This is a genomic window from Polaromonas sp. P3_B4, assembly GCF_056402835.1.
The window spans coordinates 1805840-1921182 of record NZ_JBFUGQ010000001.1 but is presented as its reverse complement, the minus strand read 5'-3'; the positions used below and the strand labels follow the sequence as shown (position 1 = coordinate 1921182).

General features: G+C 62.7%; 96 protein-coding genes, 1 pseudogene and 1 riboswitch (2 of these 98 running past the window's edge). Of the genes and pseudogenes, 49 read left to right on the top strand and 48 right to left on the bottom strand.

Translation table 11 applies throughout. The features are described 5' to 3' along the window. Positions 1-91: the final stretch of a hypothetical protein gene (locus tag AC1DVV_RS09155; RefSeq protein ID WP_457280444.1), read on the top strand. It extends 656 nt beyond the left edge of the window; only the last 91 of its 747 coding nucleotides appear in the window; its start codon lies off the left edge, out of view; the stop codon is at positions 89-91. A gap of 26 nt (positions 92-117) precedes the next feature. Here AC1DVV_RS09155 and AC1DVV_RS09150 read toward each other — a convergent pair whose 3' ends face one another. Further along, positions 118-954 (bottom strand): CAP domain-containing protein, encoded by an 837-nt coding sequence (locus tag AC1DVV_RS09150; protein ID WP_477702093.1) that lies wholly within the window; start codon positions 952-954, stop codon positions 118-120. Between the two features lie 186 nt (positions 955-1140). Further along, entirely contained in the window at positions 1141-1977 is an 837-nt protein-coding gene (locus tag AC1DVV_RS09145) for an AraC family transcriptional regulator (protein WP_477702094.1), read from the bottom strand. A 133-nt stretch (positions 1978-2110) separates the two neighbouring features. On the opposite strand from AC1DVV_RS09145, the gene AC1DVV_RS09140 reads away from it, so the two are divergent. From AC1DVV_RS09140 to phnD, 10 genes are all read left to right on the top strand, one after another. Next, the gene (locus AC1DVV_RS09140) at positions 2111-3346 is read left to right on the top strand and encodes an MFS transporter (RefSeq protein WP_457280447.1); all 1236 of its coding nucleotides are present in this window, start codon (positions 2111-2113) and stop codon (positions 3344-3346) included. Positions 3347-3458: 112 nt separating this feature from the next. Next, positions 3459-4256: a MipA/OmpV family protein gene (locus tag AC1DVV_RS09135; RefSeq protein WP_477665789.1), complete on the top strand. Its 798-nt coding sequence runs from the start codon at positions 3459-3461 to the stop codon at positions 4254-4256. Between the two features lie 235 nt (positions 4257-4491). Further along, a complete protein-coding gene (locus tag AC1DVV_RS09130; protein ID WP_477707183.1) occupies positions 4492-5178 on the top strand; it encodes a response regulator transcription factor in 687 nt (228 codons plus the stop codon). Between the two features lie 65 nt (positions 5179-5243). Next, positions 5244-6230, top strand: a complete 987-nt coding sequence (locus tag AC1DVV_RS09125; protein WP_477689388.1) for a sensor histidine kinase — start codon at positions 5244-5246, stop codon at positions 6228-6230. Then, the gene (locus AC1DVV_RS09120) at positions 6223-7266 is read left to right on the top strand and encodes an ABC transporter ATP-binding protein (protein ID WP_477689389.1); all 1044 of its coding nucleotides are present in this window, start codon (positions 6223-6225) and stop codon (positions 7264-7266) included. The genes AC1DVV_RS09125 and AC1DVV_RS09120 overlap by 8 nt, the downstream gene beginning before the upstream one ends. Before the next feature lie 61 nt (positions 7267-7327). Continuing rightward, positions 7328-8350 (top strand): ABC transporter substrate-binding protein, encoded by a 1023-nt coding sequence (locus AC1DVV_RS09115; protein ID WP_477702095.1) that lies wholly within the window; start codon positions 7328-7330, stop codon positions 8348-8350. An 87-nt stretch (positions 8351-8437) separates the two neighbouring features. Further along, positions 8438-10642 (top strand): ABC transporter permease, encoded by a 2205-nt coding sequence (locus tag AC1DVV_RS09110; RefSeq protein ID WP_477702096.1) that lies wholly within the window; start codon positions 8438-8440, stop codon positions 10640-10642. Positions 10643-10796: 154 nt separating this feature from the next. Then, positions 10797-11498, top strand: coding sequence for an HAD family hydrolase (locus AC1DVV_RS09105; RefSeq protein ID WP_457280454.1), 702 nt, complete (start codon positions 10797-10799; stop codon positions 11496-11498). 93 nt (positions 11499-11591) lie between these two features. Next, positions 11592-12638 (top strand): ABC transporter ATP-binding protein, encoded by a 1047-nt coding sequence (locus tag AC1DVV_RS09100; RefSeq protein ID WP_477702097.1) that lies wholly within the window; start codon positions 11592-11594, stop codon positions 12636-12638. After that, on the top strand, positions 12616-13656 hold the full coding sequence (gene phnD, locus AC1DVV_RS09095) for a phosphate/phosphite/phosphonate ABC transporter substrate-binding protein (RefSeq protein WP_477702098.1): 1041 nt from the start codon (positions 12616-12618) through the stop codon (positions 13654-13656). Before AC1DVV_RS09100 ends, phnD begins: the two co-directional genes overlap by 23 nt. A gap of 33 nt (positions 13657-13689) precedes the next feature. Here the strand turns inward: phnD and AC1DVV_RS09090 are convergent, their stop codons facing one another. From AC1DVV_RS09090 to AC1DVV_RS09055, 8 genes are all read right to left on the bottom strand, one after another. After that, positions 13690-14568: a sugar phosphate isomerase/epimerase family protein gene (locus tag AC1DVV_RS09090; RefSeq protein ID WP_457280457.1), complete on the bottom strand. Its 879-nt coding sequence runs from the start codon at positions 14566-14568 to the stop codon at positions 13690-13692. 31 nt (positions 14569-14599) lie between these two features. Beyond that, positions 14600-15490: an NAD(P)-dependent oxidoreductase gene (locus AC1DVV_RS09085; protein ID WP_477702099.1), complete on the bottom strand. Its 891-nt coding sequence runs from the start codon at positions 15488-15490 to the stop codon at positions 14600-14602. A gap of 4 nt (positions 15491-15494) precedes the next feature. Then, positions 15495-16196, bottom strand: coding sequence for an SDR family NAD(P)-dependent oxidoreductase (locus AC1DVV_RS09080; protein WP_477702100.1), 702 nt, complete (start codon positions 16194-16196; stop codon positions 15495-15497). An 11-nt stretch (positions 16197-16207) separates the two neighbouring features. After that, positions 16208-17173 carry a Bug family tripartite tricarboxylate transporter substrate binding protein gene (locus AC1DVV_RS09075; protein WP_477702101.1) on the bottom strand — a complete coding sequence of 322 codons (966 nt, stop codon included), beginning with the start codon at positions 17171-17173 and terminating at the stop codon, positions 16208-16210. 159 nt (positions 17174-17332) lie between these two features. Then, the gene (locus AC1DVV_RS09070; RefSeq protein WP_477665795.1) at positions 17333-18514 is read right to left on the bottom strand and encodes a dihydrodipicolinate synthase family protein; all 1182 of its coding nucleotides are present in this window, start codon (positions 18512-18514) and stop codon (positions 17333-17335) included. Positions 18515-18577: 63 nt separating this feature from the next. Continuing rightward, the gene (locus AC1DVV_RS09065; protein WP_477665796.1) at positions 18578-19741 is read right to left on the bottom strand and encodes a Gfo/Idh/MocA family protein; all 1164 of its coding nucleotides are present in this window, start codon (positions 19739-19741) and stop codon (positions 18578-18580) included. A gap of 94 nt (positions 19742-19835) precedes the next feature. After that, positions 19836-20816, bottom strand: a complete 981-nt coding sequence (locus tag AC1DVV_RS09060; RefSeq protein ID WP_457280463.1) for a Bug family tripartite tricarboxylate transporter substrate binding protein — start codon at positions 20814-20816, stop codon at positions 19836-19838. Between the two features lie 160 nt (positions 20817-20976). Beyond that, positions 20977-21627, bottom strand: coding sequence for a TetR/AcrR family transcriptional regulator (locus AC1DVV_RS09055; RefSeq protein WP_477702102.1), 651 nt, complete (start codon positions 21625-21627; stop codon positions 20977-20979). Between the two features lie 145 nt (positions 21628-21772). Between AC1DVV_RS09055 and AC1DVV_RS09050 the strand changes: the two genes are divergently transcribed. Further along, positions 21773-22081 (top strand): hypothetical protein, encoded by a 309-nt coding sequence (locus AC1DVV_RS09050; RefSeq protein WP_457280465.1) that lies wholly within the window; start codon positions 21773-21775, stop codon positions 22079-22081. A 242-nt stretch (positions 22082-22323) separates the two neighbouring features. Further along, positions 22324-24030: a thiamine pyrophosphate-binding protein gene (locus tag AC1DVV_RS09045; protein ID WP_477702103.1), complete on the top strand. Its 1707-nt coding sequence runs from the start codon at positions 22324-22326 to the stop codon at positions 24028-24030. Between the two features lie 32 nt (positions 24031-24062). Here AC1DVV_RS09045 and AC1DVV_RS09040 read toward each other — a convergent pair whose 3' ends face one another. From AC1DVV_RS09040 to yedA, 8 genes are all read right to left on the bottom strand, one after another. Beyond that, complete coding sequence (locus AC1DVV_RS09040) at positions 24063-26288, bottom strand: DNA/RNA non-specific endonuclease (protein WP_457280467.1); 2226 nt, start codon at positions 26286-26288, stop codon at positions 24063-24065. A gap of 238 nt (positions 26289-26526) precedes the next feature. Further along, positions 26527-28164: an ABC transporter substrate-binding protein gene (locus AC1DVV_RS09035; RefSeq protein WP_457280468.1), complete on the bottom strand. Its 1638-nt coding sequence runs from the start codon at positions 28162-28164 to the stop codon at positions 26527-26529. A 136-nt stretch (positions 28165-28300) separates the two neighbouring features. Further along, positions 28301-29311, bottom strand: coding sequence for a peptide ABC transporter ATP-binding protein (locus AC1DVV_RS09030; protein ID WP_457280469.1), 1011 nt, complete (start codon positions 29309-29311; stop codon positions 28301-28303). Continuing rightward, complete coding sequence (locus AC1DVV_RS09025) at positions 29308-30324, bottom strand: ABC transporter ATP-binding protein (protein ID WP_457280470.1); 1017 nt, start codon at positions 30322-30324, stop codon at positions 29308-29310. The genes AC1DVV_RS09030 and AC1DVV_RS09025 overlap by 4 nt, the downstream gene beginning before the upstream one ends. Before the next feature lie 132 nt (positions 30325-30456). Then, a complete protein-coding gene (locus tag AC1DVV_RS09020; protein WP_457280471.1) occupies positions 30457-31356 on the bottom strand; it encodes an ABC transporter permease subunit in 900 nt (299 codons plus the stop codon). After that, positions 31353-32363 carry an ABC transporter permease subunit gene (locus AC1DVV_RS09015; RefSeq protein WP_457280472.1) on the bottom strand — a complete coding sequence of 337 codons (1011 nt, stop codon included), beginning with the start codon at positions 32361-32363 and terminating at the stop codon, positions 31353-31355. Before AC1DVV_RS09015 ends, AC1DVV_RS09020 begins: the two co-directional genes overlap by 4 nt. A gap of 415 nt (positions 32364-32778) precedes the next feature. Beyond that, complete coding sequence (locus AC1DVV_RS09010; RefSeq protein WP_122956824.1) at positions 32779-33237, bottom strand: SWIB/MDM2 domain-containing protein; 459 nt, start codon at positions 33235-33237, stop codon at positions 32779-32781. Positions 33238-33347: 110 nt separating this feature from the next. Then, positions 33348-34271: a drug/metabolite exporter YedA gene (gene yedA, locus AC1DVV_RS09005; protein WP_457280473.1), complete on the bottom strand. Its 924-nt coding sequence runs from the start codon at positions 34269-34271 to the stop codon at positions 33348-33350. A gap of 92 nt (positions 34272-34363) precedes the next feature. Between yedA and AC1DVV_RS09000 the strand changes: the two genes are divergently transcribed. Together AC1DVV_RS09000 and rraA are read left to right on the top strand one after the other, a co-directional pair. Then, on the top strand, positions 34364-34855 hold the full coding sequence (locus tag AC1DVV_RS09000; protein WP_007873193.1) for an Lrp/AsnC family transcriptional regulator: 492 nt from the start codon (positions 34364-34366) through the stop codon (positions 34853-34855). Continuing rightward, entirely contained in the window at positions 34852-35364 is a 513-nt protein-coding gene (gene rraA, locus AC1DVV_RS08995) for a ribonuclease E activity regulator RraA (RefSeq protein WP_457280474.1), read from the top strand. The genes AC1DVV_RS09000 and rraA overlap by 4 nt, the downstream gene beginning before the upstream one ends. 204 nt (positions 35365-35568) lie before the next feature. Here rraA and fdhF read toward each other — a convergent pair whose 3' ends face one another. From fdhF to oxc, 6 genes are all read right to left on the bottom strand, one after another. Continuing rightward, positions 35569-38406, bottom strand: coding sequence for a formate dehydrogenase subunit alpha (gene fdhF / locus AC1DVV_RS08990; RefSeq protein ID WP_457280475.1), 2838 nt, complete (start codon positions 38404-38406; stop codon positions 35569-35571). 109 nt (positions 38407-38515) lie between these two features. Next, on the bottom strand, positions 38516-40210 hold the full coding sequence (locus tag AC1DVV_RS08985; RefSeq protein ID WP_477665803.1) for an NAD(P)H-dependent oxidoreductase subunit E: 1695 nt from the start codon (positions 40208-40210) through the stop codon (positions 38516-38518). 54 nt (positions 40211-40264) lie between these two features. Beyond that, positions 40265-41512, bottom strand: coding sequence for a formyl-CoA transferase (gene frc / locus AC1DVV_RS08980; protein WP_457280477.1), 1248 nt, complete (start codon positions 41510-41512; stop codon positions 40265-40267). A 124-nt stretch (positions 41513-41636) separates the two neighbouring features. Then, on the bottom strand, positions 41637-42083 hold the full coding sequence (locus AC1DVV_RS08975) for a PAS domain-containing protein (RefSeq protein WP_457280478.1): 447 nt from the start codon (positions 42081-42083) through the stop codon (positions 41637-41639). A gap of 110 nt (positions 42084-42193) precedes the next feature. After that, complete coding sequence (gene frc / locus AC1DVV_RS08970; protein WP_457280479.1) at positions 42194-43465, bottom strand: formyl-CoA transferase; 1272 nt, start codon at positions 43463-43465, stop codon at positions 42194-42196. A gap of 27 nt (positions 43466-43492) precedes the next feature. Then, complete coding sequence (gene oxc / locus AC1DVV_RS08965; RefSeq protein ID WP_457280480.1) at positions 43493-45211, bottom strand: oxalyl-CoA decarboxylase; 1719 nt, start codon at positions 45209-45211, stop codon at positions 43493-43495. A gap of 265 nt (positions 45212-45476) precedes the next feature. Between oxc and AC1DVV_RS08960 the strand changes: the two genes are divergently transcribed. Further along, complete coding sequence (locus tag AC1DVV_RS08960; protein WP_457280975.1) at positions 45477-46085, top strand: Crp/Fnr family transcriptional regulator; 609 nt, start codon at positions 45477-45479, stop codon at positions 46083-46085. A 70-nt stretch (positions 46086-46155) separates the two neighbouring features. Here AC1DVV_RS08960 and AC1DVV_RS08955 read toward each other — a convergent pair whose 3' ends face one another. The 3 genes from AC1DVV_RS08955 to AC1DVV_RS08945 all read right to left on the bottom strand — a co-directional run bounded on the left by AC1DVV_RS08955 (position 46156) and on the right by AC1DVV_RS08945 (position 49390). Then, entirely contained in the window at positions 46156-47685 is a 1530-nt protein-coding gene (locus tag AC1DVV_RS08955) for a tripartite tricarboxylate transporter permease (protein WP_457280481.1), read from the bottom strand. 48 nt (positions 47686-47733) lie between these two features. Next, on the bottom strand, positions 47734-48255 hold the full coding sequence (locus tag AC1DVV_RS08950) for a tripartite tricarboxylate transporter TctB family protein (protein WP_457280482.1): 522 nt from the start codon (positions 48253-48255) through the stop codon (positions 47734-47736). Positions 48256-48367: 112 nt separating this feature from the next. Beyond that, positions 48368-49390 carry a Bug family tripartite tricarboxylate transporter substrate binding protein gene (locus AC1DVV_RS08945; RefSeq protein ID WP_457280483.1) on the bottom strand — a complete coding sequence of 341 codons (1023 nt, stop codon included), beginning with the start codon at positions 49388-49390 and terminating at the stop codon, positions 48368-48370. A 313-nt stretch (positions 49391-49703) separates the two neighbouring features. On the opposite strand from AC1DVV_RS08945, the gene AC1DVV_RS08940 reads away from it, so the two are divergent. Then, positions 49704-50600, top strand: coding sequence for a hypothetical protein (locus AC1DVV_RS08940; RefSeq protein WP_457280484.1), 897 nt, complete (start codon positions 49704-49706; stop codon positions 50598-50600). Between the two features lie 135 nt (positions 50601-50735). Here the strand turns inward: AC1DVV_RS08940 and AC1DVV_RS08935 are convergent, their stop codons facing one another. The 6 genes from AC1DVV_RS08935 to gcl all read right to left on the bottom strand — a co-directional run bounded on the left by AC1DVV_RS08935 (position 50736) and on the right by gcl (position 56947). Beyond that, positions 50736-51746 (bottom strand): 2-dehydropantoate 2-reductase, encoded by a 1011-nt coding sequence (locus tag AC1DVV_RS08935; protein WP_457280485.1) that lies wholly within the window; start codon positions 51744-51746, stop codon positions 50736-50738. A 23-nt stretch (positions 51747-51769) separates the two neighbouring features. Further along, entirely contained in the window at positions 51770-52537 is a 768-nt protein-coding gene (locus AC1DVV_RS08930) for a fumarylacetoacetate hydrolase family protein (RefSeq protein ID WP_477665804.1), read from the bottom strand. A gap of 9 nt (positions 52538-52546) precedes the next feature. Next, positions 52547-52927 carry an HAD family hydrolase gene (locus tag AC1DVV_RS08925; RefSeq protein ID WP_477702180.1) on the bottom strand — a complete coding sequence of 127 codons (381 nt, stop codon included), beginning with the start codon at positions 52925-52927 and terminating at the stop codon, positions 52547-52549. Positions 52928-53373: 446 nt separating this feature from the next. Further along, the gene (gene glxR, locus AC1DVV_RS08920; protein WP_457280488.1) at positions 53374-54300 is read right to left on the bottom strand and encodes a 2-hydroxy-3-oxopropionate reductase; all 927 of its coding nucleotides are present in this window, start codon (positions 54298-54300) and stop codon (positions 53374-53376) included. A 30-nt stretch (positions 54301-54330) separates the two neighbouring features. Beyond that, on the bottom strand, positions 54331-55110 hold the full coding sequence (gene hyi, locus AC1DVV_RS08915; protein ID WP_457280489.1) for a hydroxypyruvate isomerase: 780 nt from the start codon (positions 55108-55110) through the stop codon (positions 54331-54333). 40 nt (positions 55111-55150) lie between these two features. Continuing rightward, positions 55151-56947 (bottom strand): glyoxylate carboligase, encoded by a 1797-nt coding sequence (gene gcl, locus AC1DVV_RS08910; protein WP_477665806.1) that lies wholly within the window; start codon positions 56945-56947, stop codon positions 55151-55153. Positions 56948-57091: 144 nt separating this feature from the next. Between gcl and AC1DVV_RS08905 the strand changes: the two genes are divergently transcribed. Beyond that, entirely contained in the window at positions 57092-58000 is a 909-nt protein-coding gene (locus AC1DVV_RS08905; protein WP_477665807.1) for a LysR family transcriptional regulator, read from the top strand. A gap of 111 nt (positions 58001-58111) precedes the next feature. Continuing rightward, the gene (locus tag AC1DVV_RS08900; protein WP_457280492.1) at positions 58112-59071 is read left to right on the top strand and encodes a LysR family transcriptional regulator; all 960 of its coding nucleotides are present in this window, start codon (positions 58112-58114) and stop codon (positions 59069-59071) included. An 11-nt stretch (positions 59072-59082) separates the two neighbouring features. Here the strand turns inward: AC1DVV_RS08900 and AC1DVV_RS08895 are convergent, their stop codons facing one another. The 3 genes from AC1DVV_RS08895 to AC1DVV_RS08885 form a co-directional block, all read right to left on the bottom strand. Further along, complete coding sequence (locus AC1DVV_RS08895) at positions 59083-59883, bottom strand: sulfite exporter TauE/SafE family protein (protein WP_457280493.1); 801 nt, start codon at positions 59881-59883, stop codon at positions 59083-59085. A gap of 337 nt (positions 59884-60220) precedes the next feature. Further along, positions 60221-60556 (bottom strand): cell division protein ZapA, encoded by a 336-nt coding sequence (locus AC1DVV_RS08890; RefSeq protein ID WP_457280494.1) that lies wholly within the window; start codon positions 60554-60556, stop codon positions 60221-60223. Further along, entirely contained in the window at positions 60553-60792 is a 240-nt protein-coding gene (locus AC1DVV_RS08885; RefSeq protein ID WP_457280495.1) for a DUF904 domain-containing protein, read from the bottom strand. The genes AC1DVV_RS08890 and AC1DVV_RS08885 overlap by 4 nt, the downstream gene beginning before the upstream one ends. A 46-nt stretch (positions 60793-60838) precedes the next feature. After that, a riboswitch (cobalamin riboswitch) is annotated at positions 60839-61124 on the top strand. 84 nt (positions 61125-61208) lie between these two features. On the opposite strand from AC1DVV_RS08885, the gene AC1DVV_RS08880 reads away from it, so the two are divergent. From AC1DVV_RS08880 to AC1DVV_RS08785, 20 genes and pseudogenes are all read left to right on the top strand, one after another. Continuing rightward, positions 61209-63119 (top strand): TonB-dependent receptor domain-containing protein, encoded by a 1911-nt coding sequence (locus tag AC1DVV_RS08880; RefSeq protein ID WP_477702179.1) that lies wholly within the window; start codon positions 61209-61211, stop codon positions 63117-63119. 18 nt (positions 63120-63137) lie between these two features. Then, the gene (locus tag AC1DVV_RS08875) at positions 63138-64478 is read left to right on the top strand and encodes a cobyrinate a,c-diamide synthase (RefSeq protein WP_477689409.1); all 1341 of its coding nucleotides are present in this window, start codon (positions 63138-63140) and stop codon (positions 64476-64478) included. After that, positions 64475-65323 (top strand): ABC transporter substrate-binding protein, encoded by an 849-nt coding sequence (locus AC1DVV_RS08870; protein WP_457280498.1) that lies wholly within the window; start codon positions 64475-64477, stop codon positions 65321-65323. The genes AC1DVV_RS08875 and AC1DVV_RS08870 overlap by 4 nt, the downstream gene beginning before the upstream one ends. Continuing rightward, positions 65320-65904: a bifunctional adenosylcobinamide kinase/adenosylcobinamide-phosphate guanylyltransferase gene (gene cobU / locus AC1DVV_RS08865; protein ID WP_477665810.1), complete on the top strand. Its 585-nt coding sequence runs from the start codon at positions 65320-65322 to the stop codon at positions 65902-65904. The genes AC1DVV_RS08870 and cobU overlap by 4 nt, the downstream gene beginning before the upstream one ends. Positions 65905-66044: 140 nt before the next feature. After that, positions 66045-66914, top strand: a complete 870-nt coding sequence (locus AC1DVV_RS08860; RefSeq protein ID WP_477665811.1) for an ABC transporter substrate-binding protein — start codon at positions 66045-66047, stop codon at positions 66912-66914. Beyond that, positions 66911-67990, top strand: coding sequence for a FecCD family ABC transporter permease (locus AC1DVV_RS08855; protein ID WP_477665812.1), 1080 nt, complete (start codon positions 66911-66913; stop codon positions 67988-67990). The genes AC1DVV_RS08860 and AC1DVV_RS08855 overlap by 4 nt, the downstream gene beginning before the upstream one ends. Positions 67991-68082: 92 nt before the next feature. Beyond that, positions 68083-68505 (top strand): annotated as a pseudogene (locus AC1DVV_RS08850) (ABC transporter ATP-binding protein); the annotation flags it as partial. A gap of 294 nt (positions 68506-68799) precedes the next feature. Further along, the gene (cobO, locus tag AC1DVV_RS08845; protein WP_457280977.1) at positions 68800-69369 is read left to right on the top strand and encodes a cob(I)yrinic acid a,c-diamide adenosyltransferase; all 570 of its coding nucleotides are present in this window, start codon (positions 68800-68802) and stop codon (positions 69367-69369) included. A 4-nt stretch (positions 69370-69373) separates the two neighbouring features. After that, complete coding sequence (locus AC1DVV_RS08840) at positions 69374-70219, top strand: ABC transporter substrate-binding protein (protein WP_477702178.1); 846 nt, start codon at positions 69374-69376, stop codon at positions 70217-70219. Positions 70220-70242: 23 nt separating this feature from the next. Then, the gene (gene cobW / locus AC1DVV_RS08835; RefSeq protein WP_477702177.1) at positions 70243-71304 is read left to right on the top strand and encodes a cobalamin biosynthesis protein CobW; all 1062 of its coding nucleotides are present in this window, start codon (positions 70243-70245) and stop codon (positions 71302-71304) included. A gap of 168 nt (positions 71305-71472) precedes the next feature. Next, positions 71473-75291: a cobaltochelatase subunit CobN gene (gene cobN / locus AC1DVV_RS08830; RefSeq protein ID WP_477702176.1), complete on the top strand. Its 3819-nt coding sequence runs from the start codon at positions 71473-71475 to the stop codon at positions 75289-75291. Next, positions 75288-76367, top strand: coding sequence for a magnesium chelatase ATPase subunit I (locus tag AC1DVV_RS08825; protein WP_477702175.1), 1080 nt, complete (start codon positions 75288-75290; stop codon positions 76365-76367). The genes cobN and AC1DVV_RS08825 overlap by 4 nt, the downstream gene beginning before the upstream one ends. Positions 76368-76498: 131 nt before the next feature. Further along, entirely contained in the window at positions 76499-77050 is a 552-nt protein-coding gene (locus AC1DVV_RS08820) for a vWA domain-containing protein (RefSeq protein WP_477665813.1), read from the top strand. A gap of 9 nt (positions 77051-77059) precedes the next feature. Next, positions 77060-77464: a DUF1636 family protein gene (locus AC1DVV_RS08815; RefSeq protein ID WP_477702174.1), complete on the top strand. Its 405-nt coding sequence runs from the start codon at positions 77060-77062 to the stop codon at positions 77462-77464. A gap of 68 nt (positions 77465-77532) precedes the next feature. Continuing rightward, entirely contained in the window at positions 77533-77724 is a 192-nt protein-coding gene (locus AC1DVV_RS08810) for a CbtB domain-containing protein (protein ID WP_457280507.1), read from the top strand. A gap of 25 nt (positions 77725-77749) precedes the next feature. Continuing rightward, entirely contained in the window at positions 77750-78589 is an 840-nt protein-coding gene (locus AC1DVV_RS08805) for a CbtA family protein (protein WP_477665814.1), read from the top strand. 92 nt (positions 78590-78681) lie between these two features. Beyond that, complete coding sequence (gene bluB / locus AC1DVV_RS08800) at positions 78682-79314, top strand: 5,6-dimethylbenzimidazole synthase (RefSeq protein WP_477666036.1); 633 nt, start codon at positions 78682-78684, stop codon at positions 79312-79314. A gap of 49 nt (positions 79315-79363) precedes the next feature. Then, positions 79364-80353, top strand: coding sequence for an adenosylcobinamide-phosphate synthase CbiB (gene cbiB, locus AC1DVV_RS08795; RefSeq protein ID WP_477666037.1), 990 nt, complete (start codon positions 79364-79366; stop codon positions 80351-80353). Beyond that, entirely contained in the window at positions 80350-81381 is a 1032-nt protein-coding gene (locus AC1DVV_RS08790) for an aminotransferase class I/II-fold pyridoxal phosphate-dependent enzyme (RefSeq protein WP_477702173.1), read from the top strand. Before cbiB ends, AC1DVV_RS08790 begins: the two co-directional genes overlap by 4 nt. Beyond that, positions 81378-82832 (top strand): cobyric acid synthase, encoded by a 1455-nt coding sequence (locus AC1DVV_RS08785; RefSeq protein WP_477702172.1) that lies wholly within the window; start codon positions 81378-81380, stop codon positions 82830-82832. Before AC1DVV_RS08790 ends, AC1DVV_RS08785 begins: the two co-directional genes overlap by 4 nt. Positions 82833-82847: 15 nt before the next feature. Here the strand turns inward: AC1DVV_RS08785 and AC1DVV_RS08780 are convergent, their stop codons facing one another. Continuing rightward, complete coding sequence (locus AC1DVV_RS08780; protein ID WP_477702171.1) at positions 82848-83336, bottom strand: hypothetical protein; 489 nt, start codon at positions 83334-83336, stop codon at positions 82848-82850. Positions 83337-83655: 319 nt separating this feature from the next. Between AC1DVV_RS08780 and AC1DVV_RS08775 the strand changes: the two genes are divergently transcribed. Both AC1DVV_RS08775 and AC1DVV_RS08770 read left to right on the top strand, forming a co-directional pair. Continuing rightward, on the top strand, positions 83656-86196 hold the full coding sequence (locus AC1DVV_RS08775) for a two-partner secretion domain-containing protein (RefSeq protein WP_477702170.1): 2541 nt from the start codon (positions 83656-83658) through the stop codon (positions 86194-86196). Between the two features lie 504 nt (positions 86197-86700). Continuing rightward, complete coding sequence (locus AC1DVV_RS08770; RefSeq protein ID WP_477702169.1) at positions 86701-93942, top strand: two-partner secretion domain-containing protein; 7242 nt, start codon at positions 86701-86703, stop codon at positions 93940-93942. A gap of 175 nt (positions 93943-94117) precedes the next feature. Here AC1DVV_RS08770 and AC1DVV_RS08765 read toward each other — a convergent pair whose 3' ends face one another. Next, the gene (locus AC1DVV_RS08765) at positions 94118-96109 is read right to left on the bottom strand and encodes a sensor histidine kinase (protein WP_457280514.1); all 1992 of its coding nucleotides are present in this window, start codon (positions 96107-96109) and stop codon (positions 94118-94120) included. 12 nt (positions 96110-96121) lie between these two features. After that, positions 96122-96817, bottom strand: coding sequence for a response regulator (locus tag AC1DVV_RS08760; protein ID WP_457280515.1), 696 nt, complete (start codon positions 96815-96817; stop codon positions 96122-96124). Between the two features lie 395 nt (positions 96818-97212). On the opposite strand from AC1DVV_RS08760, the gene AC1DVV_RS08755 reads away from it, so the two are divergent. From AC1DVV_RS08755 to AC1DVV_RS08740, 4 genes are all read left to right on the top strand, one after another. Then, complete coding sequence (locus AC1DVV_RS08755) at positions 97213-102363, top strand: two-partner secretion domain-containing protein (RefSeq protein ID WP_457280516.1); 5151 nt, start codon at positions 97213-97215, stop codon at positions 102361-102363. Positions 102364-102477: 114 nt separating this feature from the next. After that, positions 102478-102768 carry a hypothetical protein gene (locus AC1DVV_RS08750; RefSeq protein WP_477702168.1) on the top strand — a complete coding sequence of 97 codons (291 nt, stop codon included), beginning with the start codon at positions 102478-102480 and terminating at the stop codon, positions 102766-102768. Positions 102769-103299: 531 nt separating this feature from the next. Further along, complete coding sequence (locus AC1DVV_RS08745; RefSeq protein WP_457280518.1) at positions 103300-104985, top strand: ShlB/FhaC/HecB family hemolysin secretion/activation protein; 1686 nt, start codon at positions 103300-103302, stop codon at positions 104983-104985. A gap of 494 nt (positions 104986-105479) precedes the next feature. Beyond that, the gene (locus tag AC1DVV_RS08740) at positions 105480-105677 is read left to right on the top strand and encodes a hypothetical protein (RefSeq protein ID WP_457280519.1); all 198 of its coding nucleotides are present in this window, start codon (positions 105480-105482) and stop codon (positions 105675-105677) included. Positions 105678-105712: 35 nt separating this feature from the next. On the opposite strand, the gene AC1DVV_RS08735 is transcribed toward AC1DVV_RS08740, so the two are convergent. From AC1DVV_RS08735 to AC1DVV_RS08725, 3 genes are all read right to left on the bottom strand, one after another. Continuing rightward, complete coding sequence (locus AC1DVV_RS08735) at positions 105713-106021, bottom strand: pentapeptide MXKDX repeat protein (RefSeq protein ID WP_457280520.1); 309 nt, start codon at positions 106019-106021, stop codon at positions 105713-105715. A 92-nt stretch (positions 106022-106113) separates the two neighbouring features. Then, positions 106114-106905 (bottom strand): molybdopterin-dependent oxidoreductase, encoded by a 792-nt coding sequence (locus AC1DVV_RS08730; RefSeq protein ID WP_477702167.1) that lies wholly within the window; start codon positions 106903-106905, stop codon positions 106114-106116. Between the two features lie 42 nt (positions 106906-106947). Further along, positions 106948-107544 (bottom strand): cytochrome b/b6 domain-containing protein, encoded by a 597-nt coding sequence (locus tag AC1DVV_RS08725; protein ID WP_457280522.1) that lies wholly within the window; start codon positions 107542-107544, stop codon positions 106948-106950. Between the two features lie 226 nt (positions 107545-107770). On the opposite strand from AC1DVV_RS08725, the gene AC1DVV_RS08720 reads away from it, so the two are divergent. Then, positions 107771-108337 carry a TVP38/TMEM64 family protein gene (locus AC1DVV_RS08720; protein ID WP_457280523.1) on the top strand — a complete coding sequence of 189 codons (567 nt, stop codon included), beginning with the start codon at positions 107771-107773 and terminating at the stop codon, positions 108335-108337. Between the two features lie 2 nt (positions 108338-108339). Here AC1DVV_RS08720 and AC1DVV_RS08715 read toward each other — a convergent pair whose 3' ends face one another. The 6 genes from AC1DVV_RS08715 to AC1DVV_RS08690 form a co-directional block, all read right to left on the bottom strand. Continuing rightward, entirely contained in the window at positions 108340-108756 is a 417-nt protein-coding gene (locus AC1DVV_RS08715) for a hypothetical protein (protein WP_457280524.1), read from the bottom strand. Between the two features lie 3 nt (positions 108757-108759). Next, on the bottom strand, positions 108760-109287 hold the full coding sequence (locus AC1DVV_RS08710) for an O-acetyl-ADP-ribose deacetylase (RefSeq protein WP_477702165.1): 528 nt from the start codon (positions 109285-109287) through the stop codon (positions 108760-108762). A gap of 69 nt (positions 109288-109356) precedes the next feature. Continuing rightward, positions 109357-110088, bottom strand: coding sequence for an amino acid ABC transporter ATP-binding protein (locus tag AC1DVV_RS08705; protein ID WP_457280526.1), 732 nt, complete (start codon positions 110086-110088; stop codon positions 109357-109359). Next, positions 110066-110833 (bottom strand): amino acid ABC transporter permease, encoded by a 768-nt coding sequence (locus AC1DVV_RS08700; protein ID WP_457280527.1) that lies wholly within the window; start codon positions 110831-110833, stop codon positions 110066-110068. The genes AC1DVV_RS08705 and AC1DVV_RS08700 overlap by 23 nt, the downstream gene beginning before the upstream one ends. An 18-nt stretch (positions 110834-110851) precedes the next feature. Continuing rightward, positions 110852-111619, bottom strand: coding sequence for a basic amino acid ABC transporter substrate-binding protein (locus tag AC1DVV_RS08695; RefSeq protein ID WP_457280528.1), 768 nt, complete (start codon positions 111617-111619; stop codon positions 110852-110854). Positions 111620-111796: 177 nt separating this feature from the next. Continuing rightward, entirely contained in the window at positions 111797-112687 is an 891-nt protein-coding gene (locus AC1DVV_RS08690) for a dienelactone hydrolase family protein (RefSeq protein WP_457280529.1), read from the bottom strand. A gap of 313 nt (positions 112688-113000) precedes the next feature. On the opposite strand from AC1DVV_RS08690, the gene AC1DVV_RS08685 reads away from it, so the two are divergent. The 3 genes from AC1DVV_RS08685 to AC1DVV_RS08675 form a co-directional block, all read left to right on the top strand. Next, positions 113001-113807, top strand: coding sequence for a DUF2726 domain-containing protein (locus AC1DVV_RS08685; RefSeq protein ID WP_457280530.1), 807 nt, complete (start codon positions 113001-113003; stop codon positions 113805-113807). A 67-nt stretch (positions 113808-113874) separates the two neighbouring features. Next, entirely contained in the window at positions 113875-114162 is a 288-nt protein-coding gene (locus AC1DVV_RS08680) for an HNH endonuclease (protein WP_477702164.1), read from the top strand. A gap of 8 nt (positions 114163-114170) precedes the next feature. Then, positions 114171-115343, top strand: partial view of a 7TM diverse intracellular signaling domain-containing protein gene (locus AC1DVV_RS08675; RefSeq protein WP_477702163.1) — the 5' end (the start) only. The gene runs 1587 nt beyond the window's last position; only the first 1173 of its 2760 coding nucleotides appear in the window; it begins with the start codon at positions 114171-114173; its stop codon lies beyond the right edge, outside the window.

Genomic DNA, 115343 nt, shown 5'->3' with positions numbered 1-115343 from the left:
GCAGCGGTCCATGGAACGCTGGAACAGGCACACACGCGAGCTGAACAAGCCCTTGCTGCGCCGCCTCAACGCGGCGTTTGAAAAACACTGACAGCAGGGCGCCCCGGGCAAGGTGACTTACCGCTGCGCCCCGAACACCTGTACCCAGTAAATACCGGCGCTGCTTTGGGTGTTGACCGCAAAGGCCGTGCCCATCTCGGTATACGCCGGCGCCATGATGTTGGCGCAATGGCCGGGGCTGTTCAACCAGCCCTGCACGGCGGTGTCGGCCTGCATCTGCCCCGCGGCGATGTTTTCGCCAATGGCCTTCCAGCCGTAGCCCGCGCGTGTGGCGCGGCTGGCCACGTCGCTGCCATCGCGCCCGGTGTGGCTGAAGTAGCTGTACCTCGCCATGTCTGCGGCATGCACCCCGGCGATGTTGTACAGCAGGGGGCTGTATTGCAGCGGCCCTGCGGCCGCGAAGGACTGCGCACCGCAGCGGCGCGGGCTGGCGCGTGCTTCATTGACCAAAGCCAGCACCCGCGCTTGCACATCGCCGGCCTGGGCCGCCGCGGGAGGCGAGAAGGGGGCGGCCAGAATGACCCAGGTTTGTGCCCCGCGCTGGTAGAAACCGGCTTCAGCGAGCTCGGCATGCATGACTGCGCTGCATGATTTGCCCAGGGTCCTGCGCGCCAGCGCTGAGGGGCCGGTCGCGCCGCGCACGGCAATCTGTGCGGTCCGCACGGCGCGGTAGTCGACAGCTTTCAACGCCTCGTCCATCGTGCGGCCGCCGGCCATGAGCTGTGCCGCCCGCGACAGGGCGCTGTTTTCACGCAGCAGGGAAACCTTGGCGCCGCGCCCGTCACAACCGTCCTCCCGTACCCGGTTCAGCTCGCGCAGCAGGGTTGGGTGGTTTGAGGGGGCTGGCTGTGCGTGTACCTGGCTGGCCGCGGCCAGCCAGGCGGTCAGTGCCACGCATGCTGCGGCACGCCACCGTCGGCTTTGCTGGGTATTCTTTGTCGCGGGGAGTTGCATCAAGCCATGATAGCCAGCGAGGGGTATTTCACCAGTGGGGGCCGAGGGTCCGGCTTTGCCGGCCCCAGGCGCCGCCCCCTTGAGGGGGGAACGGACTACACGAAATGAGCCCGGACGGGGGTAGGTCTATTTACTCTGAAAATGGCTGGGTGGCTGGCCCATGGCGGCCTTGAACATCGCGGTGAAGGCGCTGTCGCTGGCATAACCGCTGGCGGCCGCGACGGCGCTGACCGATTGCCCGCGCGTGAGCAGGGGCAGGGCGTGGGCCAGGATGGCCTGCTGGCGCCATTGCTGGTAGCTCAGGCCCAGTTCGTCGCGAAAAAGCCTGGCTACCGTGCGTTCGCTGGCGCCGGTGCCGGCAGCCCATTCGGCCAGCGTGGCCCGCTCTGACGGTGCGCGCAGAACGGCTTCGCAGAGCGCGCGCAGCCGCTTGTCCCCGGTTTGCGGATGCGGCATGGGCACGCCGAGGGCCTGGGTGTCGGCACATACGAGCTCGTCGAGCACCAGGCTGGAAAGAAGCTGTTCCCGGGCAACCGGTAGCGGCTGCTCTGGGGTGGCCGCGTCGAGCGCGTGGATGGACTCACGCAGCAACGGCGACACCACCAATACGCGGCAACCGGTCCAGCCCTTCGGGGTGGCGCTTGCGTCGAGGTACAGCGTGCGGAATTCGGCGGCCTCCAGCACGGTCACGTGATGTTGCGCGCCAGGAGCGATCCACACCGCGCGGGAGGGCGGCACGATGTAGGTAATTTCGCCGCCCGCATGGCCCGACTGCTCAGCCGTGACCTGCAATACTCCCGTGGAGCAGTAAGCCAGTTGCGCCCAGGCATGGGAATGGGGCTTGAAATGGGTATCGGCTTCCAGCGTCCGCGCCCGCACGCGCACCGGCCGCTGGCGGCTGGGCGTGAAGTTGTCGGTGTCGCCCACCGGCACGAAATGGAGCGGGGCTTTACGTTGCGGCATGGTTGGAGATTCTGTTCACCTGAATCTGGATGTGATCGTGGGGCGAATGCCATCAAAGCGGTTTGTCTGAAATTCGCCGAAACATGGCTTTATGTCGCATTTCAGAAGGCTTGGCCAATACTACGATAGCGCCATGAATACTTCAAGTACGACCCTGAACGCGCCCGCTGCAGTCCCTTTTCGTGCCGACGCCAGCGTGATCGGCCTGGTGGGCCTCGCACACATGATCAGCCATTTCAGTCAGCTGCTGCTGGCGCCGCTGTTTCCCTGGCTCAAGGAAGAGTTCAGCGTCAGCTATGCGGAGCTGGGCTTCTTGATGACGATCTTTTTTGTGGTGTCATGCGCGGTGCAGGCGCTCTCGGGTTTTGTGGTCGACCGCTTCGGGCCGCGCCCCATTCTGTTTGCCGGGCTGAGCCTGCTCGGTGTGGCGGCTTTTGGGTATTCCGTCAGCACCAGCTACTGGATGCTGGCCGGCTTTGCCGTGATTGCCGGTGTCGGCAACGGTGTGTTTCATCCGGTGGACTACACGCTGCTGAACCGCAAAGTCAGCGCGCCGCGCCTGGGCCACGCCTACAGTGTGCACGGCATCACCGGCAGCCTGGGCTGGGCACTGGCTCCCGCGGTGGTGGTGACGCTGACGTTTGCTTATTCGTGGCGCGTGGCATTGGCTGCCGCCGGTGTGCTGGCTTTTGCCGTGCTGGCTGTGCTGGTGATGAACCGCGACAAGCTCACCCTCACGATGGCGGCGCCGGTCAAGGGCGCGCCCGCGGCCGACAGCAGTCTGGGTTTTCTGAAGATACCGGCCGTCTGGATGTGTTTTTCTTTCTTCTTCTGGTATGCCATCGTTCTCAGCGTGGTGCAGGCCTTTGCACCCGAAGCCGCGCGCCACCTGCATAACGTGCCGCTCGCACTGGTAGCTATCTGCCTGACGGTTTATATGGTGTGCAGCGCGGGCGGTATGGTTTTTGGCGGCTTCCTGGCATCGGATCCCGCACGCTGCGAGCGCATTGTGGGCATCGGGTTTGGTGCGGCGGCTGCCGTGGCGGTGCTGCTGGCCGCAGGCAGCTATCCCGCATGGGTCGTGCCTGTGCTGTTCGGCATCATGGGCTTCGCCACTGGCATCGCCGGGCCGTCGCGTGACCTGCTGGTCAAGCGCTCAACCCCCGAAAACGCCTCGGGCCGGGTTTACGGCGTGGTGTATGCAGGCCTGGACATCGGCCAGGCCGTGTCGCCGCTGATCTTCGGCGCGATGATGGACCATGGCTACTACCGCGGCGTGCTGCTGGGCCTGGCGCTGATGCAGGCGGTGTTGATCGCCAGCGCCTTCAATGTGCGCCGGGTGCGCCGCACAGTACTCGCCACGGCCTGAGCGTTCCGGGGCTTGAGTGTCGCGGCCCCGCGACGCGCCTGCAGGACGGGTGCGCAGTTTTTCCTGCCCGGTCCTATACTGGATCGCATCATTTCCGGAAAGAAGGCATGCGATGAAACGTCTTACCCGGGCTTCTTCTCCTGTACCTCAGGGTGTTCGGTTTTTGCCGTCCGCTGTGATCTTCACCGGCTTGGTGTTTACGGGCATCGCGCAGGCACAACCCACCCCGCTCAAATACCAGCTGACGGGCGACATCGGCGGCGCCGTGTATGGCACGCAAAGCGTGATCCGCAGCAAGAGCAACGACACCGCCTTGCTGCCCTATGCCTATGCGGACTATGGCCGCTTCTTTGCGCGTGTCGACACACTGGGCATCAAGACCGCAAGGATGGGCTACGGCTACCTGGAATTTTCTGGCCGTATCAGCCAGGACGGCTGGCGCGCCGATACGGCCGCGCTGTCGGGGCTGAAAGACCGCAAGCGGCCGATCCCGTTGGGCATAGGGACCTTTCAGGAAACGCCTTACGGCGGGTTTTTCGTGAACGCGTTTGTGGACGCCAACAAGTCGCACGGTGCATTGCTGGAAGCCACTTACGCGGCGGAGTTCAAGGTCGGCAGCTGGTCGTTCTTTCCGCAGGTGGGGCTGGAACACACCAGCGCCAAATACAACAACTACCTCTACGGTGTGACCCCGGCCGAGTCAGCCGCCAGCGGGTTTACAACCTACAACGCCGGCGCCTCGACAGCGCCCACGCTGGGCCTGGGGGTCGATGTGCCGCTGGGTGACCCCTGGGTGCTGACGATGCAGCTGCGCCGCAAGTGGCTGGGGTCTTCGGTTCAGGGCAGTCCCCTGGTCAGCCGCCGGACGCAGGACACCGGGTTTATCGCCGTGTCGTACCGCTTCCGCTAGCCTGCTGTCGTTGGGAAGGCCGGCGGCCGGCTGCATTCAGCCGCAGACCTGAAACGCTGGCGCTCCTTTACGTGTGGACTACGCGATAAGCCGGTCATGCAGTCCGCATATCCTGTTTGAGTGGGCGGGTGCACGTTTTTTTTTGCGCTTTACGCCCCAGCTTTCACCGAGCTTTCACCAGGTGTCGGCGTTTCCTCGGTGGTTTAACCGTCTGTCCTCCAGCATGATTCGTTTCATGAACATCCTGCTGGTTGAAGACGACCTGAATCTTGTGGACGCCCTGAGCCGCATGCTGGTTGCCCGCGGGTTCCATGTCGTTTGCTGCGCCGACGGGAAGGAGGCGCTCGTGATGGCACGGCATCGCCCGTTTGATGCGGCCCTGCTCGACCTGAGCCTGCCCGGCATGGATGGCCTGGATTTGCTGCAGCACCTGAGGGACGAAGGTTCCCGGCTTCCCGTACTGGTCATGACGGCGCGTACTGCGGTCGAAGACCGGGTGCTGGGATTGAACTCCGGCGCGGACGACTACCTGATCAAGCCTTTTGATGTGGAGGAGCTGGTGGCCCGCCTGAAGGCGCTCGTGCGCCGCAGCCTGGGCGTGGAAGATTTCCGCTGCGGCACCTTGCGCCTGGACCTGGACAACGGACAGGTATTTCGCGGCGCACTGCCGCTTGAAATGTCGGGGCGTGAACTGGCCCTTCTCAAGGCGCTGATGATGCATCCCGGCAAGGCTGTGGCCAAGGATGACTTGCTCCAGGCCGTCTTTGGTGACGAAGGCTCGGCCGGTGCGGATGCCATTGAGGTGCTGGTGCACCGGTTACGCAAACGCATCCTGGGGTCCGGAGCCAGTCTTGTCACCCTGCGGGGCGTTGGCTACTACCTGATGGATGATGCCCTGGCTGAAAGGCAGGATCAACCGTGAAAACAGTGAGCCTGCTGCGGGGAAAGCCATGGACGGCTTGGCGCCCATGGCGGGCCGGGCGATCAATGCGGTTGTTTGTCTGGGCCTGGTCGCTGGGGCTGCTGTTGGCCTGGTGCCTTCTGGACTGGGTGGGCGCGGCATACCCCCAGACACTCTTTGGGTTGCCTGCAGGACTTTGGTGGCTGTTCAAGGTATTGGCGTTTGCCACCGCCTTGTGGTGGGTTTTGCGCCAGGCCTTTAAACCCGTTGTGGAGTTGGGGCAAGAGCTCGACAGCCGCCGCACGGAAGACTTGCGGCCGGTCACGAACCAGCAGCCGGCTGAGCTGCGGCAATTGGCCAGGACGGTCAATTGGCTGATGCAGCAGCAGCAGGAATCGCTGGATCAGCAGAAGAAGTTTCTGGCCGATGCCTCTCACCAGTTGCGTACGCCCTTTGCGGTGCTGCGCACCCAGCTGCAGGGCGCCATGTCCGGGCAGCTGGACGTGCGGGAAACGCTGCCCAAGATGCTCAATACCGTGGACCGTTCCAGTGAGCTGGTTCGCCAGTTGCTGTCTGTCGCCAAGATGGAGCAATTGGTACGCCGGGCCAACTGGGTTGAAGTGGACCTGGCGACTACCGCACGTGACGTGGTCATGGAATTTGCGCCCTTGCTGGCCCGCAAGAAACTTGACTTCTCGATGCAGGCCATTCCGGTGCGCCTGATCACCGATCCCTGGTTGTTGGGAGAGTTGATCCGTAACCTGATGTCCAACGCTATCCAGCACACGCCCAAGGGCGGCGCTCTGGGCTTGGTGATTCGGGCTTTGCCCAGCGAAACCGAACTGCTGATCTGGGACAACGGTGGCGGCATGGATGAAGCTGTCCAGGCCCGCCTGTTCGAGCCTTTCCAGTCATCGTCGGGAACCTCTGGTGTCGGCCTGGGGTTGTCAATTTGCCGCCAGATTGCACTGTCGATGAACGCCGCAGTGGATCTGTTCAACCGTGTGCAAGACAACCATGTGGTGGGGGTGGATGCCGTCGTCCGGTGGCCCCAGGAAGTGCCCCATGAGTAGCGCCGTCCAGTTCCAGTCCATCAGCAAGAGCTTTCCCAATGGGGTCCGTGCCCTGTGCAATATCCACTTGCGCATACCGTCCAGGCAACTGACGACCTTGCTGGGGCCGTCCGGTTGTGGCAAGACCACCTTGCTGCGGATGGTGGCGGGACTGGCCCGGCCCACCTCGGGCCGGGTCCTGCTCGACGGGGTGGATGTGACCGACATGGGCGTCGAACAACGTCCCATCAGCATGGTGTTCCAGAGCTACGCCCTGTTTCCGCATCTCAACGTACTGGACAACGTGCGTTACGGCTTGCGCATGCTGGGACTGCGTCCGCGCGAGCGTGACGAGCGTGCGCGGCTCGCACTGGGCATGGTGGGGCTGCAGAGCAGTGCAGGGAGCAACACGGCTGTGTTGTCGGGGGGGCAGCAGCAGCGTGTGGCCCTGGCCCGGGCGCTTGCGTTGCAGCCGAAGGTATTGCTGCTGGATGAACCGCTGTCCAATCTGGATGCGGGTTTGCGGCGCCAGATTCGGGAAGACATACGCGCCCTTCAGCAAAACCTGGGGCTGACCGTGCTGTACGTGACGCATGACCACGGCGAAGCCATGGCGGTCAGCGACACCGTGGTGGTGATGCATGAAGGACAGGTCATGCAGGTGGGCACACCGCAGGAAGTCTATGAGACGCCACACAGCGAATTTGTTGCGGCCTTCATGGGAGATGCCGTGATGTTTGACGCCCAGGCCGATGTATCCGGTGCGATTCAGCTGGGGCCCTTGCGCATCGCGCCCGGACTGACGCGGCGGCAGGGAAAAGTCCGCCTCGTGGTGCGCCCACATGCCTGGCAGCTGGCACCCGCCAGTGGAGAAGGCTTGCCCGGAAAAGTTCTCTCACACGCCTACCTGGGGCGCAACACCGAGTACCACGTGCTGACGGCGCTGGGGACCTTGATGGTCCTGGTGCAAAGCGAGACACAGGCCCGCCAGGTGGGCTCCCCGGTGAGCGTGCATCTGGGGGCCCGGGGGGTGAGCGTGGTCATGCCATTTGACTGAACACCTCAACACATGGAACGTATTCAATCGGGCCTCGTCGCCCATCCTTCAGGAGACTAACGTGAAAAAAACAGCGCTCTTTGCGGCCCCCTTGCTGCTTGCTCTCGGCCTTCCAGCTTTGGCCCAGGAGGGGGAAGTCAATATCATCTGCTCCGCCCAGGCGGACTGGTGCAACCTGATGCAAACCACCTTTGGCAAGACCAGCGGCATCAAGGTCAACATGACGCTGAAGGGGTCGGGGGAGGCGCTGGCGCAGGTCACCGCCGAACGCGCCAACCCCAAGACCGACCTCTGGTTTGGTGGCACGGGTGACCCGCATCTGCTGGCCGCGGAACAGAACCTGACGCTCGAATACAAGTCTCCGTCATTGCCCCAATTGCATGCCTGGGCGCAAAAGCAGGCGGAGCAGTCGGGCTTCAAGGCCGTGGGCGTGTATTCCGGGCCACTGGGCTTTGGCTACAACACCGAACTGCTGGCCAAAAGAAAGCTGCCAATTCCCAAGGTCTGGGCAGACCTGCTCAAGCCGGAATACAAGGGGGAGATCCTGGTCGCGGACCCTCGTGCCAGCGGCACGGCATACACCATGATCGCCACGTTGGTGCAAATGATGGGCGAAGAAAAGGCGTTCGATTACCTGTCGGCATTGCATAAAAACGTGAGCACCTATCCACGCTCCGGCGTGGGGCCCATCAAAGCGGTTGCCCGCGGCGAGGCGTCTGTCTCCATCAGTTTTGTACATGATGTCACCGGTGAAAAAGCGCAAGGTTTCCCGGTTGATGCCATCACGCCCGTGGATGGCACTGGTGCCGAGGTGGGCTCCATGTCCATTATTAAAGGTGCACGCAATTTGGCGAACGCCAGGAAATTTTACGAATGGGCCCTCACGCCGGGCGCGCAGCAATTTGGTGCCGCAGTCAAGCAGTTCCAGTTGCCCTCCAACAAGGCAACCCCCCTGGATCCCCGTATTCCTGATTTCAAAAAAATCAAGCTGATTGATTACGACTACGCCAAATATGGGCAAACGGCGATTCGCCGCCAGCTGATCCTCAACTGGGAACGCAAGGTTTTCAACCAGCCCAAGTAAGTTCGGGCGGCGCCCTGCGCAGCAGGGTGGCGCTGACAACCTTCAACCCCAAGAGCTGCCGATCCAGCTCGACCCTTCGCTACTCCTATGCCAGTCCAAATCACTGAACGAACCCAGCGGGCGATATACGTCTGGGTGCTCATCGGCCTTGCCGCTTACCTGGCGCTGCCGTGGTACTACCTGCAAAGTGGCTCGCTGCTCTTTGCCATGCCCAGGCTCTTTACCGACCCCGTGACGGCCAATGGCCTGACGCACGCTGCTCTGCTTGGTCGAAGCTGGCTGTGGACGGGTGTGGCCGGCTTGCTGGTTGCGGGGGTCGGCGCCTGGTTGCCGGCCAGCAGGCTTCAAGGCGGCGTGCTGATTGCAGGGGCCGTGATCGGCCTGCTGGGGTTGGGCGTGAGCGGATTCGTGATCGGGGCCACGGGGTGGTCTTACGAGTGGCTCAATGCCGCGGTGGGTACGCTCCCGCAAGGCCAATCCGGCATTGGTTGGGGTGGCTTTGTGGTCCTGGTCTGTCTGGTCATGTTGCTGGGTTCGGGTATCGCCCGTCTGGGCTATTTCCGTGGTGACGTGTTTGTAGCCGCCACGGTCGTGGGGTGCGGTGCGCTGCTGTCGCTGTTTGTGGTGTTTCCGGTCGCCAAATCCTTGTCTGCTGCTTTCTATGCGGAAGACGGAGGTTTCGCCCTGGGGGCTGTGTGGGAGCGAGTCGGCACGGCGCGCGTGTGGGGTGTCGGCTGCCTGGGAGGCGGGACCAATTGCGGCGTGGCGTGGAATACCCTGTACCTGGCGTTGCTGACCGCGGCCGGCACCACCGTGCTGGGCACGATGATTGCGCTCATCGCGGAGCGTAGCGCCAGCAGGCGCCTGCAGAAACCGCTTAACGCCCTGGCCATGCTGCCAATCATCACGCCACCGTTTGTCGTGGGCCTGGGTTTGATCCTGCTGTTTGGCCGGGCCGGCATCGTCAACCAGTTGATGGAATGGTCTTTCGGCGTCACGCCCACCCGCTGGTTCTATGGGGTATTTGGCGTCTGGCTGGCGCAGCTGTTCGCCTTCACACCCATTGCCTTCATGATCATGCGCGGCGTGGTGCAGGGCATCAGCCCATCCCTGGAGGAAGCTGCGCAGACCCTGCGTGCCAGCCGGATGAAAACCTTCCTGACCGTCACACTACCGCTTCTGGCGCCTGGCCTGGCCAATGCGTTTCTGGTGGGGTTTATCGAAAGCATTTCCGATTTTGGCAACCCCATCATTCTGGGTAGCGGCTATGCAGTCCTTTCAACGGAAATCTTTTTTGCCATTGTGGGCGCTTCACTGGACCAGGGTATGGCCGCGGCCCTGGCCCTGGTGCTGACAACGTTTGCGTTGACGGTCTTCTTCGTGCAGCGGCGCATCCTGGGAAAAACCAGCTTCACAACCGTTTCCGGTAAAGGCGACGCTGGCGTGCCCATGGCACTGCCGACAGGGGTGCGCCGCCTGTGCACCTGGGTCGCAGGCCCCTGGCTGGTCTTCACGATGGTTGTCTATTTCTTCGCGTTCGCGGGTGGTTTTGTCAAAATCTGGGGGCGCGATTACACCTTGACCTTGATGCATTTCAAGACTGCGTTCGACATGCAGTGGGGTGCGCATGGTCTGGTCTGGGCCGGAACCGCCTGGGGTTCGTTGTTCAACACCATCACGCTTTCGGCCATTGCGGCGCCTGTTTGCGCGAGCATCGGCTTGCTGATTGCCTGGTTGCTGGCGCGGACCGAATTCAGGGGCAAGGCCCTGTTTGAGTTTTCCGCTTTGTTGACGTTTGCCATTCCCGGCACGGTGCTGGGTGTCAGCTACATCCTGGCTTTCAACGTGCCGCCGGTGGAGCTGACGGGTACCGGCCTGGTCATTGTCCTGTGCTTTGTGTTTCGCAATCTGCCTGTCGGGGTTCGGGCCGGAACGGCATCGTTCAAGCAGCTGGACCGGTCCCTCGACGAAGCCTCCGTCATGCTGCGGGCCAGCAGCCTGACCACCTTGCGCCGTGTGGTGTTGCCTTTGCTCAAGCCCGCCCTGGTGGCCGCGCTGGTCTACAGCTTCGTGCGCTCGATGACCACGGTCTCTGCCGTCATTTTTCTTGTGACAGCCGAATACGAGCTGGCCACCACTTACATCATTGGCAGGGTAGGGAATGGGGACTATGGCGTGGCGCTGGCGTACTGCACCGTGCTGATCGTCCTGATGTCCATGGCCACGGCATTGATTCAGTTCCTTGTTGGTGAACGCAAGCTGGGGCGGCGCACGGTAGGTGCCAACCGGTAGTTCACCGTCAATGACATCCCAGGCCAACTCCTTTTACGTACAACAAGGATATTTACCAATGACTCAGGCGGGCGCTGATTTCAAAAGCATGGCCAGGCGTTGTGGCGGATCCATCGGTTCATTGGTCAAAGCGTCTTTGAAACAGGAGTAACTGATGATCCAACAAGCCCGGCTCGGTGCATCTGGAACTGACGCACTGATCTTTGACATGGATGGAACCATGATCGACTCCATGCCGTGGCATGCCAGGTCGTGGAGTGAGTTCGCACGGCGTCACGGTGTCCAGATGGCGCTGGCTGACATCCTCAGGCGCACCACCGGGCGCACTGGCACTGAGTCCATGAATCAGTTGTTTCAGCGTGACATTGAAATTTCTGAGGCGCGGTTGCTGGTTGCGGAAAAGGAAGCCATCTACCGCGAGCTGTTCGCACCTGTGTTTGCCGAAGTGGCGGGCTTCAAGGCCTTTGCCGGGTTGGCCACGGCGCAAGGGCTGAAAGTGGGTGTGGGAACCGCCGGTGACCAGCACAACATCGCGTTTGCGATGGCCGGGCTTGCCATGGTGTCCCCGCCTCATGCTGTAGTGGGTGGCGACGAAGGCCTGGCAGGGAAACCCGAGCCCGCCATATTCCTGGAGGCTGCGCGCCGCATGGGGGTTGCGGCGGCCGGCTGCATCGTGTTTGAAGATGCGCCCTTTGGCATAGAAGCCGCGCGGCGCGCCGGCATGCGGGCTGTGGCAATCTGCACCAGCCATGGCGCCGAAGAGCTTTCTGGGCCGCACGTGATTGCCAGCGTGCGCGATTACAACGAACTCATCGATAGCAATTTTTTGGGAAAACTCCATGCGGCCGCTGCGTGACGGGCGCAGACCCGCAATGGAAAAACTTCCCGACGGTATCGCTTCTTCTTCGCCTCCTTTCCGTTCTTTCATACAAACAAAGAAAGTCTGCTCATGAGCCAACTCGGCATTGAATTCAAGAACGTGCAAAAACGTTATGGCAGCGACCCGTCGCCCCTGGTGGTCAAAGGAATCAGTTTTACCGTTCCCAAGGGCACGCTGACGACGATACTGGGGCCTTCAGGCTGCGGAAAGACCACGACGCTGCGCATGATCGCCGGGCTGGAGACGCCCAGTGCGGGCCAGATCCTGATCGACGGCCGTGACGTCACCCATCTCGGACCCGCCGAACGCAACGTCAGCATGGTGTTCCAGAGCTATGCCTTGTTCCCGCATATGAGCGTGCTGGAGAACGTGGGTTATGGCTTGAGCGTCAGCGGTGTCCATGCCAAAGAGCTGCTTGAGCGCGCGCAGGTCGCCATGTCGGCGGTCGGTTTGACCGGCTATGACGACCGGTTGCCCAGTGAGCTGTCCGGCGGGCAGCAGCAGCGTGTAGCCGTCGCCCGTGCCTTGGTGCTGGAGCCGTCAGTGTTGCTGTTTGACGAGCCGCTCTCGAATCTGGATGCGCGGCTGAGGCGGTCCATGCGTGAAGAAATCCGCGGGCTGCAGCAGCGCCTGGGACTGACCGTTGCTTATGTCACGCACGACCAAAGCGAGGCCCTCGCCGTCAGTGACCAGATCATTGTCATGGACCAGGGGGTGATTGCCCAGGCAGGATCCCCTTCGGAACTTTACGAGCGACCCAACAGCGAATTTGTTGCCGGATTCATGGGCGAGGCCATGCTGTTTCCAGGGGAGGCGTTTGCGGACGGCCGGATTCAGCTGGGGGCGTTGCGCGTGAAAGCCCTGCATCCCGTCGAGCCCGGCCTGGTGAAAGCGGCCATTCGTCCTGAAGCCTGGACGATTGCACCGCCCGGAGATGAAGGTTTGCCCGGTGTGGTTTCCAAGAAAGCCTATTTGGGCAGTGTCCGCGAGTTCACCGTCGACACCAGCTTGGGCTCCATCTTTGTCGTGTCTTCGGACGCGGCATCCGACTGGTTCCAGGGTGATGCCGTAACCCTTCACCTGCCCGAACGGGGTGTTTCTGTTGTTTCAGCCTGATGGAGAAAATGATATGAGCCTTCAACGTCGAATTGTCCTCCATGGTCTTGCCGGGCTGTGCGCCGGGCCACTGCTTCCTTCACCAGTGATGGCGCAGCCTGCTGCAGAGCCAATGCTGGTATTTGGTTTGATATCGCCCAGGGCGGCTGCGGAGACCCGCGCGAGCTGGGAGCCCTTCGTCAAACTCCTGGGCGCGGCCATCCGCCGTCCGATTGATCTGCGTGTCTATGAGTCGCAGGGCGCGCTGGTGACCGCCTTCATTGGTGGAGAAATAGATCTGGCCTGGATGGGCAATGTTCCTGCTCTGGATGTGGTGGCCTCGGGCGCGGGTGGTGTTTTTGCGCAGATGGTCACGGGGGATGGCAGCGTAGGCTACAAGTCCATCCTGGTGACCCATCGCAGTTCGCAAATCGAGGCGCTCAAGCCCTTGATCGAAAAGGCCGCCGGCCTGCGCTTTGGCGATGGCGATCCCAAGAGTACGTCGGGGCATCTGGTGCCGCTGTATTTTGCTTTCACCAAGAATGGCGTGAGCAGGCCCGCGGAAATTTTCAAGTCAGTGGAGACAGGGAGCCACCAGCAAAACCTGCTGAAGGTATCGAAAAAGCAAATTGATGTGGCGACGGCCAACAATGAAGAGCTTGCGTTCTTTCAGCGCGACTTTGCGGACCTTGCCAGGGAGGTAAAAGTCATCTGGGAATCACCCCTCATACCGCAATCCCCACTGCTCTGGAAGGCAACGCTGCCTGACCCGTTGAAGGCGTCCATCCGGAAGTTCGTCGTCGGGTTTGCAGAGAGCGATCCTGCCGAAAAGCGCATCCTCCTGGCTGTTAACGGCTTGTCCCGGTTCCGGTCTTCCAGTAACCGGCAGCTGATCCCCATTGCCGACCTGGAAATGTTCAAGACCCGCCAGGCCATCAACGATGACAAAACACTTTCTGCGACTGAACGGCAGACCCGGATTGCGCAGGCTATAGAGCGAGGTTCGCGTCTGGAGCTCCGCCTCAAGATGGTCATCTAGCAGCCCATCTGCCGGCAGGATGAAGAGGACTCTTTACACCGCGCTGCGATGCCGGGCAATGCAGGTATCCAGCACCTCGCCGGTGTCTCTCTGCCACCAGTTGCCGGTGGAAAAAATCTCCACCTCGCTGTAACCCGCGAACCCTTGCGTTTCCATCCAGCCGCGGATTTTCGGGATGTCAATCACACCGTCTCCCATCATGCCGCGGTCGTTCAGCAAATCGGCCGTGGGTGTCAGCCAGTCACAGGCGTGGAAGGCGAGCAGGCGTTCCTTGCCGGCCCGTTCGATTTGCCGCTGCAGTTTCGGGTCCCACCACACGTGGTACACGTCTACCGCCACACCGAGCGCGCCACTTCTTGAGGGGTCAAGGGCATCGCAGACGTCGAGCGCGTGCTCCATGGTGTTGATGCAGGCGCGGTCTGCCGCATACATGGGGTGCAGCGGCTCGATGGCCAGCGGCATGTTGCAGCTTGTGGCGTATTCGAGCAATTGGGCAATGCCGTCGGTGACCTGGCTGCGCGACAGCGCCAGGTCTTTGTGCGCCGCCTTGCCGGCCAGCGCGCCGGGCAAACCGCCCACCACCAACACAAGGCAAGCGGCCTTGAGTTCGCAGGCTTCATCGACGGCGCGGCGGTTGTCGTCGTGGGCAGCCTGCAGGCCGGCGGCGTCGGCTGCGGGGAACATGCCGCCGCGGCAGTAGCCTGAGAGTTCAAGCCCGTGAGTTTTGACGAGTTTCGAAACAGCGGGCAGGCCGGCGGCCGCGACCTGGTCGCGCCACGGCGAGATCGCCTTGATGCCGCGCTGCACGCAGGCTTCGATGATGCCGGTCAGCGGCTGCTCGACGCCGCGGCTTTTGCGCACGGTCGCGGTGTTGATGGAGAGCCAGCGGTGATCCTGGGAAAAATTGCGCATGAGATGGGTTAGGTGGTGGATGTCAGTGAAGTCAATTGGAAGGGCGCGCGGTTTTCTGCCGGCGCAGTTCGCGGATGATGGCCGCGTTGTCGAGCTCGCCGTCGCCGGCGGCAATGGCTGCACGCATCAGCGCTGCATGGGCTTCGGACAAGGGCAGTTTCTGGCCTTCGGCCGCGGCACTGTCAATCATCAGCTTGACGTCCTTGAGATGCTGGTGGATGCGCGACTGCGGCGCAAAGTTTTCCTCCGCCATCATCCGGCCCTTGGCCTCGGCCGCGCCTGATGTGGCCGGGCTGGCCAGCACCAGCGCCAGGAATTGCTCGGGAGGAATACCCATGTTTTCGGCAAAGACCATGCCTTCGGCCAGCGCCGCCCGGTTCAGGCCCAGCACCAGATTGGTGGCCAGCTTGGCTTTGGCGCCCATACCGGCGCCGCCGACGTGGATGCGTTTGTCTGAAATGGCGGCCAGAACGGATTCGCATGCTTGCAATGCCCCGGCCTCGCCGCCCAGCAGCAGGGTGGCTTCACCGGCGGCGATCTGCTGGCTGGAGCCCGAGAGCGGCGCTTCGATGAAGTTGATGCCGCGTGCTGCGAGCCGCGCGGCCAGGGCCGCGAGTTCGTGAGGTGTGCCGGTGGAGCAGTCGATGATGCTGCGAACGCCGAAGACGGACAGCAGGCCGCCCGGCCCTTCGACCACCTTGAGCACGTCGTCGGTATTGAAGACCGCCAACACCATGCAGGAAGCCGCATTGGCAACTTCGGCCAGGGAGCCGGCAGCGCGGCCGCCCTGGGCGGTGAGAGCGGCCCGGGCTTCTTCGCGCAGGTCGAAGCCGGTGACCTGGAAGCCAGCGGCCATCAGGCGCTGTGCCAACGCGGTACCGACCAGGCCCAGGCCGACAATGCCGATAGCGTTTGCGGCCATGCTTTCACGCCGCAAGCGACGCGCCTCCGCAGATCTGGATCTCCTGGCCGGTGATGGCCGCGGCGTCGGGTGAGAGCAGGAAGGTGACCAGCGCGGCAATCTCCCGCGGCTGGATCAACCGGCCCAGCGGCGGCAGCTTCGGCGGGACCGTCGTTCGCGCAGGGTCGGCAAGCATGGCTGTTTCGGTGGCGGCCGGCGACACCACATTGACAGTCACGCCCGAAGCCACGGTTTCGGCAGCCCAGCTGCGTGCCAGGGCCACCAGCGCGGCCTTGGTTGCGGCGTACTGGCTGCGGCCGGCCATGCCGCGCGCCACGCGGCTGCCGACCAGCACCACGCGGCCTGTGCCCGCTTGTGCCATGGCCGGTACCACCAGGTTGGCGATGCGCGTGACGGCATCCACGTGGAGCTGCCACATCAGCGCTGAATCTTCGTTGCGCAGCGCACCAAGCTGGCCGACGCGCAGCACGCCGGCGGCGTGGATGAGCGCCTGCACCCCGCCAGCCGCACGCACGGCGCGCTCCGTGGTTTCGGTATTGCACAGATTGACTTCGGTGGACGAAAACGCCGGATGCACGATGCGTGCAGGCGCCAGGTCCAGGCCGACGACGTCCCAGCCCTGGTCCAGCAGCGCTTGCGCAATGGCCATGCCGATACCTGAGCTGCTGCCCGTGACAAGTGCGCGTTTCACGTCTTCAGTGGCCATGGTTATGCATGTTATTCGACACGGATGTTGCCGTCCGTGATGATCTTCTGCGAGCGCGCCATGTCGCTGTTCTGGAATTTGGCAAAGTCCTCCGGCGTGCCGGGTGTCAGCACCAGGCCTTGCTGGAGGAGCTTTTCACGCATGTCGCTGGCGAGCGCCTTGTTGGTTTCGGCGTTGAGTTTCTGCGTGATGTCTGCCGGCAATTTTGCCGGGCCCCACAGGCCGTACCAGCTGTAAAACTCATAGCCGGGAATTGTCTCGGCCACGGTCGGCACATCGGGCAGATTGGGCACGCGCTTGTCGCCGGTCACGGCAACGACGCGCAGCATGCCGCTCTTGTGGTACTGCAGCGAGCCGAGGATGGGGTCGATAAAGCCGTCGATCTGGCCGCCGATCAGGTCCTGGAACGCCGGCGCCGTGCCCTTGTAGGGCACCACGGTGTATTCGATGCCGCCGGCGCGCTTGAGGAGTTCGGTTGACAGGTGGCCGGCCGAACCAATGGAGCCGACCGCAAACGTCATCTTGCCGGGATTGGCCTTGGCGTGGGCAATCAGCGACTTCACGTCGGTGATCGGCAGGTTCTTGTTGATGGCAATCGACAAGGGCGCCTTGGCAACCAGCGAGACGGGCGTAAAGTCTTTCACCACACCGTAAGGCACCGACTTCATCGTCATGGGTGCGGTGGTGAAAGTGGAGGCATTGAAGAGCAGGGTGTAGCCGTCTGCTGGCGCCTGCGCGACCACATGCGCGCCGATGGTGCCGTTGCCGCCCGCACGGTTTTCCACCACAAAGGGCTGGCCCATCTGTTCGCTGAGCTTTTGCGCCAGTTGCCGGCCCACCGCGTCCAGCGTGCCGCCGGGCGGGAAGGGGATGATGACCTTGACCGGGCGGCTGGGGTAAGCCTGCGCCGCGGCGCCGAAGGCTGCGGCTGCGAGGGCTGTGGCCAGGGTGGCCTTGAGGAAAGTGCGTGTCTTCATGGTTGTCTCCAGGTGAATTTATTTATGAACGATCTGACAGGAATATCGCGACGGTTTTTTCAAGCAGGCGCCGCGGAACCGGCTTTGCCGGGCCGCCAGCGCCGCCCCCTTGAGGGGGGAGACCGCTACACGCAGTGAGTCGGCAACGGGGGGGAACCATTACATGCCGTGCAGCGCCAGTAGCGTCTTCATGCGCTGGGTTGCCAAGTCCGGTTGTTCAAGCAGGTTGGAGGCATCGGCCAAGCGGAACAGCTCGGCGAAGTGCTGCAGCGAACGCGTGCTCTGTTGCCCGCCCACCATCGTGAAATGCTTCTGGTGGCCATTGAGCCAGGCCATGAAGACCACGCCGGTTTTGTAGAAACGTGTGGGTGCGGCAAAAATGTGGCGCGACAGCGGCACGGTGGGGCCGAGGATGGCGTGAAATTTCTCGACATTGCCTTGCGCGAGTTCGCCTAGTGCGGCGCTGGCGGCCGGTGCGATGGCGTCGAAGATGCCCAGCAGCGCATCACTCTGGCCGTGCATCGCTTCCTTGCCGAAACCATCGCCGGCAATCAGCTCGGCGTAGTTGAAGTCGTCGCCCGTATACATGCGTACGCCCGCTGGCAGCCTGCGGCGCATCGCGATTTCCTTGTCCTTGTCGAGCAGCGAGATCTTGATGCCGTCAACCTTGTCGGGGTGGGCGTTGATGATGCCGAGCGCCGTGTTCATGGCTTTCTCAACATCGCTGCTGCCCCAGTAACCCGCCAGCGCCGGGTCGAACATGTCGCCCAGCCAGTGCAGCACCACGGGTTGCCTGGCCTGGCTCAGGATACGGTCGTAGACGCGTTCATAGTCTGCGGGGCTTTTGGCGACGCGGGCGAGCGCGCGGCTGGCCATCACGATGAGCTTGCCGCCGAGTTTTTCAATCGCGGCCATCTGCTCTTCGTAGCCGGCGATGACTTCATCGACGCTCTTGACGTTTTCCAGCACCAGGTGGTCGGTGCCGCAACCGGAAGCGACCAGCGCGCCCGGCACTTCCTTGGCGGCGTCGAGTGAACGGCGGATCAGTTCCAGAGAAGTGGGCCAGTCCAGGCCCATGCCGCGCTGCGCCGTGTCCATGGCTTCGGCCACACCCAGGCCCAGCGACCACAGGTGACGGCGGTAGGCAATAGTCGTGTCCCAGTCGATCGCGCAATTGACCCAGGGGTCGATCGCGGCCAGCGGGTCGGCGACCACGTGGGCGGCCGAGTAGGCGATGCGGTTGAATTTGACGCCCGGTGCGGGCTTCACCGGTGTGCGGCCTTGCAGCGTGTAAGGCCGCAGGCCGCCCGCGGCGACAGGCAGGGAAAGGGTTAAAGCCATGAATCTACCTTTTCTGTATGAAAAATGTGCCTGTAGCCCTTATCTCATGGGCGCGAGCAGCTATCAAACTTGTAGCGCGGGCACGTCCACCCAGCGGCGTTCCTTCCAGCTTTCGAGCGCGGCTTCAACCAGCTGCACGCCTTTGGCGCCTTCGGGCAGCGTCCATTTGTAGGGTTCGTTTTCCACCACGTGGCGGATGAAGTGCTCCCACTGGATCTTGAAGCCGTTGTCGTAGGTCTGGGAGTCCGGCACTTCCTGCCACTGGTCGAAGAAGTTCATGGTCTGCTTCTCGTCGGGGTTCCAGACCGGACGTGGTGTGGTCACACGCGACTGGGCCCGGCAGGACGACAGGCCGGCGACGGCCGAGCCGTGTGTGCCGTCGACATGGAAGGTGACCAGGTCGTCGCGGCGCACGCGTGTGGCCCAGGACATGTTCATCTGCGCAATGACGGGTTCACCGTTGTGACCGACCAGTTCAGCCGTGGCGTAGGCCGCGTCGTCGGCGGTGGCCTTGTAGGGCTTGCCGGCTTCGTCCCAGCGTTCGGGAATGTGGGTGGCGCCTATGCAGGAGATGGACTTGACTTCGCCGAACAGGTTGTCCAGCACGTAGCGCCAGTGGCACATCATGTCCAGGATCATGCCGCCGCCGTCTTCGGTGCGGTAGTTCCAGCTCGGGCGCTGGATCGGCTGCAGGTCGCCTTCAAAGACCCAGTAACCGAACTCGAGCCGTACCGAGAGCATCTTGCCGAAGAAGCCGGCGCGGCGCAGCATGTCAAGCTTGCGCAGGCCGGGCAGGAAGAGTTTGTCTTGTACGGCGCCGTGTTTCAGGCCGGACTTTTCGGCCAGGCGGGCGATCTCGACGGCCTCGTTGAGGTTGGTGGCAATCGGCTTTTCGCAGTAGACATGTTTGCCGGCGCGGATGGCCTTGGCCAGCAGGGTGGGGCGCATCTGCGTGGTGCCGGCGTCGAAGAAGATGGTGTCGTCCTTGTTCTTCAGCGCCTCGTCGAGGTCGGTGCCCCAACGCGCGAGGCCATGGGCTTTGGCCAGGGCTTCAATCTTTTCGGCGTTGCGGCCGATCAGGATCGGGTCGGGCATCACCTTGTCACCGTTGGAGAGCGTGACGCCGCCCTGTTTGCGGATCGCGACGATGGAGCGGATCAGATGCTGGTTCATGCCCATGCGTCCGGTGACGCCGTGCATGATGAGTCCTAGTCGTTGAGTAGCCATGGGGTCCTTTGAGGAGGTGAAAAATGCGGCGGCCCTACCTGGTCCGGCCAGGGGTGTTGGAGGGACGGGACGCTGCGGGGAAACTGACCGGGTGTTACTGGGTGGGCTGCAGGCCAGCGGCCTTGACCAGCACGGCATTGCTCTTGATCTCGTCCTTGATATAGGTGTCGAACTGCTCGGGCGAGAGTGTCCAGGTGTCGGCGCCCAGGGCGGCGAAGCGTTCCTTGACTTCGGGCGTGTTCAGGGCCTTGATCACTTCGTCGTGCAGGCGGTTGACGATGTCGCGCGGTGTTTTCGCGGGGGCCATCATGCCGATCCAGAAGTTGAACTCTGAACCCGGAACGCCGGCTTCAGCCGTGGTGGGGACCTGGGGCAGGGCGCTGGCGCGTTTGGGCGAGCCGACCGCGAGGGCCACGAGCTGGCCGTTCTTGATCTGGCCTATCACCGGTGCGATCGGCGAGAAGTAGTAGTCGACGCGGCCGGCCATCACTTCTGTCACGGCTTCACCGGAGCCCTTGAAGGGAATGTTGGTGGCTTCGATTTTGGCGGCGAGCTTGAATTTCTCGGCGTTCAAGTGGGTGGCGCTGCCCTGGCCGGCCGAGGCGAAGTTCATGCTGCCGGGCTTGGCGCGAGCCGCGGCCAGCAGCTCCTGCAGGGTCTTGATGTTTTTGGCCGGCGACATGACCAGCACATTGGGCGTGCTGGAGATCGGCGTCACACCCGTGAAGTCGCCCAAGGTGTCGAACGGCAGCTTGGCGAATGTCGAGGGGCTGACCGTGTGCGAGGACGAGTGGATCATGATGGTATAGCCGTCCGGCGCGGCCGTGGCCACGGCCTGCTGGCCGATGGTGCCGCTGGCGCCGCCGCGGTTGTCGATCACCAGTGTCTGGCCCATGCTTTGGCTCATCTTGTCGGTGATGGCGCGGGCAATGATGTCGGTGGTGCTGCCCGCGGCAAAAGGCACGATGACCCGGATGGGCTTGTTGGGGTAGGCGCCCTGGGCGCTGGCCACCAGGGGTGACAGTGCCGCCAGGCAGGTGAGGCTGGCCACTGCGGCACGACGTGTGAATTTCATGTGCTTTGTCTCCTGAAAGGGGTCATTGAAGGACTGCGAAAGACCTGTGCATGCCGCCGGTGTTGTTGGGTTACCGGAATGCAGTTTACTCATAATTCACCAATAAGTGAATTACGAATTGTAAAAATGGCCTCGTCGCTGCGTCAATGACTGCCCGGAATCAGTTTCTAAGGACATACCCTAGGATGACCTCGCACATGTGCGAGAGTCGCTCGTGGCGGGCTTTGGGCGTCATGAGATCGCGCCCGAAAATGGCCGACAGCGTGTGGTTGTTCGACAGGTAGAAATACGACATGCCGGCAATGGAAACGTAGAGCTGCACCGGGTCGATGCCGCCGCGAAACAGCCCGTCTGCGCGCCCGCGCTCCAGGATTTCCGCCAGCGTCTGGACCAGGGGCGAGTTCATTTCCTGTACGCGGCTGGACATGGCCAGATGCCGCCCCTGGTGCAGGTTTTCACTGTTGAGAAGCGTCAAAAACTCCGGATGGGCAATGTAGTATTCCCAAGTGAATTCCGTGAGGCGGCGGATGGCTTGCGCCGGATTCATGTCGCGCAGATGCAGCTCTGTTTCTGCCTCGCGGATGTCGGCATAGGCGTTTTCCAGCACCGCCAGGAAGAGCTCGTCCTTGCTCTTGAAGTAGTAGTAGATCAGGCGTTTATTGACGTCGGCGCGCTCGGCAATCCGGTCTACCCGCGCACCGCCCAGGCCGTGTTGTGCGAACTCGTCGCGGGCCGCCAGCAGGATGGCCAGCTGGGAGCGGTCGGCATCGCGCGAGCGGGGTTCGGCGGGCTTGGTTTTAGGGGTCGGCATGGCAAGAATTTAACTGTTTGGTGAATTAAAGCAAGAACACTCGAGAGTCATCGTTATTGGATGACAGACAGCGGCCAAGGGTACCTCCATAATGAAGCAGGTACCGGCCGTCCGCGCCGGCGCCCCTGAGGCAAAGGAGATGGTCATGAACAATTCAGACACGCCGAAAGACGGCGACTTCGCAAACTGGGTAGACCAGAAAGCCGAGGCGCTCAAATTTGAACTGGGTGAAAAATTCCCGGTACCGCCGTCCGAACTGCATTCTCCCTCGGTGCACGTAGAGACCGGCCGGCAGAAGCTGGAAGAAGTACTGCTCGAACACGAGGAGCCGACGCAGGAGTTCCTCGACGAACTGGCCGCCCTCGAATCGGCCCCGCCGCTGAGCGACGAAGAGCTGGCGCGCCAGGCCCTCGCCGCCGGCGGTGGTGACGGCGACGCGGCTACGCCCGAATAATTGTTCCACCCCCGTCCAGGCTCACTGCGTGTAGCCTGTTCCCCCCTCAAGGGGGCGGCGCCTGCGGCCCGGCAAAGCCGAAAAATTGAGCCACCCCTATCGGGCTCACTTCGTGTAGCCCTTTTCCCCTTGCAGGGGACGGCGCCTGCGGCCCGGCAAAGCCGGTTCCGCGGCACCCGCTTGGTTGAAGAGTCGCCGCTAGGTCGCTGCGCCTGTGCACATTCCAGCGGCACAATAGGCTCATGACCACCCCTCAACTCGCCGGCCACCTTCTCGTCGATTGCCTTCTGGCCCAGGGCGTTACCCATGCATTTGGTGTTCCGGGTGAAAGCTATCTGGCCGTGCTCGACGGCCTGCATGCGCGCCAGGACAGGATCCAGTTCGTCACCTGCCGGCAAGAGGGCGGCGCGGCCTTCATGGCTGAGGCCCACGGCAAGCTGACGGGCCGGCCGGGCGTGTGCATGGTCACGCGCGGGCCGGGCGCCACCAATGCGTCCATCGGCGTGCACACGGCCTTCCAGGATTCAACCCCCATGGTGCTGCTGGTGGGGGACGTGGCCAGCGACTGCCGCGACCGTGAAGCCTTCCAGGAGGTGGACTACGCCAGTTTCTTCGGGCCCAGCACCAAGGGTTTTGCCAAGAGAGTGGAGCGCATCGATGAGGCCGACCGCGTCCCTGAATACGTGGCGCGTGCCTTCGCTACCGCCATGAACGGCCGGCCCGGTCCCGTGGTGCTGGTCTTGCCTGAAGACATGCTGACGCGCATGACGGCCGCGCAGCCGCTGCCGCGTGTTGAGGCCGTGCAGGCCTGGAGCGACCCGGGCTCGCTGCGTACGCTGCGCGAGATGCTGCTCAAGTCCGAGCGCCCGCTCGTCATCGCCGGCGGCGGCGGCTGGACGCCGCAGTCGGCGCAGGCGTTGCAGCGCTTTGCCGAAAACTGGAAGCTGCCGGTGGGCAATGCCTTTCGCTTCCAGGACACCTTTGACAACCACCATCCGCTCTACGCGGGCGACGTGGGTATCGGCCTGAACCCGAAGCTGGCCGCACGCGTGAAGGCAAGCGACCTGATCATCGCCATAGGCCCGCGTCTGGGTGAGATGACGACCGGTACTTACACGCTGCTGGAGGCGCCCCGGCCCAAGCAAAAGCTGGTGCATATCCATTCGAGCGCCGAGGAGCTCAACCGCGTCTACCAGGCCGATCTGGCCATCAACGCCACCATGAACGCGGCTGCGCGATCGCTGGAGGTACTCACGGCGCCGGTGTCTGTGGCCTGGGAAGCCTGGACCACATCCGCGAACGAGGACTATCTGGAAAACCTCAAGCCGACACCTTCCGCGAACCTGCCGGGTGATATCGACATGCCCGCCATCGTCGGCATGCTGCAAAAGCACCTGCCGGCGGATGCAGTGCTGACCAACGGCGCCGGCAACTTTGCCAGCTGGGTGCATCGTTTCTTTCAGCATCACGGTCTCGTCAAAGGCCACAAGACGCAGCTGGCCCCCACCGTGGGCGCGATGGGTTATGGCGTGCCGGCCGGTATTGCTGCGGCCATCACGACAGGACGGGTGGCTTTCACCATCGCGGGTGATGGCGACTTTTTGATGAACGGCCAGGAGCTGGCCACTGCCGTGCAGCACGGCGCCAAAAGCATCATCGTGCTGCTCAACAACGGCATGTACGGGACGATCCGCATGCACCAGGAGCGGGAGTATCCAACACACCAAAGTGGTTCAAGCCTGAACAACCCGGATTTTGCGGCGCTGGCGCGCGCCTACGGTTACGCCGGCGTGCGCATCACGCGCACCGCGGATTTTGAGGCGGAATTGCTTGCGGCGCTGGCTCGCAAGGAGGGCACGGTGATTGAGGTCACGCTGGATCCGGAAGTCATCACCACGCGTGGCACCTTGTCGGCGATTACGCAAAACGCTCTGGCCAAGGCGCCGTAACCATTGCAGCAATGCGGGCCGCTACCGGATAGCTACTGGCCTGCGTACTGGTCCGCGGCGACGATTTTGGGGTCGAACTTCAAGCCGGCCAGTTCCTCGATCTCCGCGATGGCGGCCTGGTTGCGTTCGAAGGCCGGCATGTCTATCGACTCATAGGTGTCGCCGAACTGCCTGATCGGTTTTTCCTGACTGAAGACGAAACCATAGGCCAACAGCTTCGCGCCGCGTTTTTGCGATTCGGGCACGACCACAACCTTCCAGAATTTTTTGGGGATTTTGACCTTGCCGGTTCCCCAGTTTTTGGACTCGAAGAATTCGGTGAGCACCGGCCCCGCGAACAGCACGGCGCGCCCGCCCGACTCCTGAACCTGGTCGGTGAGCAGGCGCTCAAACTGGCCCCAGATACCGACCACTCCGCCTTCATAGACGCGCTGGCCGCTGCGGTCATTGGGGTTCTCCTGGTTGAATGCCTCATGCTGCGGCGTGCAGTTGGGCCAGTGGTAGCTGTCGGCGTTCGCGAATTCGGTTTCGTCCGCGTCGGCGCCCCAGCAGTTGTCTTCGCGGCGGACAATGTGCCCGCGGTCAATCCGTTTGGCCGGGCCGTAGACGTCCTTGTTGAGCAACTGGTATTCCAGCGGCAGCCGCGGGTCTTCTCGCCAGTTTTCCCCTCCGAAATCCGCCCGCTTCCGCGGGTCGGTGCGTGATTTGGGGCGGTAGTCGTAGTTCGAGGCGGTCCACAGGCACATGCGTGTCGGCTTGTGCATCACGAGGGAAAAGTGGTGGTAGTCAAGCGGTAGCGGATCGGTCGGCGCCAGGTGGCTTGTCTTCACTGCGGGCACGTCGTCCACACCGGCATTGAATTCCTCATAATCGGCAACCGAATAGAGGGCACCATCCCATCGCGATTGGGCCACAGGGGCTGGAACCTCCTGGCCGAGGAATTTCGGGTTGTATCCCTTGCGGCCCGCGTAGTCCTCGTCGAAAACCAGGGACTTTTCCTGAAAGGCGGTGAAGAGGCCATCCGCCGAAGGCGCACCGGAACCATCAGGCAAACGAACTTGCGCGGCCGCCGCCGGTGCAGGCACCGACACGGGCGCAGCGGCGGCAGGCACGCCGGGCTGAAGCGCCTGCCCGCCATAGACGTGCAGGGTTACAGGCCCCGAGAAATTGAAGGTGTTGCCGCCGCCGGGCCGTGAGGCGAGAGGTAAGAGGGATGACGAGGGGGGGCCGGCCGGCACGCTCTCTGTGCCGGTGAGCGGGTCTGCCGTGGTCGCCAGCAATTGCCGGGCGATCATGCGCATGGATTCTGGAATCGACATGGATTTAAGCCTTTCAACGATGAAACTGACGCGCGCGCCCTCATTGGCGATCCACTGGATGTCGTCGTCGCTTTGCGACTCCGGGTCCCAGGGCGCGCCCCGTTTGTCCAGGATCCGGCCGTCCCGCATCGCCGGCACGCCGCAGTGGTGCAGCGCCACCAGTTCCCAGTCGGTGTTGTAGACCGGGGAGCCGGAGGAGCCCGGCCGCGTGTCCGTCTCATAGTGAAGAAAGCCGGTGGGCAGGATGTCCATTAACTTGTTGTCGCTGATGGCGAAGGCCCGCGGCCCGCCGGCGGGGTGCTGGATGATATTGACCGGAGCGCCCGTCAACACCTTGCCCGTTGCCTCGATCAGCCGCGTCCAGCCGCATGAGGCAATCTGGTCGCTCTCGCGGCTGCGGGGCTGCACCGCCACGATCGTGAAGTCGAGGTCCGGGTCGGTAACAAAGAAACGGTCTGGATCGAAGTCGTAGTATTTGCCGTTGTTGATGCCGTACTCATCGCGCACGTAGAAAAAATTCGCCGCGTGGCCGTCGACGTCGATCTTCGAAGGAAACACGTGATGATTCGTCAGTAGCAGGTCGAACCCGATCAGCAGGCCCGTGGCCACGCCGATGGGCGTATGGCCGGCGCTGCGCTGCTGGACGATGCGGGCCACGGGTTTCGCGGCGTCCGAGGCCTGGACGCTGGGCGCGTATTCCACGGGATTCCACGTACCAATGGCACGCTCGGGGAAAAGGGGAAAGCCGCCCGCGGCCCTGGTTAATTGACGGGCTGTCCATTCCGCTTGGCGCTTGGGTGTGTCGGCGGCGCCCGGGCCTTGGTTCCGGATTTTTTCAAGGCCGGTTTCGCGCTGCTTCATGCGCTCTTCCCAACGCCGGGCCGCATCCGTCAGGATGCCCTGTTGCCTCGTCTTGACCGCTCCGAGTGTCTGTCCCATTTCTTGTTCCTTCGCCGGCCTTCGGCCTGCAGAATTCGGGGAAATGGATATTCCTCCATTCCACGGGAAAATGCACCCTCCAGTCGGAGGAGGCTTCACAAGCAGGGTTAGTGCAGACCTGTAAAGACGTACAGCGGCTCGCGAAAAACAAGGCGCCACAATGAAAAAACCCTCCTTGAAGAAGGAGGGTTTTGAATGGAGGCGGCTTTATGACAAAGCCGCTTCAAGCCATGAAGGATTATTCCTTGATGTCGACAGCGTAGAAGTTGTGGCGGCCGAACGGGCTGTTCTTGTAGCCGATCACGCTTTTGCGGATGGGCTTGAGCTGCACCGCGTGGGCGATGGTGAACCAGGGAGCCTGTTCCTTGAAGATGACCTGGGCCTGCTGGTAGAGCTTGATGCGCTCGGCAGGATTGGTCACCGTCTTGGCTTTCAGGACCAGGTCTTCATAAGGCTGGTAGCAGAACTTGGCGATGTTGGAACCGCTGGCGGACTGGGCTGAAGCGCAGCCGAGCAGGGTGTACATGAAGTTGTCAGGATCGCCGTTGTCGCCGGTCCAGCCCAGCATGCCCATCTGGTGTTCGCCAGCCTGCAAACGCTTGCGGTACTCGCCCCATTCGAAGCTCTTGATCTCGGCGGTCACACCGACCTTGACCAGGTCAGCCTGCATCAACTCGGCAATGCGCTTGGCGTTCGGGTTGTACGGGCGCTGCACGGGCATGGCCCACAGGTCGGTGGTGAAACCGTTGGGGAAGCCGGCCTGGGCCAGCAATTTCTTGGCGGCTTCGGGGTTGTACTCGTCGTCCTTGATGGCGTTGTTGTATGCGGCCATGGTTGGCGGGATCGGGTTCTTGGCGGCAACACCGGTGCTCAGGTACACACCGTCAACAATGGCTTTCTTGTTGATGGCCATGTTGATGGCCTTGCGCACGCGCACGTCGTCAAACGGCTTCTTGGTCGTGTTGTAGGCGAGGTAGCCCACGTTCAGGCCGGCCTGCTCGACGATCGTCACGTTCGCGTCCTTGCGGATCGCGTCGAGGTCGGCGGGATTGGGGTAGGGCATGACGTGGCATTCGTTCTTCTGCAGCTTGGCCCAGCGGACCGAAGCGTCAGGCGTGATCGAGTACACGAGGTCGTCGATCTTGGCTTTGCCGCCCCAGTATTGCGGGAAGGCCTTGTAGCGGATGACCGCGTCTTTTTGGTACTGAACCAGGTAGAAGGGGCCGGTGCCGACCGGGTCCTGGTCGATTTTTTCCGGCGTGCCGGCTTTCAGCATGGCGTCGGCGTATTCCTTGGACTGCAAGGCCGCGTAAGGCATGGCCAGGTTGGCGAGGAACGGTGCTTCAGGCTTGTCCAGCGTGATCTTGACGGTGTAGTCGTTGACCTTTTCCACCGATTTCAGCAGCTTGGGCATGCCCATGTCGCTGAAGTAGGAGTGGTTGGGGCTGGTGACCTTGAAGAAAGCGTTGTCTTCTTTCCACTGGCGTTCGAACATGAACAGCACGTCGTCTGCGTTGAAGTCGCGCGTTGGTTTGAAGGCCTTATTGCTGGCATGCCACTTCACGCCCTTGCGCAGGTGGAAGGTGTATTCCTTGCCGTCGGCGGAAATGTCCCATTTTTCGGCCAGGCCGGGAACGACCTTGGTGCCGCCGTATTCGAATTCCACGAGGCGGTTGTAGACGGGTTCGTTGGCATCAAACGACGTACCCGTGGTGTTGACGCCAGGGTAGAAGTTTTCGGGGCTGCCTTCAGAGCAGAACACCAGCGTCTTCGCGGAGACGGGTGAAAGTGCCAGCAGCGCTGGCAGGGCAACAGCGCACAGCAATGCGCGCTGGACCGGACGCAGCCGGCTTGCACTTGGTTTGGTCTGAATCATTTGACGATCCCTTTGGAGGTTAATGCTGCTTCTTGCAGCGGGGCTTGCGGCCAGATTGCACAACATTTGTGACGTTGTGCGCCCTGGTCATTGAAAAACGTGGCCTGAAACCGGTGCTTGAGCGCATGGTTTCAGGTCACGCAGTGAGAAAGTTTTCAGCATAGTGGCACGCAACCTGCCGCTCTGCAACTTCACGCAGCTGCGGCCTTTCGGCGCGGCAACGGTCGGTGACGTGGGGGCAGCGGGTGGAAAACACGCAACCGGTGGGCGGGTTCAGCGGCGAGGGCAGCTCGCCCTTGAGCACGATGCGCTGTTTGACGCCGGTGCCGGCCAAGCCGGGTGTGGAGGCCAGCAGGGCCTGGGTGTAGGGGTGCAGGGGTCGGTTGAACAGGGCATTTTTCTCGCCTTGTTCAACGGCATGGCCCAAGTACATCACCAGCACGTCGTGGGCGATGTGGCGCACCACACCCAGATCGTGCGAGATGAACAGGTAAGCCAGGCCCATGGACTGCTGCAGGTCGGCCAGCAGGTTGAGCACCTGGGCCTGGATGGAGACGTCAAGAGCCGACACCGGCTCATCGGCCACTACCACGATGGGGTTGAGCATCAGCGCGCGCGCGATGGCGATGCGTTGGCGCTGGCCGCCTGAAAACATGTGGGGATAGCGGTCATAGTGCTCTGGGCGCAGGCCCACCATGGCCAGCATGGCGCGTGCCTTTTCGGCGCGCTCCGCAGCGTTCAGGGTGGTGTTGATTTCAAGCGGCGCTTCAAGGATGGCGCCGATTTTCTTGCGCGGGTTGAGTGAGCCGTAGGGGTTCTGGAACACCAGCTGCACGGCCTTGCGCAGGCCCACGCGCTTTTCGGGGGAGCCGACGGCGTCGATGCCGGTGATGCGCAGTTCGCCGCCCGTGGGCGTTTCGATCAGCGACACCATGCGGGCCAGCGTCGATTTGCCGCAGCCGGATTCGCCCACGACAGCCAGCGTCTTGCCGGCATGGACCGAGAAGGACACGCCGCCGACGGCTTGCAGGTGGTCGGACTTGCGCATGAAACCGCGGCGGATTTCGTAAACCTGTTTGAGGTTTTTGGCCTCGACGACGGGGCCGGTAGGCAGGGTGCCTGGGGTAGTGACGGTGGCGGTGCTCATTGCGCGGCCTCCATCACGGGGGTGTCGCGTTCGATGTTGGCCTCGCGGCTGGGATCACCCAGTGGGTAGTGGCAGCGAACCATGCCGTCCTTCCAGGCGCGCAGCAGCGGGCGCTCGTTGCGGGAATGTTCGGTGGCATAGGCGCAGCGCGGGGCAAACAGGCATCCGGCAGGGCGGTCATAGAGGCCGGGCACCATGCCGGGGATGGTTGCCAGGCGCGCGCTACCGTCGCTGCGCTCGGGCAGGGCCGACAGAAGTGCTTCGGTGTAGGGATGCTGCGGGGTGTTGAAGAGGGCGTGTGCGCTTTGCTCTTCCATGATCTGGCCGGCGTACATCACCGCGATGCGCTGTGCCATTTCGGACACCACGCCCATGTTGTGCGTGATCAGCACCAGGGCCATGCCACGCTCTTTTTGCAGGCTGCGCAGCAGGTCCAGGATTTGGGCCTGGATGGTGACGTCGAGCGCCGTGGTGGGCTCGTCGGCAATCAGCAGGCGCGGGTTGCAGGCAATCGCCATGGCAATCATCACGCGCTGGTTCATGCCGCCCGACAGTTGGTGCGGATAGGCCTTCAGGCGGCTTTCGGGTGAATTGATGCCGACCTGCTCAAGCAGTTCGATAGCCTTGCGTGTGGCCGCCTTTTTATCCATGCCCAGGTGCAGACGCAGGGTTTCGGTGATCTGGAAGCCGACGGTGAAGCAGGGGTTCAGGCTGGTCGTGGGTTCCTGGAAGATCATCGCGACGTCTTTGCCGATGAGCTTGTTGCGCTCGCCTTGCGACAGCTTGAGGAGGTCGTGGCCGGCAAACCGCAGTTTGTCGGCTTTCACGCGGCCGGGGTAGGCCACCAGGCCCATCAAGGCCATCATGGTGACGCTCTTGCCGGAGCCGGATTCGCCCACGATGCCGAGGACTTCGCCTTCTTCCAGCGACAGGCTGATGCCGTCGACGGCGTGCATCACGCCGTTTTGTGAGGGAAATTCAACAGAAAGATTTTCGATTTCAAGAAGGGCCATATTAGTAACTCCCCCTTCTCGGCTCACTTCGTGTAGCCGGATCCCCCCGCAGGGGGCAACAGCTGCGGCCCGGCAAAGCCGGTTCCGCGCTGTTACTTGCGAAGAGGTTCATGAGGGGTGGGTGAATCTTGTTCATCTTTTTAGCTTGGGATCGAATGCATCACGCAGTCCGTCGCCGAGCAAATTGAAGGCCAGCACAGTGATCAAAATTGCGAGGCCGGGGAAGGTGACTACCCACCAGGCGCGCAGGACGAATTCGCGGGCGTCGGCCAGCATGGTGCCCCATTCGGGTGAGGGCGGCTGGGCGCCCAGGCCCAGGAAGCCCAGGGCGGCTGCGTCCAGGATGGCGGTGGACACGCCGAGCGAGGCCTGGACGATCAGCGGCGCCGTGCAGTTGGGCAGGATTTCGCTGAACATGAGGCGGATGCGGCTGGCACCGCTCATGCGTGCGGCGGTTACGTAGTCGCGCGAGGTTTCGGCAATCACCGCGGCGCGTGTGATACGGACGTAATGCGGCAGCACGACGATGGCGACAGCCAGCATCGCGTTCATCAGGCCGGGACCGAGGATGGCCACGATCACGATGGCCAGCAGCAGGCTGGGCAGCGTGAGGATGATGTCCATCAGGCGCATCACCGCGATCTCGAAGATGCCGCGGAAAAAGCCTGCCAGCAGGCCCAGCACCGTGCCGACGACCACCGACAGCGCCACCACAGCCAGGCCGATGACCAGCGACAGGCGGGCGCCGTACATCAACCTGGTCAGGATATCCCGGCCGATCGCGTCTGTGCCCAGGGGGTAAGTCCATGACCCGCCGGTTTGCCAGGCTGGGGGTTTGAGGAACACCGCGTTGTTGGTGATATTGGGCGCATGCGGCGCCAGCAGCGGCGCGAACAGCGCGATCAGCAACACGCCAATGACAATGACCAGGCCGATCACGGCGCCGTTGTTTGCACTGAAGTAGTTCCAGAATTCGCGCAGCGGATGCGGTGGCGCGGGCGCAGTAGCGGGTTTCAAGGTGGCCGTGCTCATCGCTGATGCCTGATGCGTGGGTTAATGATGCCGTAGGTGATGTCCACCAGCAGGTTGACGGCCATGACGATGGCGCCCAGCAGCAGGATGCCGCCCTGCAGCACGGGGTAGTCGCGGCGACTGATGGCTTCGATCAGCCACTTGCCGACGCCCGGCCAGGAAAAAATGGTTTCGGTGAGGATGGCGCCGGTGAACAGCACGCCCACCTGCAGGCCGATCACGGTGACCACCGGGATCAGCGCGTTGCGCAGCGCATGCAGGGCCACCACGCGCAGGTTGGAGAGGCCTTTGGCGCGCGCGGTGCGGATGTAGTCCTCGCCCAGCACTTCCAGCATGGCCGAGCGCGTCATGCGCGCGATCACCGCCAGCGGGTTGGTGCCCAGCACGATCATGGGCAATATCAGGTGCGAGGCGGCCGACCAGAACGCGCCCTTGTCGTCCGACAGCAGCGAGTCGATCAGCAGAAAGCCGGTGGTGGGCTCGATGAAGTACTGCACGGAGAGCCGGCCCGACACGGGTGTCCAGCCGAGCTGCACCGAGAACAGCAGGATCAGCAGCAGCCCCCACCAGAAAATAGGCATGGAATACCCCGTGAGGGACACCCCCATGACGCCATGGTCGAGTATGGAGTTTCGCTTGACCGCCGCCAGAATGCCCGCGGGGATGCCGATCAGCAGTGCAAACAAGATGGCGCACACGGCGAGTTCGATGGTGGCCGGAAACAGCGTGAGGAATTCGCGCAGTACAGGCTCCTGCGTGATCAGGGACTTGCCCAGGTCACCCTTGAGGACCCGGCCGATGTAGATGCCGTACTGCACCATTACGGGTCGGTCCAGGCCATATTCCTTGAGCAATTGCGCGTGGCGCACCGGATCGATGCCGCGCTCGCCCGCCATGGTTTCGATCGGGTCGCCGGGCACCATGCGGATCAGGAAGAAGGCCAGCAGAGTCATCCCCAAAAAGGTGGGAATGATCAGGCTCAGTCGGGTAAAAATAAAGCGCAGCATTATCGCGGGATGCTAAGGCAGGACTTGGCGCGGGGTGTGGGAAAACCGTCGCGCTGGTGACAGGCAGGGCGCGCGAAATTTTCCGCCGCCTCGGTTTTTGAATGCAGTAGCTGCAGTGGCATCGACATGGAGTCTTGTTTTGTTAAGTCTGGTGCGGGCGGTGCCGCGGGGAATTTTTTATCTTAGCAACAATAGCGTCGGTTTTCGACTGTGCCGCTGGTGGCAGGCTACCGAGTAACCCTATGGCATTAGCAGACGTTTCAGGTAGTTTTGGGCGTTAATGGAAGCGGGCGGAAGAGCGCCGGAGTAACGCAGGAAGCGTGCCAGCGGCTGGGCGCTTTGGCATAGGCCCCGCTGCACGCGCGCATAAAAAAAGGCCGGTAGATACCGGCCTTTTGATATCGGCAAGAGCCGATTACTTGACGTGCTTGCCGATCAGGCCAGCCATCTCGAACATCGACACCTGCGCCTTGCCGAAGACGGCACGCAGTTTTTCGTCGGCGTTGATCATGCGCTTGTTGACCTTGTCCTGCAGGCCCTTGGATTTGATGTAAACCCACAGCTTGCTGACGATCTCGGTACGTGGCAGAGGCTTGTCGCCCACCACGGCTGCCAGTGCGGGGCTCAAGGTCAGTGCCTTCATGAACGCTGCATTGGGAGTGCGCTTTTTGGCAGGCGCTTTTTTCGCTGCTGGCTTTTTGGCCGCAACTTTCTTGGCGGGAGCTGCTTTCTTCGCGGCTACCTTCTTTGCAGGCGCTGCCTTTTTCGCAGGAGCCTTCTTCGCAGGAGCTGCTTTCTTCGCAGCTACTTTCTTTGCCGGAGCAGCCTTTTTTGCAGGCGCTTTTTTAGCCGGTGCTTTTTTTGCAGTTGCCATGATTGATTTTCCTTCTAGAAGTTGATAAATCACCACACGGATAACTACTCTTCCTTGTGGCAATGCGGATGCTACTGGAGAAAAACGCAGTTTCCTAGTGCAAACGCACTTTATTTGCGCCTGGATGTTGCAGATTTACCTCTGAAAATCAGGAAAACGCCTATGAGAATCACGCCGCAAGCCGCCCATTCGCCCCCGGTGACGTGCTCTCCGGCGAAAAATGCGCCCAGAAAAATCGCGATCAACGGGTTCACAAAGGCGTAGCTGGTGGCCACTGCAGGTGACGCATTGGCCAGCAAATACAGGTAGGCGCTGAAGGCGATGAGCGAGCCGAACACCACGAGATAGAGCCATGCGAGCAGGGCTTCGGGCTGCGCCGGCCAGTTGGCGGCGGCCTGGTGGTGCTCACCCAATGCAAGAGAAATCACCATCAACACCGCGCCGCCACACAACATTTCGCTGGCAAAACCCGCGGGGCCGTTCGCCAGCGGCAGCCGGGTGGTGGACAGCACCGAGCCAAGTGACCACAGCAAGGTCGCCCCCGCAATGCACGCCATGCCGACGGGAGCAGCGCTAAAGCTGGAGCCTTGCACCAGCATCAGCACACCTGCCAGCCCCACCACCATGCCCAGGAACTCCAGCCTGCTGGGCCGCTGGCCCAGCAGGAGGCCCCAGGCCGACACCATCATGGGAACCACCGCGATGAAGGTGGCGATCAGTCCGGAGCCGATGTGAACTTCAGCCGATGCTGTCAGCCCCATCCCGCCGCCCAGCATCAGGGTGCCGATGACGGCGGCGTTGGCCCACTCGCGCCTGCTGGGCAGCTTGTGCCCGCGTATCAGCACCCAAGCCATCATCAGAAGGCCGGCCGCCAGGAAACGCGTGCCCATCTGGAAGAAAGGCGGAAAGCTGATCAGGGCAAAGCGGATTGCCAGGTAAGTGGAGCCCCACACCAGGTAACAGGCGAGCAGGGCAGGGATCAAAAGCGCCGGCGCTTTGCCGGTGGCGGAGGATGAAATGAGTGCGGAGGTCATGCCCGCATGGTAGGTTGCCAAACGCCCTCAGACTATGCAAAACTAACGGCAAAACTGCAGCTGGCCTTTAAATTTAAAGCTTAAAAAGCGATATGACCGAAACCACCGAATGGGACCATTACGACAGCCGCATCCTCGGCGAACTGCAGCGCGATGCGCGGATCACCATGGCCGAGCTGGGCCGCCGTGTTCACCTGAGCCAGCCGGCAGTCACGGAGCGTGTGCGCAAGCTCGAACTGGGCGGCGTGATCAAAGGTTACCGGGCCGAGGTTGACCTGGCGCGGCTGGGTTACGGCATACGCGCTATCGCGCGGGTAGGGCGGGTCGAGTACGCCCGGGTGGTCAAGCTGATCGAGCAGACGCCCGAAGTGATCAATGCCTACAACGTCACCGGCGAGGACAGCTGGGTGCTGGAAATCGCGGTGATCGACGTGGCGCACCTGGACGCGGTGGTGACCAAGTTCTGCATCCTCACCGAGACCTCGACCTCCATCGTGCTGAATGCCCCCCGCGAGAATGCGGTGGTCTTGCCCGCCCGGCGCGAAGACATCAAACCCGTCATCAAGAAAGTCACCGGAAAATGAGCCAAGACAATCTCGCCTCCTTCGCCACCTGCGATCTCTGCGACCTCCACAAAGGCGACACCTCGGGCCGCTTCAGGGTGCTTCCGCCGGTTTTCAGGAGCTATGGCGGGCATCAGAAGTTCAGCGGGCCTGTGGTCACCGTTCAGTGCTTTGAAGACAACTCGCCAGTCAAGGCGGCGGTGGAGTCGCCCGGCGAGGCGCGCGTGCTGGTGGTGGACGGGGGCGCCTCGCTGCGCCGCGCGCTGCTGGGCGGCAATCTGGGCGCCGCCGCCGCCAAAAACGGCTGGGCAGGGGTGCTGATTGACGGTTGCGTGCGCGACGTGGCGGAGCTGGCGCAATGCCAGACCGGCATCCGCGCCCTGGCAAGCATGCCGCTGCCCACGGAAAGGCGCCAGGCGGGCCTGCGTGACATCGCTGTGCAGATACAGGGCGTCTGGGTGCGGCCGGGCGACTGGCTCTACTCCGACGAGGACGGGGTGGTGGTGATGCCGGCGCCTGCGCAAGCGTAGACGCAGGGCGCTTGCAATCCAGGCGCTCTGCCGCCGGGCGCAGAAGTTTGCAGCGGGGGCGCTGGATGGATTATTGGCAAAATCGGCCTGAAACCCAATAAACAAGGGCGTAAGCGGCTATAAATTTAATAGCACTCACGCGCTGTCTTTACGCAGCAGAGGCGGGCCGCTCATGCCCTGCTTCTCATTGCTGCCAAAAAATACTCAGAACCCCGCAAGAGCGATCGAGTTCTTCAGCGCTTGCCCACCGCCGTAGCTATCCTGCTCGGGTGGCACGCCGCCCAGCGACACGCGGATCGCGCAGTATTTGAACTCCGGGATCTTCGCAAACGGGTCCAGCGCGGCGTTGGTCAGCTTGTTGATGGCCGCCTCGTAGTAACAGAAAGGTACAAAAACCGCGCCGCGTGGCGAGCTTTCGTCGGCGCGGGCATACAGCTCCACCTTGCCGCGGCGTGACTCAATGGTCACCACGTCGCCGGGCTTGCCACCCATGGCGGCAAGGTCGAGCGGGTGTACCAGGGCGACAGGATCGGGCTCGATCGCGTCCAGCACCGTGGCGCGCCGGGTCATGCTGCCGGTGTGCCAATGCTCCAGCTGGCGCCCGGTGATCAGCACCATCGGGTATTCGGTGTCCGGGCGCTCATTGGCCGGGATGATGTCGGCCGGCACGAACTTCGCGCGGCCGCCTTCGCGGGGGAAGTCGTCCACGAATACCACCGATTGGCCGGGATCGCCTTCCTTCATGCAGGGGTAGGTGACCGAATGCTCGCGGTCAAGCCGGTCCCAGGTGATGCCGCCAATGCTCGGCATGGTGTGGCGCATCTCGTCGAAGACTTCGCTGACATGGTTGTAATGCCAGCCGCAGCCCATCCGGTTGGCGATCTGCGTAATGATCCAGAGGTCCTGGCGCGCATCGCCGGGCGGGTTGATCGCCTTGCGGCCCATCTGCACCAGGCGGTCGGTGTTGGTAAAGCTGCCGTCCTTTTCAGGAAAGGCGCTGGCCGGCAGGATCACGTCCGCCAGGTAGGCCGTTTCGGTCAGGAAGATGTCCTGCACCACGAGGTGCTCCAGCGCCGCCAGGGCTTCACGCGCGTGGTTGGCGTCGGGATCGGACATGGCCGGGTTCTCGCCCTGCACGTACATCCCCTTGATGCCGCCCTTTTTGATGGCGTGCATCACTTCGACCACCGTCAGGCCGACCTGGTCGTCCAGGGTGCCGGGGGCCAGCTTCCAGGCCTTCTCGAAACTGGCGCGGACCTCGGGCTTGGACACATGCTGGTAGTCTGGCAGCATCATGGGGATCAGGCCCGCGTCGGACGCGCCCTGCACGTTGTTCTGGCCGCGCAGAGGATGCAGGCCGGTACCGGGACGGCCGATCTGGCCGGTCATCAGCGAAAGGGCGATCAGGCAACGCGCGTTGTCGGTGCCGTGCACGTGCTGCGACACACCCATGCCCCACAGGATCATCGAGCCTTTGGAAGTGGCGAACAGCCGGGCCACATAACGCAGCGTGTCGGCATCGATGCCGCAGATAGGCGCCATCAATTCGGGCGTGTAGCCTTCGACGTTCTTGCGCAATTCTTCGTAGCCGATGGTGCGGCTGTCGATAAAGGCCTGGTCCACCAAGCCCTCGGTCACGATGACGTTCATCATCGCGTTGAGCATGGGCACGTCAGTATCGGGCTTGAACTGCAGGTGACGGTGCGCCACGCGCGTGAGGTCGGAGCGACGCGGATCCATCACGATCAGCTTGGTGCCGTTTTTCACGGCGTTCTTGATCCAGGTGGCGGCCACCGGGTGGTTCACCGTCGGGTTGGCGCCGATGATCACGACCACATCGGCCTTGGTGACATCCATGACGGGGTTAGAGACGGCGCCAGAACCAATGCCTTCCAGCAAGGCGACGACCGACGATGCATGGCACAGGCGCGTGCAGTGGTCCACATTGTTGCTGCCAAAGCCGGTGCGCACCAGCTTCTGGAACAGGTAGGCTTCTTCGTTGCTGCCCTTGGCAGAGCCAAAGCCGGCCAGCGATTTCTTGCCATGCTGGTCGCGGATGGCGGCCAGCTTGCCGCCGGCGAATTCCAGCGCTTCTTCCCAGCTGGCTTCGCGGAACACGTCCATCACGCGGTCCGGATCCATCGTGAAGTCGCCGGTTTTGGGCATGCCTTCGCGGCGGATCAAGGGTTTGGTCAGGCGATGGGGGTGGTGTGCATAGTCAAAGCCGTAGCGGCCCTTGACGCACAGGCGCTCATGGTTGGCGGGGCCGTCGCGCCCTTCAACAAACAGGATCTTGTCGTCCTTGACGTTGTAGGTCAGCTGGCAGCCGACACCGCAATACGGGCAGACCGACTCGACCTGCTTGTCCGGCACGGTGAGTGCAGCTTCACGGGCCGGCATCAACGCACCTGTCGGGCAGGCCTGGACACATTCGCCGCAGGCCACGCAGGTGGACACACCCATGGGGTCGTCCATGTCGAAAACAATCTTGGCCTGGTCGCCGCGGAAGGCCAGCCCGATCACGTCATTGACCTGTTCGTCACGGCAGGCGCGCAGGCAGCGCGTGCACTGGATGCAGGCGTCAAGGTTCACGGCGATGGCCGGGTGGGACACATCCTGACGCACCTGCGGGCGCGCCTCGAAGCGAGGCTTGCCGACCCCGATTTTGGCCGCCCACTGGTCCACCTCGTTGTTGCGGGTGTATTCCTTCTCGGGCATATCCGACAGCAACAGTTCCAGCACCATCTTTTGCGATGCCACGGCGCGCTCGCTATCGGTGACGACCTTCATGCCGGCGGCCGGTGCCCGGCAGCATGAGGGAGCGAGTACGCGCTCACCGTTGATCTCGACCATGCAGGAGCGGCAGTTGCCGACGGCTTCCAGGCCTTCCTTGAAGCACAGGTGGGGGATTTCCACGCCTTCGCGCTTGGCGACCTGGAGCAAGGATTCAGTGGCGCGGCCCTGGACTTCGCGGCCGTTGAGGCTGAAGCTTACGAGCGGCGAGTCGAGTTCGGCGAGTTCCTGGCGGGTAATTGCATTCATGGGAGATCCTTAAAGTGCACAGCTAGGCCGGCCGCAGCGCCGGGCCGCCCCAAGCAAGGCCAGCCCCCTCGGGGGGCAGCGTAGTACGCAAAGCGACAAGCGTGGGGGCTCATAGTTCATGGGAGAAGTACTTGACGACGCAGTCCATGGGATTGGGCGCTGCCTGACCGAGGCCGCAGATCGATGCGTCGCGCATGACCAGAGACAGGTCTGCCAGCAGAGCGAGATCCCACTTGGGTTGCTCCATGAGATGCGCCGCCTTTGCCGTGCCGACACGGCAGGGCGTGCACTGGCCGCAGGACTCGTGGTGGAAGAATCGCATCATGTTGCGTGCCGCATCGGTGGCTGTGTCCTTGTCGGACAGGATCATCACGGCGGCCGAGCCGATGAAACAGCCGTAAGGCTGCAGCGTGTCGAAGTCCAGCGGGATGGTGTTCATCGTGGCGGGCAGGATGCCGCCTGAAGCACCGCCGGGCAGGTAAGCATAAAACTTCTGGCCGTCCAGCATGCCGCCGCAGTATTCGTCGATCAGCTCCTGGATGGTGATGCCGGCCGGTGCCAGCTTGACGCCAGGCTCCTTGACCCGCCCGGACACGGAGAACGAGCGCAAGCCTTTGCGGCCATTGCGGCCGTGCGAAGCGAACCACTCACCGCCTTTTTCCAGGATGTCGCGCACCCAATACAGAGTCTCGAAGTTGTGCTCGAGCGTCGGCCGGCCGAACAAGCCCACTTGTGCGACGTAGGGGGGGCGCAGGCGGGGCATGCCGCGTTTGCCTTCGATGGATTCGATCATGGCCGACTCTTCGCCGCAGATGTAGGCGCCCGCGCCGCGGCGCAGTTCGATTTCGGGCATGCCGGTCATCAGGGGGTCCAGCCTCAGCCTGGCCACTTCGGCCTCCAGCATGTTGCGGCAACCGTGGTATTCGTCGCGCAGGTAAACGTAGATTTTTTCGATGCCGACAGCCCAGGCAGCGATCAGCATGCCTTCGAGGAAGCGGTGCGGGTCACGCTCCAGGTAAACGCGGTCCTTGAAGGTGCCGGGTTCGCCTTCGTCGATGTTGACCGCCATCAGGCGCGGGCCTTTTTCGGCACGTACGATGCGCCACTTTCGGCCGGAAGGAAAGCCGGCGCCGCCCAGACCGCGCAGGCCGGAGTCTTCCATGGTCTTGAGAACAGTCTCGATATCGCGCTCGCCCGAAATGCACTGCTTGAGCAGGCTGTAGCCGCCTTTCGCCTGGTAGGCGGGCAGGTCGGTAAAACCTTCGGGAACATGCTGGGTGGCCCTTGCCGCCACGGTTGCGGCGATGGTTTCGCAGCTGGCGTTCGGCACCGGGTTTTGTCCCACCACGGCCGCAGGGGCCTGCTCGCATCGACCAATGCAAGGCGCTGCGATGACGCGGATGTCCCGGCCGAGCAGGGCGGGCAGCCTGTCCAAAAGGTCTTTGGCGCCTGCCATTTCGCAGGCCAAGCCATCGCAGACCCGCACCGTGAGTGCGGCTGGAGCGGCTTCGCCCTCCTTAACCACGTCGAAGTGGTGATAGAAGGTTGCCACCTCATAGACCTCGGTCTGCGCCAGCCTCATCTCCTGAGCCAGTGCGGCCAGATGGGCGGCCGACAGGTGACCGAACTTATCCTGAATCTTGTGCAGGTGTTCGATCAGCAGGTCCGGCTGACGCGACTCGGTGCCCAACAGGCTCTGCACTTCGGCCAACGACTGCGGGTCGACGCGGCGCCCCTTGGGTGCTTGACGCTTTCGCTGCTTGGAGGCGTCGATGACGGCGATGGGAATGATGGGGTGGTTCATGAAGCGTGTGGGCTCGCTGTGTGGCTGGCGTTGGTGGCGTGAGAGTTGCCCGACCTAGATCACGCGTTCGGCGCGTAATTCGGCGATGTAATCGGCGCCGTAGCCCAATTGCGTCAATACTTCGTCGGTGTGCTCACCCAGCAGGGGTGAGCGGGTGACCTCGGTGGCGCTGTCGGACATCTTGATCGGGTTGCCCACGGTCAGGTATTTGCCGCGGGTGGGGTGGTCGACTTCAACAATCGTTCCGGTTTCGCGAAGCGCGGGCTCTTCCGCAATTTCCTTCATCGACAGAATGGGGCCGCAGGGGATGTCGTATTTGTTGAGGATTTCCATGGCCTCGAATTTGGTCTTGGTCATGGTCCATTTTTCGATGCGCGCAAAGATTGGCTTCAAGTGCAGCAAGCGGGCGGCCGGCGTCGCGAAGGCTTCGTCGTCGATCCAGCTTTCTTCGCCGATCACCTTGCACACGGCTGGCCATACGGCGCCCTGGGTGATGAAGTAGATGTAGGCATTGGGGTCGGTTTCCCAGCCCTTGCATTTCAGGATGGAGCCGGGCTGGCCACCGCCAGAAGCATTGCCGGCGCGGGGGACCGCTTCGCCGAACTTGCCGTCGGGGTACTGCGGATACTCGTGCATGGTGCCGGTGCGCTCCAGGCGCTGCTGGTCGCGCAGTTTGACCCGGCACAGGTTCAGCACGGCATCCTGCATGGGCGCCAGTACTTTCTGGCCGCGCCCCGTGGTGTTGCGCTGATAGAGGGCTGCGACGATGCCGAGCGCGAGGTGCAGGCCGGTTCCGCTGTCACCAATTTGTGCGCCCGTGACCATGGGCGGGCCGTCGTCAAAGCCGGAAGTGGAGGCCGAGCCGCCGGCACACTGGGCGACGTTCTCGTAAACCTTGCAGTCTTCGTAGGGGCCGGGGCCAAAACCCTTGACCGATGCGACGATCATCCGGGGATTGAGCTTCTGGATGTGTTCCCAGGTGATACCCATGCGGTCCAGCGCGCCTGGCGCGAAATTTTCGACCAGCACATCGCATTCCTTGATCAGGGTGTCCAGGACCTCCTTGCCCTTCGGCTTCTTGGTGTCCAGCGTGATTGAACGCTTGTTGTGGTTCAGCATGGTGAAGTACAGGCTGTCCACGCCGGGAATATCGCGCAACTGTCCGCGAGTCGCGTCGCCTTCGCCGGCGCGCTCGACCTTGATGACGTCTGCGCCGAACCATGCCAGCAACTGGGTGCACGTAGGCCCGGACTGGACGTGGGTGAAGTCAAGGATGCGAACGCCGTCTAACGCTTTGCTCATGAAAGTTCCTGCTGGAGGTTGAAATGGATGCTCGTGTGGCTTGCGCCATGCTGCAGGACACCTGGGTGCCCGGTTCAACCCCTATGTTAATCACTGCACCGGTGATGTGCCTTTGTCTTTTGGGTTACGGTGTTTTGCCTTGAGGGACAAGCTGCATCTCCAGTTCCGTCAGGCGTTTTTTCAGATTGCGTTCTTCGGCAAAGCGGGCGGTTTCATCGCGGATCACCGCGACGATCGCCGACACCTTGTTGTCCGGGGTATGTAACAGCGCGACGGTAAAGGCAATAGACAACCCGTGCCCGTCCTTGTGCACTGCGGGCACACGAAGGACGTCGTTGCCATACCGCGTTTGTCCGGTCGCCATTGTCTTGTGGTAGCCGTCCCAGTGGCGCTGCTGCTGGCGCTGCGGGATGATGATGTCCAGCGATTTACCCAGGGCTTCTTCTTCTGTGAAGCCAAACATCCGCTGGGCCGCAGGGTTCCACAAGACAATTGCACCACCGGCATCGGAAGCCACAATGGCATCGCCAACAGCCTCCACAAGCTGTTTCAGGTCGGTTGTTGTTTGCATATGTCCACTCCTGTTACCGAAAAATAAGCTGACTGAGGCCTTAAAAAAAACGGCGCTCAATCTGAACGCCGTCTTTCTGGGCCATCAAGACCGCTACTTCAAGATTGCGCTCACACCGCTTTTGCAGTGTGCATGGCCGCGATTTGGTCTTTGCTGTAACCGAGTTCGGCCAGAACCTCATCGGTGTGCTCGCCCAGCAGGGGCGATGCCGTTACTTCGGGCTTGGTGTCAGAGAACTTGATCGGACTGCCCACGGTGAAGTAGCTACCCCGCACTTTATGCGGGACTTCAACGATGGAGCCACTGGCGCGCAAGGATTTGTCATGCAACAACTCCTTCATCGACAACACGGGCGCGCAAGGAATATCAAATTTTCGGAAGACGTCCACGGCTTCGAACTTGGTCTTGTCGGCGATGAATGCTTCAATCGTGGCGAAGATATCCATGATGTGCGGCTGGCGTGCCTTGGCCGTGGTGTAGGCCGGGTCGGTTTTCCACTCTGGTTTGCCCAGTGCGTCGCAGATCGGCTCCCAGGCGTGCCCCTGTACCGTGAAATAGATATAGGCGTTGGGGTCGGTCTCCCAGCCCTTGCATTTCAAAATCCAGCCGGGTTGTCCGCCACCGCCGGCATTGGCGCCGCGCGGTACCACGCCGTCTTTGAAAGCTTCCATTTCATGCGGGTATTGCGGGTACTCTTCCAGGTAGCCAAGGTTGTCCAGACGCAACTGGTCGCGCATTTTGACGCGGCACAGGTTGAGCACACTGTCCTGCATGGACACGGCGACTTTTTGGCCCTTGCCAGTCTTCTGCCGGCCGATATAGGCCGTCAAAATACCGATGGCCAGGTGCATGCCGGTATTGCTGTCGCCCAAGGCGGCAGACGAAATGGTGGGGCCTGAGTTCTCGCCCTTCCAGTAGCCGGTGGTGGACGCTGCGCCGCCTGCGCACTGGGCCACGTTTTCGTAAACCTTCAAGTCTTCGTAGTGGTGGCCGTCAGAGAAACCCTTGACGGATGCCAGAATCATTTTTGGGTTGAGTGACTGGATGTGTTCCCAGGTGAATCCCATACGGTCCAGCGCACCGGGACCAAAATTCTCGACCATCACGTCGGATTCCTTGATGAGCCTCTCCAACACTTCCTTGCCTTCGGGCTTTTTGGTGTCCAGCGTCAGGCCGCGCTTGTTGCTGTTGAGCATGGTGAAATACAGCGCGTCAGCGCCTTCGATGTCACGCAACTGGCTTCGGGTAACGTCGCCAGAGCCAGGACGCTCGACCTTGATCACGTCAGCGCCGAACCAGGCCAGCATCTGGGTACAGGCGGGTCCTGCCTGAACGTGGGTGAAGTCGATGATCTTGATGCCGGCGAGTGGTTTGTTGCTCATTTTGATTTCTCCTTAGGATGCTTTGGATTACTTCTTTGCTGCAGCGCTTTGCGGATTCAGACTTGTGATCCGGCCGCTCTCGGTGCCTGCAGTTTCGTCAATGATCGCGTTGATCAGGGTCGGCTTGCCGGACTTGACGGCTTCGTCCAGCGCCTTGGCCAGCTCTGCCGGTGTGTTGGCTAGAACGCCCACGCCGCCGAAAGCCTGCATCATCATTTCGTAGCGTGCATTCTTGACGAAAACGGTGGGTGCCACATCGCCGCCTAGCGGATTGACGTCAGTGCCCTTGTAAATGCCGTTGTTGTTGAAGACGATGACACAAATTGGAAGGTTATAGCGGCAGATGGTTTCTACCTCCATGCCGCTAAAGCCGAAAGCGCTGTCGCCTTCGATGGCAATTACGGGTTTACCCGTAACCACCGCGGCCGCGACGGCAAAGCCCATGCCGATGCCCATGATGCCCCAGGTGCCGACGTCCAGACGCTTGCGGGGCTCATACATGTCGACAATGCTGCGCGCGAAATCCAGGGTGTTCGCGCCTTCGTTCACCACGATGGCGTCGGGACGCGCCTTGACCGCATTGCGGATGACGTTCAGTGCGCTGTGGAAGTTCATCGTGGGCGGATTGAGCGCCAGCGTCGCCGCCATTTTGGACAGGTTCTTGTCCTTGCGTTCGTTGATCCCTTGAGTCCATTCGGCCGGCGGTTTGGCCCAGCTTGAGCCCAGGCCTGCCAGCAGCGCGGAGACGCACGAACCGATGTCGCCGACCAGGGGTGCGGCGATCGGTACGTTGCTGTCCATTTCGGTCGGCGAGATGTCGATCTGGATGAACTGGCGGGTGTCGGCATTCTGGCCGCCCCAGGTCTTGCCTTTACCGTGCGAGAGCAACCAGTTCAAGCGCGCACCGACCAGCATCACCACATCGGCTTCTGCCAGCACGTGAGAGCGGGTGGCCGAAGCCGACTGTGGATGCGTATCCGGCAGCAGGCCTTTGGCCATGGACATCGGCAAATAAGGGATGCCGGTTTTCTCGATCAGGGTGCGGATATCGGCGTCGCACTGCGCATAGGCAGCGCCTTTGCCAAGCACGATCAGCGGGCGTTTGGCGCCCTTGAGCAGGTCCAGTGCGCGTTTGACCGCATCGGGGGCGGGAATCTGGCGCGGTGCGGGATCGACCACCTTGATGAGCGATTTCTTGCCGGCTGCGGCGTCCATCGACTGGCTGAACAGTTTGGCCGGCAGGTCGAGGTAAACGCCGCCGGGACGGCCAGACAGCGCCGAACGGATGGCGCGAGCGATGCCGACACCGATGTCTTCGGCATGGAGGACGCGAAATGCTGCTTTGCACAATGGCTTGGCAATTGCCAGCTGGTCCATTTCCTCGTAGTCGCCTTGCTGAAGATCGACAATCTCGCGCTCGCTGGAGCCGCTGATGAGGATCATCGGGAAGCAATTGGTCGTTGCATTGGCCAGGGCGGTGAGTCCGTTGAGGAAGCCTGGCGCGGATACCGTCAGGCAAATCCCTGGTTTTTGCGTCAGGAAGCCCGCAGCCGCAGCGGCGTTGCCGGCGTGCTGCTCGTGGCGGAAAGAAATCATGCGGATTCCTTCGGCCTGCGCCTTGCGGGTCAGGTCGGTAATGGGAATGCCGGGCAGGGCGAAGATCGTGTCAATGCCGTTGAGCTTGAGGGCATCGATGACGAGGTGAAAACCGTCGATCTGCTCTGTCGTGGAGGTCGCGTTGGTCATAATGAATGTCTCTTCGTGTGACTTCGATAAAGGTTGAGCAAAGCAGTTGGCTGTGTGTCCCGCCCTGGAAAACGTATTGACCTGAATCAGGGTCTTCCGCGGTGGGTCACGTTGCTTCACTTTTTGCACTCAGGCGGGTCATTTGCACCGTCGAGGTATCATAGGAATCGATTCAGATTTGGCCATTGACCACGGTCAATTTTCGGTGGATTCCCCACCCCGAAAAACCCGCCAATCTGCGTCTCGCTCAATCCTTATTGCCCCCATGTCGTCCATACCAAATCATCCCGAGAGAAACGTCATTCGCGTGCAGTTGGCGCAGAACATTGTTTTGAAGGGGATGACGGCGGAACAGAGTGCAGAATTGGAGTCGCACTTGGTCATTGTTGACGGCCAGAAAGGTGACTCCCTGCTGGAGCAGGGCGTGCACGAAATGGAGCAATATTTCATTCTTGAGGGCATCCTCAAGCGGGTGGTGACCAACGAGCAGGCCAAGGAGATGATTCTTCGCTTTGCCGACGAGCGGGACATGGAAACCAGCTACGCGGCCTGGCGCCTGGGCACCCCCACGCCATACAGCACGGTCTGCGTTACCAAGGTTCGGGTGGCAAAGCTGCCCTTGCCCGAATGGGTGGCTTTCCTGGAGCGGCATCATGAAATCAAGCAGTCGTTCGAGTATTACGTGATGCGCCTGATGAGTGAAATCATGGCCCATACCATCACGCTGCATTTGCTGGATGCACCGGGGCGCGTCAAGCGCTTTCAGCGCAAACATCCGGAGCTGTTTGACCGCATTCCGAAGAAGGAACTGGCGTCTTACCTGAATCTCTCAGCAGAAACCCTTAGCCGGCTTAAACAACGCGGCAAGATCTGACAGGTTCAGCGAAGCGGAAATAAAAAAGCCGGGTGATGTACCCGGCTTTTTTGTGGCTTTTCGCAGGAGGTCAGTCCACCGGCTGTTCTGCCGCGAATTCGCTCTTCTTGGGTGGGCGAATCTTTGCCATGACGCGAGAAATCAATGGCCAGAACAGCAACACCAGGGCCAGCGTGGTGATGCCGCCGACCAGTGGGTTAGACCACATGATGGACATTTCACCTTGCGACACAAGCATGGCCTGGCGGAATGAATCCTCAGCCTTGTCTCCGAGAACCAGTGCCAGAACCAGCGGCGCCAGCGGATAGTCGAGCTTCTTGAAGAGATAGCCGATGACACCGAACAGCATCATGAACCAGATATCCAGCATGGCGTTGTGCACGGTGTAGGCGCCAATCGCGCAGATCACCACAATCACAGGGGCAATGATGGAGAACGGAATGCGCAGGATGGATGCGAACAACGGGACGGTGGTCAGCACAACGATCAGGCCCACCAGGTTACCCAGGTACATACTGGCGATAAGCCCCCAGACGAAGTCCTTCTGTTCAACAAACAGCAGCGGTCCGGGCTGCAGGCCCCAGATCAGCAGGCCGCCGAGCAGCACGGCTGCGGTGGGTGAGCCTGGAATGCCCAGTGCCAGCATGGGGAGCAGGGCGCTGGTGCCGGCGGCATGCGCTGCGGTTTCGGGCGCAATCACGCCTTCGATTTCGCCGGTGCCGAATTTCGAGCCGTTCTTTGACATCTTCTTGGCAAGGCCGTAACTCATGAACGAGGCAGGTGTGGCGCCGCCAGGGGTGATGCCCATCCAGATGCCGATCAGCGAGCTGCGAAGGGACGTCATCCAGTATTTCGGCAACTTCTTCCATGTTTCCAGTACGACCTTGGGGTCGATCTTGGCGCTCTTGCCAGAGAAAGCCAGGCCTTCTTCCATGGACAGCAGGATTTCGCCGATACCGAACAGACCGATCACCGCGATCAGGAAATCGAAACCGCGCATAAGGTCCGGGATGCCGAAGGTCAGGCGCAACTGGCCGGTCACGGTGTCCATCCCAACAGACGCCAGCGCAAAGCCGATCGTCATGGACGCGAGGATCTTGAACGGAGACCCTTTTCCCATGCCCACAAAGCTGCAGAAAGTCAGCAGGTAGACCGCGAAAAACTCGGGAGGGCCGAACTTGAGCGCGAACTTGGCGACGAGTGGCGCCAGGAAGGTGATCATCACCACGGCAACGAAAGCGCCGATAAAAGAGGAGGTGAACGCAGCCGTCAGCGCGGCGCCGGCTTTGCCTTGCTGGGCCATCGGGTAGCCGTCAAAGGTGGTGGCCACCGACCAGGGCTCTCCCGGAATATTGAACAAAATGGAGGTGATCGCACCGCCAAAAAGCGCACCCCAATAGATGCAGGACAGCATGATGATGGCCGAAGTGGGCGACATCGTGAAAGTCAGTGGCAGCAAGATAGCCACACCGTTGGCGCCGCCCAGGCCGGGCAGCACGCCGATCAGCACACCCAGAATGATGCCCACGAACATCAGGACGATGTTCATCGGCGTCAGGATGACGCTGAATCCGTGAAAAAGCGAGTTAAGTTCTTCCATTTCGATATCCGGTAAAAGTTCAGTGGGCTCGTTGTGGGTAGAGGGGGCTCAGTAGCCGAGGAAGCTCAGCGGCTCGAACTGGCCCTTGAACAAGGGAACCTTGAACCAGACCTCGAACATGAAGAAAAAAAGTGCGTTCACAAGGAAGGCTGTGATCACGCTTTTGATCGGGGAAAATTTTCCCAGGATGATCATGAACAGTGCGATGTAAACGGCCGATGCAACGTAGAGGCCTAAAAACTGGACTGCCCCCACGTAAACGATGGCAGGAATCAGGACCGATAAAACGCGTTTGAGCTGTTCGCCGTCGACGAATACTTCGGTATTTTTTTCCTTGCCGAACAGGGTTTGATAAAGGGTGCCGGCGCCTGAAATGCACAGGATGATGCCGATATAAAACGGGAAGTAGCCTGAGCCGGGGCCGTCGCTGGTCCAGCCGGACCCGAGGGCCCAGCTGCCCTGGATGACTATGGCGCCCAGGATGACGATACAGGTGGCGACGATTGCTTCAACGACATAGGTCGCGACGCCCGAGCGGACTTCCGCGCCGGATTCTTGGTTTGGCTCCATGAGCAACTCCGTTGGATTGAGTGCCCTGCACCAGGGCGAACTTGATTGATTGTGGGGCTGGCGCGTGGCCAGCCCGCAGGGGAAAACCCGGCGAACGGGGCTTTCTTGATCGTTACTTCGCGATGAAGCCGGCTTCCTTCATCAGCTCGCGATGGCGCTGTTCAGCGCTGCCCAGCCATTTGCCGAACTCGTCGCCGGACATGGAGGTCTGGTTGAACGCGCCTTTTTCCATGTAGTCTTTCCACTCAGGCGTGTCGCGAATCTTCTTGAGCAGCGTGACGTAGAACTCGAGCTGGTCTTTGGACACACCGGGCGCCATGAAAATGCCGCGCAGCATGGTGTAGTCGGTGGGCACACCGGCTTCCTTGCAAGTCGGGATATCGGCCCACGACTGGGTATCGGTGACCTTGGTCTTGTAAGTCATCCGTTTGTCATCGAAGACGCAGAGGGCCCGGAGCTGGTTGGCGCGCCACTGGGCAACTGCCTCGATCGGATTGTTGACGGAAGAGTCAACGTGTTTTCCGACGAGCTGCACAGCGACTTCACCACCGCCCTTGAAGGGGACATAGATGAATTTGGTGCCGGTGGCCTGCTCAATGCCGACGGTGATAATCTGGTCTTCCTGCTTGGAGCCGGTGCCGCCCATCTTGATTTTGCTGGGGCCTGCGGTTTTCACAGCTGCCAGGTAGTCCTTGGCGGTCTTGGCGGGGTTTTCCGCATTCACCCAAAGAACGAACTGGTCCAGCGCCATCATGGACACGGGGGTCATGTCGCGCCAGTTGAAGGGAACACCGGTTGCCAGTGGCGTGGTGAAGAGGTTGGACAGCGTGATGATGATCTTGTGCGGATTGCCCGTGGCCCCTTTCACCTCGAGGAAACCCTCGGCGCCCGCGCCGCCGGACTTGTTGACGACGATCAGCGGCTCTTTCATCAGCTTGTGCTTGATGACGATACCTTGCATCAGGCGAGCCATCTGATCGGCCCCGCCACCGGTACCTGCTGGTACCACGAACTCCACCGGCTTGGTGGGCTCCCAGGCCGCGTGGGCCGGGAAAGCCGTCAGCGCCGCTGCTGCGATGGCGCATGTCCCTGCTGCAGCCACTTTATTCTTGATGCTCGCAAATCTGGTTTTCATCACGTTGTCTCCTGTATTGGGTAACTCTGTTGTTGGCTGGAATTTCTTTACTGATTCCCTAGCCGAGCATATTGCAGACGTATGGTCTTACCAAGTGGGCCAAAAACTCTTGACAGGGGTCAAGTTTGCGGGATTTTCGAGCCGCTCTAGGGTTTCTCCGGAGCCGCTTCGGCGCTGTATGGCGCGCCTAGATAGCGTATGTCCCTAGGAGGAAAGTGTGACAACGCCGTAACATGAATTTCAGCGGGCTAGCTGATGCTCCGCGTCGAGGTGCGTGACTGGAACCTCACACATGCTTTGAAAGGTAAAAACCATGAAAAACGCATTGTTCCTGGCAGTTCTGTTTTCCTGCGGTGTGACCGCCCAAGCGCAGTCGTGCGAAGGCGGGCTTTACCTTAATCCGCAAGTGATCCGGGGCGAGGGAGCCTCGCAAACCGAAAGTGCCCTGAAAGAACTCGTTGACTTTATCCGTCCCACGGGGCTGTCGGTCACGCCGGTGCTCAACATCCGGGAGACGCAGGATGTTTTGACAGCCGTCAAGAAGCCGGCTCCACCATGCTGGGTCTATGGCAACCCCGTGGTCGGTCTTGCCTCGGGCTATAAGCCGGTGGCTGTCAACATGGACCCGATCCAGTCGGCTGTACTGATTCTGGCTGACATCGGAACGGTCAAGGACGGCAAACCGGTCGAGTTGAAGACGCTCCCTCCCGCTGATCAAGCCAAAGTGCTCGCCAAGCTCAAGGCGACCAGTTGCTTTGGCATGAAAAGCGGTGTGACCACATCGCTCGTAAAAGCCGAGAATTTTTGCGGCACGGTGGTCGAAATATTGCCTCAACAAGGGCTGGGGCAAAGCTACTTGCCGACCAAAGCGGCATTTCATTGGCAAGCGGACCGGTGGGCCGGCCTGATTACCCGGCTACAGAGTGCACAGGCTGCCACCATGAAAAGCCACCACGGTACCGATGAACGCATCCATATGGCGCAACTGGTGATTGTGCCGACCGCCAACGCGAGTTGGGGCTACGGGCTGTACGTTCACCCTAGCGCTCCAGCAGATGTGACCAAAAAAGCGGCTACTCTGTTCGACTCCCTCAAGAACGCAAACCCGCTTCTGTTAAAGGCGTTGGACCTTGGGGCCAAGTTCGATTTCGACACTCCTTCGGACGCAGTGGTTGAGGCTATGAAGAAATCGTTGGCCTTTGGACCTTGAGTCGGATCGTTTTTGAGGCTTGCCGCAGGTCGCGGCAACAAGAAAAACCGTTGTGCGCCGCAGCAATTGGATGAGGCCTGATTGGCTGGCACAGTCCTGTCGGTGCCAAGCCCAAAGCCCGGCGTTACCGGGCAATCAGGCCGCGAGCTGAAGGCGCACCTGTCCGCGCTCTTCGTCCATGGTTTTTGCGAGCAGCTTGACCAGGGCATATACCGTGTCGATGTGCGGCGTTGGTGTTTGCGTAAGGCGTCCCAGTTCGACTACTGAACCCACCAGGGCGTCGATTTCCGGGGCTCGACCGGCTTCGATGTCCTGCAGCATGGATGTTTTGTGCTTGCCCACTTTCTCCGCACCGGCGATGCGCTTGTCCAGCGTGACGCGGAACTCGATGCCCAGTTTGTGCGCGACTTCCTGCGCCTCGCGCATCATGCTGGCAGCCAGTTCGCGTGTCAGCGGATATTGGCAAATGTCCACCAGTGTGGAATGGGCCAGGCTGCTGATGGGGTTGAAAGTGAGATTGCCCCAAAGCTTGAGCCAGATCTCCGATCGGATGTTGTCCAAAACGGGCGCCTTGAACCCCGCGTTGCCAAAACATTCTGAAATTCGCGTGACACGTTCGCTGATTGAGCCGTCAAGCTCGCCGACCGGAAAGCGGTCGCCTTCGATATGTTTCACGACACCTGGCGCCACAAGTTCAGAGGCCGGGTAGACGACACAGCCGATGACGCGCTGCGGAGGGATCATTTTTGACAGCGTACCGCTGGGGTCCACGCTATGGACCTGGCTTCCTTCAAACGGGCCACCATGGTTATGGAAGTACCAGTAGGGGATGCCGTTTTGCATGGTGACGACTGTGGTGTCACGCCCAAACAGCTTGGGAAGATCGTTGGCTACAGCCTCTACCTGATGTGCCTTCATGGCCAGGATCACCAGATCCTGCGGGCCGGCTTCTGTGTAGTTGTTGGTCGCCTTGACATTTTCCGCAACGTGTTCGGTGCCATCATGCATGATGAGCTTCATGCCTTTTTTGCGAATAGCATCCAGGTTGGCGCCCCGTACGATGAAGGTTACGTCCTCACCGGCCAAAGCCAATTTCACACCCACATAACCGCCGATGGCTCCGGCCCCAATGATCGCAATCTTCACACCCGTGCTCCTGGTAAAAAACGTTATTCGAACCGGTTACTGAGCCTGCCGATACCGGCAATCTCCACTTCGATCGTGCTTCCCGGTTTCATGGATCCCACGCCGATTGACGTACCGCACAGGATGATATCGCCTGCATAGAGTGTCATGTCCTGGGATATCAAGCTCACCAGCTGCTTCACTGAAAAGCGCATGTCGCTAATGGGATAGTCCTGGCGGATCTCGCCGTTGAGGATGGTTTTAACCACCAGCTTTTCCGGATCAAGGCCTGTGGCAACGACGGGGCCGAAGGGGCAGAAGGTATCCAGCCCTTTGGCGCGTACCCACTGGGCAAACGAGGCATCACGGTTCAGTATGTCGGCGACCGTCACATCGTTGGCGCAGGTGTAGCCGAACACATGATCCATTGCATCGCGCTCGGAAACCTGCTTGCAGGTTTTGCCGATGACGATGCCCAGTTCGCCTTCGAAAACAACCTTGCCATCGCATGGAGGTTTTACGATGATTCCGTTTGGATCCAGGTAGGAGTTCGGCGCCTTGATTAAGTAGAGCGGTTCGGCCGGCACGGCCAGATTGAGCTTTTGACCCAGGGCGTGGAAGTTGTTCCACATCGCGATGACCTTGCTGGGCCGTACCGGCATCAAAAGCTCGACGCTGGCCAGCGGCAACGCCCGGTCTGTGGGTGTCGCACCGGAGAACATGTTGCCCTGGCAAACCCGGATGTTCTCTCCCTCGAGAGTTCCGAAGCCGGTTGAATTGCCTTCCCTGAAACGTAGCCAACGGTTAGACATTCCGGCCCTTCACGTGTACAGCGCACTCGGCGTGAACCGGGGTGCAGGGGTGGTGTTTTTTGGCCGGCTATTGGCTGGCGTGAGTGAATGGCTGGACCAGCCGGCATAAGGAGCCGGGTTTGCCCGGCTGGCGACCATGCTGGCATGGCAGCGGGCCTTGGCCGCTTCGATGGCCTCAACCAGGAAATCTGCTTCGTAGGCTCGCAGCAGATGCGCCTGCTCGGTTTCCAGATAGGTGCGCACGGCATCGCGACCTTGGGCCTGCAATCGGGCATAAGTGGCGGCATCCCAGTGCCAGGTCAAACCGAGCTCTTCGAATGCGGCGTTGTAGGCTTGGCGGGTCTGGTCGGTCCGGTCGGCGGCGGTGTTGTCAAGCGAGGCGTTGAGCATGGAGGTCTCCTTTGATGGGTGGATGCTCTGGGGGCACTTTTCGATGCGCGATGCACCGGGCTTGAGACAACTGTAGAAAGAATAGATGATTAATGATAGTTAAAGTATTTCATATAAATGATTATCTATGAGTTATATATAAATATTGCCTGGCGCGAAGGGTTGTGGTTCACGCAGGTGGGTAAGAGTGCAGTGACTTTCCGGTGCGCCTGCGTGCGGACGCCAATCCCGAGCAAGTGAGGTCAGAAATGGAGGCTGGAGTTTTTTCGGCAGTTCCATCACGGAATGCGATCCGGCCGCACGAGACTTTTTCTTCGGCTGGACCAATAACGGGCCCAATGCCGGCTGCATGAGCGGTGCGACTTTGGGGACGGTTAACTCCCGGTGCAAACGGGCGCAACGCAAAGACGCCGGATCCCCGCTTGTGCCGCGCGTTCCGGCAACGATCACCCGGCTTGCTGGCCGATCTCGAAGTTGGCCAGTTTCTCCAGTGCACGCACCATGGCAGAGTGGTCCCAGGTTTTGCCACCGTGTGCGACGCAGGAATTGAACAGCTCCTGCGCGGTGGCCGTGTTGGGCAGCGAGATGCCGAGCAGGCGCGCGGTGGAGAGCGCCAGGTTCAAGTCCTTCTGGTGCAGCTCGATGCGAAAACCCGGACCAAACGTGCGCTTGACCATGCGTTCACCATGCACCTCCAGAATCTTCGATGACGCGAAGCCGCCCATCAAGGCTTGGCGTACACGCGCCGGGTCGGCACCGGCGCGGGCGGCAAACAGCAGCGCCTCGGCCACCGCTTCGATGTTGAGCGCCACGATGATCTGGTTGGCCACTTTGGCGGTCTGGCCGTCACCATTGTCGCCAACCAGGGTGATGTTCTTTCCCATCAATTCAAACAGCGGCTTGATGCGTTCAAACACGGCTTCCGGGCCGCCGACCATGATGGACAGCGTCGCATTTTTTGCACCGACTTCGCCGCCCGACACCGGTGCGTCGAGGTAGTCGCAGCCCAGTGTGTTGATTTTCTGCGCAAAGGTTTTGGTGGCTATGGGCGAGATGGAGCTCATGTCGACGACAACCTTGCGTTCACCTGCGTCTGCGGACGAGCCCTTCAGACCGGTTGCAACACCGCCGTCGCTAAACAGCGCAGCCTCCACGTCGGGGGTATCAGGCACCATGATGAAGATGATGTCCGCGCGCTCAGCCACGCCGCGGGCATTTACGCATTGCGTGGCGCTGCCACTGGCAATCGCGTCGGGCATCTTGCCGAGGGTATGGACAAACAGCTGGTGCCCGGCCTTGATCAGATGGCCGGCCATGGGCGTGCCCATGATGCCGAGGCCGACGAAGCCGATTTTCAGGGCGTTGGAGGTCATGTAGAAGTATTCCTTGTGAGATGGTGCGGGTCAGCTTGTCAGGCGCTGGCGCCAGCCCAGTCCTGCGTCCGTCGTGCTGGCAGGTTTGTATTCGCAGCCTATCCAGCCGCCATAGCCAAGGCGGTCCAGATGCGTGAACAAAAATGCGTAGTTGATCTCGCCGGTGCCCGGCTCGTTGCGGCCGGGGTTGTCGGCCAGCTGGATGTGAGCGATGCGTGCCAGATGTTTTTGTATCGTCGCCGCCACTTCCCCTTCCATGCGCTGCGCGTGGTAAATGTCGTACTGCACGAAGGCGTTGTTGGCGCCGACCTCGTCCAGAATGTCCAGTGCCTGTGCCGTACGGTTCAGGTAGAAGCCCGGAATGTCAAAGGTGTTGATCGGTTCGATCAGTAATTTGAGGCCGTTTTTTTTCAGTTCGCTGGCTGCATAGTGCAGGTTATCGACAAAAGTCTTGCGCAGAACGGTGTCACTGGCCCCCGCGGGTGTTTTGCCGGCCAGGCAGTTGAGTTGACCCACACCGAGCACTTGGGCATACGCGATGGCTTGGGCCACACCGGCACGGAATTCTTCCACGCGATCGGGGTGACAGGCAATACCGCGTTCGCCGGCTTCCCAATCGCCGGCGGGCAGGTTGTGCAGCACCAGCTGCAAACCATTGCCATTGAGCCTGGCCTTGATGTCAGCGGCGCTGAAGGCATAGGGGAAAAGAAACTCCACGGCCTTGAAGCCAGCTTTGGCGGCCGGTTCAAAGCGGTCGAGGAACGCATGTTCGGTATAAAGCATGCTGAGATTGGCGGAAAATTTAGGCATGGTTTCTCTGCTGGTGGGGCGTTGGGCGTTGCTGGGGGGCTTATTCGAGCAAGCCAGCCAGTTCCAGGCCTTCTCGGCCCTTGGGGTGGCGACAGTCGATGTCTTCAAACTCGTTGACCTTGTCGATCTCCGTGCCCATGGCGATGTTGGTGACCTTTTCGAGGATGACTTCCACAACCACCGGCACCCGGTATTTGCGTGCCATCACCTGTGCTTCGACCATGGCGTCATTGATCTTTTCAGGGTCGGTCACGCGCAATGACTTGCAGCCCAGGCCTTGCACTACAGCCTGGTGGTCCACACCGTAACTGCGCAGATCGCCTTCGCCTTCCGGTACGTTCTGGTTTTCAAAAGCCAGCTGGACGCAGTAGTCCATCTCAAAACCTCGCTGGGCCTGGCGGATCAGGCCCAGATAGCTGTTGTTGACCAGCACCTGCACATAGGGCAGATTGAACTGCGCGCCCACGGCCAGCTCCTCCATCAAAAACTGGAAGTCGTAGTCGCCGGACAGCCCGACAACGGTACGTGTCGGATCGGCGGCCACCACACCGAGGGCCGCGGGGATGGTCCAGCCCAGCGGACCCGCCTGGCCGCAGTTGATCCACTGGCGTGGTCCGTACACATTGAGGAACTGCGCCCCGGCAATCTGGCTCAGGCCAATGGTTGTCACGTAAATGGTGTCGCGGGGGAACACCTTGTTCATTTCCTCGTACACACGCATCGGTTTGATGGGTGTCTCGGTAAAGTGAGACTTGCGGTGCATGAGCTTTTTTCGCTCGGCACAACGGGCGGCCCAGCTGTCATAGTCGGGCAGGCTCTTGGCAGCCTTGCGTTCGCGGGCGACTTGCACCAGAAGTTCCAGCGCGGCCTTGGCGTCGCTGACAATGCCAAAGTCGGGATTGAACACCCGGCCGATTTGTGTCGGCTCGATGTCTACGTGCACAAAGGTGCGGCCTTTGCAATACACCTCGGGCGAACCGGTATGGCGATTGGCCCAGCGGTTGCCGATGCCGATGACGAAGTCGCTGGCCAGCATGGTGGCGTTGCCGTAGCGGTGGCTGGTTTGCAGCCCACACATGCCGGCCATCAGGGGATGATCGTCGGGAATGGTGCCCCAGCCCATCAGGGTGGGGATGACCGGCACACCGGTGAGCTCGGCAAACTCGACCAGCAGATCTGAAGCATCGGCGTTGATGATGCCGCCGCCGGCGACGATCAAAGGCTTGCTGGAAGCAGCAAGCATGTCGAGTGCTTTTTCGATTTGTTTGCGGCTGGCAGCCGGCTTGTAGACCGGTAGCGGCTCATAGGTGTCAATGTCGAATTCAATTTCGGCCATCTGCACATCAAAAGGCAGGTCGATCAGCACCGGGCCGGGTCGTCCCGAGCGCATCAGGTGAAAGGCTTGCTGGAAGGAGCGCGGCACCAAAGCCGGTTCGCGCACGGTCACGCTCCACTTGGTGACCGGTTTGGAAATGGACTCGATGTCGACCGCCTGAAAATCTTCCTTGTACAGACGCGCACGCGGCGCCTGGCCGGTGATGCACAAAATGGGGATGCTGTCGGCAATCGCCGAGTACAGCCCGGTGATCATGTCGGTGCCGGCCGGGCCGCTGGTGCCAATGCACACACCGATGTTTCCGGCCTTGGCGCGCGTGTAGCCTTCGGCCATGTGCGACGCGGCCTCGACGTGCCGGGCCAGGATATGCGTGATCGACTGGCGCTCACGCAGTGCGGAGTAAAACGGGTTGATGGCCGCGCCGGGCACACCAAAAGCTTGTGTGATGCCTTCTTTTTCCATCACCAGAATGGCGGCCATGGCGGCCTTCATTTTTGCCATCGAAGTCTCCTAGAGGTTGCTGATCGTTGAGACGGATGGTCGCGGCGTTGGTGGTTGCGGGGAAGCCCCATCCTGTGCATTACGCTTATTCCAAACTGGAATAAATGATTGCCTGGCCGATGTCGCCGTGGTCTACTTGTGGCCATGGACCGCATTCAAGCCATCCGGCTTTTCATTCGCGTGGTGGACCTCGGCTCTTTCAGCAAGGCGGCGGCCGACATGGGTATGGGCCAGCCGTCGGCCACCAAACTGGTGGTGCAACTGGAAAAGCAGTTGGGTTCGCGGCTGCTCCACCGCTCGACCCGCGGCGTGACGCCCACTGAGATAGGCGCGCTGTATTACGCCAAGTGCAAGCTGATTGCACATCATGTCGAAGAGGCCGAGACGGTGGCGGCGCTATTGCAGTCGCAGGTCCAGGGCGGCCTGCGAATCACTACCTCCGTAGCTTTTGGACGGCGTGTGCTGGTGCCGCTGGTCATGCGGTTCATGCAGATGCACCCCAAATTGCAAATCGAGTTGAACTTTGAAGACCGTTATGTCAACCTGGTTGAGCAGGGCATTGACGTGGCGATCCGGATGGGACCGCTCGCTGACTCGACGTTGGGGGCGCGTTACCTGGGTATCAACCCGTGGGTGGTCGTGGCCTCGCCCGAATACATCAGGAAGCGCGGTGCGCCGGCCGATCCTGCGGATCTTGTCACGCACGATGCGCTGATCTACAGCACGGTGCAAGGTGATGCGCGCTGGCATTTCAACGGAGCCGAAGGCCAAGCGTGGCAGGTCTCGGTCAGTGGGCCGCTGCGCTCGAACAATCTCTCGGCGCTGCTGGTGGCAGCGCGTGGCGGTATGGGCGTGGCGGCCTTGCCCCGGTATGTGGCGCATGAGTCAGTGCGCAGCGGCACCCTGGTGCCTCTCCTGAGCGGCTGGGTGCTGCCGTCGCAGGAAATCCATGCTGTCTATCCCTCACCCCAACTGGTGCCGGCCAAGGTCAACGGTTTTGTCGGCTGGCTGCAAGGCCAGTTCGGCGAGTCCTGGTGGGCGGACCAGAAATAGCCACAGGCGAAAGCTTGCCCCCAGGTCGACCGGCTTGCAATGAATGATTATTTATTGCTAATCCATTTGATACCATGAATTACTTGTGAGTTATGGACTAAAGGGGCCGAGATGAAGAATGCGACATTGCGCCAGCTCAAGGTGTTCGAGGCTGTGGCCCGCAACTTGAGTTTTTCGCGAGCCGCCGAAGAGCTGCACCTGACGCAGCCAGCAGTGTCCATCCAGGTCAACAAACTGGAAGACCACGCAGGCCTTCCGCTGTTTGAGCAGCTCGGCAAAAAAATTCATCTCACGCCGGCGGGCATTGAGATGCTTCATTCCAGCCGGATCATCATCCAGCAGTTCAAGGAGGTGGAGGAAGCCATGGCGCAGTTCAAGGGCATCTCCGGCGGCAAGCTGAACGTTGCGGTGATCAGCGCCGGCGACTATTTCTTTCCGCGCCTGCTCGTTGAGTTTGCACGGCGCCACTCGGGCGTGACGCTGGACTTCGGCGTCTGCAATCGCGAGGAACTCTTGAGCCAACTGACCGACAACCTGACAGATCTGGCCGTCATGGTGCGCCCGCCACTGGATATGGACACGGTGAGCGAACCTTTCGCCCCGCACCCCTATGTTGTTGTGGCAGCACCCAACCATCCGCTGGCCGCCAAAAAGCGCATTCCGCTATCGCGCCTGGCCAGCGAACCCTTTGTTGTGCGTGAAAAAGGTTCTGATACCTGGAATTCGATGGAGGAGGGTTTCGGCACGCACCTGGCCGACCTCAACATCGCGATGGAGATCAAGAGCACGGAAACCATCAAACAGGCCGTGATCGCGGGCATGGGGGTGAGTTTTCTGTCGGCGCATACCATCAGCCGCGAACTTCAGGTGGGCAGCCTGACCGTGCTCGACGTGCAGGGTTTTCCGTTGATGCTGAATTGGTATGTCGTGCACCGTCGCAACAAGCGGCTGACGCCGGTAGCGCAGGCGTTCAAGACTTTTTTGATGACGGATGGCGGGGCGTTGATCGAGCAGACAATTGGTTTTCGGCCCAAAACGGCACAGCCCCGGCGTGCTGTCACCCGCCGTTAGCACAACAAGGGTTAGCGCAGCAGGAAATAGGCTGCCAGGATATACAGCACGACGGCGAAGACTTTTTTCAGCGGCTGGATGTCCATGCGGTGCGCGGTGCGTGCGCCCAGCGGCGCCGTACAAATGCTGGCCACCGAGATGATGACCAGTCCTGGCAGGTAAAGAAAGCCGATGGAGCCGGGCGGCATTTGAGGTAGGTTCTGGCCAGCCCAGATGTAGCCCAAGGTGCCGGCCAGCGCAATCGGAAAACCAAGCGCTGCCGAGGTTCCCACGGCGTCATGGATTTTCACGTTGCACCAGGTCATGAAGGGCACCGAAACGAAGGCGCCGCCTGCGCCCACCAGCGAAGACAGCATGCCGATGACACCACCCATGCCAAAGGTGCCCAGGCGGCCGGGCAGAGTGCGGCTGGGTTTGGGTTTACGGCCCAGAAACATCTGGGTGGCTGAAAACGCCACAAAAACGGCAAACAGGATGCTGAGGATTTTTCCCGGCAAGGCCACCGCCAGTTGGGCACCAATCAATGACCCCAGCAAAATGCCGGGCGCCAGCAGCCGAACGATGGGCCATAGCACGGCCCCGCGCCGGTGGTGCGCACGCACTGATGACAACGAGGTGAAGCAGATGGTGGCCAGCGAGGTGGCGACCGCCATTTTCACGGTGTATTCCTGCGGGTAGCCCTTTGCCGTGAGGATGAAGGTGATGAACGGCACCATCAGCATCCCGCCGCCGATGCCCAGCAGGCCTGCGAGAAAACCGGTGCACAGACCCAACAGGAGAAGTTCGGCAATAAGTTGGGGTTCGAGAGACATCAGATCTGCTGTGGCACGGCGGGCTGGGCCCGCAACCGGCTATTGTTTTTGTTCGCGGCCTGGATTCCGTTCGGATCCGGGACAAGAAAAGAAAGGTGTCTGCGAGTGCCACTGGACCGTCATCCTGAACCGGGGTTCAGGTGGGCGAGGGCAGTCAGGTTTCGGGTTCGTCTGACGCGAGACGATCACACCTGCCGGACAATTTACCAAGCCCGTGCTCGAAGAGCATTGGTTCAAGGAAATATAAAGCCCAATGCGCATCGCAGACGTGTTCATTGTAGGCCTTTGCGGCTCCCGCGCGCGAAGTGGGGGAGTGATTTACCGCAGGGGTGCGGGCTTAAAGCAGGCGGCCGTCAACGCCCAAGGCTGTGTCAAGCCGCTGTAGCAAGGCTGTGAGTTGCGGATGCGTTGTTTCGCCAGCACTGGCGGTTGTTTCCGCTGTTGTCGCGGCGGGTGTGGGCGTAGCGTTTGGCGTGCGCTCGGGGAGCTCAAAGGCGAGATTGAGCGCCGCCAGAACGGCAATGCGGTCACGTGCCTTGATTTTCCCGGCATCGCGAATCCTGCACATGGCCATGTCAACACGGTTGACCGCGTCCAGCATTCGGGCGTCGCCATTTTCGGGGCAGCCCAGCAAATAGCTTTGGCCCATGATCTGCACTTCGAGCTGTTTCATGACTCGGTTCCCACGGTGTTTTTGGCGGCATGCCCGTTGGTTTCGGGCAGGCGCTCCAGCAGTGCATCCACACGGGCGCGTGCCGCGCCGAGCCGCGATTTGAGGGAGTCGCGTTCGTGCGTCAGAACGCCAACCTGCTCCACCAGGAGCTCGTTGGTACGCTGCAGCTCCTCATAGCGCAGCAGGAGCCGCTCAACGCGTTCGACGATCTGGTCGATTTGGGTTTGGTTCGACATGGCAGCTCCGATTGTAGGGTTTGCGGCCGGACATGGGGAAGGCCCGCGTAGAATCTGCCCTGTTGGTGCCCGCAGTGTGGTTCGCACGCTGCAGTTCAACGGGAAGCAGGAGGGGGTCAAAGCCATGCATCAGGTCAACCTGATTCGCTGGCGCCGAGACCTTTAACCTGCGCTGCCCCCGCAACGGTAATACGGACGAATGGGCTCCTGACGCCAAGTCAGAAGCCCATTCAGCTTTCATCACTAGCCACTGAGCGTTTTGAACACACGCTTGGGAAGGCGATGGAGGCAGTTCCGTCAGCCCGGATACCGGCCAACAAGGTGAACGCGCACGTCCATGAACTGGCATGAGCGTTTGTAACGCTCATGCACTGGCGGGGAAGCCAGTGAGGGTATTTTGTTGATTGTCTGATTCCATGAAAACCTGTGTTTTCCACACACGCCTTGCCGTGCTTCCGCTGGCTGTGGCCGCTGCCTTTCCCGCCTTGTCCCAGACTGCCCCGGCGGCCCAGGCCGGCGCGGCGCCACAACTCAAGGAAATGGTGGTAACCGCTACGCGCAGCGCCCAACCCATCGGCGATGTCATTGCTGATGTCACGGTCATTGACCGTGAAACCATAGAGCGCGCCGGCCCGGTGGGGCTGGCTGATGTTCTGGTTCGCGTGCCGGGCATACAGATCACCCGTAACGGCGGTATCGGCAGCAATACAAGCGTTTTTGTGCGTGGCGGTGAAACCCGCCACACCCCGGTTTTTGTAGACGGCGTGAGGATGGAGTCGCAGACGACGGCTGGAGCCGTCTCCTGGAACAACATTCCACTCTCGCTGATTGATCGCATTGAGATCGTGCGCGGCCCCAGCAGCGCAGTCTATGGCTCCGACGCCGTGGCCGGCGTGATCCAGATATTCACCAAGCGCGGCCAAGGCCCTTTTTCGCCTTCCGTGACGGTGGGTTACGGTTCCTACAATACCAGCCGGGTCGAGCTCGCCGCCAGCGGTTCAGCGGGCGGCTTTGACTATTCTCTGGGCTTGACGCAGGGACAAAGCGATGGCTTCAATGCCCGGACCATCCCGGCTCAAAACCCCGATGCCGACGGCTACAAAAGCCAGAGTGCCAATGCCAAGCTGGGTTTTCAAATCAATCCTGACCACCGCATTGAAGCCAATGTGTTGCAGAGCCATATGGATGCGCAGTACGACGGCGGCCTCACACGCGACTTTCGCCGTATCAGCGACCTGCAGACCCTGGGCCTGCAGTGGGAAGCCAAATGGTCTGGCCAATACAGCACCAAGCTGGCGGTCACGCAGGGTACCGACTCCGGTGAAGAAGGCCTGAATGGCTCGACCCCGCAGGTTTCTTACGACAAGAGCACCATCAGCACGTTGTTGTTCCAGAACGAATACCGCATTGGCGCGCATCTCCTGAGCGCTACACTGGAAAGCCGTCGCGATGTGTTCCGCCTGGTCGGCTCTTCGGCCGTGCCGGCTGGCATGAGCACCCTCAACGGGAACCGTTCGCTGGATGGCGTGAGCCTGGGCTACGGCTGGAGCGGCGGCGCGCACACGGTGCAGTTCAACGCCCGCCATGACACCGACAGCGAATTCGGCGGAAAGACCACCGGCTCCGCCGCCTATGCCTTTGCGCTCACGCCACAGTGGAAAGTGTCCGCATCCGCCGGCACCTCCTTTCGGGTCCCCACGCTGTACCAGCGTTTCAGCATTTACGGCACCTCGACCTTGAAGCCCGAATCCGGCCGCAGCGTGGAAATGGCGCTCAAATATAGCCAGGGGACTGCCCAGTACGGTGTCACCGCTTATCGCAACCGCCTGACCAACCTGCTGAGCTTCGTCACGGGCAACGGTCCCTGCATCAATGGCGGCCCGCCGACGGTGCTGAGCAATCGTGGCTGCTATGCCAACACGGCGCAGGCCCAGTACACAGGGCTGACATTCACGGCTGCCGAGACGCTGGGCAATGTTCACATCCACGGCTCGCTGGATCTGCAGAATCCCAAGAACCTGGTTACCAACCGAACCCTGCAGCGCCGCTCCCGCCAATACGGCACGCTGGGCGCCGAGATGCCGGTGGGCGGCTGGCAACTGGCGACGGACCTTGTGATGGCTTTGCACACCTTCGACAGCGACGCCAGCAACGTGGTGCTGCCGGGCTACTCGCTCGTGAACCTGAGCGCCACGACGGCGCTGTCGCGCGACTGGAAACTGGTCGCCAAGCTGGACAATGTGACCGACAAGGCCTACCAGACTGCCGGTACTTACGCCAATGGCCGGCGCTCTGTGTACGTCGGCCTGACCTGGGCACCCCAGTAAGCCTCATCCACACCAGCCATGCAAACCTCCGTCCGTTGCCCTGCCATCCTCATCGCCGCTCCGGCTTCCGGCCAGGGCAAGACGACGGTGACCTGCGCGCTGGCGCGCCTGCATGCGCGGCAGGGCCGCCGGGTTCGGGTTTTCAAGTGCGGGCCGGATTTTCTGGACCCGTGCTGGCACGCCCTGGCCAGCGGCACGCCGGTGTACCAGATGGATCTGTGGATGACGGGCGAGGACGATTGCCGCGCGCGCCTGCATGCGGCGGCACTGGAGGCCGACCTTATCATTGTGGAAGGCGTGATGGGCCTGTTTGACGGTGAACCCAGCGCGGCCGACCTGGCACAACGCTTTGGCTTGCCGGTGCTGGCGGTGGTGGATGCATCGGGCATGGTGGCAACCTTCGGCGCGCTGGCCTTTGGCTTGCAGCACTATCGCCCCGACATGCCATGGGCCGGCGTGCTGGCCAACCGCGTGGCCAATGCGCGGCATGCGGGCATGCTGCAGGCCAGTGTGGCACCGGACCAATGGTTGGGGGCAGTGCTGCGCAATCCCGCCATGAGCCTGCCCAAGCGCCACCTGGGGCTGACCGTCGCGACCGAAGTGGCAGATGCCATGGAAAGGCTGGACGCCGCAGCCGATACGCTGGCCACCACGCCGCTGGGTCAGATGACCCTGGACGACTTGCAGCGATGGGCGGTGGACTTCGCGGCGCCGGAAGCCTCTGCGCCCATTGCTCCCATGTTGAAAGGCAAAACCATCGCTGTTGCGCGCGACGCCGCTTTCTGTTTTATCTACGCCGCCAACCTCGATACCCTGCGCGCGCTGGGTGCTGAGCTGGTGTTCTTTTCGCCATTGGCTGACGCGGCTGTACCGGCCTGCGACGCGATGTGGATTCCTGGTGGTTACCCCGAACTGCACGCAGAGACAATTGCGGCAAACACCGCGCTACGCACCAGCCTGGCCGCACACATTTCCGCAGGCAAACCTGTATGGGCCGAGTGCGGCGGCATGATGGCCCTGTTTGAGACGCTGGTCACACTGGATGGCAAACGCCATGTGCAATGGGGTGTGCTACCTGGCGAAGTGACCATGCAAAAGCTGCTGGCCGGCCTGGGCCCGCAGCAGCTGGCCCTGGAAAGCGGCACCTTGCGCGGCCACACTTTCCATTACTCGACCACGGCCACGCCGTTACAGGCCGCGGCACGCACCTCGCGGCCGGGCACCGCGCCCGCGCCGGACGTGGGCGAGGCCGTGTGGCAGCATGGTGCGGTGCGCGCCAGTTACTTTCATGCCTGGTTTCCATCCTGCCCCGAAGCGGTGGCAGCGCTATTCACCACATCTGTAGAGGTGACTGCATGACGGACTTGCTGCACTACCAGCCCGGCCCGCAGCGCATCGTCTGCCTGACCGAGGAAACCACCGAATGGCTCTACCTGCTGGACCAGCAGCAGCGCATTGTGGGCATCTCGGGCTACACCGTGCGGCCCAAACGCGCGCGCGACGAGAAGCCGCGCGTCAGCGCCTTTCTGAGCGCGAAGATCGAGAAGATCATGGAACTGCAGCCCGACTGCGTGCTGGGCTTTTCGGATCTGCAGGCCGACATTGCTTCGGACCTGGTCAAGCGCGGTGTGCAGGTCACCATCTTCAACCAGCGCAGCGTGGCCGAAATTTTCTCCATGCTGTTCCAGCTGGCCGCCATGGTGGGCGAGGCAGAGCAGGGTGCGCAGCGCATTGCACAGATGCAGGCCGATTTGCGTGCCATGCAGGCGGCCGTCGCGGCCAGGGTCGCCAAGGGTGCGCGCCGCCCCAAGGTGTATTTTGAAGAATGGGACAGCCCGCACATCAGCGCGATCCGCTGGGTGTCGGAGCTCATCGGCATCGCGGGAGGTGACGATTGCTTTCCTGAGCTCGCCGCCGAATCGCTGGGCAAGAACCGCATCATTGCCGACGGGGCCGAGATCGTCCGCCGTAACCCGGATCTCATACTGGGCTCCTGGTGCGGCAAGAAATTCCGGCCGGAGAACGTGGTGGCACGCGAGGGTTGGGGTGCGGTGAATGCGGTGCGTCACAACCAGCTGTTTGAAATCAAGTCGCCCGACATACTGCAGCCCGGCCCCGCTGCGCTGACCGACGGCGTGGCCAGGATGCACCAGATCATCCTGCAGTGGATGGACGCTGAACAAGCCGGAGCGTTCCGATCATGAGCGCTATGACGATTGCCAAAAGCGAACTGATTCTGGGCGGCCAGAAAAGTGGCAAGTCACGCCGTGCCGAACTGCTGGCGCGCCAGTGGCTGGACCAGCGACTGGGCCACCGCGCCGTGCTGATTGCCACCGCACAGCCTTGGGACGAGGAGATGCGCCAGCGCATCGCCCGCCACCAGGCGGATCGCGCCGAGCGCGTGCCCGGCATGACCACGGTGGAAGAGCCGTTGGCACTGGCGGAGGCGATTCAAAAACACAGCCAGCCCGACACCTTGGTAGTGGTGGACTGTCTGACGCTGTGGCTCACCAACCGGTTGATGCCCGTGGATTTTGAACAAAATAAGCCTCTAGCCCCCATGGACAGTGCGCCAGCCGCTTCTCTTTTGATAGCAATTACCCAGGCCCCTGGCCCGGTGGTGCTGGTGGGCAACGAGATTGGGTTGGGCGTAATTCCCATGGGGCGCGAGGTTCGCGCCTTTGTGGATGCCTTGGGCAAACTGAACCAGGATGTGGCCGCTGCGTGCCAGCGCGTGACGCTGATGGCGGCAGGCTTGCCACTGACTTTGAAGGATGCGGGATGAAGATGGACATCCGCCGCTTTCTTTGCCCCTTTCTGTTGCACAGACGCGGGGTGGCAGAGCGTTTTGCTCCGTGTCCCCCGCCCGCGTTGCGGGCTCCTCCTTTACCTGCGCAAAACGCTCTGCCACCCCGCGTCTCGGTGATGCTCGTTTTTGCGTTTGCCTTTACCTTTGGTCTGGCGGGTGTCGCTCGTGCCTTGCAGGTCACCGATGACCGAGGGGTCACCGTCACCTTCCCCGCCGCGCCGCAGCGCATTGTGAGCCTGTTGCCGTCGTTGACCGAAACCGTGTGCGAGCTGGGCCAATGCCAGCGCCTGGTGGGGGTAGACCGCTATTCCAACTTCCCGGCCAGCGTGCAAAAACTGCCCCAAGTTGGCGGCGGGCTGGACCCCAACATCGAGATGATCGTCTCTCTCAAGCCCGATGTGGTGCTGATGGCCACCTCGTCGCGCGCGGGCGAGCGGCTGCAGGCGTTGGGCATCAAGGTGGTGGCGCTGGAGCCGCGAAGCCATGCCGACGTGCAGCGCGTGATGCTCAAGCTCGGCCAGTTGCTGGAGGTGCGTGATGCCGCACGCATCTGGCGCGCGATTGATGCCGGTGTCTCGGCTGCAGCCCAGTCGTTGCCGACCAGCGTGCGCAATGTGAAGATCTACTTCGAAGTGAACCAGGGGCCGTATGCAGCGGGCGAGTCGTCCTTTATTGGCGAAACGCTCACACGCCTGGGTGCCAAAAACATCGTGCCTGCCAAGCTCGGGCCGTTCCCCAAGCTCAACCCCGAATACATCGTCCGCGCCAACCCTGACCTGATCATGATCGGCCAGCGCAGCGCCGGCGGTTTGACGGTGCGGCCCGGCTGGCAAAGCATCCGCGCACTGCGCGAGCAGCGGGTCTGCATTTTCCCACCCGACGAGGCCGACATGCTGGTGCGTCCCGGCCCGCGCATGGCTGAAGGTGCGCGCCTGATGGCCCAATGTCTGCTGAAAAATGCGCCCGCCCCGGGAGCCAAACCATGATGCAAACCCGCGTTTTCTGGCTGGTCTGGGCCGGTGTGCTGGGAGCATTGGCTTTGGTGGCGTTGGGTATCTGTGTCGGCAGCGCCGGACTGGAGAACCTGATTCGTCCGCTGCTCAACCCCGCACAGGACCCGCAGCAAACCGCCATGGCACAGCAAATCATTTGGCAGATCCGCCTGCCGCGCACCTTGGGCGCCTGGGCCGCCGGCGCCTTGCTGGGCCTGGCCGGTGCCGTAGCCCAGGGCCTGTTTCGCAACCCCCTGGCTGACCCGTATTTGCTGGGCAGCGCCTCGGGTGCCTCGCTGGGCGTGGCGCTGGCATTGGCCGCTTTGGGTGGGGGCGCCGGCATGTTGGGCGGCAGCATGATGAGCGGCGGTATGGCCGTCAGTGTGTTCTCCAGCAGCTTGTGGGTGCGTCTGGGGTTGACCGGTGCGGCGTTTCTGGGCGCCGTGTTTGCGGTGATGCTCACGCTGGTGCTGTCGCGCGGTGTGGGCCACACGCTGCGCCTGCTGCTGGCCGGTGTGGTGGTGGGCGTTGTGCTGGGTGCCATGACGCACCTGGTGCTGCTGTTCTCACCCGAATCGTTGCAGGCCATGCAGGCCTTCATGCTGGGCTCCACGGCCTTTGTGGGCTGGACGTCGTGCGTGCTCATGGCCAGTGTCTGGGGCGTGTGCGTGCTGGCGGCATGGCTGCTGGCGCGCGTCCTTGATGGTTTGAGTTTGGGTGACGCTACGGCGATCAGCCTGGGCCTGCCGGTGGCGCCTATGCGCGCGGCGCTGGTGGCGGTACTGGCGCTGGCTACGGGCACCGCGGTGGCTCAAACCGGGTTGATCGCTTTTGTAGGCCTGGCCGCACCGCACCTGGTGCGCTCGGTGGTCAAGACCACGCACGCGCACCTGATGCTGCTCTCCAGCCTTATGGGCGGCGTGTTGCTGATGGCGGCCGACACGTTGGCACGCTGGCTGATCGCGCCGCAGGAGCTGCCCGTGGGCATGCTCACCGCGGTGCTGGGCGGCGGCTATTTGTTGTGGCTGATGCACCGCAGCAGCAGCCTGGGCGGAGGCCGTGCAGCATGAGAAACGCTATGAATTCAATAGCTATCGGCGCAGACTCTATAAGGGCCAGCCTCGGAAATGGCTTGCAAAAGCAACACGTACTGCACGGCATCAGCCTGGACATTGCTGCGGGTCGGTGGACCAGCATCGTCGGCCCCAACGGCGCAGGCAAGTCCACCTTGCTCAGGGCGCTGGCCGGTGTGCTGCCACACAGTGGTAGCGTCTCGTTGTTGGGCCGGCCCATGCAAAACCTGCCGCACCGCGAACGCGCCCGCCAGCTGGCCTGGCTGGGCCAGAACGAAACCTCGGCCGATGACCTGACGGTGTGGGACGTGGCCATGCTGGGCCGCTTGCCGCACCAGGCCTGGCTGGCCCCGCCCAGCGTCGCCGACCGTGCAGCGGTGGAGCAGGCCCTGCGCGCCACCCGTGCCTGGGACTGGCGCGAGCGCGCCTTGGGGCAACTGTCGGGCGGCGAGCGCCAGCGCGTGCTGCTGGCGCGCGCCCTGGCGGTGCAGGCCCAGGTGCTGCTGATGGACGAGCCGCTGGCCAACCTCGACCCGCCGCACCAGGCCGACTGGCTGGACGTGGTGCGTGCGCTGGTGGCCGAAGGAAAAACCGTGGTCAGCGTTCTGCATGAGATCACCATGGCATTGCAAGCCGACACCATGGTCGTGATGGCTGAAGGCCGCATCACCCACCAAGGCGCCTGCGCCGATCTGGCCACACACCGCGCACTGGAAGACGTATTTGACGGACGCCTTGCTGTTCATCCCTTGCAAGGGCAGTGGATTGCGCTGCCCAAAGTCAACCATCCTGCAAAGAGAGCTCCCATGCAAATTGAAACCCCACCCGTCGATTACGAACGTGTCGTTCCCACGGCCGAGCGCCGCGGCCTGATCATGATCAATACCGGCCACGGCAAAGGCAAGAGCACGGCCGCCTTTGGCCTGGCCTTGCGTGCCCATGGCCGGGGCAAGGCTGTCAAGGTCTACCAGTTCATGAAGGTGCCTACGGCGCGCTTTGGTGAGCACCGCTTGTTTGAGCAACTGGGCATTCCCATCGAAGGCCTGGGCGACGGCTTCAGCTGGAAGAGTCGCGACCTGGACCACTCGGCCCAGTTGGCACTCGACGGCTGGGCCAAGGCCGAGGCCACGATACGCGCGGGAGAACACTTCATGGTGGTGCTCGACGAAATCATGTACCCGCTGCGCTACGGCTGGATTCCGCTGGAGACCATCCTCACCTGCCTGCGCGAGCGCCCACCGCATGTGCACGTGGTGTTGACGGGCCGCAATGCGCCGGGCGAGCTGGTGGACCTGGCGGATACGGTGACGGAGATGACTTTGATCAAGCACCACTTTAAAGCCGGCGTTCCCGCCCAACGCGGCATTGAGGACTAGAGTTTTGCGTTTCCTTTTCATTGCTTGTGGATTGGCTTTGTGGCTGTTCTCCAGCCTGGCCGCAGCGCAGGGCGCACAACCCGTCTCGCGCATCGTCACGCTCGCGCCTTCGCTGACCGAGGCGGTGTGTGCGTTGGGCCGCTGCGCGCAGCTGGTGGGCACTGATCGCCACTCCACCTGGCCCGTTTCGGTACTGGCGCTGCCCAAGGTGGGAGGGCTGGAAGACGCGCAGGTCGAGCGCATTGTGACCTTGCGTCCCAATCTGGTCTTGCTGGGTCCGCGCAGCCGCGCGGGGGAACGCCTGCAGGCGCTGGGCGTGCCGGTGATGATGCTGGATGCCCGCACCCATTCGGATCTGAAACGCATGCTGGTGAAGTTGGGCGACACCTTGGGTGAACCGGCCCGCGCCACCGAACTGATAGCCCATATCGACACCGAACTCGACATCGCCGCGGGCCGCATGCCTGCCGCGTTGCGCGGGCGCACCGTGTATGTGGAGGTGGGCGCAGGATCGTCTGCAGCCAGCGAGAAGAGCTTTATTGGTGAGACCGTGGCCAGGCTGGGCCTGGTCAATGTGGTGAGCGGCGATCTGGGCCTGTTCCCCCGGATCAATCCCGAGCTGCTGCTGCGCCGCCCGCCCGACATCATCATTGGCCCGCGCGCCACGCTGGCCAATCTGTCAGACCGCCCCGGCTGGAGTGCACTGCCGGCAGTGCGCCAGCAGCAGCTGTGCCTGCTGGATACCGAACGCATGGACCTGTTGTCACGCCCTGGCCCTCGCCTGGGCGAGGCCGCCCAGATGCTGGTGGAGTGCCTCAAGGCCCTGCCTCCCCGTGACGCGCCCCGTTAATTTTCTTTACCCGAGAGACTCTTATGCAAACCCGAAAAATCCCCGCCACCATCGTCACCGGCTTTCTGGGCAGCGGCAAGACCACGCTGCTCCGCCACCTGTTGGCCAACGCGCAAGGCCGCCGCATCGCGGTCATCGTCAACGAGTTTGGCGAACTCGGCATCGACGGCGAACTGCTGCGCGGCTGCGGCATAGGCTGCGACGAGAACGGTGAAGAAAACGGGCAGCTGTATGAGTTGGCCAACGGCTGCCTGTGCTGCACGGTGCAGGAAGAGTTCGCGCCCGTGATGGAGCAGTTGGCCAAGCGCCGTGACCAGATCGACCACCTGATCATCGAAACTTCGGGCCTGGCGCTGCCCAAGCCGCTGGTGCAGGCCTTCCAGTGGCCCGCCCTGCGCAACACCTTCACCGTGGATGCCGTAGTGACCGTGGTGGACGCACCAGCGGTGGCGGCCGGCGACTTTGCCGACGACCCTGTGGCCGTGGACGCCCAGCGCCGCGCCGACGACAACCTGGACCATGACTCGCCCTTGCACGAGCTGTTTGAAGACCAGTTGGCAACGGCCGACCTGGTGATCGTGCACAAGACGGATGGTCTGACGGCCGAAGAATTGGTGGGTGTGGAAGCCGCCATCCGCGCCGAGACCTTGCCCGGCGTGAAGCTGGTGCATGCCCAACATGGCCGCATCGATATCGGCGTGCTGCTGGGCCTGGAGCGCGCAGTGGAAGACCAGATCGACCAGCGCAAGACCCACCACGACGAGGAAGAAGACCACGACCACGACGCCTTTGACTCGGTGCAGGTGGCGCTGGACGTGACCGGCCGCGAAGCATTGCTGGCTGCGTTGCGCGATGTGGTGGGGCGCCACGAGATTTACCGCGTCAAGGGTTTTGTGGCCTTGCCCGGCGTGGCCATGCGCCTGGTGGTGCAGGGCGTGGGTACGCGCTTTGACAGCTACTTCGATCGCCCCTGGCGTGCGGATGAAGTGCGCCAGTCGCGCCTGGTGCTGATTGGTTCCGAGCTCAATGCGGCTGTGTTGCAGGCTGAGTTGAGTGCGACGCTGGCGGCACCCGTCGCGGCTTGAATCCAAATGCACGCTGAAGCTTTAGTTTTGTGGCGGGCACAGGCCGACGGGGCACTCCGCTCCGCGGCTGTCCTCCGCCCTGTGGGCTCCTCCTTTATGCCGCTGCGCAGAGCGCCCCATCGACCTGCGCCAGGATGGGCTGTTCAACCTTACCTTGTGAAATAAAACATGCATTTGCTCTCCACCCGCCCTGGCGGCCACGTTGAAGACGGTGGTCAGGGCGTGGTGCGTGTGGAGCAAACGCCGGGCGACATCGTGGTGCTCAGCGCGGCGGATACCACGCTGTCGCTGCTGGCCGATGCGGCGGGTGCATTGCCTGAAGGCTTTCCCACGGTCCGCCTGGCGAATCTGATGTGGCTGCGCCAGCCCGCTTCGGCCGACATGTATGTGGACGAGGTGCTGCAACATGCGCGCGTGGTGGTGATTGACCACCTGGGCGCTGCCAGCGACTGGGCCTATGTGGTGGAGCGCGTGCGCGAACTCGCACGCGAACGCGGCCAGTGGCTGGCGCTCTTCTCGGGTGACGCGAGTGAAGACTTGCAACTGCTGCTGCGCAGTACCGCCCCGCATGAGGACTGCCGCCAGCTCTGGCGCTGCCTGCGCGAAGGCGGCCGCGACAACGCCCATAACTTTTTTGAATTGATAGGCTATTCCGCGTTTGGCCTGGGGACTCGGCCCACACCGCCTACGGTGTTGCCACCGGCCATAATTTACGAATCGCTGGGTGCCCAAGCGTGGCAAGACGGTGCGCCGGTGGCATTGCTGGTGTTCTACCGTGCCCATGTGCAGGCCGGCAACACTGCGGTGTTTGACGCGATGCTGGTCGCATTGCATGATCAAGGGCTGAACACTGTGGCCGTGGCCGTGGATTCGCTCAAGAACCCCGCTAGCCTGGAGCTGTTGCAGTCGCTGGCCGCGCAACACGGCGTGGGCGTGGTGCTCAACGCGACCAGCTTTGCCATCACCGCACTCGATGGCGACGATGTGGACAGTGTGGACGGCGCGCAGATGGCCCCATTGGCTGGTGATGCACCGGTACTACAGCTCATCACCGCGGGCTGTTCCCAAGAGCAGTGGCAAGAAGACCCGCATGGCCTGGCCCCGCGCGACTTGGCGATGCAGGTGGTGCTGCCCGAGGTGGACGGCCGCATTGGCACCCGCGCCATCAGCTTCAAGGGCCTGGCGTGGCGTGACGAGCGCACCCAGGTGGACGTGGTGCGTTACCAGCCCGAACCCGAACGCATGGCCTTTGTGGCCGAGCTGGCGCGCCGCTGGTGTGTGCTGCGTGACAGGCCGAATGCCGATAAACGCATCGCACTGATCCTGGCCAACTACCCCAACGACGATGCCCGTCTGGCGAATGGTGTGGGCCTGGACACCCCGGCCTCCACGGTGGGCCTGCTGCGCGCCATGCAGGACGCAGGTTATGTCACAGGTGCCTTGCCCGAAGGCGGTGACGCACTGATCGCCGCGCTGGTGGCAGGCGTGACCAACAACCTGGACGCGAACGGCATCCGGCCGGCAGGCCAGAGTCTTGCCATGGCCGATTACCTGCAGGACTTCAACCAACTGGACCTTGCCAGCCGCGACGCAGTGAACGCGCTGTGGGGCTCCCCCGAACAGGACCCCATGGTGCGCAGCGGCCGCTTCATGGTCTCCGGCCTGCGCCTGGGCAACGTGTTTGTGGGTATCCAGCCCGCGCGCGGGCGTGACCTGGACCTGGTGGCGACTTACCACGACGCCGACCTGGTGCCCACGCACAACTACCTGGCGTTTTACTTCTGGCTGCGCCGCAGTTTTGCGGTGGACGCGGTGGTGCACGTGGGCAAGCATGGCAACCTCGAATGGCTGCCTGGCAAAAGCGTTGCGCTGGGCGCAGCCTGCTGGCCCGACGCCATCCTGGGCCCCTTGCCGCACCTGTATCCCTTCATCGTCAACGACCCCGGCGAGGGCAGCCAGGCCAAGCGCCGCACGCAGGCCGTCATCATCGACCACCTGATGCCGGCCCTGACCCGCGCCGAAACCTACGGCCCGCTGCAAAAACTCGAGCGCCAGATGGACGAGTACTACGAGGCCCTGTCACTGGACCCACGCCGCGCCCAACGCCTGCGCGGCGACATTCTGGAGCGCGTGCTGACTGAGAATCTGCACACTGACCTGGGCTTTGCCAAACCCGCCGATGACGCGGGCCGTGAAGCGCTGCTGCTGCGGTTGGACGCCTACCTGTGCGAGATCAAGGAGTCACAGATCCGCGATGGGCTGCACATCCTGGGCACATCACCACAGGGCCGCCAGCAAATCGACACGCTGGTGGCGCTGGCGCGTTTTCCAGGTGGTACGGCTGCCGGCCAGCGCAGCCTGCTGGTGGCATTGGCTCAGGATTTGGAGCTAGATGGTGTGGACGGCTTCAGCGTGTTGAGCCCCGAATGGGCTGCGCCCTGGAATGGGCCGTTCCCTGCGGTGTTGCAGGGCGTGAGTACCGAAGCTTGGCGTCATGCGGGCCACACACGCGAGCGGCTGGAGTTGCTGGCCCGGCAATTGGTGGCCAACCATGTGGTGGCCGATGCACCCTGGGATGCCGCAGCCTGGCCGCACACCGCCCCGGTGCTGCAGCGCATGCGCATTGTGTTGCGCCCCCGCCTGGACGCTTGTGGTCCGCAGGAGATTGCGCAGTGCCTGCGCGGCCTGTCTGGCAAGTTTGTGCCCGCCGGTCCCAGCGGTGCACCCTCGCGTGGCCGGCCTGACGTGCTGCCCACAGGCCGCAACTTCTATTCGGTGGACACGCGTGCCGTGCCCACACAGACCGCCTACGCCATGGGCGCCGCGGCGGCTGAGCGCGTGATTGAGCGCCACCTGCAAGACCATGGCGAGATGTTGCGCTGCCTGGGCCTGTCGGTCTGGGGCACCAGCACCATGCGCACGGGCGGCGAAGATATTGCACAAGCCTTTGCGTTGCTGGGCGTGCGGCCCAAGTGGGCCGACGGTAGCAGCCGGGTGGTGGACATTGAAGTGCTGCCCATGGCTATCAGGAACCGTCCGCGCGTGGATGTGACTTTGCGCGTTTCGGGTTTCTTCCGCGATGCCTTCCCCAATGTGATTGACCTGTTTGATACCGCCGTGCGCGCCGTGGCCGCGATCAGTGAAGAGGACGAGCCCGACGACGTGAATCCCATCCGCGCCCGGGTGCAGCGCGAAGCGGCCGAGGCACAGGCCAAGGGCTTGAGTGCAGAGGACGCCCAGCGCGAAGCCACCTGGCGCGTGTTTGGCCCGCGCCCCGGCGGTTATGGCGCTGGTCTGCAAGAGGTCATGGCCAGCGGCCGCTGGAACGACGGCGCCGATCTGGCTCAGGCCTATCTGCGCGCCGGCGCCTTTGCCTACGGGCAGGGCGAGCACGGCGCACCAGCGCGTGGCAGTTTCGAGCAGCGCCTGGCCGGTCTGGATGCCGTGCTGCACAACCAGGACAACCGCGAGCACGATGTGCTCGATTCGGACGACTACTACCAGTTCCAGGGTGGCATGGCGGTGGCAGTCGAACATCTGGCGGGTGCGCCCGCATCGCTGTATCACGGCGACTTCAGCGTGCCTGGTGCGCCGCGTATCCGCACGCTGGGCGAAGAGGTGGCGCGCGTGGTGCGTTCGCGCGCCGTCAACCCCAAGTGGCTGGAGGGCGTGCGCCGCCATGGCTACAAGGGGGCTTTTGAGATGGCCGCCACGGTGGACTACCTGTTTGCATTTGACGCCACCACAGGCGTGGTGGGCGACCACCAGTACGCGCTGGTGGCCGATGCTTATTTGCACGACGACACCAACCGCGCGTTTTTGCAGCAGCACAACCCCGGCGCACTGCGCAGCATTGGCGAGCGCCTGCTGGAGGCCATGCAGCGCGGCCTGTGGGAGGCGCCGGGCGACCAGCGCGAACGCATCGAAGACCATTTGCTGGCGCTGGAGCGCCGGCTTGAAGAACACGGAGAAGGACCTTTGACATGAGCACGACCATGAGCATTCCTGAACTGAACATTCCTGTTGAGCCCGCCACCCGCGCGGCCTTTCCCTTCACCGCGCTGGTCGGCCAGCCGCAGCTGCAGCTGGCTTTGCAGCTGGTAGCCATAGACCCCGGCATTGGCGGTGTGCTGATCAGCGGCCCGCGTGGCACGGCCAAGTCCACTGCGGCCCGTGCGCTGGCCGCGCTGCTGCCCGGTGCGCCCTTTGTCACCTTGCCGTTGGCCGCCAGCCTGGAGCAACTGGTGGGCACGCTGAATGTGGAAGACGTGCTGCGCGACGGCCAGGTGCGCCTGGCGCCTGGGCTGGTGGCGCGGGCCCACAACGGTGTGCTCTATGTGGACGAGGTCAACCTGTTGCCCGATGCGCTGGTGGATGCGCTGTTGGACGTGGCAGCCAGCGGCGTGAACACGGTGGAGCGCGATGGCATCTCAAAACAGCACGCCGCGCGCTTTGTGCTGGTGGGCACCATGAACCCGGAGGAGGGCGAGCTGCGCCCGCAGCTGCTGGACCGCTTTGGCCTCTCGCTGGTGCTGGCCAACCCGGTGGATGCCGCAGAGCGCACCGCCATCCTGCGCGCGCGCCTGGGTTTTGATGAAAACCCCGGGGCCTTGGGCGCGCAGCATGCCGAAGAACAAGGTGCGCTGAGCGCCGCATTGGTGGCCGCCCGCGCTGCCTTGCCACGCCTGATCTGGTCGGACGCGGTGCTGCACCATGCCGCTGCCTGCGCGATTGCCGCCGGTGTGGATGGCATGCGCGCCGATCTGGTGATGCTGCGCGCCGCACGCGCGCTTGCCGCGCTGGAAGGGCGCAGCGAAGTGTCTGTGGCCGATGTAGACGCTGTGGCTGAACTGGCACTGGCCCACCGCCGACCCGAAGGCAGTGCGACACCAGCGCCCGGCACCCACAGCGCACCACAGCAACCGCAACACAACCCGCAGCGCCTGCAAGACCCGCAAGCTGCTGCGTCCGCGCCCCAGGGCGATTGGGGCGCCTTGCCTGCCCAGCCCGAGGGAACGACCAAGGTTCAAAAAATTGCCGGGTGGCCGCCAAAAAAAGCCTAGGCCACCCCAGCCGCCGCCCGCGCAACGGGACTGGCAGCTGGCGGTGGCCTCCGCCCCAATCTCCCTCTGGAAGTTCAGCCGCGCCCAACGCACGGCAGCGCAGCAGTGCGATTGCCTGGCTGCCCACCGTCGTGGCCAAAGGCCCAGCGCCGTTGCAGCGCGCGCACCTGCGCCACCAGCCGGTCGCGCTGCGCGCCGGGCGCTTGCATTGCATCGTGCTCGACACCTCGGGCTCCATGCGTCAGCGCGGCCGTCTGGCGCTGGCCAAGGGCCATGCGGCCTTCATGATCGAGCAGGCCGCGCGGCAGGGCGACGATGTGGCGCTGTTGCGCTTTGGCGGGCAGGGTGTGGAACTGCTGCTGCCCCCTGGCCGCGCGCGTGCCGCCGGCAGCCAGCGCCTGCGCCCGCTGGGCGGTGGCGGTGGCACGCCGCTGGCCGAGGCGCTGTTTCAGGCTGACCGCCTGCTGCAACGCACGCTGCGCAAAAGTGGCCCCACGGAGTGCTGGCTGTGGCTGCTGACCGACGGCCGCACGCTGGAGCAACCGCAGGCGCCGTTGACCCCGCAGCACCTGGTGATTGTCGATTTTGACGATCCGAAAAAGAACCTGGGCCGCTGTGCCGCCTGGGCCATGCGCTGGGGCGCGGAGCACCGCCTGGCCATGGCCCCGAGTTACCAACCGTAAAAGATCGTCATGTCCGACACCGAAATCATTGTCTGCACCACCTGCCGCCCGTCGGGCGCCTCGCGTGAGCTGCCCGCCCATGGCCTGGCCTTGTTCGAAGCGGTTCAGGAAGCGCTGCTGGTGTGTGAGCTGGACACCGGGCTGCACAAGGGCCTTCAGGTGCGCGGCCAGGCGTGCATGAGCGGCTGCACCCGCGCCTGCACCGTGACCTTGCAAGCCCGGGGCAAATTCAGCTACTACTTTGGCGACCTGGCCCCCGATGCCGAGACCGCGGCCCAGGTGATTGCCTGCGCGCAACTGCACGCGCAGAGTGCCGACGGCAACCTGGCCCGCAACGCGCGGCCCGATCGCCTGCGCAGCGGTATCCTTGCCCGATTGCCTCCTGTTGGTTTGAACGGCCTGGGCTCGACATGAGCGGCCAAATGCACTAAGTTTGTTTTTTTCACCCCACCCACCCTCCCACTTACCTCAAGGAGAACGCCATGACTGAACCGACGACGCTGACCCACAACCCTTCTCACACCCTGAATCCCGGCCTGGCCGTGCTGCGTCCCCTGCTGGGCGCCGCCGCATTGGGCCTGGTGGTGCTGTACGGCGTGGCCTTTGCCGAAAGCCCGCTGGCCCACAACGCCGCGCACGATGTGCGCCACATCACCGTCAAACCCTGCCATTGAGCAGCACTTTCACCGGGAGACAGCTATGGTTTTTCAACGATTGATCTGGGCGGCGCTGGCCACTGCCGTGGTGGTGGGTAGCGTGCAAACCGGCGTGCAGCGCTGGCAAGCCGCCCCGCTGATTCTGGCGGCCGAGGTGTACGAGGAGCAAAAGGTGGAGGCTCCGGCGCCCGCCGCCGCTCCCGCTGCCCACGTGCATGCCGAAGGTACGGCCCCTCATACGCACGAGCACGGTGCTGCCAAGGAATGGGAACCCACGAACGGCGCCGAGCGCATTGGCTGGACCTGGGTGGCCAACATGCTGCACGCCTTCAGCATGGCGCTGCTGGTGTTTGCGGTGATGGGCGTGTGGCTTTACAAACGTGACGCACAACGCGGTGGCGCGGTGGCTTCACTGCGCCTGGCCGGTGTGGTGGCTGCAGCTGGCTGGTTGAGCTTTCACCTCTGGCCTTCGCTGGGTTTGCATGCGGAAGTACCCGGCATGGAAGCCGCGCCGCTGCAGGCCCGCCAGGTCTGGTGGGTGCTGGCAGTGAGCAGTGCAGCGGGTGCCTGCGCCGTAGCCGGTTTTGCGCGCGCATCCTGGCGCTGGCTGGTGTCCGCAGCCTTGCTGGCGCTGCCGTTTGTGGTGGGTGCACCCAAGCTTCAAGGTGATGCCCTGGCCGGTTTTGGTCCCGAAGCCCATGCCGCGCTGGAACAGCTCGGCACGCAGTTCATCTGGGCCACGACCTGGGTGTCTCTGTCGTTCTGGGTGAGCCTGGGCCTGGTCAGTGGTTTGGCCTTCCAGCGCTGGGTGCGCCCGGCTTTGCTGGCGGTACTGCAGCGCGCTGACGTGCCTGCTGTTGGCGCGGTGCAAGCTCCTCAGTGAATGGTGTGACGGGCTTTGTCTCCGCCGCCGATGCGGACCCGGCCGATGCGGCCCGGCCCGGCCACGCCTTCAGCACCGCTGAGCAGCAGGCGGTGTACCGGGTCATTTTCGAGCGGCGCGATATGCGCCACTTCAGCGGCGGCACGGTCACTGACGACATACTGCAGCGCTTGCTGTCGGCCGCGCACCACGCACCCAGCGTCGGCTTCATGCAGCCCTGGCGTTTTATTCGCGTGCGCAGCCGGCCTTTGCGCGAAGGTATTCACGCGCTGATTGAGCAGGAACGTGTGCTCACGGCCCGGGCCTTGGGCGAGCGCGAAGACGAGTTCATGAAACTCAAGGTGCAAGGCGTGCTCGATGCGGCCGAGGTGCTGGTCGTGGCCTTGCCACCGGGGCGCGAACAGCATGTGTTTGGCCGCCGTACCTTGCCCGAAATGGACCTGGCCTCGGCGGCCTGCGCCATCCAGAACCTCTGGCTGGCGGCCCGTGCCGAGGGCCTTGGCATGGGCTGGGTTTCGATTTTTGATCCGCAGCAGCTGGGCGGGTTGTTGCAGATGCCCGAAGGCAGCAAGCCGATTGCGGTGTTGTGCCTGGGCCCTGTCCACGCTTTTTACGACCAGCCCATGCTGCAGGCTGAAAAGTGGGCGCGCCGTGCCCCGCTGGCCGACATGGTGTTTGAAGACAGCTGGGGCCAGACCACCCCGCGTGAGCCGGAAGCCGGCTGAGATGTTCACGCACTGGGCCAGCCTTCATGCCTTGTCCGTTCCTGCTTCCATGGCAGGGCACACGGCGTGCGTGCTCGGTGTAGTGCTGTTGCTGGCTTTATGGGTAGACAAATCTTTCGGTGAACCACCCACAGGTGTGCATCCGGTGGTCTGGATGGGCAACTACCTTCGGGCCTGCGGAAGCATTACCGTGCGCTGCCCGCCCGGGCCGGCTTTTTTCCTCGGCACGCTGGCCTGGTGGGTGGGTGTGGCATTGGTGGGCGCAGCAGCCTGGGGAGTGCAGGCACTGGTGTTCTGGCAGCTCGCCGGCTACATCAAGGCGCCGGCCTGGGGCGCCGCCATCGACACTGCGCTGCTGGCCGCGCCGATGGCCTGGTTACTCAAATGCATGCTGTCATGGCGCATGCTGCGCGAAGAAGTCGGTGCGGTCGAACTGGCGTTGGGCCAGTCGCTGGAAGCAGGACGGGAGCGCCTCTCCTGGCTGGTCAGCCGCGACACCGCCCAGCTCACTGAAAGCCAGGTGCGGGAAAGCGCGATCGAGTCGCTGGCCGAAAACCTCAATGACTCTGTGGTGGCCCCGGTTTTCTGGTTTGCGTTGCTGGGTTTGCCGGGGGCGGCCATTTACCGCTTCGCCAATACGGCGGACGCCATGTGGGGTTACCGCGGCACCTACCGCGGCAAAAATTGGGAATGGGCCGGCAAGTGGGCGGCGCGCGCGGACGACGTGCTCTCCTGGTTGCCGGCACGCCTGACGGCACTGTTGCTGGCGTTGGCGGCAAGAGGCCTGCCGCTCAAGGCATTGCACGAAGAAGCCCGCAAGACCCCGTCGCCCAACAGCGGCTGGCCCATGGCGGCCATGGCGTTGGCGCTGGGTATCTCGCTCGGCAAGCCGGGCGTATATATCTTGAACCCCCAAGGGCGGCCACCTGAAGCATCGGACACGGCCCTGGCCCAAACCTTGGCCTCGAAGGCGGTGTTCTCCCAAACCTTGGTTGCCACTCTGGCGATGCTGTTGATGGCGCTGGCGGTATCGGCATGAGCACCAGCCTCGTCACCACGCGCATTCACGGCGGACCCGACGCGCTCGGTGTGCCGCTGCACGACTTTTCAACCAACAGCAATGCCTGCGGGCCTTGCCCTGCAGCGCTGACTGCCGTCGGCCAGGCCGACGCCACCCGTTACCCCGACGCCGGCTACACGCAGTTGCGCAGGCAACTGGCGGTCTTTCATCGTGTCGATGAGGCGCGTGTATTGCTGGCGGCCAGCGCCAGCGAATTCATCTTTCGCATGACCACCCTGGCCGCGCAGCAGGGCGCACGCGCGGTGTGGCTGCCACCGCACAGCTACGGCGATTACGCACAGGCAGCGGGGGCGCATGGCCTGGAGGTGGCCGACAAACCCGAGGATGTGCAGCTGCTCTGGGCCTGTGAGCCTTCCAGCCCATTGGGTGCTGCGCATCGCGGCCTGGGTGAGCTGGTTGACGGCCGGAAAGTGGTGGAAGTGTCAGCCCTTGTCGTGCTGGACCGCGCTTACGAGCCCTTGCGGCTCAGCGCTGTGCCCACGCTCACGCCGCAGCAGCTGCAAACCACCTGGCAGCTCTGGACGCCCAACAAGGCGCTGGGCCTGACCGGCGTGCGTGCAGCCTATGTGATTGCACCGATGGAACAAACGGACAACGCTGCAGCGCTGGAGCGACTCTGCCCCTCGTGGCCGGTGGGCGCGCATGGTGAGGCCATGCTGCAGGCCTGGGCAAGCGAAGAGGCACAGGACTGGCTCGCCGGCAGCCTCAACACCTTGCGCGAATGGAAAGCCCGGCAGATCAGTGTCTGCGAATCGCTGGGATGGACATGCCTGCCCAGCGACGCCAATTTCTTCTGCGCCCAGCCGGCCTTGCCCGAAGGCGTGAGCTTGCAACAGGCATTGTCCGCAGTGCGCACCCAGGGCATCAAGCTGCGCGACACGACGTCATTCGGTTTGCCCGGCCATGTGCGCCTGGGCGTGCAGCCGCCAGCCGCGCAGGATGCCCTGCACAACGCGTGGCAACAACTCTCCAGGACAAGTTCATGAGTGCAAAAAGTGTCATGGTGCTGGGCACCACCAGCGGCGCCGGTAAAAGCTGGCTGACGACAGCGCTGTGCCGCTACTACGCGCGCCAGGGGCTCAAGGTTGCGCCCTTCAAGGCGCAGAACATGAGCAACAACGCAAGGGTGGTCGCGCAAGGAGAGATCGGTAGCGCGCAATATTTCCAGGCCTTGGCGGCGAGAGCCGCACCCGACGTGCGCATGAACCCGCTGTTGCTCAAGCCCGAAAAAGACACACAAAGCCAGGTCGTGTTGATGGGCCAGGTGAATGCCGAACTCTCGCGCATGGAATGGCGCGGCCGCAGCGCCTCGGTCTGGCCGGTGGTGTCGCGGGCGCTCGATGAGTTGATTGCGGACAACGACGTGGTCGTGATGGAGGGTGCAGGCTCGCCGGCCGAGATCAACCTCAAGTCCAGCGACATCGTCAATATGCGCGCTGCGCAGCACGCCAATGCGGCCTGCCTGCTGGTGACTGACATCGACCGCGGCGGCGCCTTTGCCCACCTGTATGGCACCTGGGCCATGCTGGACGAAGCCGAGCGCAAACTCATCAAGGGCTTTGTGCTCAACAAATTCAGGGGCGATGCCAAACTGCTGGCGCCCGGCCCGCAAATGCTGCAGGACCTGACCGGCATTCCCACGGTGGCGACGCTGCCGATGTGGTGGCAACACGGCCTGCCTGAAGAGGATGGTGTGTTTGACGACCGCAGCACCGCGGCAGGGGAAGTCTCCACCACCGTGGCCGTGATTGCCTACCCGCGCATCAGCAACCTCGACGAATTCCAGCCCCTGAAAAATGTGCCCGGCGTACGCTTGAAGTGGGTGCGCAGCCCGGCCGACCTGGCCGGCGCCGACTGGATCATCCTGCCCGGCTCCAAGCACACCAGCGGCGACCTGGCCTGGCTGCGCGCGCAGGGGCTGGACCAGGCCATTGCCGCCCACGCAGGGCAGGGCGGCGCTGTGCTGGGCATTTGCGGTGGCCTGCAGATGCTCGGCGAAGCGTTGATTGACCCGCATGGCATCGACGGCAATGCACCCGGGCTGGGCCTGCTGCCGGTGGTCACCGTCTTCGAAGAAAGCAAAACGGTACGGCAGCGGCAGGCCCGCTTTGGTGCGTTGGACGGCGCCTGGGCGGCGCTGTCAGGCGTGGCCCTGCAGGGCTATGAAATTCACCACGGCCAGACCGCGCAGCACCCGGCGCTGGCCGCAGCGGGCGACACGGCCAGCGCGGTGATGGCAGAAGGCCTGGCCTGGCAGAACATTCGCGGCAATGTGTTGGGCCTGTACCTGCATGGCATGTTTGAAGACCCGGCGGTATTGCAGGCGCTGTTCGGCGCCACGGTGCCTACGCTCGACTCTGTGTTCGACGGCCTGGCCGACTACATCGGCGAGCATTTCACACCCGGTGTTTTGCAGTCGCTGATCAGCGGCCGCTGAGCGCTCGCAAGGGCGCTAGCCCGGCATCCGCTTCAAAGGCCCGAAGCAGGCCTGCAACGACTCGGCCTTGCACACAATGAACTGGTCCTGCTTGGGGCTGAACTGGATGAAGCGCACGACCGGCGGGTCCGACGCTTCGTGCAGGTCGCCTGAGCAGTCCCGCTTGCCATTGCTGTCGGTCACGGTGTCGGTGAGCCGGTAAAACCCTTGCGCGCTCGGCGCTGCGGATATTTCGTAGTCGCCTCGCGTGACTTCTTCGCCGCTGGTGTTAAGCCGGGTGCCCTTGACGCTGTATTGCCAGGTTTCGGTGCAGGCTTTTCCTGCCAGCGTCCAGCTCCAAGTGCCCACGAGAGGGTGGGGCGCAGGTGCCGGGGCGGATGGTGCGGGTTTGGCTGTCTGCGCAGCGGCAAGGCCGCAGAACAAGCTAATAAGGGCCAAACCGGTCAGCTTGCGAAAGGGGTGGCTCCCGGCCATGGAATGGGGATAGCTGTGTGAAAACTTCATGGGGTGATTATGAAGAGGCCGCAACGTGGCTTCCCCTGCGCAGAGCCATCCCTTTGTCGCCAGGTGTTATTTCTTAAGAAAAACAAGCCCTGAACCCAATGGAGACGGGCGCGAGCAGCTATCAAAACTGTAGCAAGTAGGGCTTCCCAGGGCTGCGCCATGCGTGAAACCCAGGCTATCGCGCCGGTCCGGGGCGTCGTAATATGGCACTTGTCATGCGCGGCGCATGGCCCTGTGGCCCCAAATGGCAGGCCATCGCCGGCAGGAAAAGAGAGATCTTTGGGGGCTTCGCCGCCCGTCCTGTCCCGAAAGGCTACACATGAAAAGCCATGCCGGCATCAACCGCATTTACCGCCTGGCCCGACGCGGCGCCAGTGCAACGGGCGGCTTCACACTCAATGCTGCCTGCAGCGCTGCATTGCTCCTGCTTGCCGGAGGTGCCCAGCAGGCCCAGGCCGCAGACGCCGCTAACGCCAGCGTGTCTGCGGGCGCCGCCAGCCTGGCCACGGTGGGCACCACCACCACGATCAACCAAAGCACCCAGCGGGTGGCCATTGACTGGACGACCCTGTCCACCGCGGCCAACGAAGCCCTGGTGTTCAACCAGCCCAACGCCCAGGCGATAGCGCTGAACCGCATCACCGGCAGCAGCCCGAGCGAATTCCTGGGCGGCCTCACGGCCAACGGCCAGGTGTTCATCCTCAACCCGAACGGCGTGCTGTTTGGCGCCGGCAGCCAGGTCAACGTGGGCGGCCTGGTCGCCTCTACGCTCAGCATGAGCAATGCCGACTTCATGGCCGGCAACCATGTGTTTACGGGCTCTGGTGGCTCGGTTGTCAACCGGGGCACGCTGAACGCGAGGCAGGGTGGCTACCTCGCCTTGCTGGCGCCTGAAGTGCGCAACGAAGGCGTGATGACCGCGTCCCTGGGCACAGCCTTGCTGGCCGCCGGCAACAAGATCACCCTGAACCTGGACAACGGCAACTTGCTGGGCTACAGCATTGACCAGGGTGCGATCAATGCATTGGCCGAGAACAAGTTGCTGATCCAGGCCCAGGGCGGGCAGGTCTTGCTGTCCGCCAAAGCCATGGACAGCCTGACCACGGCCACGGTGAACAACACCGGTGTCATTGAAGCCAAAACCCTGCAGAACAAGGCTGGGCGCATCCTGCTGATGGGCGACATGGAGACCGGCACCGTCAATGTGGGCGGCACGCTGGACGCCAGCGCACCGAACGGCGGTGACGGCGGCTTTGTCGAAACCAGCGCGGCCCACGTGAAGGTGGCCGACGGCACCGTCATTACCACACTGGCGGCCAATGGCAACCACGGCACCTGGCTGATAGACCCGACCGATTTCACCGTCGCCGCGGGCAGCGGCGCGCTGACCGGCAGCGGCATAGGCGCGGGCACCCTGGCCGCCAGCCTCAACCTGGGCAATGTGGCGCTGGCGACCAACAATGCCGGTGGTACGGATAACGGCGACATTCACGTCAACGCGGCCTTCACCTGGAACGCGGGCACCACGCTGACCTTGAGCGCCTGGCGCAATATCAACATCAACGCGTCCATCACCTCGCAGCACGCCAATGGCAAGCTGGCACTGGAATACGGACTGGGCGCCATCAATGCGGGGAACACTGCAACGTACAACGTCAGGGCGACAGTCAACCTGCGGGCTGGCGACAACTTCAGCACCCGGCTGGGCAGCGACGGCGTCACCGACCCGTACAAAGTCATCACCAGCCTGGGCGTGGCAGGCAGCACCACCGGCACCGACCTGCAGGGCATCAACGGCAATCCCACCGGCAACTACGTGCTGGGCGCCGACATCGACGCGAGCGACACGGTGAACTGGAACGCCGGCGCGGGTTTCGATACCCTGGGTGGCGTCGGCGCGCCGGGTATTTTCGAGGGGCGTTTTGACGGCCTCAACCACAAGATCCGCAACCTCTTCATCAACCGCCCGGGCGACAACTTCGTGGGCCTGTTCGGCCTTACGCAGAGCACCAGCATCCAGAACCTCGGGCTGGTGGGCGGCAGCATCACCGGCGCCGACTTTGTGGGCGCCATCGCGGGGCAGGGCTGCTGCACCACCTTCAGCAATGTCTACAGCACAGCATCGGTTCAGGGCAACGACGAGGTTGGAGGCCTGGTGGGCGAACTCAGCCAGGGCGGCATCACCGACGCGTACGCCAGCGGCGCCGTGAGCGGCGCCGACAAGGTGGGCGGACTGGTCGGCAGCTCGCTGGACGGCATCATCACGCGCGCCTACAGCACCGGCCGCGTCACTGCCACCGGCATGGCAGGCGGGCTGGTGGCCGAACAGGTTGGAACGGCAGCGACAAACAACAGCTATTGGGACATTGGCACTTCTGGGCAGGCCACCAGCGCGGGCGGCACCGGCAAGACCAGTGCGCAGCTGACGCAGGCCAGCACTTTCAGCGGCTGGGACATCGCCACCCAAGGCGGCTCCACGGCCACGTGGCGCATTTATGAAGGCCAGACCGGTCCGCTGCTGCGCAGCTTTCTGCAGCCGCTCGCGCTGCCCGACACCAGCGTGGCCTACAACGGTGCGCAGCAGTCGGGCGCCGGTGCGCCGGGCGTCACGGCCGCCAGCGGCACCAACCCTGGCAGCTACTTCGCCTGGTCGGACCAGGAGGGCTACGACATCACGGGTGGCACGCTGACGATTTCGGGTGGCAATTTCCTGATCGACGAGGCCTACCGCAGCGCGATGATCTACCTGGCCGGCGTGAACCGCTCCGCGAACCCCCGCATCGGCCTCAGCCCCGACGCCCAGGTCGATGCCCTGAGGACGGCCGCCGCCGAAGCCGGCAACACGGGTGAAGACGAGTAAGTGTCAAGCTGGCGGTGGAGGACAGGAAACGCTTCTCGTCATGCGGTACCACCCAGGAAGTCAGGAAGTGACTGGAGGGGTGCTATGTTTTTTATAGCTGCTGGCGCACGTCTGTATTGCCTGTAGGCGTGATTTCTTGGTCAAAAATTGCCAACAAAATGGGATTTTTGGGATCTACGCACCCCGACAGGGCTGGAAAACAGCGCTAAACGTTTTTTTCAGCCAATTCCGGCCTGTTCTTTAATGCAAAAAGTGCCTCCAGCGCAATATGGACGTGCGCGAGCAGCTATTAAAAACATAGCGTCAAAATCCCCCTCCAACACGCGCGGGCATCGTTGGTTCCCGCACCCGCGTAGGTACGCCGGTGTTGAAACGCCACATGCAGTCGTTTCCCCATGCATTTCGGGGGTAATTCAAGGATACTTATGGTTACCTTCACGGGGCCCTTGTTACCCCGCTCGCCCAGGCGGTAGCCGGATTTCCTGACCTTCCGAAAAGACTCCCATGAAAAGTCACGCCAGCATCAACCGCATCTATCGCCTGGTCTGGAACGCCGCGCTTGGCCTGTGGGTGGCCGTGGCTGAAACCGCCAAAGGCCGAAGCAGGGGCGGCTCCGCGCGCAGCGGTGTTGAAGTTGCTTCCGCCGGCCCTCGTGGGGGCCTCGTTTTTGTCCTGCATGAACGGTGCCGCGCTGCCGTGGTCATGCTGCTGGCGATGTCCGTCTTTAACTTGCAGGTGCATGCTGCCGATGCGCTGAATTCCACCGTGGTGGTGGGCAGCGGCAATGTCAGCACCAGCGGCGCCACCACCACGATCAACCAGGCCAGCCAGCGCCTGGCGATCGACTGGACGCATCTTTCCACCGCGGCCAATGAGGCGCTGGTGTTCAACCAGCCGAATGCGCAGGCCATCGCGCTGAATCGCATCACCGGCAGCAGCCCGAGCGAATTCCTGGGCAGCCTGACGGCGAACGGCCAAGTGTTTATCCTCAACCCGAACGGCGTGCTGTTTGGTGCGGGCAGCCAGGTCAATGTCGGCGGCCTCGTGGCTTCGACGCTTTCCATGAGCAATGCTGACTTCATGGCCGGCAGCACCACGTTTGGCACAGACCCCGGCCAAGCTGGCACCGGCAGCAGCGCCGGCAAGGTTACCAACAAGGGCACGTTGACGGCTGCGAATGGCGGCTATGTGGCCTTGCTGGCGCCCGAGGTACGCAACGAAGGCGTCATCCGGGCCATGCTGGGAACCGCTTTGCTGGCAGCGGGCAACAAGATCACCCTGAACCTGGACAACGGCAACTTGCTGGGCTACAGCATTGACCAGGGCGCTATCAATGCCTTGGCTGAAAACAAGCTGCTGATCCAGGCCAATGGCGGCCAGGTGTTGCTGTCCGCCAAAGCCATGGACCAGCTGACCACGGCGACGGTGAACAACACCGGTGTCATTGAAGCAAAGACGATCCAGAACAAGGCCGGGCGCATCCTGCTGATGGGTGACATGGAGACGGGTACGGTCAATGTCGGCGGCACGCTCGATGCCTCGGCTCCCGATGGCGGCAATGGCGGCTTTGTCGAAACCAGCGCCGCGCATGTGAAGGTGGCCGACAGCGCCAGGGTCACCACGCTGGCTTCCGCCGGCAACACCGGTAAATGGCTGATAGACCCCAACGATTTCACCATCTCCGCCGGGGGCGACATGACGGCCGCAGCCGTCGCGGCCGCTTTGACTGGCGGCAACTTTGAAATCCAGACCGCCACCATGGGCACGGCCGGCGGCAACGGCGACATCCACGTCAACCAGGCCATCAACCGGACGGACAACAACACCTTCACGCTGACTGCCGAGCGCGACATCAACATCAATACCGGCGCGAACATCACCAAAACCAATGCAGGCGCGGCCGGTATGACCATGACCGCCGGGCGCAACATCCTCCTCAACGGCAATATCGGTGTGGGCGGGCCTTCCACAACTCTTTCTGTGACGGCCAACGCCGTCGGCGATATCACCGGCGTGGGAACCCTGAACCTGAACGGCGGTGCGCTGGACATGACGGCCGGCGGCAGCATCGGCGGCACCGACGGTCTGGGGCAGATCTTTGCCGGCAGTTTGAAGCTGAAAGCCACCACGGGTGAAGTGGTCATGAATAGCGGCGTGGACTGGCAGGGTTCTTCCTTCGACCTGTACGCGGGTACCAACATCCGGGGAAATGCCGGCGCCGTCAACGCCACCATGAGTGCCCCCGGCGGCAGTTTCACCGCATCTGCGGGCAACACGGGTAATGGCCGAATACGCATCAACAGCTTCTCCAATGCCATAGGCACGCTCAACCTGACCGCCCTGGGGACAGGCGGAGGTGGCCAGGTCGACTTTTTGAGTGCCTCAGCCATCGCCAACGCTTCCATCACGGCAGCCCAGGACGTGAACGTCAGCGCGACTGGCAGCCTCAACCTCAATGCCCTGACCCTGACGGGCGCCAACCAGAACGTCAGCCTGGCGGCCGGCGGTGGCACGCTAACGACGCTGGGGGCCTTGAACACCGGCGCAGGCAACCTGACCTTGTCGGGCGGCTCTATTTCCCTGGGCGGCGACCTGGGCGCCAAAGACCTCAGCCTGACCGCAACAAGCGGCCTGAACATCAACAGGAACCTCACGGCGACGGGCAACCTGGCGCTCACCGCGAGTAATGCGGCCATCCAGCAAACCGCCGGCGTCCTGGTCGCGGGCGGCACGACGACCGTCAATGCCGGCGCGGGTAGCGTCAACTTGAGCGGCCTCAACAATTTCAACGGCGCAGTCAGCGTCAGCAACCTGGGCGTGAACAACGTCGCGATCAACAACGCGGGCGGTGCGCTGACCCTGGGCACTGTGTCGGTCGGCAGCGGCACGCTGAGCCTGAGCGGCAACAACATCGCGCAGACGGGCGCGATCACGCAGGCCGCCGGCGCGGGCGCGGTGACCATCAACGGCGGCGCCAGCGCGATAGACCTGAGCAACGCGAGCAACAATTTCACGGGCGCGGTCGGGCTCAATAATTCCGGCAACAACGCCGTGGCCATCCGGAATGTGAACGACCTGGTGCTGGGCCCATCCACCGTGGGCGGCAGCCTGACGGCAACGTCTGGCACCGGCTCCATTTCGCAAGCCGGTGCATTGAACGTGACGGGCGCCTCCACGTTCACGCTCAACGGCACCAGCAAGGACGTGTTGCTGGGCACTTCGGCCAATACCTTCGGCGGTGGCGTGACGGTCAATGGCAGCGGCAGCGTCAGAGACATGGCCTTCCGTTATGGCAGCGGTTTTGCCTTTCCCACCACGCCCACCTACTCCGGCATCCTGACACTGATCAGGGACGTCGGAGCCATCAACCTGGGCACGCAAACCTTCAGTGGCGGCCTCGCGCTGACGGCGGGCGGGGGCATCAACCTGTTCGGCGGTACGCTGCAGACGGGCGGCGCGCAAACTTTCAACAGCGCGGTAACGGTTGCCGGCACCGTCAGCCTGGTCAGCACCGCCGGTGGCATCACATTCGCCAACACGGTCGACGGCGCGAACGCGCTGAGCACCACGAGCGCCGGGCCCACCAATTTCAATGCGTCGGTGGGTGCCACCACGGCGCTGACCAGCTTGAGTGTCAATTCGGGCGGCGCCATCAACGTGCAGACCGGCGCCACGCTGCGCACGGGCGACCTGATGCTGACGGCAGCGGGCGGCATAGGCAACGGCACCGGTGGTGCGGCAGCCATCGATGCGGCGCGCCTGAGCGCCATCAATTCAGGCAGCGGCCATATTGCGCTGTCGCATGCCGGTACAGGTACGCTGGTGGTGACAGACCTGGGGCAGGGCGATGGCATACAGAACAGCGCAAGCGGCGCCAACGTCAGCCTGGCGGCGGCCAACGGCAGCATCCAGGTGCTGGGCAGCACGGTCAGCGCGGTCGGCGGCAACGTTGTGCTTAGCGCGGCTGGCGCCAGCGCGACGCATTCGGTGGAGATCGTGAACAACGGCGCTACCCAATCGAACGTTACTACCACCGGCACAGGCAACATCACCATCAACGGCAACCTGACGAGCGGCGGCGCCAGCGCCACCGGCGGCTCGGCGGGCGGCGTGGTCGTCACCAATTCCAACATCACCGCAGGCAACGGAGTCATCACCATTTCGGGCGATGCGGGCTGGCCTTCCGGTTTACCGCAAGTGTCACGTGGCGTGCGCCTGGATTCGGGCGCGAAAGTTACCGGCGCCGGCAACATCAGCATCACGGGCCGGGTCGGCAGCAGTTCGCTGGCCACCAGCAAAGGCCTGCAGTTGGCCGGCGGGGCGGAAGTTTCCAGCACCGGTGGAGACGTTGCGCTCACTGGCACGCTAACCAATCATTCCATCCTTGATGGTACGGGCCTGCATGTCAGCGGCAAGGTGCAGTCCGGCGCCAGCAAAAAAATCACGCTTACGGGCTCGGCTACGGTGGGCGGTAGCGCAGGCAAGGGTGTGCTGATCGATGGGGCGGCGGAGCTGCTCGCGGGCACGGGTGGTTTGACCATTGTGGGCACCACCAGCTCCGCGACCACTGCCACCAGCGTCGTCGGCACATCCATCACCGTCAGCATTGGTGGCGTCAGCCCCATTGTCAGCTCCACCGGTGCAATGGACATCACGGGCACCCTCGACGGGGGATCTATCGTCGGAGGCTCCGGCTTGGTCATGGAGGGCGGCACCATCAACTCCAATGGCGCGAACATCGTTTTGCGTGGCTCCGGCGTGCCTGCGCCTGCGCCTGTGGCTTCCCGTGATGTCAATCTCAGCGGTACGACGGTCACCAGCGGTGGCGGTGAAATCCAGATTATTGGCAACCGGGTCCAGATTGACAGTACGGTCAATGCAGGGGCCGGCCGTGTGGTGATTGCGCCCTTTAGCACCAACCGGGAGATCACGCTCTCGTCACCGGTGGGGGGTATTGAAGCCGTAACACTGAATTTGAGTACCACTGAGATCAACAACATCACGGCGGGGGTGTTGCAGATCGGTACCCTGACGAGCACGGGCGGCATTGAGATTGGTGGTGCCATAACTGCCGCACCGGGACCCTTGCCGGTCATCAGTTTGCTCAATGCCAGCACCATCAGCCAGACGGGGGCCATCAGTGTTGGCAAGCTCAACGCGGTAGGCTCCTCCGTGACCCTGACCAACGCCGGCAACCAGATCGACGAGATCAGCGGGCGCTCTACCACCGGCGCATTCGCCGCCACCAGCAGCAAGGCTGCGCCGCTCACGGTTGGTACGGTTGACGGGTACACAGGCATCAACTCGGGCAGCAACGCCACCACGCTCACCAACCTGAACGGCGCCATCGCGCAGACCCAGGCCATTGTGGCCAGCAGCTTCACCGGCAGCGGTGTGGGTGGCGTCAATCTCAACCTGGCTGCCAACCAGATCGGCGCCTTTACGGCGACCAATAGCGGCGCGGGCGATATCGTGCTGCGCAACGGCATCAACACCACACTCACGTCCCTCACCAATACCGGCACCGGCCGCATTGACGTCGACAACATCGGCACGGTCACGCTGGCGTCAAGCGGCATCACCAGCAGCGGCACGGCCACGGGTACCACCGCCGGCACAGCGGCGGTGCGCGTCAAAGGCTCGCAGGGCATTGTGGCCAGCGGCGCGGCTCCGCACATCAGCAATTCGGCGGGCGGCTCGGTCTACCTCGACGGCGGCGCAGGCAGTGTAGGCACCAGCCCCGCCGGTGCGGTGGGTATTTCCGCTGCGTCCGTCACTGCGGTGGCGGCAGGCGGCGCCTCGCAGGTCAACCTGAGCCTGGCCAACGGCGGCACGCTGGAAAACATCTTCGCGGCGGGCAGCGTCAATGTCACGGCCACGACCGGTAACCTGGCGGTCAAGACGGTGTCGAGCAGCTCGGTCAGCCTCAGCGCCGCGGCCGGCGCCATCACCGACGCCAACGGCGCGGCGAACAACATCTCAGGGACGTCTCTGACTGCTTCCTCACAAAACGGCATCGCGCTGGGTACCAATGTGAGCGGTGCGCAGGCGCTGAGCACCACGGGCGCAGCCGGCGACATCACCATCACCGCCGCCAATGCCATCGACACCAGCAACTTCAGCGTGAGCACCAACGCGGGTTCCGCCCAGACCGTCAGCCTGGCTTCGAATGCCGGCATTACGGTGGGCGGCGCGTTCGGCAACAGCCAGGACAAGCTCAAGCTGATCACGACCGGCGGCAATATTGCCGTCAACGGCGCGCTGACGGCCAGCGAACTCACGCTGAACACCGCCGGTACCAGCACCCAGAGCGCGGCCATCACTGCCACGGGCCTGGAACTGCTGGGCACCGGCAGCCATACGCTGAACAATGCAGGCAACGCGGTGACCACGCTGGCCGGCAACACCGGCAACGTCAGTTATTCGCAGGCCGGCGCGCTGGCCATCGGTACCGTCAACACGGCAGGGTTGACCGCCAGCGGCAAGGTGCTGGTGCGCGCCACCGGCGCGGCGGGCGACATCACGCTGAACAATGCGGTCACCTCAGGCAGCGCGGCGAACGACTCGCTGGTGCTGGCCGCCGGGCGCAACTTCATCAACAACGCTGGCGCCACACCGCTGAACCCGGGCGCGGGCCGCTTCCTGGTGTATTCAACCGATCCGACGGCCAACACCATGGGCGGCTTGGCCTCTACCGGCAACGCCTTTAGCCGCACTTATGCGGCCAATGCGCCCACCGATGCTTCCATGACTTCGCTCAGCGGCAACCGCATGGTATACAGCGTGACGCCGGTGCTCACCATCACGGGTGACAACCAGGCCAAGGTCTATGGCGCGGCCGACCCGGGCCTGACTTACACGCTGAATTCCGGGCTGGTGGCCGGCGACACGGCCGCAACCGCGCTGGCCGGCCTGCTGGCAGCGCCGACGGGTTCCGCGGCCTCCGCAGGCACGCATGCCATCACCCAGGGCACGCTGGCTTCAGCCCTGGGCTACGGCATTGCGTACACCAACGGCACCCTGACGGTGGGCAAAGCCACGGTGAGCGTGACGGGCATGGCGGCCAACAACAAAACCTACGATGGCAGCGCAACAGCGACCCTCGGCAACGTCGGCACCCTGACGGGCCTGGCCTACGGCGAGCTATTGACCCTGAATTCCACGGGTGCCAGCTTCTCCGACGCGAATGCCGCCAACGGCAAGACCGTGACCGCCACTTACGGCCTGGCCAACGGCGCGGGCGGCCTGGCCAGCAACTACCAGCTGGCGGCGGCGCCCGTCACGGCGACGGCCGACATCAACAAGGCCAACCTGAGCATCACGGCCAACAATGACAACCGGACCGTGGGCGCCGCAGCCTATACCGGCGGAAACGGCGTGAGTTTCAGCGGCTTTGTGGGCGGCGAAACGGCGGTCGTGCTGGGCGGCGCGCTGACCTACGGCGGCAGTTCGCAAGGCGCGAGCGCTATGGGCAGCTACGCCATTACGCCCGGGGGCTACAGTGCCGGCAACTACGCGCTGGCCTATGTCGACGGCGTGCTGACCATCAACCCGGTAGCAGCGCCTGCGCCGGTGCCGGTAGTGCCAGGCGGCAGCCCGGCAAGCGACGCTTATCTGAGCGCGCTGCGGAACATCGCGAGCCTTGGCGCTTCAGGTGACGGTGGCGGCGCGCAGGGTGGTGGTGCGGACCCCAGTGACGCCCTGAAAGCCGCCGCTGCCGAAGCCGGAAATACGAACGAGGAATAAGCCCACCCCCGTCCAGCCTCACTTCGTGTAGCCTGTTCTCAGGGGGCGGCGCCTGCGGTCTGGCAAAGCCAGTCCCGCGACCCCCGTTTATGCGCCCAGAACTCTTCAACCAGCATGAGCCGTGGAACCGGCTTTGCCGGGCCACAGGCGGGCGGCCCCCTCGGGGGGCAAGGAACTACACGGAGTGAGTGACTGTGGGGGCCAATGGAAGCCACAAGGTAAAGCGCGTGCCCGCCGGCCCCGATTGCCAGTTGACCGTGCCGTCAATGGTTTGCGCGCGGCGCCGCTGGTTTTGCAGGCCTTTCCCCGCGGCGTCGCCAAAGGCTTGGTCGACATCAAAGCCCTGGCCGTTGTCTTCGATGATGACCTGCACCCCGGCGCCTTCGATGGCAGTGCTAAAGCGGATCTCGGTCGCATGCGTATGGCGCAGGATGTTGGCCACGCTTTCCTGGATGATGCGCAGGATGTGCAGCGCGCTGGAAGGGTTCAGCCAGTCCAGCGTGGGGAGTACCTGCACTTCCCACAGCAGCGTGACGCCGGTGCCTTCCAGCCGGGGTTCGAGCCGGAAACGCAGTGTGGCCAGCAGCAGCAACAGGTCGGCCTCCACCGGCTCCATCGAGTCGATGGCGAGCTTCAGGTCGTCCATGCAGTCCTTGAGGGTCTGCGTCACGCGTTCGTCACTCATGCCGCCGACTTCGATGGAGCGGATGGCGCTGATCAGCGTCGAGCCCAGGCCGTCGTGCATGTCCTGCATCATGCGCTGGCGTTCATCGCTCAGCATCTGCTGCTGGGCGATCTCGCGCAGGCTGCGGTGGCTGGCTTCAAGTTCGGCTTCACGCGCCCGCAGGCGCTCGGCCAGGCTGGCGTTGACCTGCTCGACTTCCGCAATGGCGCCGGTGTAACGGCGGTACATCACATAACCGAAGACGCTGAAGGTGATCGCGTTGGTATGCGGGCCCATATACCAGCTTTCGGGGCTGATGAAATTGTTCTGTACCAGCCAGTCGGTCGCGCTAAAGAGCGTGGCCAGCACCGTCCCGATGGCCACCACCATGGCGCTGCGAGAGCGCCCCCAGGCGTTGATGACGCCCGCCACGCTGACGCTCACGCCCATCAGTGCGGCCACCACATACAGCACTGGTGTGGTCCTCGGCGTGTTGGGCAGGGCCGACCACAGGGGCAGGGTCAGCAGGGCCATCAGCACGGACGCGGTGATCAGTGCCCGCGTCAGCCACAGTTGCTGGCGCCGGTGCAGCAGGCCGATTGAAAAGTGCACCACCGTGACCAGCCAGAACAGCGAGTTGACGGTGAACCAGGCAAACCAGTCGTTGGCAATCGGGAAGCTCACATAAAAATGCAGGCCCCGCACGAAGGACATGACCGCCAGCACAAAAAACAGCAGATAGCCCGGCTCATGCCGGCGCCGCAACCACACCAGCAAGGCGAAGATGCCGACCGCGAGGAAAGCCGAGCTGAACATGCCCGGCAATTCCTGCTGCAGCCATTGGCGGCCGCGGTAGCGCCAGCTGATGGCATCCACCGGGCCCAGCCACAGTGATGACAGCGCCACCTGCGTCGCAGCCGTGTGCTCGATGCGCAGCGTGATCTCGTGCGGCGGCCGGCCATCGGGTGATTTCTCCAGCAGCACCCACAGCGGCGTGTGCGGGCTGTTCCATAACGGGCCTTGCTGCTGTGCGGTGTGTACCAGGTGACCGTCGGCATACACCGCGAGGGTGCCGTCGGTGCGCACGCGGGCCGCATACAGCGCCAGCGGCGTGGACGATGCCGGGGCCTGCGGCACGGTCAGTCGAAACCAGCTGGTGCGTGTGACGGGGGCCACGCCGGCGGATGCTGCAGCCCGGGCCTGTCCCAGCAACGCTATGGGCAGGGCATGCGGCAGCGTAACGGGTTGCCAGCGGTCCAGCAGGATTTGGCCGTCGAGGGTGAGCGGTGGCGAGGTGAAGCCCGCATCGGTTTGCACCTGCCAGTCAGCCTGGGTGAGATGCAGGGCCGCTGCGTTGGGGGAACCACCCTCGCGGGTGCCTGCAGAGTCACAGGCGACAAGACCCGTCAGCACCGCAGCTGCTGCCAGCAGCGCTACGGCCGCACGGGGCGAAAAGCGCAAGGGGCGCAAGAGGCGCGAGAGGCGGTGGTGATGAAAGGGCATTCGCGCGGGCAACTACTGCGCCAAAATGCCCTGGTTCCTGGCTTCGTAGATTGCTTCAGCCTTGGAGGTCACCTTGAGTTTGCTGTAGATGCGCCGCACAAAAGTGCGCACCGTGAAGTGCGACAACTCCATCAACCTGGCGATTTCCACCGCAGTGAAGCCTTTGGTGATGTAGTCCAGCACTTCTTTTTCACGTGCCGACAGCAGCGATGACGCGTCGATATCGGCGGGCGTCGTGCCGGCGCCGGCTGCGGTGCTGCGGCGAAAGCGCGCCAGCACCTGCCGGGCGATGATGGGGCTGATCGGGCTGCCGCCGCTGGCCAGGCTGCGGATCTCTGCCGCCATCTTCAGCGGTGAGCTGTCTTTCAGCAGGTAGCCGGCAGCGCCGGACTCAATCGACTGCATCACATGCGTCTCGTCGCCAAAATTGGTGCTCACCATGATGCTGCATGCCGGCCACTGTCGGGAAGCCGCGCGGATCACGTCGATGCCAGAGCCATCGGGCAGGCCTAAATCAACCAGCAGCACATCGGCCGGCGGCTGCATCAGCATCTGCAAGCCTTCGGCACGGGTACCTGCCGCGCCCACCAGGCGCATGTCAGAAGCGCCTTGCACCACGCGGCTCAGCGCTCCGCGAAAGCCCGGATCGTCCTCGACGATGGCGACATGGATCATGGGCAGGTCTTGTTCAGCGGGAGGTGCATTCATCAGGCAGACATTTTGCGACGGTTTTCGGGTACACGACTCGCTATTTGTGTAGATCGTTTGTTCTACGTGCAAGCCGGTAACGGGTGTCTTGTCACCGGCAGGGCCTGTTCACTGCCCCGTCGGTGCCGATCATCATGCCATCCGGCCGACCGGATCGCTATATTTTTGATAGCTGTCTGCGCCCATTGCTGTTGGTCTGCAGCCCGATCTCGTCTCTAGAACGGGGCACCTGAAGGTATCTGGCGTAGCGCATATGCGCTACAGACAGCGGCTTTCGTGATTCGTACGATGACGGCCAGTCGGCCAGAGCGTTCCATAACAGCCGGGGCGCGGGCCCGGCTGATTGGCGAACCGCCTGGTCCGCTGCAAGCTCCGCCCTTCAACGAAAGTCTTCCATGAAAAGCCACGCCAGCATGAACCGTATTTACCGCCTCGTCTGGAACGCGGCTTTAGGGTTGTGGGTGGCTGTGGCTGAGAACGCCAGAGGCAAAAGCAAGGGCGGCTCTGCGCGTAGCAGCGTGCTGTTCGGCTCGGCACCGGCCGAATCGGCTGAAGGGGGTGGCGAAGGCGCGGGCTTCAGGCTCAATACCGCCTGCCGCGCAGCGCTGGTATTGCTCACTTCTCTTGCCGTGGTCACGCACCAGGCGCGTGCTGCCGATGCGGCCAATGCCAGCGTGACCGCGGGTGCGGCTGGCATCACCACGGTCGGCAACACCACCACGATCAACCAAAGCTCCCAGCGGGTAGCCATCGACTGGACATCCCTGTCTACCGCAGCGAACGAAGCGCTGAGATTCAACCAGCCCAATGCGCAGGCGATTGCGCTGAACCGCATCACCGGCAGCAGCCCGAGCGAGCTGCTGGGTAGCCTCACGGCCAACGGCCAGGTCTTCATTCTCAATCCCAACGGTGTGTTGTTTGGTGCGGGTTCTCAGGTCAACGTTGGCGGCCTGGTGGCTTCTACCCTTTCCATGAGCAATGCCGACTTCATGGCCGGCAACAACGTGTTCACGGGTTCCGGTGGCTCGGTGGTGAATCAGGGCACGCTGAACGCAGGGCAGGGCGGCTATCTGGCACTGCTGGCGCCCGAGGTGCGCAACGAAGGCGTCATGACCGCGAGCCTTGGCACGGCGCTTCTGGCAGCCGGCAACAAGATCACCCTGAATCTGGACAACGGGAGCCTGCTCGGTTACAGCATCGATCAGGGCGCGATCAACGCACTGGCCGAGAACAAACAGCTCATCAAGGCCGACGGCGGCCAGGTGCTGCTCGGCGCCAAAGCGCTGGACAGCCTCACCATGGGAACCGTCAACAACACCGGCGTCATTGAAGCGAAGACGATTGCCAACAAGGCCGGCCGCATCATGCTGATCGGCGACATGGAGCACGGCATGGTCAACATGGGCGGTACGCTGGATGCCAGCGCCCCGGATGGCGGTGACGGCGGCTTTATCGAGACAAGCGCCGCGCACTTCAAAATCCTGCCGGGCTTCAGGGTGAACACGCTGGCGCCGCGAGGCAAGACCGGCACCTGGCTGCTGGACCCGGCCACGATGACCATCGCGGGCGGCACAGGCGGGGCCGCCGACACCATTTACGAGGACACGATTGAAGCGATGGGTTCCGACGTGGTTATTGAGGCCACGGATTCGATCAACGTCACGGGCACTTTCGGCAATGGCGATGTGGAGCTCCTCAGTGGCCGCAATCTCACCATCAGAACCACAGGCCCCACCGGTACCGGCATCGACCTCACGGGCAGCACGCATGGCGCCGGCCTGACGTTCAAGGTTTCCGGCGGGGGCTCGGCGAGCGTGACCACAGCCGCGGCCAGCCAGGCCATCAAGACCTCCGCAATTTCCGTGACCGGCGGCGCCGGAACGATCAATATCAACTCCGCCGGCGCGCTGGATATCAGCAACACGGTCCTGCAGACCAGCGGAGGCGCGATCACGCTGTCCGGGGCGGGCCAGGCCGGGAGCTCGGGCGTTCTGGTGTCCCAGAGCACCGTGAACGCCGGCACCGGCGCCCTCACCATCAACGGCACCACGACAGACCAGTCGCAGTATGGCGTGCTGCTGGACCGCTCCACGCTTACCAGCGGCAATGCCAACATCAACAGCGCCGATAGCGCCGTGAAGCTGGCGGGCACCAGCGTGGCAAGCACCGGAAACATTACCGTCGAAGCGTCGGGTGCCAGGACGAGCCACCACGCGCTCGAGCTCGTCAATGAAGGCGTCACGCAAACCAACGTCGGCGTCAGCGGGGGCGGAACGATAAACATCACCGGCAGACTGGTGAACGGCGGCGGCAGCGCCACGGGCGGCTCTTCGGGCGGCGTGGTCGTCACCAATTCCAGCGTGACCGGCGGTACCGGCACCGTCACTATCGCCGGTGACGTAGGCACGACCGGGGTCATTGCTCAGGTGGCCCGCGGGGTACGGCTGGATTCTTTGGCCAGGATCACGGGTGCGGGCAACATCGACATCACCGGGCGTACAGGGTTGTTTTCCCTGGCAGGTACTGCCGGCGTGGAACTCGGCACCGGCTCGGAGGTATCCAGCACCGGCGGCTATATCACCGCTACCGGCCGGGCCGGTGTCAGTAGTGCCGCCACCGAGGTCAAGGGCCTTATAGCAAGAGGAAAAGTGCAGTCCGGCACCTTGCGCAGCATCACGCTCGACGGTTCGTCCTCGTTAAATGCTGCCGGGATCAGCGGCTCCGGCGTCCTCATCGATGCAGGCGCAGACATCATCGCGGGCAGGCTTGGTTTTAACAGTACGGGTTTGTTCAGTAGTTCAAACGGGGGAACGGCGAATATTACCGGCATCTCCATGGTGGGCGGCAGCATCAACTCGACCGGCGAGATCACCATGATCGGCAACCTCGGTGGGACAAGTTCTATGGGCGGGGGGCATGCCGTGAGCCTGACCGGCGGCAGCATCAACTCCAACACGGCGGCCATGACGCTGCGCGGAATGAATTTTCCAGCGGGTGCAATTGCGCCGGCCGGCAGCTACGCCCTGAACATCGACGGCACCAGCATCACCAGCGGAGGCGGTGCGATCACGCTGCTGGGCGACCGCATCAACATCGGCTCCGCCGTCAACGCGGGCGCGGGCAAGGTGCTGGTCAACACGGACATCTTCAGCGCCAACCAGCCGATCACACTCGGCGGCGCATCAGAAACCGCCGCCATGAACCTGAGCAACGCCGAGCTTAACCGGATCACCGCGTCGGTGATCGCGATCGGCAGCACTTCCAATACAGGCGGCATAGTCATCGGCAACACCGGCGGCGCGATCAACCTGGCCAGCGCACCCAGCTTGAGCCTGATAAACAGCAACGCTGCAGGTTCGGGCATCTCGCAAACAGCGGCATTCACGGTTGCCAACCTGAAGGCCGATGCACAAACCGTCATCCTGGCCAACTCACTCAACCAGATCAGCCAGGTCAGCGGTCGCGCCTACGGAACGAACAATTTCGAGGTTAGCTCCTACTCTGCATTGTCGGTGGGGACGGTGGACGGAACGGCCGGCATCACCCAGTCCGGCACCGGTCTTGTTGCGCTGCTAAGCCGCGGCGCGCTGTCGCAAACCCAGGCCATCGTCGCGAACACCTTGCAGGCCACCAGTTTCGGGGGCATGACGCTGGCCAACGCAGGCAACCAGATCCAGAATTTCGGCAGACTTAACAACAGTACATCGGGCGACATCACCCTTCGCAACACCGCCGCCACCGCCAGCTTCCAGGGCAGCTTCAACAGCGCCGGCCGCGTCGATATCGCCAACACGGGCAATATCTTGATGGTGGGCTCCTACATGCCTTTTTTGAGCAACGCCACGGGTACGACTGCGGGCACCGCCGGCTTCAGCATGGTGGCCACGGGCGGCATCAGTACGCAAACTGTCCAGACCAACATCAATCCCCTCTCGGGTGGCTCGGTCTACCTGGAGGCGGGCAACGGCAGCATAGGCGCCAGCACCGCCCGCCCCATCACCATTTACACGACCGGCCCGGTCGTTGCGGTGGCGAGCGGCGCCGGTTCACAGGTCAACCTGGACCTGGCCAACGGCGGCACCCTGGAAAACGTCAGTGCAACGGGCGCGGTGAACGTCACCGCTGCCTTCGCCCTGGCGGTCAAGACGGTGTCCGGCAGCTCGGTCACTCTCAGCTCCTCGCTCGGAGCCATCCTTGACGCCAATGGCGCGGCCAACAACATCACCAGCACCACGCTTAACGCGACCGCACGGGAAAGCATCACGCTGGGCACCAATGTGACCGGCCTGCAAACGCTGGCGACCACAGAACCTGGCGCTGCGGGCGACATCAGCCTCACTGCCGCCAATGCGCTGAGTACCAGCAATCTCGCCATCAGCACTAACGCCGGGTCTGCGCAGACAGTCAGCGTGTCATCCGCGGCCGGCATCACGGTCGACAACGCCTTCGGCAATGCGCAGGACAAGTTCAAGCTGATCACGACCGGTGGCAACATCGCCATCAACGGCGCGCTGACGGCCAGCGAACTCACGCTGAGCACCGCCGGTACCAGCACACAAACCGCGGGCATCACGGCCACCGGCCTGGAGCTGCTGGGCACGGGCACGCACATCCTCAACAATGCAGGCAATGCGGTCACGACGCTGGCCGGCAACACAGGCGATGTGGCCTACGCGCAGGCCGGTGCGTTGACGGTGGGCACCGTCAACACGGCAGGCCTGACGGGCACCGGAAAGGTGCTGGTGCGCACCACCGGCGCAGCCAGCGACCTCACGCTGGCCAACAGCGTCACGTCCGGCAGCGCAGCCAACGATTCGCTGGTGCTGGCCGCCGGGCGCAACTTTGTGAACAACGCCGGGGCTGGCGCGCTCAACCCAGGCGCGGGCGGCCGTTTCCTCGTGTATTCGACCGATCCGGCTGCCAGCACCCTGGGCGGCATGGCTTCCACCGGCAATGCCTTTGGCCGCAGTTACGCCGCCAATGCGCCCAGCGATGCGTCGATGACCTCGATCACCGGCAACCGCTTTGTCTACAGCGTTGTGCCGACGCTCAACGTCAGCGGCGACAACCAGAGCAAGGCTTACGGCGGCGCCGACCCGGCTCTCACCTACGCCGTCAACAGCGGCCTGGTGGCGGGCGACACCGCGGCCAGCGCGCTGAACGGTGCGCTGTCGGCGCCCACAGGCGCTGCCACGACCGGCCCCACACATGCCATCACGCAGGGCACGCTGGCATCGGCCCTGGGTTACAACGTCGTCTATACCAACGGCACGCTGACGATGACCGGTACGCCGCCTTTGCCTGCATCCCTTTTCGGCGTAACTTCAGCGCTGGATGGGCCTTATGTGACCGCGCTCAACACCATTGCCGGCACGGGCAATGCCATGGGTGGCGTCACGGGTGGCGCCGATAGCGCCAATGGAGATGGCACAGGCAGCATATCGAGCGCGGTGGACGACGATCCGTTCAACATACTGGATGATGGCGCGCGCATGAAGGCGTTGAATGCCGCCGCAGAGGCAGCCCGCCAGGACAGAGGCGAATAGGCGGCAGCTTGGGGAGGAGGCGGGGTAGGCGAGGCCCTGGTGGGCCTGCGGTGAGACTCTGCGCAGGCAGCCTGCACGGGTGTGGTGACCTTGCTGGCCACTGGCTTGCCTTTGGTGACTGCCAGTACAGGCAGTACTACGCCCGGCACGCCAGACACAGTGCAGTACAGGATCGCGCTGCAAACCGTCTACCAAACCAGCCGCGAGACGGTCAACAGCGGCCCCGCCAGCTTCATTGAGCCCGACAACCGCGACGATGAGGCGGGCGGGAATGGCAACGGCAGTAACGGCAACAGCGGTGACAGCGGTGACAGCGGCGACGCCAGGCTGTTGAACTCGCTGGTCAGTATCGTCAGCTGCGGTTTATTGATGCCCAAAAGCGTTAGCCACGCCACTTGTGAATAAACCATTTTCATGGCTCTTCATTAGCTCAGTCGGGCTGTAGCCATTTATGGGCGGGCGCAAGCAGCTATTAAAAATGTAGCAATGACTCCGCGAAAGCCAAGTCGTCCCCCAACGATGGCAAGCTGGACGCGCGGCCTGGCCATTTCGGAGCCTGCAGGGAATCCCTGGTTGGGCTGAGCGCTTACATCAATTGGGGCGCCGTTGGGCGACGTTGGGCGACGGATTAGGGTGGGCCTCATAGCGCATTTGTGCTACAGGCAAAACCGGCAGATATAGTTACGATTGGTTTCATGTCCCTAAAAATGGGGACATACAGGATGAGCTGTCTCTGCGACATTGCCGGAGCGGTCACGCTGGACGTACTGCATCCGCAGTATGGCTGCATGAGAGTCGGGTACACACAATTGCAGGATGTCGCCCGGGGCATCGAAGCCATGGCCCTGGGGGGGCGATGGGGTGTATGGATGGTCAGCTGCCATGAAGGAGCAGTGGCTTGTGTTGGATGAGCATTAAGAAAAGTAGAGCGAAACAATGAAACAGAATTCGTTACCCCTTTCCGCGCTGGCTTCAGCCCTGATGCTGGCCTTGCATACCGGCGCCTGGGCGCAGACTGCCCCAGCCCCCGACGCCGGCCAGGTGCTGCGCGACCTGCAGCAGGCGCCCGCCTTGCCGCCGCCACAGAGCGTTCCGCTGCAGCGCATCGAAGAGTCAGCCGACCCCAGCCAGAAAGGCGAGGCGAGGGTGCTCGTCAAATCCATCACCATCACCGGGAATCAGGAGATTCCCAGTGCGCAGCTGCAACCGCTGGTGGCCGGCCTCGTCGGCGCCGAGCGGTCGCTGAGCCAGCTGAACGCCGCCGCCCGCCGCATCACCGCCTACTACCGCAGCCAGGGGTTTGCCGTGGCCCGCGCTTATTTGCCCGCGCAGGACATCACCGATGGCGCTGTCACCATCAGCGTGATTGAAGGGCGCATTTCCAGCCACAAGATCAACAACCAGTCGCTGCTGAGTGACGAACGCGCGCAGGCCTACCTGGGCCAGGTCAAGGACGGCGACGTCATCAAGTCCGACCAGATTGACCGCGGCCTGCTGCTCTTGCAGGACACCCCCGGCGTCAGCAACTCGCGCGCCACGCTGCAGCCCGGCGCCAGCGTGGGTACGTCCGAGCTGCTGATTGAGGTCAACCCCGCCAAGCCCTATAGCGGCAATGTTGTGGTCGACAACTACGGCAGCCGCTACACCGGCGAATACCGCGTGGCCGGTACGTTCAACCTCGTCAGCCCGCTGAAGATCGGTGACCAGCTCACCGTCAATGCACTGACCAGCGGCCGCAACCTCAGCTTCACGCGGCTGGCCTACCAGTTGCCTGTGGGCAGCGACGGCCTCAAGGTAGGCGCCGCGTACTTCGATACGCGCTACAAGCTGGGCCAGGAGTTTGAGACCTTGCAGGCCCATGGCACGGCCACCGCCGCCAGCGTGTTTGCCGCTTACCCCTTCATCCGCAGCCAGCTTAAAAACCTGAACGGCACCGTGTCGGTTGAAGACAAGCAGCTCAAAGACTATGTAGACGCCACCTCTACCTTCACACCCAAGAAAGTCCTGGTCACCACCTTCGGCCTTTCAGGCAACCTGCAAGACGCCCTGGGCGGCGGGGGCATCACCGGCCTGGATTTGTCGGTGGCGATGGGCAACCTGCGTATCAACTCGCCCACCGCCTTGGCCATTGACGCGGCCTCGGCCCAGTCCAACGGCAGCTACACCCGTGTTTCTTATGGCGCCAACCGTCTGCAGCGCTTTACCGACAGCACCTTCCTGGCGGTGTCGGTGACGGGCCAGCTGGCCAGCAAAAACCTGGATTCGTCCGAGAAGTTCTCCTTGGGCGGTGTCAACGGCGTGCGCGCCTATCCGCAGGGTGAGGCTGGCGGCGACGAAGGCTACCGCGGCACGGTTGAGTTGCGCCACAACGTGATGGCCAATGTGCAGGCTACCGTGTTCTATGACTGGGGCAAGGTCACCATCAACCGCAACCCTTTCGGCGCGGCGGCTTCCAACAGCCGCCAGCTGGCCGGCGCGGGCTTTGGCCTGAATGCCAGCCTGGCGGGTGTGCAGCTGCGTTCTTCGCTGGCCTGGCGCACCGACGGCGGCCTGCCGACTTCCATCCCGGCCTCATCGGCCAAACGGCCCACGCTGTGGCTGCAGGCGTCCATGGCCTTCTGAAGGGCCTGGTATCTGAGGCTTGCCGGCGGCTCTCAAATTCCCGAAGTAAATCGGGTGTTTGGCTAATAAGGACGGGCGCAAGCAGCTATCAAAAACATAGCGACTTCGAGCACTGCCTTGCGGGTTGCCGTGTAAAAGTTTTTTCGGCCTGGTGATTTGGAGCAGGGCGGTAAAGGGGCGGCACTATCGCGCGCTAGGCGCGCTGAAAAAATAGCGCGCCGAGGTTTCCAGGACGCGCAAAGCGTTTGCCCTGACATCGCTTGAGAGCTGCTTAGGGGCTTGCACGTAAAACGGCCAGTTGGCAGAGGTGCGGCCCTGTTGTGGCCGGGTGAACGGAATGACTGGCGTGGCCAGGGTGACAGGGGTGAAGGGTGGCCTGGTGGGAGGGTCATGTAGAAGCTGCATGTCAGTCTCTGGGTTGGTTGTTCTATGGAAATCACTTTTGAAGAACAATGGTACTGTACATACATACAGTCTTCAACTATGATTTACCCATGGACACAAACACCCCACCCGAATGGATTGCCCGCTGCGCTGAAAGGCTGCACCAGCGATGGCACACCGTCGGGCCTGACCAGCTTGAAGAGGTCGCCGCAGTCATCTGGCAGGACGTGAACCTGCGGCGCATGGCGCCCGCTGACGCCGCGGCGCTATGGCTCAAGCCGGTTGTGCCAGCCCCAGACGGGGCATAGCGGGCCGGCCGCAAGCGGCGCAGCGCGCAGCGGCCTTACTTTTTCATTTCGTCCTTGCCCATGGCGTCCTTGGCCATGGGGTCTTTTTTCATCTTGTCTTTTTTGGCCATGGCCATCTTGTCGTCCTTCTTCATGCCGTCCTTCGCCATGGCGTCTTTACCCATGGCATCTTTCGCCATCGGGTCCTTGGCCATGGCATCTTTTTTCATCGCATCCTTCTTCATGCCGTCTTTGGCCATGGCGTCTTTGCCCATGGCGTCCTTTTTCATCGCGTCTTGCGCCATGGCGCTGCCGCCGGCGAAGAGCATGCAGGCAGACAGGAGGGTAGCAGTCAATTTGTTCATGGTGTTGTCCTTGAGTGGTAGTGAATGAATGGATTGTTGAAAAAAGGCAATCGTTAAATGATTGCCCGCGTTGCAGGGTCTCTGAGCGGCGCTCAGCTACCTCCGAACCAGTTGTAGCCCTGGTCTTCCCAGTAGCCTCCAGGGTAGGTGTTGGTGACAAAAATCGCCTGGATGTGTTTGGGGTTCTTGTAGCCCAGCTTGGTGGGCATGCGCAGCTTCATCGGGAAGCCGTATTTGGGTGGCAGCGGCTGCCCGTCGTAAGTCAGCGCCAGCAGGGTTTGCGGGTGCAGCGCGCTGGGCATATCGATGCTGGTGAAGTAGTCGTCGGCGCATTTGAAGCCGACGTACTTCGCGCTCAGGTCGGCGCCCACATGACGCAGGAAACTGCCGAAGTGCACGCCGCCCCATTTGCCGATCGCGCTCCAGCCTTCCACGCAGATGTGGCGGGTGACCTGGTCCACTTGTGCCATGGCGTGCAACTCGGGCAACGCCCATTTGCGCCTGTCGGACACCATGCCCGTGACTTCCAGCCGGTAGCTGCTTTCCTCGATTTCCCGGATTTCGTCCTCGCCGTAGTAGGCGTTAAAGGGGAAAGGCCGGGTGATCATGGATTCGGGGTAGGTCGGCGCCAGGCGGTTGGGGTCAAACAGCAAGCCCTGCACTTCGTCGTTGATACGCGAAATCTTGCTGAGAGCCGTGTTGACGCTTTCGCTGTCGTCCAGCATGCAGCCGGTCAGCATGGAAAGGCCACCCAGCGTGAGCGAGGTGCGTAAAAAATTGCGGCGCGCCGTGCCGAGCTTGCGGGTGTGGGCAATGCGTGCAACGGCTTCGTCCAGCACAGCGGCGCTGTCGATGTCCATACGGGGAGGGGGCTTGATGATCATGGGGAATCCTTGCGCTTTGCGGCGGTTGGGCAGTTCGGCGGGTCAGCGGCCGCGAACCATGTAGACGAGGGTGCGCGGCACCAGCGCCACCATCACCAGGTGAACCGCGACGAATGCGGCCAGCGCGGCCATGGCGAAAAAGTGAACCAGGCGCGCACCTTCGTAACCCCCCATCAGTTCGCGCAGGAGCGGAAACTGCACAGACTTCCAGAGCACCAGGCCTGAAACGACGAGCAGGACACTGTCCACCATGACAAAGAGATAGGCCAGGCGCTGTACGGTGTTGTAGTGGCTGGGGTCGGCATGGGCCAGCTTGCCCTTGAGGGCCGCCAGCAAGTCGGCGACCAGCGCCTTGGGTGAAAGCGGAAAGAATTTGTGAAAGAGCCGGCGCGTGACGATGTTGAACGCCAGGTAGAGCAGGCCATTAAAGAACAGCAGCCACATGGCCGCAAAGTGCCACTGCAGCGCGCCGCCCAGCCAGCCGCCCAGCGTGAGGTCTTTGGGAATGCTGAAGCCCAGGAAGGCAGTGGCGTTGTAGATGCGCCAGCCGCTCATCATCAGCACGACCACGGCCAATGCGTTGAGCCAGTGCATGGCGCGCAACCAGCCAGGGTGGATGATCTGACGGGACGTGTTCATGAAATGCTCCTCTTGTGCTGGCCGCAACGCCCGGTTTTCCAGTGGATTACCGGGATTTCCGCCGCAGTCTTGCTGCGTGTTGCTGTTTGGTCGGGCCGGGCACGCACTTCTTACACGCTGATGGCATTTATTTGCAAAAAAGGGCCCCGGGCTGGCTGGATGGCCTTGGGTTGGCTGGCGCCTAAAATCGGCCGGTGTCCCTGCCCAAACCCGCAATAGAGCCAAGATGCACCGCTACAAAAGACTGATCGCCGTGGTCGCGTTTCTGGGCCTGCTGCTGGCGGTGTTCCAGCTTTCCGGTTTGCGCGACAACTTCAGTCTGGTCTTCCTGCACCAGAAATTCCTGGACAACGAAGTCAGCGGCTTGCTGATTTTTATCGCGCTGTTTGCGCTGGGCAACCTGATTCAGATCCCCGGCTGGATTTTTCTGGCCGCGGCTGTGCTGGCGCTCGGCGAGATGTGGGGTGGCCTGGCAACTTACCTCGCAGCCGTGATCTCATGCGCCTTCACCTTCTGGCTGATTCGCCTGATGGGCGGGGACGCTTTGCGGCAGATCAAGGGTCGGTGGGCTCAACGCACGCTGGCTCAGCTGGACGCGAGGCCGGTGGCGAGCATCGTGGTGCTGCGCACGCTGCTGCAGACCGTACCGGCGCTGAACTATGCGCTGGCAATGTCAGGCGTGAAGTTTCGTGACTACCTGGTGGGCACCCTGCTGGGCCTGCCGCTGCCGATTGCGCTGTACTGCGTGTTTTTTGATTACCTGGCGCGGGTGTTGAAGGTGCCGGGGTACTGAACCTAAACGGCGTTGCCTGCCATGCGGGAAAAGAAGGGCAGCGCAATCGCTGCCGCAAGAGAGAAGAAAAAAACCAGCCCATAGGTCATCAGGGCGAGCAAGGCTCCGCCTTTCAATTCAAGGGGTGCACCCGCCCTTGTTCTGGCTCGCGAGCCGAGCCACCATGCACCCAGACCCAGTTGTGCCGCCAGTCCGGTGGCCAGGTCCACAAGGGATTGGCGTATGGGGTCCGAGCCGGCGCCCAGCGACCTGACAACAGCACCGACGGCGAACAGAACCATGAACAGGACAACACCGAAAATGAATGCGTGTTTCCAGCTCAGTTGCGTACGGCGATAAAGCCAGGCCGCCAGTTTGACGCAGACAACATACGAAAAAATGGTGAATGCAATCGGGACAAGGCCGGGAAGTTCTGGCATGCGTCAATCTCCGCAGTCAAGGGCCTTGCCCAGCACATGCTGGTAGACCGCCAGGTCTTGCGCCGAAAAGCAGCAGAACACCACTTCCGTCAAGGAAGAGGGTTGCTGCAGAGCCTGGCGCACGCTGGCCACTGCGACCTGGGCAGCCAACTCAATCGGGTAGCCGTAAATGCCGGTGCTGATGCTGGGGAAGGCCATCGACGTGACGCCTTTGGCTGCCGCGATTTCCATGGCGCGCCTGTAGCAGGAGGCCAACAACTCAGGCTCGCCGTTGTTGCCGCCGCGCCAGACCGGACCCACCGTGTGGATGATGAACTTCGCCGGGAGCCGGTAGCCTTTGGTGGCTTTGGCCTCGCCGGTTTTACAGCCGCCCAGCAGGCGGCATTCATGGACCAGTTCAGGCCCTGCAGCGCGATGAATGGCACCGTCGACACCGCCGCCGCCCAGCAGCGATGAATTGGCAGCGTTGACGATGGCGTCAAGCTGCAGTTTCGTGATGTCGGCCTGGACGGCCCGGAGGGTTGCAGGCATGGCGACCTCTCTGGATGGCTGAACCTTGCTGGGAGAAACGCGTGCCCGCAGGAGCGGGCGCGCGCTGTCTCACAACACCTTGCTCAAAAAGCGCTTGGTACGCTCTTCCTTGGGGTTGTCAAAGATCTCCGCCGGTGAGCCCTCTTCGATCACCAGGCCTTCGTCGATGAACATCACGCGGTCGGCCACCTGGCGGGCAAAACCCATTTCGTGGGTGACGACCACCATGGTCATGCCTTCTTCGGCCAGGGCCTGCATCACGGCCAGCACTTCGCCGACCATTTCGGGGTCGAGCGCAGAGGTGGGTTCGTCAAACAGCATGATGCGCGGCTGCATCGCCAGCGCACGGGCAATTGCCACGCGCTGCTGCTGCCCGCCCGAAAGCTGGTTGGGGTAGGCGTCGATCTTTTCGAGCAGCCCGACCTTGACCAGCAGTTCACTGGCGCGGTTGCGTGCCTCAAGTGCCGTCAGCTTGCGCACCTTGGTGGGCGCCAGCGTGATGTTTTCCAGCACGGTTTTGTGCGGAAACAGGTTGAAGCGCTGGAACACCATGCCGATTTCCGAGCGCAGGGCATCGACGTCGGTTTTGGGTTCATGTACGGACACGCCGTGCACCAGCACCTCGCCACCGCTGGCGTCTTCCAGTCCGTTCAGGCAGCGCAAAAAAGTGCTTTTGCCCGAGCCGGAAGGGCCGATGACGCAGACGACTTCGGTGGCCTTGATGGCGCAGTCGATGCCGCGCAATACCGGCGTGTGGCCAAACTGCTTGGTCAGCCGCTTAACGCGAATCACCTCGTCCATAACGAGCCTCCAGTTTTTTGACAAGGTAAGCCAGGCCCAGCGTCAGCACCCAGTACATGAGGGAGATGGTGAGGTAGGGCTCCCAGTAGCGTGAATAGGCGCCGGCGACGGTGCGCGCGGCGTAGGCCAGTTCGGCCAGACCAATCGCCGAGATCAGCGACGAGTCTTTCAGCAGCGAGATCGCGTTGTTGCCCAGCGGCGGCAGCATGCGGCGAAAAGCCTGCGGCAGCACGACGTGGTACATGGTGCGCGGAAAAGACATGCCCAGCGAACGCGAGGCTTCGACCTGGCCCTTGTCGATGGACTGGATGCCGGCGCGGAAGATCTCGGAAATGTAGGCGCCGGCATTGAGCGTGAGCGCCACGATACCGGACAGGAAGGCGCCGTAGTTCTGCTTGATGTCGCGCGCTGTCTCGCCCGAGATGATCAGGCCGTCAGTCGGGTTGATGAACAGCGGCAGCACTGCGAAGTGGATCAGCAGGATCTGCACGAACAACGGCGTGCCGCGGAAAAAGCTGACGTAGACGGTAGAGGGCCAGCGCAGGGCGTATTTGCAGATCGCGCGCGCGGGCGAGTGGCGCGATTCGGCCACGCGCGCCATGCCGACCGCCAGGCCCAGCAAGGTGCCCTGCACGATGCAGATCAGTGTCACCATGATGGTCATCTGCAGGCCGCGCCAGAACAGCACGCTGTACTCGGCAATGATGTCGGCCCGGAACCAGCCGAACCAGAGGACGTGTTCCATAAGGAGGTGTCCTGATGTTTACTGGGCGGGCAACGCGGGAGCGTCGGCCTGGAACCATTTCTTGTAGATGGCGGCGTAGCTGCCGTCGGCCTTGACGGCGGCCAGGCCTGCGTTGAGTTTGTCCTGCAGCGCCTTGTTGCCCTGTTTCACGACGATGCCGAAGTATTCCTTGGGAAAGCTCGCGTCGCTGACGGTCTTGAGCTGTTTGTGTTCCTGGGCGCGAAAGGCGATCACCCCGTTGTCGCCGATGGCGGCGTCCAGGCCGTTGTTGGCCAGCTCGGAGATCACGACCGGGGTGCTTTCAAAGCGGCGGATGTCGGGGTTGGTCTTGCCGAATTCGCGCGAAGCCATGTCGTCGCCGGTGCTGCCGGTGACCACGCCGATTTTTTTGCCGGCAAGGTCTTTCAGGCTCTTGGCCGTGCTGTTGCTGTGCACGGCGATCAACTGGCGGGCTTCGAAGTAGGGGGCGGTGAAGTCGTAGGACTGCTTGCGCTTGTCGTTGATGGTGACGCCCGAGATGACCAGGTCCACATCGCCGTTGTTGAGGGCCGCGAAGATGCCGGTCCAGGGGGTGTTGACGATCTTGATCTGCAGGCCGGATTTCTGGGCGATGGCTTTGATCATGTCTACGTCATAGCCGACAATTTCCTTGGTCGGGCTTTCATAGGCAAACGGACGGTAGGTGGCGCTGGAGCCGACGACCAGCTCCCTGTTTTGGGCCTGGGCTGCGCCCAGCGCACAGGTAAGCAAGCCGGCTGTCGCGGCAATTTTTTGCAGAATGTTCATGGTTGTGTCCAGAGGATCTGAGTGAGGGAAACGCTCGCCGGCTCGCGGAGAGGCCGAAAAGCGAAAGTAGCCAATGGTAACGCGTGCAAAAGCCGTGCCTGGCGCGTTCCGGGCAGGGTTTTCGCGGGGGACGATGCAGGGATGGGCGGGCAGCGGGCCCGCGATGCCTGACCGGTTCTAGGCCCTGAGCTGTTTGTTAAAAAACGCCAGGGTGCGCTCCCACGCCAGCTTGGCCGCGGCGGCGTCATAACGCGGCGTGGTGTCGTTGTTGAAGCCGTGTTGCGTGCCCGGGTACTGGTAGGCGGTGTAATTCGCACCTGCCGCCTTGAGTGCCGCCTCGTAGGCAGGCCATGCGGCATTGATGCGCTCATCCACCGCAGCGAAATGGATCAGCAGCGGTGTCTTGACCTTGGCGGCATCTTCCGCTGCCGGCAGGTTTCCGTAGAAGGGAACGGCTGCGCTGAGCTCCGGCAGGCGCGTGGTGAGTGTGTGCGACATGCCGCCGCCATAGCAGAACCCGACCACACCCAGCTTGCCGGTGCAGTCGTCCCGGCTCTTGAGCCAGGTGGTGGCCGCCACGAAATCCTCCACGCACTTTCGCTGGTCCAGTTTGGCGAACAACTCGCGCGCCTTGTCTTCGTCGCCGGGGTAGCCGCCCAGGGGGGTGAGTGCGTCGGGTGCGAAGGCGATGAAGTTGTCCAGCGCCAGCCGGCGGGTGATGTCTTCAATATGCGGGTTGAGGCCGCGGTTTTCATGAATGACAAGCACGCCGGGCAGTTTGCCCGTGGCATTGGCAGGCCTGGCCAGATAGCCTTTGACTGTGCCTGAGCCGGCGGACGACGGATAGCTGACCATGTCGGTCTTGATGCGTTTGTCATCCCGGGCAATTTGCTGCCCCGCGGCAAAATCGGGGCTGAGGGCGGCCAGCAGGGCTGTTGCGGTCAGGCCGGCGGTGGCGAATTTCTGGGCGCGCTCCAGGAACCCGCGCCTGTCAATGGTGCCGTGGACATAGGCATCAAACAGAATCAGCAGTTCCTGGTCAAAATCCTGGGCGGTCTTGCGTGGCATGTTGGGCTCCTGCAAAAAATCGAGCATACCGATTCGTGGCCTGCGTGGCAAAGGTCATCGTCAACCCGCAGGGCCGCAGTGTTTTGCGGCGCCATCCGGATGCTATGAAAAATATAGCTGCTTGCGCACGGCGGGGTTGGGCTGGAGGCTCTTTTTGTGCCTGAAACCCCTGGAAAACCGGCAAAACCTGTTTTAATAACGCACCGGGACGCTGGCCTGAATTGACAGGGCGTCCGTTCTGTGACTCACTGGGGTCGCTGTTCGCACTGCCTGGCTTCGGCGGCATCCCCAATCGATAGAGGAGAACTGCATCTTGAACCTGATTTCCTGGCTGATGACGTTGCTGGGCGTCGCCGTGGGCGCGCTTGCAGGTGTTTTGCTGTATGCCGCCTGGCTGCGCAAAAGCGCGAGTGCGAAGCTGCGGATACCCCACAAATGGCCGCTGCGTGCCCGCGGGGTGGTTACCAACGATGAATACGAGGTATGGAAATGGCTGCGAAGCACTTTCCACGACCACGCGGTGATGGTCAAGCTGCCGGTGCTGCGCTTTACCATTCCGCTGGAAAAAGACAAGGAAAAGGAAAAAGACAAGGAAAAAACCGAACGCCTGCTTGAGCTGCTCAATGGCGTCTACACGACTTTCACCATCTGCACCCTGGATGGCAAAGTTGTCGGTTGCGTGGATTTGCGCGGCAAACGTGATGTGAGCAAGGCCACCCGCCAGCTCAAGGAGACACTGCTGTCGGATTGCGGCATTGCCTACACCTCCATCAAGGCCGGCCGTCCGCCCACGGTCAGCGCCATGCGTGCCGCCTTCCTGGGGGAAATTCCGGAGGAGCTGGTGCAGGAGCACCAGGAAACCCGCGGCGGCGACAGCAGTTTCCACGCCGACCTGGAATCTTTCACCCGGGAACGTGTCAAGGCCGCCAAGGACGCCGCGCTCAAGGAACTCAACAAGGACAACCAGCCAGAAGTCTCGCGGGCCGCGGCTACGAGTAACGTCGGCTTCAATCCCGACGGTACGGGGGGCATTCGCATAGACAAGAACAATCGTTTCGCCACGCAGTGGGAAGATTCCTTTACTCAACCCGCCGATGCGCGGCCGGCCAGGATCGAATAGGGGACGCGGCAATGAGCGCTGCGCAAAGGCAGCTGCCCGCGAGCGGCGGTCAGAGGAAAACGCTGCCGTGAGCAGGCTGGGGCATACCCGGGACAAGATCTACAAAACTGTGGCACGGCAGCTCCACGGGGTGGTGCCGTGCTGGGTGTGCGGCGAACATGTCACGCCCCAGGCCGCCACCCTGGAGCACATCCTGCCCCTGAGCGAAGGGGGCAACAGCCATGCAGAAAACCTGGCGATCAGCCATGAAGTCTGCAACGGCCAGCGGCACGCTGCAGGTGCCGTTCCGGCTTCTGCCGTCTCGCCGGGGCAGGTCCAAAGGCGCAAGTCCCCGCTTCTTGCCGCCAATCCATGACATCTTGCTTGCGGTACCTGTTTCGGTTTGTGCTTGCCTTGCTGCTGGTGGGTGCCGGGCCATTGGTTTGGGCGCAGCCGCAGGAGCCCGTGCAGGAGCGCACCGAAGCGGGTGAGATCACCATCGGCGGCGACGACAGATATGTACTGTCGCAGTCGTTTACCTACCTTGAAGACGCCGGCGGCGAGCTGACACTGGCCGACCTTTTGAAACCGGATGCCCAGGCGCGCTTTCAGCCGGTGCCGCAAACCGGCTCGGCCACCAATTTTGGTTTGACCAGCTCGGCCATCTGGCTGCGTGTGAACCTGCGGACCGAACGCAGCACACCCGCAGACTGGATGCTGGAGCTGGCCTATCCGCCGCTGGACCGGCTGGAGCTGTATTCACCGGACGGCAAGGGCGGCTTTGTGTGGCAGGTGGGCGGTGACCTGTTGCCTTTTGCAGATCGGGCCGTGGTGCACCGCAACCACGTGATGCCGGTGCGTCTCAAGCCCGGTGCCGTCAATACGCTCTACCTTCGGGTGACGTCGGACGGCACGGTGTCTGCGCCCGTTCGTCTCTGGCAGCCCGCGGCGCTGTGGCGGCACGACCAGGCTGAGTACGCCACGATCAGCCTCTACTTTGGGTTGCTGGTCGGGCTCTTTTTCTACAACCTGCTGCTGTTTTTCTCGGTGCGTGACCGGGCCTACCTGATCTATGTGGCATTTGTCGGCTGCATGGCCATCGCGCAGGCCGCGTTGACGGGTTTTGGCGCGCAATTCATCTGGCCGGGCCTTACCTGGTGGAACAGCATTTCGCCCCCTGCGGGCATGGCGGCGACCGCCTCTTTCGGCATTTTGTTTGCACGCAGCTTTCTTTCCAGTGCACTCAAGATGCCCCGCATGGACCGCTTTATAAAGGCGCTGGTGGGCGGCTGGCTGCTGACCCTGCTGGCCGCTTTTACGATGCCTTATGTGGTGTCTTCATGGATGGTGACCGTGCTGGCGGTTCTCAGTGTCACCACGCTGGTCGCGGTGGGTTTGCTGAGCGTGCGCATGGGGCATCCCGGGGCCCGGTATTTCCTGGCGGCATGGGCCCTGCTGCTGGTGGGTGTGGTGACGCTGGCGTTGCACAACACGGGTGTCCTGCCGTCGAATGTACTCACGGCCAATTCGCTGTTGATCGGGTCGGCGCTGGAAATG

Bases quoted from the DNA above. Each gene is read 5' to 3' on its own strand.
- AC1DVV_RS09145 (WP_477702094.1), bottom strand. From the start codon at position 1,977: ATGCCGCAACGTAAAGCCCCGCTCCATTTCGTGCCGGTGGGCGACACC.
- AC1DVV_RS09140 (WP_457280447.1), top strand. From the start codon at position 2,111: ATGAATACTTCAAGTACGACCCTGAACGCGCCCGCTGCAGTCCCTTTT.
- AC1DVV_RS09135 (WP_477665789.1), top strand. From the start codon at position 3,459: ATGAAACGTCTTACCCGGGCTTCTTCTCCTGTACCTCAGGGTGTTCGG.
- AC1DVV_RS09130 (WP_477707183.1), top strand. From the start codon at position 4,492: ATGAACATCCTGCTGGTTGAAGACGACCTGAATCTTGTGGACGCCCTG.
- AC1DVV_RS09125 (WP_477689388.1), top strand. From the start codon at position 5,244: ATGCGGTTGTTTGTCTGGGCCTGGTCGCTGGGGCTGCTGTTGGCCTGG.
- AC1DVV_RS09120 (WP_477689389.1), top strand. From the start codon at position 6,223: ATGAGTAGCGCCGTCCAGTTCCAGTCCATCAGCAAGAGCTTTCCCAAT.
- AC1DVV_RS09110 (WP_477702096.1), top strand. From the start codon at position 8,438: ATGCCAGTCCAAATCACTGAACGAACCCAGCGGGCGATATACGTCTGG.
- AC1DVV_RS09105 (WP_457280454.1), top strand. From the start codon at position 10,797: ATGATCCAACAAGCCCGGCTCGGTGCATCTGGAACTGACGCACTGATC.
- AC1DVV_RS09100 (WP_477702097.1), top strand. From the start codon at position 11,592: ATGAGCCAACTCGGCATTGAATTCAAGAACGTGCAAAAACGTTATGGC.
- AC1DVV_RS09090 (WP_457280457.1), bottom strand. From the start codon at position 14,568: ATGCGCAATTTTTCCCAGGATCACCGCTGGCTCTCCATCAACACCGCG.
- AC1DVV_RS09085 (WP_477702099.1), bottom strand. From the start codon at position 15,490: ATGGCCGCAAACGCTATCGGCATTGTCGGCCTGGGCCTGGTCGGTACC.
- AC1DVV_RS09080 (WP_477702100.1), bottom strand. From the start codon at position 16,196: ATGGCCACTGAAGACGTGAAACGCGCACTTGTCACGGGCAGCAGCTCA.
- AC1DVV_RS09075 (WP_477702101.1), bottom strand. From the start codon at position 17,173: ATGAAGACACGCACTTTCCTCAAGGCCACCCTGGCCACAGCCCTCGCA.
- AC1DVV_RS09070 (WP_477665795.1), bottom strand. From the start codon at position 18,514: ATGGCTTTAACCCTTTCCCTGCCTGTCGCCGCGGGCGGCCTGCGGCCT.
- AC1DVV_RS09065 (WP_477665796.1), bottom strand. From the start codon at position 19,741: ATGGCTACTCAACGACTAGGACTCATCATGCACGGCGTCACCGGACGC.
- AC1DVV_RS09060 (WP_457280463.1), bottom strand. From the start codon at position 20,816: ATGAAATTCACACGTCGTGCCGCAGTGGCCAGCCTCACCTGCCTGGCG.
- AC1DVV_RS09055 (WP_477702102.1), bottom strand. From the start codon at position 21,627: ATGCCGACCCCTAAAACCAAGCCCGCCGAACCCCGCTCGCGCGATGCC.
- AC1DVV_RS09050 (WP_457280465.1), top strand. From the start codon at position 21,773: ATGAACAATTCAGACACGCCGAAAGACGGCGACTTCGCAAACTGGGTA.
- AC1DVV_RS09045 (WP_477702103.1), top strand. From the start codon at position 22,324: ATGACCACCCCTCAACTCGCCGGCCACCTTCTCGTCGATTGCCTTCTG.
- AC1DVV_RS09040 (WP_457280467.1), bottom strand. From the start codon at position 26,288: ATGGGACAGACACTCGGAGCGGTCAAGACGAGGCAACAGGGCATCCTG.
- AC1DVV_RS09035 (WP_457280468.1), bottom strand. From the start codon at position 28,164: ATGATTCAGACCAAACCAAGTGCAAGCCGGCTGCGTCCGGTCCAGCGC.
- AC1DVV_RS09030 (WP_457280469.1), bottom strand. From the start codon at position 29,311: ATGAGCACCGCCACCGTCACTACCCCAGGCACCCTGCCTACCGGCCCC.
- AC1DVV_RS09025 (WP_457280470.1), bottom strand. From the start codon at position 30,324: ATGGCCCTTCTTGAAATCGAAAATCTTTCTGTTGAATTTCCCTCACAA.
- AC1DVV_RS09020 (WP_457280471.1), bottom strand. From the start codon at position 31,356: ATGAGCACGGCCACCTTGAAACCCGCTACTGCGCCCGCGCCACCGCAT.
- AC1DVV_RS09015 (WP_457280472.1), bottom strand. From the start codon at position 32,363: ATGCTGCGCTTTATTTTTACCCGACTGAGCCTGATCATTCCCACCTTT.
- AC1DVV_RS09010 (WP_122956824.1), bottom strand. From the start codon at position 33,237: ATGGCAACTGCAAAAAAAGCACCGGCTAAAAAAGCGCCTGCAAAAAAG.
- yedA (WP_457280473.1), bottom strand. From the start codon at position 34,271: ATGACCTCCGCACTCATTTCATCCTCCGCCACCGGCAAAGCGCCGGCG.
- AC1DVV_RS09000 (WP_007873193.1), top strand. From the start codon at position 34,364: ATGACCGAAACCACCGAATGGGACCATTACGACAGCCGCATCCTCGGC.
- rraA (WP_457280474.1), top strand. From the start codon at position 34,852: ATGAGCCAAGACAATCTCGCCTCCTTCGCCACCTGCGATCTCTGCGAC.
- fdhF (WP_457280475.1), bottom strand. From the start codon at position 38,406: ATGAATGCAATTACCCGCCAGGAACTCGCCGAACTCGACTCGCCGCTC.
- AC1DVV_RS08985 (WP_477665803.1), bottom strand. From the start codon at position 40,210: ATGAACCACCCCATCATTCCCATCGCCGTCATCGACGCCTCCAAGCAG.
- frc (WP_457280477.1), bottom strand. From the start codon at position 41,512: ATGAGCAAAGCGTTAGACGGCGTTCGCATCCTTGACTTCACCCACGTC.
- AC1DVV_RS08975 (WP_457280478.1), bottom strand. From the start codon at position 42,083: ATGCAAACAACAACCGACCTGAAACAGCTTGTGGAGGCTGTTGGCGAT.
- frc (WP_457280479.1), bottom strand. From the start codon at position 43,465: ATGAGCAACAAACCACTCGCCGGCATCAAGATCATCGACTTCACCCAC.
- oxc (WP_457280480.1), bottom strand. From the start codon at position 45,211: ATGACCAACGCGACCTCCACGACAGAGCAGATCGACGGTTTTCACCTC.
- AC1DVV_RS08960 (WP_457280975.1), top strand. From the start codon at position 45,477: ATGTCGTCCATACCAAATCATCCCGAGAGAAACGTCATTCGCGTGCAG.
- AC1DVV_RS08955 (WP_457280481.1), bottom strand. From the start codon at position 47,685: ATGGAAGAACTTAACTCGCTTTTTCACGGATTCAGCGTCATCCTGACG.
- AC1DVV_RS08950 (WP_457280482.1), bottom strand. From the start codon at position 48,255: ATGGAGCCAAACCAAGAATCCGGCGCGGAAGTCCGCTCGGGCGTCGCG.
- AC1DVV_RS08945 (WP_457280483.1), bottom strand. From the start codon at position 49,390: ATGAAAACCAGATTTGCGAGCATCAAGAATAAAGTGGCTGCAGCAGGG.
- AC1DVV_RS08940 (WP_457280484.1), top strand. From the start codon at position 49,704: ATGAAAAACGCATTGTTCCTGGCAGTTCTGTTTTCCTGCGGTGTGACC.
- AC1DVV_RS08930 (WP_477665804.1), bottom strand. From the start codon at position 52,537: ATGTCTAACCGTTGGCTACGTTTCAGGGAAGGCAATTCAACCGGCTTC.
- AC1DVV_RS08925 (WP_477702180.1), bottom strand. From the start codon at position 52,927: ATGCTCAACGCCTCGCTTGACAACACCGCCGCCGACCGGACCGACCAG.
- glxR (WP_457280488.1), bottom strand. From the start codon at position 54,300: ATGACCTCCAACGCCCTGAAAATCGGCTTCGTCGGCCTCGGCATCATG.
- hyi (WP_457280489.1), bottom strand. From the start codon at position 55,110: ATGCCTAAATTTTCCGCCAATCTCAGCATGCTTTATACCGAACATGCG.
- gcl (WP_477665806.1), bottom strand. From the start codon at position 56,947: ATGGCAAAAATGAAGGCCGCCATGGCCGCCATTCTGGTGATGGAAAAA.
- AC1DVV_RS08905 (WP_477665807.1), top strand. From the start codon at position 57,092: ATGGACCGCATTCAAGCCATCCGGCTTTTCATTCGCGTGGTGGACCTC.
- AC1DVV_RS08900 (WP_457280492.1), top strand. From the start codon at position 58,112: ATGAAGAATGCGACATTGCGCCAGCTCAAGGTGTTCGAGGCTGTGGCC.
- AC1DVV_RS08895 (WP_457280493.1), bottom strand. From the start codon at position 59,883: ATGTCTCTCGAACCCCAACTTATTGCCGAACTTCTCCTGTTGGGTCTG.
- AC1DVV_RS08890 (WP_457280494.1), bottom strand. From the start codon at position 60,556: ATGAAACAGCTCGAAGTGCAGATCATGGGCCAAAGCTATTTGCTGGGC.
- AC1DVV_RS08885 (WP_457280495.1), bottom strand. From the start codon at position 60,792: ATGTCGAACCAAACCCAAATCGACCAGATCGTCGAACGCGTTGAGCGG.
- AC1DVV_RS08880 (WP_477702179.1), top strand. From the start codon at position 61,209: ATGAAAACCTGTGTTTTCCACACACGCCTTGCCGTGCTTCCGCTGGCT.
- AC1DVV_RS08875 (WP_477689409.1), top strand. From the start codon at position 63,138: ATGCAAACCTCCGTCCGTTGCCCTGCCATCCTCATCGCCGCTCCGGCT.
- AC1DVV_RS08870 (WP_457280498.1), top strand. From the start codon at position 64,475: ATGACGGACTTGCTGCACTACCAGCCCGGCCCGCAGCGCATCGTCTGC.
- cobU (WP_477665810.1), top strand. From the start codon at position 65,320: ATGAGCGCTATGACGATTGCCAAAAGCGAACTGATTCTGGGCGGCCAG.
- AC1DVV_RS08860 (WP_477665811.1), top strand. From the start codon at position 66,045: ATGCTCGTTTTTGCGTTTGCCTTTACCTTTGGTCTGGCGGGTGTCGCT.
- AC1DVV_RS08855 (WP_477665812.1), top strand. From the start codon at position 66,911: ATGATGCAAACCCGCGTTTTCTGGCTGGTCTGGGCCGGTGTGCTGGGA.
- cobO (WP_457280977.1), top strand. From the start codon at position 68,800: ATGCAAATTGAAACCCCACCCGTCGATTACGAACGTGTCGTTCCCACG.
- cobW (WP_477702177.1), top strand. From the start codon at position 70,243: ATGCAAACCCGAAAAATCCCCGCCACCATCGTCACCGGCTTTCTGGGC.
- cobN (WP_477702176.1), top strand. From the start codon at position 71,473: ATGCATTTGCTCTCCACCCGCCCTGGCGGCCACGTTGAAGACGGTGGT.
- AC1DVV_RS08825 (WP_477702175.1), top strand. From the start codon at position 75,288: ATGAGCACGACCATGAGCATTCCTGAACTGAACATTCCTGTTGAGCCC.
- AC1DVV_RS08815 (WP_477702174.1), top strand. From the start codon at position 77,060: ATGTCCGACACCGAAATCATTGTCTGCACCACCTGCCGCCCGTCGGGC.
- AC1DVV_RS08810 (WP_457280507.1), top strand. From the start codon at position 77,533: ATGACTGAACCGACGACGCTGACCCACAACCCTTCTCACACCCTGAAT.
- AC1DVV_RS08805 (WP_477665814.1), top strand. From the start codon at position 77,750: ATGGTTTTTCAACGATTGATCTGGGCGGCGCTGGCCACTGCCGTGGTG.
- cbiB (WP_477666037.1), top strand. From the start codon at position 79,364: ATGGCAGGGCACACGGCGTGCGTGCTCGGTGTAGTGCTGTTGCTGGCT.
- AC1DVV_RS08790 (WP_477702173.1), top strand. From the start codon at position 80,350: ATGAGCACCAGCCTCGTCACCACGCGCATTCACGGCGGACCCGACGCG.
- AC1DVV_RS08785 (WP_477702172.1), top strand. From the start codon at position 81,378: ATGAGTGCAAAAAGTGTCATGGTGCTGGGCACCACCAGCGGCGCCGGT.
- AC1DVV_RS08780 (WP_477702171.1), bottom strand. From the start codon at position 83,336: ATGAAGTTTTCACACAGCTATCCCCATTCCATGGCCGGGAGCCACCCC.
- AC1DVV_RS08775 (WP_477702170.1), top strand. From the start codon at position 83,656: ATGAAAAGCCATGCCGGCATCAACCGCATTTACCGCCTGGCCCGACGC.
- AC1DVV_RS08770 (WP_477702169.1), top strand. From the start codon at position 86,701: ATGAAAAGTCACGCCAGCATCAACCGCATCTATCGCCTGGTCTGGAAC.
- AC1DVV_RS08765 (WP_457280514.1), bottom strand. From the start codon at position 96,109: ATGCCCTTTCATCACCACCGCCTCTCGCGCCTCTTGCGCCCCTTGCGC.
- AC1DVV_RS08760 (WP_457280515.1), bottom strand. From the start codon at position 96,817: ATGAATGCACCTCCCGCTGAACAAGACCTGCCCATGATCCATGTCGCC.
- AC1DVV_RS08755 (WP_457280516.1), top strand. From the start codon at position 97,213: ATGAAAAGCCACGCCAGCATGAACCGTATTTACCGCCTCGTCTGGAAC.
- AC1DVV_RS08745 (WP_457280518.1), top strand. From the start codon at position 103,300: ATGAAACAGAATTCGTTACCCCTTTCCGCGCTGGCTTCAGCCCTGATG.
- AC1DVV_RS08740 (WP_457280519.1), top strand. From the start codon at position 105,480: ATGGACACAAACACCCCACCCGAATGGATTGCCCGCTGCGCTGAAAGG.
- AC1DVV_RS08735 (WP_457280520.1), bottom strand. From the start codon at position 106,021: ATGAACAAATTGACTGCTACCCTCCTGTCTGCCTGCATGCTCTTCGCC.
- AC1DVV_RS08730 (WP_477702167.1), bottom strand. From the start codon at position 106,905: ATGATCATCAAGCCCCCTCCCCGTATGGACATCGACAGCGCCGCTGTG.
- AC1DVV_RS08725 (WP_457280522.1), bottom strand. From the start codon at position 107,544: ATGAACACGTCCCGTCAGATCATCCACCCTGGCTGGTTGCGCGCCATG.
- AC1DVV_RS08720 (WP_457280523.1), top strand. From the start codon at position 107,771: ATGCACCGCTACAAAAGACTGATCGCCGTGGTCGCGTTTCTGGGCCTG.
- AC1DVV_RS08715 (WP_457280524.1), bottom strand. From the start codon at position 108,756: ATGCCAGAACTTCCCGGCCTTGTCCCGATTGCATTCACCATTTTTTCG.
- AC1DVV_RS08710 (WP_477702165.1), bottom strand. From the start codon at position 109,287: ATGCCTGCAACCCTCCGGGCCGTCCAGGCCGACATCACGAAACTGCAG.
- AC1DVV_RS08705 (WP_457280526.1), bottom strand. From the start codon at position 110,088: ATGGACGAGGTGATTCGCGTTAAGCGGCTGACCAAGCAGTTTGGCCAC.
- AC1DVV_RS08700 (WP_457280527.1), bottom strand. From the start codon at position 110,833: ATGGAACACGTCCTCTGGTTCGGCTGGTTCCGGGCCGACATCATTGCC.
- AC1DVV_RS08695 (WP_457280528.1), bottom strand. From the start codon at position 111,619: ATGAACATTCTGCAAAAAATTGCCGCGACAGCCGGCTTGCTTACCTGT.
- AC1DVV_RS08690 (WP_457280529.1), bottom strand. From the start codon at position 112,687: ATGCCACGCAAGACCGCCCAGGATTTTGACCAGGAACTGCTGATTCTG.